This window comes from Paenibacillus hexagrammi (assembly GCF_021513275.1).
Lineage (GTDB): Bacteria > Bacillota > Bacilli > Paenibacillales > NBRC-103111 > Paenibacillus_E > Paenibacillus_E hexagrammi.
The window spans coordinates 6,115,686-6,231,028 of sequence record NZ_CP090978.1 but is presented as its reverse complement, the minus strand read 5'-3'; the positions used below and the strand labels follow the sequence as shown (position 1 = coordinate 6,231,028).

General features: G+C 48.1%; 107 protein-coding genes, 1 tRNA gene and 10 pseudogenes (2 of these 118 cut by a window edge). 36 read left to right on the top strand and 82 right to left on the bottom strand.

The annotated features are described in order from the left end of the window. Window positions 1-689 carry the 3' portion of an MATE family efflux transporter gene (locus tag L0M14_RS28605; RefSeq protein ID WP_235119789.1) on the top strand. It extends 676 nt beyond the left edge of the window, so 689 of the gene's 1,365 nt are visible here — the last part of the coding sequence; its start codon lies beyond the left edge, outside the window; it ends in the stop codon at window positions 687-689. A gap of 260 nt (window positions 690-949) precedes the next feature. Here L0M14_RS28605 and L0M14_RS28600 read toward each other — a convergent pair whose 3' ends face one another. From L0M14_RS28600 to L0M14_RS28590, 3 genes and pseudogenes are all read right to left on the bottom strand, one after another. Continuing rightward, window positions 950-1,567: an alpha/beta hydrolase gene (locus L0M14_RS28600; protein WP_235119788.1), complete on the bottom strand. Its 618-nt coding sequence runs from the start codon at window positions 1,565-1,567 to the stop codon at window positions 950-952. Beyond that, window positions 1,560-2,537: a ring-cleaving dioxygenase gene (locus L0M14_RS28595; protein WP_235119786.1), complete on the bottom strand. Its 978-nt coding sequence runs from the start codon at window positions 2,535-2,537 to the stop codon at window positions 1,560-1,562. Before L0M14_RS28595 ends, L0M14_RS28600 begins: the two co-directional genes overlap by 8 nt. Before the next feature lie 94 nt (window positions 2,538-2,631). Continuing rightward, window positions 2,632-3,077: pseudogene (locus tag L0M14_RS28590) on the bottom strand (MarR family winged helix-turn-helix transcriptional regulator). A 389-nt stretch (window positions 3,078-3,466) separates the two neighbouring features. On the opposite strand from L0M14_RS28590, the gene L0M14_RS28585 reads away from it, so the two are divergent. After that, a complete protein-coding gene (locus L0M14_RS28585) occupies window positions 3,467-4,459 on the top strand; it encodes an aromatic ring-hydroxylating oxygenase subunit alpha (RefSeq protein WP_235119784.1) in 993 nt (330 codons plus the stop codon). Between the two features lie 101 nt (window positions 4,460-4,560). On the opposite strand, the gene L0M14_RS28580 is transcribed toward L0M14_RS28585, so the two are convergent. The 4 genes from L0M14_RS28580 to L0M14_RS28565 form a co-directional block, all read right to left on the bottom strand. Continuing rightward, window positions 4,561-6,297: a sensor domain-containing diguanylate cyclase gene (locus L0M14_RS28580; protein ID WP_235119783.1), complete on the bottom strand. Its 1,737-nt coding sequence runs from the start codon at window positions 6,295-6,297 to the stop codon at window positions 4,561-4,563. After that, window positions 6,288-6,428, bottom strand: coding sequence for a hypothetical protein (locus tag L0M14_RS28575; RefSeq protein WP_235119782.1), 141 nt, complete (start codon window positions 6,426-6,428; stop codon window positions 6,288-6,290). Before L0M14_RS28575 ends, L0M14_RS28580 begins: the two co-directional genes overlap by 10 nt. Window positions 6,429-6,548: 120 nt before the next feature. Continuing rightward, window positions 6,549-10,133 carry a glycoside hydrolase family 44 protein gene (locus L0M14_RS28570; RefSeq protein ID WP_235119781.1) on the bottom strand — a complete coding sequence of 1,195 codons (3,585 nt, stop codon included), beginning with the start codon at window positions 10,131-10,133 and terminating at the stop codon, window positions 6,549-6,551. A 216-nt stretch (window positions 10,134-10,349) separates the two neighbouring features. Further along, the gene (locus L0M14_RS28565; RefSeq protein ID WP_235119779.1) at window positions 10,350-10,943 is read right to left on the bottom strand and encodes a TetR family transcriptional regulator; all 594 of its coding nucleotides are present in this window, start codon (window positions 10,941-10,943) and stop codon (window positions 10,350-10,352) included. Window positions 10,944-11,140: 197 nt separating this feature from the next. On the opposite strand from L0M14_RS28565, the gene L0M14_RS28560 reads away from it, so the two are divergent. Beyond that, complete coding sequence (locus L0M14_RS28560; RefSeq protein ID WP_235119778.1) at window positions 11,141-11,524, top strand: NAD(P)H-binding protein; 384 nt, start codon at window positions 11,141-11,143, stop codon at window positions 11,522-11,524. 77 nt (window positions 11,525-11,601) lie between these two features. After that, window positions 11,602-12,006 carry a Rossmann-fold NAD(P)-binding domain-containing protein gene (locus tag L0M14_RS28555; protein WP_235119777.1) on the top strand — a complete coding sequence of 135 codons (405 nt, stop codon included), beginning with the start codon at window positions 11,602-11,604 and terminating at the stop codon, window positions 12,004-12,006. A 118-nt stretch (window positions 12,007-12,124) separates the two neighbouring features. Here L0M14_RS28555 and L0M14_RS28550 read toward each other — a convergent pair whose 3' ends face one another. Together L0M14_RS28550 and L0M14_RS28545 are read right to left on the bottom strand one after the other, a co-directional pair. Further along, on the bottom strand, window positions 12,125-13,084 hold the full coding sequence (locus tag L0M14_RS28550) for an aldo/keto reductase (RefSeq protein ID WP_235119776.1): 960 nt from the start codon (window positions 13,082-13,084) through the stop codon (window positions 12,125-12,127). A 218-nt stretch (window positions 13,085-13,302) separates the two neighbouring features. After that, the gene (locus L0M14_RS28545; protein ID WP_235119775.1) at window positions 13,303-14,250 is read right to left on the bottom strand and encodes a helix-turn-helix domain-containing protein; all 948 of its coding nucleotides are present in this window, start codon (window positions 14,248-14,250) and stop codon (window positions 13,303-13,305) included. 102 nt (window positions 14,251-14,352) lie between these two features. On the opposite strand from L0M14_RS28545, the gene L0M14_RS28540 reads away from it, so the two are divergent. After that, window positions 14,353-14,754, top strand: coding sequence for a DUF3888 domain-containing protein (locus tag L0M14_RS28540; RefSeq protein ID WP_235119774.1), 402 nt, complete (start codon window positions 14,353-14,355; stop codon window positions 14,752-14,754). Between the two features lie 263 nt (window positions 14,755-15,017). Here L0M14_RS28540 and L0M14_RS28535 read toward each other — a convergent pair whose 3' ends face one another. From L0M14_RS28535 to L0M14_RS28510, 6 genes are all read right to left on the bottom strand, one after another. Further along, window positions 15,018-15,845 (bottom strand): Ppx/GppA phosphatase family protein, encoded by an 828-nt coding sequence (locus L0M14_RS28535; RefSeq protein WP_235119773.1) that lies wholly within the window; start codon window positions 15,843-15,845, stop codon window positions 15,018-15,020. Further along, on the bottom strand, window positions 15,827-16,267 hold the full coding sequence (locus tag L0M14_RS28530; RefSeq protein WP_235119772.1) for a hypothetical protein: 441 nt from the start codon (window positions 16,265-16,267) through the stop codon (window positions 15,827-15,829). The genes L0M14_RS28535 and L0M14_RS28530 overlap by 19 nt, the downstream gene beginning before the upstream one ends. A gap of 273 nt (window positions 16,268-16,540) precedes the next feature. Continuing rightward, on the bottom strand, window positions 16,541-18,400 hold the full coding sequence (locus L0M14_RS28525) for a sensor domain-containing diguanylate cyclase (protein WP_235119771.1): 1,860 nt from the start codon (window positions 18,398-18,400) through the stop codon (window positions 16,541-16,543). Further along, window positions 18,397-22,293, bottom strand: coding sequence for an ATP-binding protein (locus L0M14_RS28520; protein WP_235119770.1), 3,897 nt, complete (start codon window positions 22,291-22,293; stop codon window positions 18,397-18,399). Before L0M14_RS28520 ends, L0M14_RS28525 begins: the two co-directional genes overlap by 4 nt. Further along, a complete protein-coding gene (locus tag L0M14_RS28515; RefSeq protein WP_235119768.1) occupies window positions 22,293-23,003 on the bottom strand; it encodes a hypothetical protein in 711 nt (236 codons plus the stop codon). The genes L0M14_RS28520 and L0M14_RS28515 overlap by 1 nt, the downstream gene beginning before the upstream one ends. Then, window positions 22,949-23,353: a hypothetical protein gene (locus tag L0M14_RS28510; RefSeq protein WP_235119767.1), complete on the bottom strand. Its 405-nt coding sequence runs from the start codon at window positions 23,351-23,353 to the stop codon at window positions 22,949-22,951. Before L0M14_RS28510 ends, L0M14_RS28515 begins: the two co-directional genes overlap by 55 nt. Before the next feature lie 339 nt (window positions 23,354-23,692). Between L0M14_RS28510 and L0M14_RS28505 the strand changes: the two are divergent. From L0M14_RS28505 to L0M14_RS28485, 5 genes and pseudogenes are all read left to right on the top strand, one after another. Further along, window positions 23,693-23,947 (top strand): annotated as a pseudogene (locus tag L0M14_RS28505) (DNA/RNA non-specific endonuclease); the annotation flags it as partial. A gap of 152 nt (window positions 23,948-24,099) precedes the next feature. Then, window positions 24,100-24,432, top strand: a complete 333-nt coding sequence (locus L0M14_RS28500) for a winged helix-turn-helix transcriptional regulator (protein WP_235119765.1) — start codon at window positions 24,100-24,102, stop codon at window positions 24,430-24,432. 182 nt (window positions 24,433-24,614) lie between these two features. After that, window positions 24,615-25,343: an NAD(P)-dependent oxidoreductase gene (locus L0M14_RS28495; RefSeq protein ID WP_235119764.1), complete on the top strand. Its 729-nt coding sequence runs from the start codon at window positions 24,615-24,617 to the stop codon at window positions 25,341-25,343. 18 nt (window positions 25,344-25,361) lie between these two features. After that, on the top strand, window positions 25,362-25,814 hold the full coding sequence (locus L0M14_RS28490) for a DUF2269 family protein (protein ID WP_235119763.1): 453 nt from the start codon (window positions 25,362-25,364) through the stop codon (window positions 25,812-25,814). A 221-nt stretch (window positions 25,815-26,035) separates the two neighbouring features. Further along, the gene (locus L0M14_RS28485; protein ID WP_235119762.1) at window positions 26,036-26,362 is read left to right on the top strand and encodes a hypothetical protein; all 327 of its coding nucleotides are present in this window, start codon (window positions 26,036-26,038) and stop codon (window positions 26,360-26,362) included. On the opposite strand, the pseudogene L0M14_RS32290 reads toward L0M14_RS28485, so the two are convergent. The 4 genes and pseudogenes from L0M14_RS32290 to L0M14_RS28470 form a co-directional block, all read right to left on the bottom strand. Then, window positions 26,343-27,017: pseudogene (locus L0M14_RS32290) on the bottom strand (IS4 family transposase); the annotation flags it as partial. The gene L0M14_RS28485 and the pseudogene L0M14_RS32290 overlap by 20 nt on opposite strands. A 45-nt stretch (window positions 27,018-27,062) precedes the next feature. Beyond that, on the bottom strand, window positions 27,063-28,700 hold the full coding sequence (locus tag L0M14_RS28480) for an MDR family MFS transporter (protein WP_235119761.1): 1,638 nt from the start codon (window positions 28,698-28,700) through the stop codon (window positions 27,063-27,065). 194 nt (window positions 28,701-28,894) lie between these two features. Further along, the gene (locus L0M14_RS28475) at window positions 28,895-29,050 is read right to left on the bottom strand and encodes a hypothetical protein (protein ID WP_235119760.1); all 156 of its coding nucleotides are present in this window, start codon (window positions 29,048-29,050) and stop codon (window positions 28,895-28,897) included. Then, window positions 29,031-29,369, bottom strand: coding sequence for a PadR family transcriptional regulator (locus L0M14_RS28470; RefSeq protein ID WP_235119759.1), 339 nt, complete (start codon window positions 29,367-29,369; stop codon window positions 29,031-29,033). Before L0M14_RS28470 ends, L0M14_RS28475 begins: the two co-directional genes overlap by 20 nt. A 17-nt stretch (window positions 29,370-29,386) precedes the next feature. Here L0M14_RS28470 and L0M14_RS28465 point away from each other — a divergent pair, with 17 nt between their 5' ends. Next, window positions 29,387-29,800: a hypothetical protein gene (locus L0M14_RS28465; RefSeq protein ID WP_235119758.1), complete on the top strand. Its 414-nt coding sequence runs from the start codon at window positions 29,387-29,389 to the stop codon at window positions 29,798-29,800. A 527-nt stretch (window positions 29,801-30,327) separates the two neighbouring features. Here L0M14_RS28465 and L0M14_RS28460 read toward each other — a convergent pair. From L0M14_RS28460 to L0M14_RS28445, 4 genes are all read right to left on the bottom strand, one after another. Next, window positions 30,328-30,666 (bottom strand): hypothetical protein, encoded by a 339-nt coding sequence (locus L0M14_RS28460; RefSeq protein WP_235119757.1) that lies wholly within the window; start codon window positions 30,664-30,666, stop codon window positions 30,328-30,330. 68 nt (window positions 30,667-30,734) lie between these two features. Beyond that, window positions 30,735-33,419, bottom strand: a complete 2,685-nt coding sequence (locus L0M14_RS28455) for a phosphoenolpyruvate synthase (RefSeq protein WP_235119756.1) — start codon at window positions 33,417-33,419, stop codon at window positions 30,735-30,737. An 18-nt stretch (window positions 33,420-33,437) separates the two neighbouring features. Further along, window positions 33,438-34,139 carry a TetR/AcrR family transcriptional regulator gene (locus tag L0M14_RS28450; RefSeq protein WP_235119755.1) on the bottom strand — a complete coding sequence of 234 codons (702 nt, stop codon included), beginning with the start codon at window positions 34,137-34,139 and terminating at the stop codon, window positions 33,438-33,440. A 122-nt stretch (window positions 34,140-34,261) separates the two neighbouring features. Then, a complete protein-coding gene (locus tag L0M14_RS28445) occupies window positions 34,262-34,624 on the bottom strand; it encodes a winged helix-turn-helix transcriptional regulator (protein WP_235119754.1) in 363 nt (120 codons plus the stop codon). Window positions 34,625-34,918: 294 nt separating this feature from the next. On the opposite strand from L0M14_RS28445, the pseudogene L0M14_RS28440 reads away from it, so the two are divergent. The 3 genes and pseudogenes from L0M14_RS28440 to L0M14_RS28430 all read left to right on the top strand — a co-directional run. Beyond that, a pseudogene (locus L0M14_RS28440) lies at window positions 34,919-36,124 on the top strand (MFS transporter). Window positions 36,125-36,142: 18 nt separating this feature from the next. Continuing rightward, complete coding sequence (locus tag L0M14_RS28435; protein ID WP_235123060.1) at window positions 36,143-36,988, top strand: aldo/keto reductase; 846 nt, start codon at window positions 36,143-36,145, stop codon at window positions 36,986-36,988. A 250-nt stretch (window positions 36,989-37,238) separates the two neighbouring features. Beyond that, window positions 37,239-38,798, top strand: a pseudogene (locus tag L0M14_RS28430) (catalase); the annotation flags it as partial. A 141-nt stretch (window positions 38,799-38,939) separates the two neighbouring features. Here the strand turns inward: L0M14_RS28430 and L0M14_RS28425 are convergent. Continuing rightward, entirely contained in the window at window positions 38,940-39,965 is a 1,026-nt protein-coding gene (locus tag L0M14_RS28425; RefSeq protein ID WP_235119752.1) for an NADH:flavin oxidoreductase/NADH oxidase, read from the bottom strand. A 249-nt stretch (window positions 39,966-40,214) separates the two neighbouring features. Between L0M14_RS28425 and L0M14_RS28420 the strand changes: the two genes are divergently transcribed. Beyond that, the gene (locus L0M14_RS28420; protein WP_235119751.1) at window positions 40,215-41,288 is read left to right on the top strand and encodes an LLM class flavin-dependent oxidoreductase; all 1,074 of its coding nucleotides are present in this window, start codon (window positions 40,215-40,217) and stop codon (window positions 41,286-41,288) included. 173 nt (window positions 41,289-41,461) lie between these two features. On the opposite strand, the gene L0M14_RS28415 is transcribed toward L0M14_RS28420, so the two are convergent. Together L0M14_RS28415 and L0M14_RS28410 are read right to left on the bottom strand one after the other, a co-directional pair. Then, complete coding sequence (locus L0M14_RS28415; protein ID WP_235119750.1) at window positions 41,462-42,139, bottom strand: hypothetical protein; 678 nt, start codon at window positions 42,137-42,139, stop codon at window positions 41,462-41,464. 57 nt (window positions 42,140-42,196) lie between these two features. Then, window positions 42,197-43,738, bottom strand: a complete 1,542-nt coding sequence (locus L0M14_RS28410; protein WP_235119749.1) for an ATP-binding protein — start codon at window positions 43,736-43,738, stop codon at window positions 42,197-42,199. 221 nt (window positions 43,739-43,959) lie between these two features. On the opposite strand from L0M14_RS28410, the gene L0M14_RS28405 reads away from it, so the two are divergent. The 3 genes from L0M14_RS28405 to L0M14_RS28395 all read left to right on the top strand — a co-directional run bounded on the left by L0M14_RS28405 (window position 43,960) and on the right by L0M14_RS28395 (window position 51,956). Further along, window positions 43,960-44,796: an aldo/keto reductase gene (locus L0M14_RS28405; RefSeq protein ID WP_235119748.1), complete on the top strand. Its 837-nt coding sequence runs from the start codon at window positions 43,960-43,962 to the stop codon at window positions 44,794-44,796. A 168-nt stretch (window positions 44,797-44,964) separates the two neighbouring features. After that, window positions 44,965-46,167, top strand: coding sequence for an MFS transporter (locus L0M14_RS28400; protein WP_235119747.1), 1,203 nt, complete (start codon window positions 44,965-44,967; stop codon window positions 46,165-46,167). A gap of 245 nt (window positions 46,168-46,412) precedes the next feature. Next, complete coding sequence (locus L0M14_RS28395) at window positions 46,413-51,956, top strand: S-layer homology domain-containing protein (RefSeq protein ID WP_235119745.1); 5,544 nt, start codon at window positions 46,413-46,415, stop codon at window positions 51,954-51,956. A gap of 127 nt (window positions 51,957-52,083) precedes the next feature. On the opposite strand, the gene L0M14_RS28390 is transcribed toward L0M14_RS28395, so the two are convergent. From L0M14_RS28390 to L0M14_RS28380, 3 genes are read right to left on the bottom strand one after another with little or no spacing between them, the layout of a single operon-like run. Next, window positions 52,084-54,084 carry a carbohydrate-binding domain-containing protein gene (locus tag L0M14_RS28390; protein WP_235119744.1) on the bottom strand — a complete coding sequence of 667 codons (2,001 nt, stop codon included), beginning with the start codon at window positions 54,082-54,084 and terminating at the stop codon, window positions 52,084-52,086. A gap of 21 nt (window positions 54,085-54,105) precedes the next feature. Further along, complete coding sequence (locus L0M14_RS28385) at window positions 54,106-54,786, bottom strand: DUF4956 domain-containing protein (RefSeq protein WP_235119743.1); 681 nt, start codon at window positions 54,784-54,786, stop codon at window positions 54,106-54,108. After that, window positions 54,780-55,520 (bottom strand): polyphosphate polymerase domain-containing protein, encoded by a 741-nt coding sequence (locus tag L0M14_RS28380; protein ID WP_235119741.1) that lies wholly within the window; start codon window positions 55,518-55,520, stop codon window positions 54,780-54,782. Before L0M14_RS28380 ends, L0M14_RS28385 begins: the two co-directional genes overlap by 7 nt. Window positions 55,521-55,745: 225 nt before the next feature. Between L0M14_RS28380 and L0M14_RS28375 the strand changes: the two genes are divergently transcribed. After that, on the top strand, window positions 55,746-56,423 hold the full coding sequence (locus L0M14_RS28375; RefSeq protein ID WP_235119740.1) for a response regulator transcription factor: 678 nt from the start codon (window positions 55,746-55,748) through the stop codon (window positions 56,421-56,423). Further along, window positions 56,423-57,685, top strand: coding sequence for a sensor histidine kinase (locus L0M14_RS28370; RefSeq protein WP_235119738.1), 1,263 nt, complete (start codon window positions 56,423-56,425; stop codon window positions 57,683-57,685). The genes L0M14_RS28375 and L0M14_RS28370 overlap by 1 nt, the downstream gene beginning before the upstream one ends. 109 nt (window positions 57,686-57,794) lie before the next feature. Here L0M14_RS28370 and L0M14_RS28365 read toward each other — a convergent pair whose 3' ends face one another. Together L0M14_RS28365 and L0M14_RS28360 are read right to left on the bottom strand one after the other, a co-directional pair. After that, complete coding sequence (locus L0M14_RS28365) at window positions 57,795-58,832, bottom strand: alpha/beta hydrolase (RefSeq protein ID WP_235123059.1); 1,038 nt, start codon at window positions 58,830-58,832, stop codon at window positions 57,795-57,797. A gap of 72 nt (window positions 58,833-58,904) precedes the next feature. Beyond that, on the bottom strand, window positions 58,905-59,816 hold the full coding sequence (locus L0M14_RS28360; protein ID WP_235119737.1) for an AraC family transcriptional regulator: 912 nt from the start codon (window positions 59,814-59,816) through the stop codon (window positions 58,905-58,907). Between the two features lie 670 nt (window positions 59,817-60,486). Here L0M14_RS28360 and L0M14_RS28355 point away from each other — a divergent pair. Then, on the top strand, window positions 60,487-60,642 hold the full coding sequence (locus L0M14_RS28355; protein WP_235119736.1) for a hypothetical protein: 156 nt from the start codon (window positions 60,487-60,489) through the stop codon (window positions 60,640-60,642). 252 nt (window positions 60,643-60,894) lie between these two features. Here L0M14_RS28355 and L0M14_RS28350 read toward each other — a convergent pair. Both L0M14_RS28350 and L0M14_RS28345 read right to left on the bottom strand, forming a co-directional pair. Next, window positions 60,895-61,568: pseudogene (locus L0M14_RS28350) on the bottom strand (protein-glutamine gamma-glutamyltransferase). Window positions 61,569-61,953: 385 nt separating this feature from the next. Further along, window positions 61,954-62,673 (bottom strand): glycosyltransferase family 2 protein, encoded by a 720-nt coding sequence (locus L0M14_RS28345; RefSeq protein WP_235119735.1) that lies wholly within the window; start codon window positions 62,671-62,673, stop codon window positions 61,954-61,956. A gap of 179 nt (window positions 62,674-62,852) precedes the next feature. Between L0M14_RS28345 and L0M14_RS28340 the strand changes: the two genes are divergently transcribed. Further along, window positions 62,853-63,539, top strand: a complete 687-nt coding sequence (locus L0M14_RS28340; RefSeq protein WP_235119734.1) for a GT-D fold domain-containing glycosyltransferase — start codon at window positions 62,853-62,855, stop codon at window positions 63,537-63,539. 35 nt (window positions 63,540-63,574) lie between these two features. Here L0M14_RS28340 and L0M14_RS28335 read toward each other — a convergent pair whose 3' ends face one another. From L0M14_RS28335 to L0M14_RS28310, 6 genes are all read right to left on the bottom strand, one after another. After that, window positions 63,575-64,900 (bottom strand): nucleotide sugar dehydrogenase, encoded by a 1,326-nt coding sequence (locus tag L0M14_RS28335; protein WP_235119733.1) that lies wholly within the window; start codon window positions 64,898-64,900, stop codon window positions 63,575-63,577. Between the two features lie 139 nt (window positions 64,901-65,039). Continuing rightward, the gene (locus tag L0M14_RS28330) at window positions 65,040-65,657 is read right to left on the bottom strand and encodes a DUF2812 domain-containing protein (protein WP_235119732.1); all 618 of its coding nucleotides are present in this window, start codon (window positions 65,655-65,657) and stop codon (window positions 65,040-65,042) included. A gap of 17 nt (window positions 65,658-65,674) precedes the next feature. Then, the gene (locus L0M14_RS28325) at window positions 65,675-65,986 is read right to left on the bottom strand and encodes a PadR family transcriptional regulator (RefSeq protein ID WP_235119731.1); all 312 of its coding nucleotides are present in this window, start codon (window positions 65,984-65,986) and stop codon (window positions 65,675-65,677) included. A 242-nt stretch (window positions 65,987-66,228) separates the two neighbouring features. Then, window positions 66,229-66,654: an SRPBCC family protein gene (locus L0M14_RS28320; protein WP_235119730.1), complete on the bottom strand. Its 426-nt coding sequence runs from the start codon at window positions 66,652-66,654 to the stop codon at window positions 66,229-66,231. Between the two features lie 74 nt (window positions 66,655-66,728). Then, a complete protein-coding gene (locus L0M14_RS28315; RefSeq protein ID WP_235119729.1) occupies window positions 66,729-67,685 on the bottom strand; it encodes a sigma-70 family RNA polymerase sigma factor in 957 nt (318 codons plus the stop codon). Between the two features lie 128 nt (window positions 67,686-67,813). Next, complete coding sequence (locus tag L0M14_RS28310; RefSeq protein ID WP_235119728.1) at window positions 67,814-68,494, bottom strand: TetR/AcrR family transcriptional regulator; 681 nt, start codon at window positions 68,492-68,494, stop codon at window positions 67,814-67,816. A 129-nt stretch (window positions 68,495-68,623) separates the two neighbouring features. On the opposite strand from L0M14_RS28310, the gene L0M14_RS28305 reads away from it, so the two are divergent. The 4 genes from L0M14_RS28305 to L0M14_RS32125 all read left to right on the top strand — a co-directional run bounded on the left by L0M14_RS28305 (window position 68,624) and on the right by L0M14_RS32125 (window position 71,174). Continuing rightward, a complete protein-coding gene (locus tag L0M14_RS28305; protein ID WP_235119727.1) occupies window positions 68,624-69,976 on the top strand; it encodes an MATE family efflux transporter in 1,353 nt (450 codons plus the stop codon). A 142-nt stretch (window positions 69,977-70,118) separates the two neighbouring features. Beyond that, window positions 70,119-70,466 carry an ArsR/SmtB family transcription factor gene (locus L0M14_RS28300; protein WP_235119725.1) on the top strand — a complete coding sequence of 116 codons (348 nt, stop codon included), beginning with the start codon at window positions 70,119-70,121 and terminating at the stop codon, window positions 70,464-70,466. A 91-nt stretch (window positions 70,467-70,557) separates the two neighbouring features. Next, window positions 70,558-70,776 (top strand): SDR family NAD(P)-dependent oxidoreductase, encoded by a 219-nt coding sequence (locus L0M14_RS28295; protein WP_235119723.1) that lies wholly within the window; start codon window positions 70,558-70,560, stop codon window positions 70,774-70,776. Further along, window positions 70,716-71,174, top strand: a complete 459-nt coding sequence (locus L0M14_RS32125) for an SDR family NAD(P)-dependent oxidoreductase (RefSeq protein WP_350340529.1) — start codon at window positions 70,716-70,718, stop codon at window positions 71,172-71,174. Before L0M14_RS28295 ends, L0M14_RS32125 begins: the two co-directional genes overlap by 61 nt. A gap of 302 nt (window positions 71,175-71,476) precedes the next feature. Here L0M14_RS32125 and L0M14_RS28285 read toward each other — a convergent pair whose 3' ends face one another. From L0M14_RS28285 to L0M14_RS28245, 8 genes and pseudogenes are all read right to left on the bottom strand, one after another. After that, complete coding sequence (locus L0M14_RS28285) at window positions 71,477-71,782, bottom strand: VanZ family protein (RefSeq protein WP_235123058.1); 306 nt, start codon at window positions 71,780-71,782, stop codon at window positions 71,477-71,479. A 241-nt stretch (window positions 71,783-72,023) separates the two neighbouring features. Further along, a pseudogene (locus tag L0M14_RS28280) lies at window positions 72,024-73,399 on the bottom strand (ATP-binding protein). After that, window positions 73,396-74,061: a response regulator transcription factor gene (locus L0M14_RS28270; protein ID WP_235119716.1), complete on the bottom strand. Its 666-nt coding sequence runs from the start codon at window positions 74,059-74,061 to the stop codon at window positions 73,396-73,398. The pseudogene L0M14_RS28280 and the gene L0M14_RS28270 overlap by 4 nt, the downstream one beginning before the upstream one ends. Before the next feature lie 218 nt (window positions 74,062-74,279). Continuing rightward, window positions 74,280-75,962, bottom strand: a complete 1,683-nt coding sequence (locus L0M14_RS28265) for an alpha-amylase family glycosyl hydrolase (protein ID WP_235119715.1) — start codon at window positions 75,960-75,962, stop codon at window positions 74,280-74,282. Beyond that, window positions 75,956-77,673 (bottom strand): annotated as a pseudogene (locus tag L0M14_RS28260) (glycoside hydrolase family 13 protein). Before L0M14_RS28260 ends, L0M14_RS28265 begins: the two are co-directional and overlap by 7 nt. 109 nt (window positions 77,674-77,782) lie before the next feature. After that, complete coding sequence (locus tag L0M14_RS28255) at window positions 77,783-78,478, bottom strand: helix-turn-helix transcriptional regulator (RefSeq protein WP_235119710.1); 696 nt, start codon at window positions 78,476-78,478, stop codon at window positions 77,783-77,785. A 2-nt stretch (window positions 78,479-78,480) separates the two neighbouring features. Continuing rightward, on the bottom strand, window positions 78,481-78,675 hold the full coding sequence (locus L0M14_RS28250) for an AraC family ligand binding domain-containing protein (RefSeq protein WP_235119709.1): 195 nt from the start codon (window positions 78,673-78,675) through the stop codon (window positions 78,481-78,483). 151 nt (window positions 78,676-78,826) lie between these two features. After that, window positions 78,827-79,300, bottom strand: coding sequence for a TolB family protein (locus L0M14_RS28245; protein WP_235119707.1), 474 nt, complete (start codon window positions 79,298-79,300; stop codon window positions 78,827-78,829). 910 nt (window positions 79,301-80,210) lie between these two features. On the opposite strand from L0M14_RS28245, the gene L0M14_RS28240 reads away from it, so the two are divergent. Continuing rightward, complete coding sequence (locus L0M14_RS28240; RefSeq protein ID WP_235119706.1) at window positions 80,211-80,909, top strand: DUF7002 family protein; 699 nt, start codon at window positions 80,211-80,213, stop codon at window positions 80,907-80,909. A 190-nt stretch (window positions 80,910-81,099) separates the two neighbouring features. Then, the gene (locus tag L0M14_RS28235; protein WP_235119705.1) at window positions 81,100-81,714 is read left to right on the top strand and encodes an alpha/beta fold hydrolase; all 615 of its coding nucleotides are present in this window, start codon (window positions 81,100-81,102) and stop codon (window positions 81,712-81,714) included. A 458-nt stretch (window positions 81,715-82,172) separates the two neighbouring features. Here the strand turns inward: L0M14_RS28235 and L0M14_RS28230 are convergent, their stop codons facing one another. Continuing rightward, entirely contained in the window at window positions 82,173-83,228 is a 1,056-nt protein-coding gene (locus L0M14_RS28230) for a helix-turn-helix transcriptional regulator (protein ID WP_235119703.1), read from the bottom strand. A 221-nt stretch (window positions 83,229-83,449) separates the two neighbouring features. On the opposite strand from L0M14_RS28230, the gene L0M14_RS28225 reads away from it, so the two are divergent. Next, entirely contained in the window at window positions 83,450-84,232 is a 783-nt protein-coding gene (locus tag L0M14_RS28225) for an alpha/beta hydrolase (RefSeq protein ID WP_235119702.1), read from the top strand. A 343-nt stretch (window positions 84,233-84,575) separates the two neighbouring features. On the opposite strand, the gene L0M14_RS28220 is transcribed toward L0M14_RS28225, so the two are convergent. Beyond that, window positions 84,576-85,208, bottom strand: a complete 633-nt coding sequence (locus tag L0M14_RS28220; RefSeq protein ID WP_235119701.1) for an NAD(P)H-dependent oxidoreductase — start codon at window positions 85,206-85,208, stop codon at window positions 84,576-84,578. Window positions 85,209-85,342: 134 nt separating this feature from the next. Here L0M14_RS28220 and L0M14_RS28215 point away from each other — a divergent pair, with 134 nt between their 5' ends. Continuing rightward, entirely contained in the window at window positions 85,343-85,702 is a 360-nt protein-coding gene (locus L0M14_RS28215; RefSeq protein WP_235119700.1) for a winged helix-turn-helix transcriptional regulator, read from the top strand. A gap of 451 nt (window positions 85,703-86,153) precedes the next feature. Here the strand turns inward: L0M14_RS28215 and L0M14_RS28210 are convergent, their stop codons facing one another. The 5 genes from L0M14_RS28210 to L0M14_RS28190 form a co-directional block, all read right to left on the bottom strand. Then, window positions 86,154-86,576: a winged helix-turn-helix transcriptional regulator gene (locus L0M14_RS28210; protein ID WP_235119699.1), complete on the bottom strand. Its 423-nt coding sequence runs from the start codon at window positions 86,574-86,576 to the stop codon at window positions 86,154-86,156. Between the two features lie 87 nt (window positions 86,577-86,663). After that, window positions 86,664-87,089 (bottom strand): cupin domain-containing protein, encoded by a 426-nt coding sequence (locus tag L0M14_RS28205; protein WP_235119698.1) that lies wholly within the window; start codon window positions 87,087-87,089, stop codon window positions 86,664-86,666. A 209-nt stretch (window positions 87,090-87,298) separates the two neighbouring features. Continuing rightward, window positions 87,299-87,778, bottom strand: coding sequence for a 23S rRNA (pseudouridine(1915)-N(3))-methyltransferase RlmH (gene rlmH / locus L0M14_RS28200; protein ID WP_235119697.1), 480 nt, complete (start codon window positions 87,776-87,778; stop codon window positions 87,299-87,301). 293 nt (window positions 87,779-88,071) lie between these two features. Then, window positions 88,072-88,239, bottom strand: coding sequence for a CxxH/CxxC protein (locus L0M14_RS28195; protein ID WP_235119696.1), 168 nt, complete (start codon window positions 88,237-88,239; stop codon window positions 88,072-88,074). A gap of 99 nt (window positions 88,240-88,338) precedes the next feature. After that, a complete protein-coding gene (locus tag L0M14_RS28190; RefSeq protein WP_235119695.1) occupies window positions 88,339-89,460 on the bottom strand; it encodes a S1C family serine protease in 1,122 nt (373 codons plus the stop codon). A 229-nt stretch (window positions 89,461-89,689) separates the two neighbouring features. Between L0M14_RS28190 and L0M14_RS28185 the strand changes: the two genes are divergently transcribed. Then, window positions 89,690-89,905 carry a hypothetical protein gene (locus L0M14_RS28185; protein ID WP_235119693.1) on the top strand — a complete coding sequence of 72 codons (216 nt, stop codon included), beginning with the start codon at window positions 89,690-89,692 and terminating at the stop codon, window positions 89,903-89,905. On the opposite strand, the gene L0M14_RS28180 is transcribed toward L0M14_RS28185, so the two are convergent. The 8 genes from L0M14_RS28180 to L0M14_RS28140 all read right to left on the bottom strand — a co-directional run bounded on the left by L0M14_RS28180 (window position 89,874) and on the right by L0M14_RS28140 (window position 97,307). Then, a complete protein-coding gene (locus L0M14_RS28180; protein ID WP_235119692.1) occupies window positions 89,874-90,671 on the bottom strand; it encodes an MBL fold metallo-hydrolase in 798 nt (265 codons plus the stop codon). The genes L0M14_RS28185 and L0M14_RS28180 overlap by 32 nt on opposite strands. Before the next feature lie 110 nt (window positions 90,672-90,781). Further along, window positions 90,782-91,342, bottom strand: coding sequence for a two-component system regulatory protein YycI (gene yycI, locus L0M14_RS28175; RefSeq protein WP_235119691.1), 561 nt, complete (start codon window positions 91,340-91,342; stop codon window positions 90,782-90,784). Continuing rightward, a complete protein-coding gene (locus tag L0M14_RS28170) occupies window positions 91,339-91,629 on the bottom strand; it encodes a two-component system regulatory protein YycI (RefSeq protein ID WP_235119689.1) in 291 nt (96 codons plus the stop codon). Before L0M14_RS28170 ends, yycI begins: the two co-directional genes overlap by 4 nt. A 9-nt stretch (window positions 91,630-91,638) precedes the next feature. Further along, on the bottom strand, window positions 91,639-92,934 hold the full coding sequence (locus L0M14_RS28165) for a YycH family regulatory protein (RefSeq protein WP_235119688.1): 1,296 nt from the start codon (window positions 92,932-92,934) through the stop codon (window positions 91,639-91,641). Between the two features lie 139 nt (window positions 92,935-93,073). Beyond that, window positions 93,074-94,828 (bottom strand): ATP-binding protein, encoded by a 1,755-nt coding sequence (locus L0M14_RS28160; protein ID WP_405031155.1) that lies wholly within the window; start codon window positions 94,826-94,828, stop codon window positions 93,074-93,076. A gap of 77 nt (window positions 94,829-94,905) precedes the next feature. Further along, entirely contained in the window at window positions 94,906-95,625 is a 720-nt protein-coding gene (gene yycF / locus L0M14_RS28155; protein ID WP_235119686.1) for a response regulator YycF, read from the bottom strand. A 136-nt stretch (window positions 95,626-95,761) separates the two neighbouring features. Further along, on the bottom strand, window positions 95,762-96,436 hold the full coding sequence (locus L0M14_RS28150) for a peptidoglycan DD-metalloendopeptidase family protein (protein ID WP_235119685.1): 675 nt from the start codon (window positions 96,434-96,436) through the stop codon (window positions 95,762-95,764). Between the two features lie 142 nt (window positions 96,437-96,578). After that, window positions 96,579-97,307 (bottom strand): hypothetical protein, encoded by a 729-nt coding sequence (locus L0M14_RS28140; RefSeq protein WP_235119684.1) that lies wholly within the window; start codon window positions 97,305-97,307, stop codon window positions 96,579-96,581. A 406-nt stretch (window positions 97,308-97,713) separates the two neighbouring features. On the opposite strand from L0M14_RS28140, the gene L0M14_RS28135 reads away from it, so the two are divergent. After that, window positions 97,714-97,983: a hypothetical protein gene (locus L0M14_RS28135; protein WP_235119683.1), complete on the top strand. Its 270-nt coding sequence runs from the start codon at window positions 97,714-97,716 to the stop codon at window positions 97,981-97,983. A 48-nt stretch (window positions 97,984-98,031) separates the two neighbouring features. On the opposite strand, the gene L0M14_RS28130 is transcribed toward L0M14_RS28135, so the two are convergent. The 11 genes and pseudogenes from L0M14_RS28130 to rpsF form a co-directional block, all read right to left on the bottom strand. Next, complete coding sequence (locus L0M14_RS28130; protein ID WP_235119682.1) at window positions 98,032-98,625, bottom strand: hypothetical protein; 594 nt, start codon at window positions 98,623-98,625, stop codon at window positions 98,032-98,034. Window positions 98,626-98,754: 129 nt separating this feature from the next. Next, entirely contained in the window at window positions 98,755-100,041 is a 1,287-nt protein-coding gene (locus L0M14_RS28125; protein ID WP_235119681.1) for an adenylosuccinate synthase, read from the bottom strand. Window positions 100,042-100,449: 408 nt separating this feature from the next. Further along, window positions 100,450-101,815, bottom strand: a pseudogene (gene dnaB / locus L0M14_RS28120) (replicative DNA helicase). Between the two features lie 201 nt (window positions 101,816-102,016). Continuing rightward, window positions 102,017-102,463, bottom strand: a complete 447-nt coding sequence (gene rplI / locus L0M14_RS28115) for a 50S ribosomal protein L9 (protein ID WP_235119680.1) — start codon at window positions 102,461-102,463, stop codon at window positions 102,017-102,019. Further along, complete coding sequence (locus L0M14_RS28110; RefSeq protein ID WP_235123056.1) at window positions 102,408-104,420, bottom strand: DHH family phosphoesterase; 2,013 nt, start codon at window positions 104,418-104,420, stop codon at window positions 102,408-102,410. Before L0M14_RS28110 ends, rplI begins: the two co-directional genes overlap by 56 nt. 117 nt (window positions 104,421-104,537) lie before the next feature. Next, a pseudogene (locus tag L0M14_RS28105) lies at window positions 104,538-105,251 on the bottom strand (DUF2232 domain-containing protein); the annotation flags it as partial. A gap of 108 nt (window positions 105,252-105,359) precedes the next feature. Next, the gene (locus tag L0M14_RS28100; protein WP_405031153.1) at window positions 105,360-105,650 is read right to left on the bottom strand and encodes a MazG-like family protein; all 291 of its coding nucleotides are present in this window, start codon (window positions 105,648-105,650) and stop codon (window positions 105,360-105,362) included. A 97-nt stretch (window positions 105,651-105,747) separates the two neighbouring features. Next, window positions 105,748-106,083 carry a cupin domain-containing protein gene (locus tag L0M14_RS28095; protein ID WP_235119678.1) on the bottom strand — a complete coding sequence of 112 codons (336 nt, stop codon included), beginning with the start codon at window positions 106,081-106,083 and terminating at the stop codon, window positions 105,748-105,750. 94 nt (window positions 106,084-106,177) lie between these two features. Further along, complete coding sequence (rpsR, locus tag L0M14_RS28090; RefSeq protein ID WP_235119677.1) at window positions 106,178-106,465, bottom strand: 30S ribosomal protein S18; 288 nt, start codon at window positions 106,463-106,465, stop codon at window positions 106,178-106,180. Window positions 106,466-106,488: 23 nt separating this feature from the next. Beyond that, window positions 106,489-106,965 (bottom strand): single-stranded DNA-binding protein, encoded by a 477-nt coding sequence (gene ssb / locus L0M14_RS28085; protein WP_235119676.1) that lies wholly within the window; start codon window positions 106,963-106,965, stop codon window positions 106,489-106,491. Between the two features lie 35 nt (window positions 106,966-107,000). After that, window positions 107,001-107,288 carry a 30S ribosomal protein S6 gene (gene rpsF / locus L0M14_RS28080; RefSeq protein WP_235119675.1) on the bottom strand — a complete coding sequence of 96 codons (288 nt, stop codon included), beginning with the start codon at window positions 107,286-107,288 and terminating at the stop codon, window positions 107,001-107,003. A 229-nt stretch (window positions 107,289-107,517) separates the two neighbouring features. Here rpsF and L0M14_RS28075 point away from each other — a divergent pair, with 229 nt between their 5' ends. From L0M14_RS28075 to L0M14_RS28065, 3 genes are all read left to right on the top strand, one after another. Then, window positions 107,518-107,706 carry a YjzC family protein gene (locus L0M14_RS28075; protein WP_235119674.1) on the top strand — a complete coding sequence of 63 codons (189 nt, stop codon included), beginning with the start codon at window positions 107,518-107,520 and terminating at the stop codon, window positions 107,704-107,706. Window positions 107,707-107,733: 27 nt separating this feature from the next. After that, window positions 107,734-107,997: a hypothetical protein gene (locus tag L0M14_RS28070; protein ID WP_235119673.1), complete on the top strand. Its 264-nt coding sequence runs from the start codon at window positions 107,734-107,736 to the stop codon at window positions 107,995-107,997. A gap of 142 nt (window positions 107,998-108,139) precedes the next feature. Further along, on the top strand, window positions 108,140-109,486 hold the full coding sequence (locus L0M14_RS28065) for a right-handed parallel beta-helix repeat-containing protein (protein WP_235119671.1): 1,347 nt from the start codon (window positions 108,140-108,142) through the stop codon (window positions 109,484-109,486). A 63-nt stretch (window positions 109,487-109,549) separates the two neighbouring features. On the opposite strand, the gene L0M14_RS28060 is transcribed toward L0M14_RS28065, so the two are convergent. The 5 genes from L0M14_RS28060 to L0M14_RS28040 all read right to left on the bottom strand — a co-directional run bounded on the left by L0M14_RS28060 (window position 109,550) and on the right by L0M14_RS28040 (window position 111,706). After that, the gene (locus L0M14_RS28060; RefSeq protein WP_235119670.1) at window positions 109,550-109,999 is read right to left on the bottom strand and encodes a hypothetical protein; all 450 of its coding nucleotides are present in this window, start codon (window positions 109,997-109,999) and stop codon (window positions 109,550-109,552) included. A gap of 182 nt (window positions 110,000-110,181) precedes the next feature. After that, window positions 110,182-110,269: transfer RNA gene (locus L0M14_RS28055), tRNA-Ser, on the bottom strand. A gap of 79 nt (window positions 110,270-110,348) precedes the next feature. Then, window positions 110,349-110,576, bottom strand: coding sequence for a DUF951 domain-containing protein (locus L0M14_RS28050; protein ID WP_235119669.1), 228 nt, complete (start codon window positions 110,574-110,576; stop codon window positions 110,349-110,351). A 2-nt stretch (window positions 110,577-110,578) separates the two neighbouring features. Further along, window positions 110,579-111,442: a mechanosensitive ion channel family protein gene (locus tag L0M14_RS28045; RefSeq protein ID WP_235119668.1), complete on the bottom strand. Its 864-nt coding sequence runs from the start codon at window positions 111,440-111,442 to the stop codon at window positions 110,579-110,581. A gap of 21 nt (window positions 111,443-111,463) precedes the next feature. Beyond that, window positions 111,464-111,706 carry a putative Se/S carrier protein gene (locus L0M14_RS28040; RefSeq protein WP_235119667.1) on the bottom strand — a complete coding sequence of 81 codons (243 nt, stop codon included), beginning with the start codon at window positions 111,704-111,706 and terminating at the stop codon, window positions 111,464-111,466. A gap of 99 nt (window positions 111,707-111,805) precedes the next feature. Here L0M14_RS28040 and yyaC point away from each other — a divergent pair, with 99 nt between their 5' ends. Beyond that, window positions 111,806-112,435, top strand: a complete 630-nt coding sequence (gene yyaC / locus L0M14_RS28035; protein ID WP_235119666.1) for a spore protease YyaC — start codon at window positions 111,806-111,808, stop codon at window positions 112,433-112,435. On the opposite strand, the gene L0M14_RS28030 is transcribed toward yyaC, so the two are convergent. The 4 genes from L0M14_RS28030 to L0M14_RS28015 all read right to left on the bottom strand — a co-directional run. Continuing rightward, a complete protein-coding gene (locus L0M14_RS28030) occupies window positions 112,410-112,901 on the bottom strand; it encodes a DUF4446 family protein (protein ID WP_235119665.1) in 492 nt (163 codons plus the stop codon). The two genes, yyaC and L0M14_RS28030, sit on opposite strands and share 26 nt — an antisense overlap. 19 nt (window positions 112,902-112,920) lie before the next feature. Then, a complete protein-coding gene (locus L0M14_RS28025) occupies window positions 112,921-114,078 on the bottom strand; it encodes an aminotransferase class V-fold PLP-dependent enzyme (protein ID WP_235119664.1) in 1,158 nt (385 codons plus the stop codon). A 77-nt stretch (window positions 114,079-114,155) separates the two neighbouring features. Next, window positions 114,156-115,028: a ParB/RepB/Spo0J family partition protein gene (locus L0M14_RS28020; protein WP_235119663.1), complete on the bottom strand. Its 873-nt coding sequence runs from the start codon at window positions 115,026-115,028 to the stop codon at window positions 114,156-114,158. Then, a protein-coding gene (locus tag L0M14_RS28015; RefSeq protein ID WP_235119662.1) for a ParA family protein crosses the window boundary here: on the bottom strand, window positions 115,025-115,343 show its 3' end. The gene runs 440 nt beyond the window's last position; 319 of the gene's 759 nt are visible here — the last part of the coding sequence; its start codon lies off the right edge, out of view; it ends in the stop codon at window positions 115,025-115,027. Before L0M14_RS28015 ends, L0M14_RS28020 begins: the two co-directional genes overlap by 4 nt.

Sequence of the window (115,343 nt, the reverse complement as noted above, 5' to 3'; positions counted from 1 at the left end):
TACTGCTCAAATGGTATAGACCTTCCTGGCAGGCATGGAAGGAGCAGCTGTCGATCGGCGTACCGATCGGTCTGTCGATTTTCTTTGAAGCGAGTATTTTCTCTGTTGTGACTCTGCTCATGGGCACTATGTTCGACACCGTCAAGATTGCCGCTCACCAAGCTGCCATTAATTTCTCCTCCCTGCTGTTCATGGTGCCTCTCAGCATATCCTCGGCGTTAACAATCCTAGTCGCTTACGAGCTGGGCGCGGATCGCCCGAAGGATGCCAGGGCTTACAGCCGATTTGGGATTTTCTCGGCAATTGGACTGATGGGGACCTGCTCAATCTTCTTATATCTCCTTCGGGGAGACATCGCTATGCTGTACAGCTCCCAGCGAGAAGTGATTCTCTGGATCAAGCAGTTCCTGATCTATGCTGCGTTCTACCAGCTCTCCGATGCAGCCCAAGCATCGCTGCAGGGCACCCTGCGCGGCTATAAAGACACGTCGGTGCCGTTTATCATCGCGCTGATCTCCTATTGGGGCGTTGGTATACCCGCCGGGTATATGCTGGCGTCCCACACTGCCCTCGGCCCATTCGGCTTCTGGGTCGGCATCATCGTTGGTCTGACCTCGGCCGCGATCGGCTTCGCCGTTCGGTTGCGTAGCGTGCAGAAGAAGACCGACGCCAGGTCGGCGACGGTGTGACTGGATTGGAGCTTTGAGTGAACCGACACTACATACAGCCGCCTACAGAGATAGGTTCTTAAGGGACCATTATTTGTAGAGCTAATGAAGTGCTCAGAAGTGTTTGAAGAAGTGCAGAAGGTTCCTTGGATAGTTTTAGAAGCATTCGAAGAAAAGCTGCTGAAGCTCGAAATGGACCCAGCTCTACTGACAAAAAAGACCGATGCCCGCCGGCATCGGTCTTTTTACATTTCACAAAAGATGGAGCCTATCCATCTATTTTATTTCAGAAATACCTGCTTGAACCAAGCGGCAGCGGCCTGCACCTCGGGATACGTCAGCTGGTGGCCCTGCGCCGTCCAGTGCGCGGTAACCGGAGCACCCGCGGATTCCAAGAGCTCGATCAGCTCCTCCGTCTCCGCTACTGTGCAGATCGGGTCATTACGCCCCGCTCCGATAAAGCAAGGGACTGCCGACAAATCCGGCAGCTGCACGCCGCGCCGCGGCACCATCGGATGGTGCAGGACCGCGCCCCGGAGGGAGCCCTCGCAGTGGAATAAGAGGCTCCCTGCGATGTTCGCACCGTTCGAGTAACCGACCGCAACCACATTGCCGCGGTCGAACTCGTACTGCCCCGCTGCCTCGTCCAGGAATGCATGCAGCTCCTCAGTCCGAAGGAGCAGATCCTCCTCGTCGAACACACCCTCTGCCAGCCTCCTGAAAAATCGAGGCATCCCGTTCTCAAGCACATTACCTCTCACGCTTAGCACAGAGGAATCCGGCGAGATTTCTTTTGCCAGTGGCAGCAAATCTGTTTCCGTACCGCCGGTGCCATGCAGCAGCAGCAACACAGGGGCTTTAGAATCAATGCCTTTTGAAAAATATGCTTCATCACTCATTCACCTCCAGTGTCCGCACCTGAATAGGCGGCAGGTTTTTCTCGATTTCGGAGCGGTTCGGTTCGTACCACTCAGGGAGCATCAATTTATCGCCCAGTGCTTCCGTATCCTCGTCACGCGCAAAGCCCGGAGGATCTGTAGCGATTTCGAACAGAATACCGCCCGCTTCCCGGAAGTAGATGGCGTTAAAATACTGACGGTCGATGATCGGAGTCGGATGGAAGCCGTTTTGCTCCACATGCGCTCTCCAGCGTTCATGATCCTCATAATCTTTGGCCCGCCAAGCAATATGATGCACAGTACCCGCTCCTCCAGCGCCGTATGGCATTGGCGTTACGTTCACATCAATCACGTTACCCAGATCGGCGGATGCCACATACCGGGCGTATGCCCCTTCTTGACCTACTTTGTGAAGGCCCATGACTTGCTCCAGCAAAGCCCCTGTTCGATCCGGCGCTGTACTGTAGAGCACCGCTCCACCGAATCCTTTAATGGCTTTGTCCGCTGGGATGCCGCCAAACGCCCACGTGCTTGCTTTGCCCGCTTTCCGTGCAACAATTTCAAGATTGAGGCCTTCACTATCTTTGAATTGGAGATAGGTTTCACCGAATCGGACTGTCGTTTCGTAGGTAACACCATGCTGCGTCAGGCGCTCTTCCCAGAAAGCCAATGCACCTTCAGGAACGACATACGTTGTGATGCCGACCTGACCGCCGCCGATGCGGCCTTTGCGGGACCCTGCCCAAGGGAAGAACGTAATGATCGTGCCGGGCGATCCCATTTCATCGCCAAAGTACAGATGGTACACCTCCGGCGCATCGAAGTTGATCGTTTTTTTGACCAAACGAAGTCCGAGCACACCTGCATAGAAATCGACCGTACCCTGTGCGTTTTGTACAAAAGCAGTAATATGATGAATACCCGAAGTTGCTTGTTGTCCTTGTTGTTGCTGATTTGTAAGTTGACTCATAATTTCCATCTCCTTTAGTTTTGGTTGATGTAATATCTTAATATTAAGATATTGTTCTAAAAGATAAGCAGTTATACCCGTCAGCGGTATATAACTACTTGAATGTTGCCTGTGCGTGTTGGCCCAGCTTCTTCAGCAGGATGGAGGCAGCCCGCTTCTCCTGGGGGAGAGACCTTCGACTGCTTTCTCAATGACATCCGTGTGCATGGGAAACACTTCTTCAATGAACCCTTTGCCCTGTTCTGTCATATCGGCGAAAATTAACCTTCTGTCATCAGGAGAGGTTCTGCGCTGCACATACCCCTTCTTCTCCAGCTTATCGACGACGTACGTAATATTGCCGCTGCTCATGAGCACCTTGCCGCCGATTTGCTGCAGCGGCTGCGAGCCCTTGTGATACAGCAGCTCCAGCACACCGAATTCCGTTCGGGTCAGGCCGTGTCTCTTGATGTCTCGGTCAGCATGGGCATTCACCCATTCGCTTGCTCTGGACAAAGCAATGTATAAACGAAGAGATTCGTTATCCGGTGCAGACTTCATAGAGAGTCACTTCCTTTCGGCTGCTAGTAGGTGAAGCTTCTTGTCGGCTAGCTTTCTGCGATATCTTTATTTTGTATATCTTAATATTAAGATATTAATCAAAGGAAGTCAATACCCCTTTTGCAAACTTCATGTTACGCTGCAGCCATTGTTACGCAGGGTGCAGAATGCTGTCCAATAAGTATGAGTTTTTAGCCCCTTTCACCCCCTTGCTGATCCTTTCATCATTCGCTCAGTTATAGAAGCTATCCGGTGCCGCAGCTTCGAGTTTACTCTTGGAATTATACCCGAAATTCAATAAAATTATAGATACCAGCTTCAAACCATTGCGGCTTTTCTATGCAGCAAGAGTTTGTGTACAGCTACTATTTGAAAAAGGAGCCTTATACATGGATACTTCTTATCGTCCAAGTCGTGAAGAAGATCATGAGGTCTTTCCCGCTTCCTGGTATGCGGTTGCTTGGTCGAAGGAGCTACGCGGCGGGAAGCCGCTGAAGCGGAGAGTCATCGGCCGGGACATCGTCTTATTCCGCTCGGCTCAAGGGGTTCAAGCGCTGCATGCGTACTGCCCCCATCGCGGAGCGGACTTATCGCTTGGCAGCTGCAGCGGCAATCTGCTCCGGTGCGCCTATCACGCATGGAGCTTTGACGGCAGCGGACGCTGCGTGGAGATTCCCGCACATCCCGAGCGGGCTATACCGGAATTCGCCCACACCCTAACCTACCCGGCTGTAGAACGAGCCGGCCTGATCTGGGTGTACCCGATACCGGGCAGCGACAAGCCGGACCACCCCCTGCCCGCTCTGGAGCTGTATCCGCAGCTCGATAACCCGGACTTCGTTCTGGCGCCCTACGATGCCGTCTGGGAAGCCCACCTGACTCGCGCTGTGGAAAGCGTGCTCGATGTGGCTCATGTTCCCATCGTGCACCGCAGCACGATCGGCAAGAAGAGCCGAACGGATATCCACATCGACTTTACCGCTGAAGGTGACCAAATTTCGATCCGGAACGGCAGCGGGCTTCTGAACTATCAGTTTCCCCAGCATTGGATCTTGACACCCGCCGAACCGAGTCGGGCCCAATTTATCAACTACGTGACCTTCACACCTGTAGATCGTGAAGTAACTGCCATATTCGGGTATGCCGGGCGAAATTTTGCGAAGCTTCCTTTGGTCAGCCGCATCTTCTCCCGCTATAGCTCCCGTGTCTTGGAAGAGGACCGCGCCATTGTTGAGAGCCAGCATCCCCGACCGATTCCTGACGCACTGCGCATGGAAGCGCACGTACCCGCGGATGGTCCGCAGGTCCGATTCCGCCAGCGCTGGTATCAGTTTCTGGAGAGCTCGGAGCCCCGCGTTTTTGTCAGCAAAGCGCCGAAGTGAGTCACTCTATTCCTTGTAAGAATAATACAGCGAAAAAGCCCTAGTGACGGCTATCCACAGAGGTATGAACTCCGCCTCGATAGCTTCCGTCACTGGGGCTTTTATTGGACTGTTTCTTGGTAATACCGGTCTCTCCCGGATTGTTTGGCTTGATAGAGCAGTTCGTCCGCCTTTTGAATCAATAGCTGGAGTCCTGGCGGTTCATGGTCGGTATGGGCCATCCATGTTACCATCCCGCAGCTTATGGTCACATGCGCGGCGGCTCCTGATGCCGCATGCGGAATAGTAAGGGCGCGTATACCGGATACTGCTTGCTCCGCTAATCCACTTAATTCGTCTGACGCTCCGCAAGCAATATAAGCAAATTCCTCCCCGCCGAACCTGGCGGCCATCCCGCCCTCTTGTCGAGCCATCGTATCAAGCGCGCGCGCCACTTTCCTTAAACATTCATCTCCGGCTAAGTGGCCGTACGTGTCGTTATACCCTTTAAAACAGTCGATATCCATTAACAGCAAGCAGAAACCCGTGTTGTCATTCTTGGCTTTCCTCAGCAATCTCTGCGATTCCTCGTCAAAGTGTCTGCGATTGGCAATTCCCGTCAAACCATCAGCCAGCGTCTGCTTCTCGAGCCATCGGTTCGCTTCCTCCAGTTCGACCGTCCGTTCCCTGACTTTCTCTTCCAAGGAGCTGTTCACCAGTAGGAGCTTGGACGCCAACTCTTCGGAAGATGCGAAAGCTTTGGAGAAGCTCATCCCCAAAATAAAAGAGTGCGATACGATAAAAACAAGTAAGCCGAGGGGCACATAATACCCTGTGAGAATCAGACCTTGATTATAAAGAATATCGTTAAAGATCGTAATGGTGAGCACAATGGAGCCGCCTAAGGAAAACAGCGCCCCTTCTCTCTTACGAATGGCCGCCAGGATAAAGACGTACAACGCATAACTAATCGAAATCAGGATCACAATCTGAAAATATTTCAAGAGCGACATAAAGAACTGCAGCTCGGTCGATAGAATAATCACCGCGTATACAGCGGAAACCAAGCACAATACCCGAAGTACAAGCAGAGACATTTCCCGCGTATAGATGCGGCGTAAGAATAGCGTGAACGATACTACGCTCAGCACTAAACCGATATATTCGCCGCGAACGGCGAGATCATAAGTTAATTGCGGCAGCAAGGTGAACACCGCTGTTCGGCCAGCAAGCAGCGTTCGAACCGCAATCGATAGACAGAAGATCGAGAAATACAGCGGTGAACTGTCCGATCTCCTCATACAGTATAAACCCAGATGATACAAACACATGATGAATAATGCGCCTGTCAGGAACATATCGTAGGCGGTTTTATTTTGCAAACTGTCGGACAGTTGATTGAAGTCTCCATATTTGATGCTCTCATTAATACCGCCGCGAGGATGCGTAAAATTGGAAACCTGTATCACAATATGAAGGGTCTCTGTATCGGAAGGAACTTCCAGAATGAACTCCCTGCTCATGGGAACCGCTTGTTCCTTTGAAGTCGCTATGACACCATTCTGTTTTAAAAGCTCGCCGTTCACCCAAATTTTGTAGGCTGTCGATATGTTAGGGATATACAGCGCATTCTTGTCCTTCCTTGGTGTTTGTGTAAGGGTCAGCGCATAGGTCGCATAACCGTAGTAGCTGTTCACCGCGCCTGCGAGCTCATATTTATTCCAGCTTGAAGGAACTTCTACATATTGACGATCTGCCGCCTGACTATCAACTTGATCTGGAGTAAGCAGTTGATTCCAATAAAATGCCCACTCCCCTTCAAGCGGAACCGATTCGCTTTCCTTGCCTCTTACATCCATAAAGCCTTGAACAGCTTTCCCCCCGGAGCTGCCTGTTGGGTGAAGTCAAAGCCGGTTAAGAACGTTACGCATAGCGTAAGTATGATGAGTAGACCTGCTGCCCATCTGGTATACGTATTTGTTGTCCACATTGGATTCTCCCGATCGTACGAAATGTTACTTGTTGCTCCTATTCGACATTCTTACTGAAACTCCTCCAGAAAACAATCATGGAGCCTGCCCCTTCGGACAAGCCCCACGTCACTGTTGAATTATTTGGACAAAATAATGTGCGCAACCGTCAATTTAGGCACGGTGTACGTAAAGGTATTGTTCGTGATATTCGTCACGCCCTCACGCTCCGTTATCTCACTGCTCTCGCTGTCGAAGGCATATACTCTTGCCGATGTGTACGTACCGCTGCCTGCTATGTTCAGAACAGCATTCATATCAAAATCATTGTTCTTATTCATCACAATCAAGTGCAGTTCGTCGTCACTACTTGCAACGATCGAACCGTAAATCGAGCTGTTCTCGATATTGTTCGTCTCTGCCTTTACTTTGGTATCACCGAATTTACCGCCGTTGCCGTCGTAATCGGTGAACATTTTGACCGCGGATGAGATGTAGAGAGCGTCTTTCAAAGAATTAACCATCTTCCAGAAAGTCGCCAGATGCACGCCGTACTTGCCGAAAATACCTAGCACGTCGGCCTGGGCGATACCTCCGTACACGTTGTTCTCCCCGCCGTAGTTATACTCCGTAATAGCCATCTTCGTTCCCGGATTATACTGATCGATCGACTGCTGAACCCGCGGCAGCACCGGCAGGAACGAGCTGTACCACTGACCGATCCAGCTATTCTCCGTATAGGTAGGGTCCCATAGGGATCTAGGCGCCTGCATCCGCGCTTTGTTCGCTTCAAGGTTGGTGTAGGAGCCTTCATCCGTAATCCGGTAGCCCCCTGCGGAAATTTCCGGATACCAGTGGAAATCCAAGCTATCCAACAGACGTGTGTTTTCCTGCTCGGAAGCTACTCTGAATTTATCCAGATAGTAGTCCACATACCATTTGTAGTTCCCTTTGATCGCGTTCCAATCATCCGCTGCATGCATGCTGTAAAGCTCATCGAAGCTATAAGCGGCAGGTCCGTAAATTTCCGCATATGGGTCCACATGCTTCACGGCTTTGGCCGTATCGATTCCTTTCGTCAGAACCTCCACCGCTCCCGGTTTGCTTGGATGCATGAGAGGATGGGTCGACTGCCATAAGCTAGGTTCGTTATCGAGCGAATACCCCTTGATGCCGGTCGGCGTCGAAGCATTGCCGTATTTATGCACCAGCAGATTTACGAATTCGTCCATGTAGACGGCGTTATCATTCGTGTCAGGTGTAAGGCTGAATGGTGCATTCTTCGCCGGTTTCACTTGAACCCAACGGCTGGAAGGCGCTTTTTCCGAATCGGAGACGGCTCCATTCTTATCCTTGGCAACAAAGCCTGCAGTCTGCAGCGTGGTCAAGGTGTAAGCCCCCATCTCTAGCGACTTATTATAGAAGCCCATAACGCCGATGCCCGGATCATCCATATTGCCGCCCCAAGGGACGCCGCCATAATACCACGGAATGTAGTTATCACTCATTTCAAAATAATCCTCGCCTGCATTGGAAGCATTGTTCTCCCAGTTGTAGGTGGACATGCGGTTGCCGCCCATTCTTCGGGAGCCCCAATGCTCCGTGCCGGTTAAATCGTCGTTCGTACCATAAATATAAGGACTGATCGGTGCGCGCTCTGCCGACGTGTCAACCGTAAACTGTACATCAAATGTGCCTGTCGGCGTGTAAACCGTATTGGTCCGCAGCGGAGAGCTCCATCGGCCGCTCGTCTCGCCATCCTTGGCTCTGACACGGTACGTATGAGCTGTGCCTGCCGCCAAACCGCTGTGCACATAGGTAAGTGCAGGGCCCACGGGAATAATGGAACCGTCTACTTCGACCTCATAGCCTGTTACTTCTTCTTCCAAAGCGTCCCACTTCAGTGAAATCGAAGCTTCTGTCGTCGTACCTCTCACATTGACCGGGGCAGGCAGGTCCTGTTCGCCGGTTGTTTTGACATTGACAGCCGAACTCCAGGAGCTAACATTCTCACCTTTTCGGGATCGGACCTTATAAGAATGGCGAGTTCCCGGGCGAAGCCATTGATTCAGGTAACTATTGGTTTGAATATTTTCTACAACCGTTCCGTCCGCATCTACATCGTAGCTTGTGGCACCGACAACCTGATCCCATGTGAGCAGGATGCTCGTGTCCGCCGGTTTGGCCGTAATATTCGAAGGCGATGCCGGAATGTCCAGCAGCGTCGGCTCCGTGCCCCACTCGAGAACACCGGAGCGGTAAGCCGTTACTTTTTCATTAGGCACCGAGGAGCCGGAGCTGCTGTAGGAGTAATCGTTCGTCTGGTCAAAGCTAGACCAATCGCTTTTGTTGATCCATGTGTATACGCCTACTTTGCTGCTGGGCTGCAATTGGCCCGCTCCGGCAGCAAAGCTTACTTCCAGGTAGTAGTCTGCATCTGCCGAAGGAATCGGCATTTTCACGAATCGGGCGGTCACGAACTCCTTAGGCGCTGTCGTCCAGAAACCGACCGTCAACGGCCTTTCGCTATCGATTGTAAAATAGTATCTAGCCGTCACTTCGCTCAAAGGAACCGGCGTCGAACCCGTATTAAAAATCTCGATCTCTGGGGTTGGCATTTGCGTGCTAGCGCTATTCCCGGTTTTCACGTTCACGGTCAGCTGGCTGCTCACCTGCTCCTGAAGCGTTCTAGCCATAACCGGCTCACTCCAGACACTTACCGCTGATGGGCTCTTAGCTCTTACTCTGTAGCTGTGCGCCGTATCCGGCTGAAGTCCGCTGTGTGTGTAGCTGTTCGTATTGAAATCACCCAAGCTGATGCCGTCAGCTTCCAGCTCATAGGCTGTCGCTGATCTCACTTGATCCCATGTAAGGTGAATGGAATTCGTCTCGGAGGCTGCTGTGAGGTTCGTCGGTGCGGATAAAACGGGGTCTGGTGTGGAATTCGTGCCGATCGTGAATTGGCCTGCTGCCGAATTGGTATGCAGCGTTGTGCTTCGGTCTGCGCTTAGCACCTGCACCGCGATGTGATATACGCCTTCCGCGGCACCTGCCGGAACGGTCCAATCCAGGCTGTACGTCTTGGCTGCACCGGCCTCAAGCGTATCAGCATACTCCTTAGATGCCACAATTGCGCCGTCCGGTCCGACAAGGCTCATCTGCGTGAGCGCCTCTGTGGCCAGCGAAGCCGTAACCGCTGCATTCACATGCACGGTGCTGCCCGGAAGAGCCTGCGCGGTATCCGCGGACGCGCTGCTTGTGATCGTGAGCACCGGCTGCCCCGCTACGACCTGGAAGCTCGTCGCTCCCGCGTGCCAATCGTACATGCCGCTCCAGCCTGCACCGAATACCCCTACGCTTACGATATAGCTGCCCGGCGCTGTGTTCGCAGGCACGTTCCATTCGAATGGAACGGTTTGCTGCTGGGCTGCTTCTACAGCAATGTTATCTTTGAAGATTTGGTAGACCTTCTGAAGCGAAGCGTCGAAAACCTCGACGTCCAGCAGCAGGGATGCCGCCTCTGTGGAGGTAACATCCACGTTCACTACAGCTGTAGTCCCTGCAGCTACGCTCCCCGGCGTTACCTGCGCCGATGTCGTTACAGTTGGGGCTTCTGCCGAAGCTGTCCCTCCTCCTGTGGTAAAAATGATGCTGCTCAGCAGCATGGTTAAAGCTGTAATCATCGCATACAGCTTGAAGCTGAATGTACTTCGATAAGCTTGCATATGTGCTCCCCTTTCTTGGTTACCTTGCCGCAACGGGCAAGAGTCCGTACGTTCTCGTTCGTGATCCGCCTGAATCATCTTAACAAAACGACGCGGGGCAATCTGTGTCGTATGCAACGGAAAAAATGTGAGATATGCAACGAAAACTCTTTCGACTGCACAGCAAAAAGCCCCTAAATGGGTTCAGGGACAGATTGATGATAAAATATGGGTAACTTACCAGGATTTTTGCTCAAGAAAAGGAGCCAGATCAACCAAAACAACTTCAATGATTTCTTTTACCATCCATTCCTCCGAGCGGCTTTGAGTGTTCCGGCTCCACTGCAGAGCCGACCCGAATACGCCCCAACTCACAACGAGTGCCTTAGCTTCCACTGTATCATGCGAAAATCCCTGCGTGTTCGCCTCATGTAACCATGTAAGCAGGAATCGATGAAGCTTCTTATGAATGGCATTTTCAAATATGGATTCAAACTGCTTGTCTCCGGGCGTACTGTGCTGTCGGGCCTGCAAAAGAAAATCGAAGATGGTTTGAATAAGGATTCGCAAATTGTCCGCATTGAAGCTTGCGTCCTCTGGCAGTCTGTCATTTACAAAAATTTGAAACTTCTCCGTTTTCCAGTATTCAAGAAAATCATATTTATCCTGGAAATGCGCATAGAACGTTGTTCGATTTACAGCTGCCTGAGTTGTGATATCATGCACAGAAATGGAATAGAAGTTTTTCTTCTCCCTCACCAAATCGTTAAAAGCCTGCACGAACTGTTGACGGGTTCTTATTACACGCGGATCTTCGGGATTTACTGACATTTTGCTCCCCTTTTCCTCAATTCAAATAACGGACAAAAGAACTCATATGTAGGAAAAACAACAAAAACAGCTTTTTGCAGGTTGTTCGTAGGGGCACAATCCTTTTATCTTCTACTTATACGATTATGATTGCACAAACCAAATCGTATGGCAAGGAACTCACTTTGCGATTTATAAACGAAAGGATGCATGCAAAAATGATTGTTGTTACCGGAGCTAACGGAAATTTAGGAAGGAAGATCGTTGAGGAACTTCTCGCGCGTGTTCCTGCAGAGGAAATTGGTGTAAGTGTCAGGGATGCGAACAAGGCTCAGGATCTAAAAGAATGCGGAGTTCGTGTCCGACAAGGAAATTTCGATGATTCCGAAAGTCTCCTTCACTCCTTTGAACAAGCGTCGCAAGTTCTCATTGTCTCATCCAACACTTTGGAGGGAGAAGAGGCTGTTCGCCAACATCAAACCGCCATTGATATGGCAAAGAAGGCTGGGGTGGGCCGAGTGCTGTACACAAGCCACATGGGTTCATCTGCGACATCACAGTTCCCCCCATGCTCACCAATGCGGCTACAGAAGAGATTCTGAAATCTTCAGGGATGGCTTTCACATCGCTTCGATGCGGTTTTTTTGCTACTTCAGCGTTATTGATGATCAGGGATGCCTTGAAAACAAGGGAATTAATAGTCCCGGAAAGCGGTCCGATTGCCTGGACGACTCACTCGGACCTGGCTGCAGTTACAGCGGCTATCTTGACAGAGGGGAAACTCACCGGGATTACCCCTCCTCTTACGGCCTCCGAGGCGATTGACATGGAAGGGATCGCATCGATTGCTTCCAAGGTCTTGGATCAGCCCATTCAGCATATCGTTGTGTCCGATGAAGAATATCGGAAACGCTTGACGTCTCATGGTATGTCGGAAGCGATCATCAACTTGCTTACAGGTATCTTTCAAGCAAGCCGGCAAGGGGATTTCTCGCAAATCGATCCCACTTTGGAAAACCTAATCGGACGTCCTCCGATCAGATTCGAAGAATTTTTAAAAGACTCAACTTCCCAATCATCTTAACGCGGACTGATATAGAACATCGGAAGGAGGCATCCACCATGGATGTCTCCTGAACCGTTCCTGACAAATAACAGGTTAATACAACTGTGAAGGTGGTTCAGTAATCCGAAAAGACAGATTATAGTGATTCATGCATCGCCTTTTCCCATTCACCTTTGATTACTATTCCGGTCTCTTTCGCGGCTGCTTCAAGATCATGGATTTCCTGTGCTGTCAGCGTGATTTCAGCGGCTTTTACAGCATCAGCAATTTGGGAAGTTCTCGTAACGCCGATGATCGGAAGAGTTCCTTTCGTGATAGCCCAAGCGATTGCAACTTGTGCAGAAGTTGCATTACGCTTACTGCCGATTTCCTTCATAACATGGATCAAGCCTTCCAGTTTCGCAAGCACGTCTTCATGAAACGCCTCTCCTCTTCTGGTGCCGCTTGGGAGAGGATTTTTCGTATTATATTTGTCGGTTAATGCGCCTTGCTCCAACACCATATAGGAGAAAAACACAATGTTGTTTTCGTTGCAGTAATCAATAATTCCGGCTTCTTCGGACGAACGGTACAATAAGCTGTAATGATTTTGTACAGCAGAGATTTTCAGCCCTTCTTCAGCCAGAATGCTTTGCGCTAGTTTGATTTCCTCCAGATTGTGGTTGGAGACGCCTGCATATTTTACTTTTCCGCTTTTCATGAGCGGAATCAGCTCTGGAGTCCATCTTTTTACATCAAGAGGATTATGGATCCAATAGATATAGATATGGTCTACGCCTAGCCGGTTCAGGCTACTATTCAAGCTGTCTTCAACAGGCCCGCCAACTCGCGGATTGAATTTCGTTGAGAGCAGCACATCGTCGCGGCCTTTTGTAAGCTCGCCCAGAATGCTTTCGGAGGCTCCCATTCCGTACACAGTCGCAGTGTCCCATAAATGGAGTCCGGCTTTCATCGCCGAATCAAAAACCGGTTTTACATCTTCAGCGGTAAGATAATTCCCGAAAATAGCATCCCCACCGCCTTGACCGGTTCCCCATGACCAGGTACCAAGAGCGATCGAAGGAATCATTTCATTATGCAACTTTACCTTTCTCATTTGTTTCATCACCTTTCTATCATTCTTATTTTCATACTGCTGCGTTTACCGCATGAGATAAGAGTATCAAGGAGACGAATGAATTTCTTTGCCTACAAGCTCATTTTATTTGTTTATTTAGCTCATTTTGTTTTTGTATAATAAAATACCGTTCCACGGCAATTTCCGCGAAACGGTATTTTCAAATCAGGTGCCTGTATAGCAACTTTTTAGCCTCCTTAGGCCTCCTCCTTCAACCTCAGATGCTGTCTAAACTCCGACGGCGGGAGTCCGAATCTTTCCTTGAATACTTTGGAAAAGTGAGCGATATTTTCGAATCCGGTCGAAAAACAGACATCCGTAACAGATAACGCCGTTTCCGCTAACAGTTCCTTGGCTTTATCCAGCCTCCGATTGCGAACCCATTTGAGCGGGGAGGTGTGGTATATTGCTTGAAAATCCCTTTTGAACGTCGCCAAGCTTCTGCCGGACAAATAGGCCAGGTCGTTAAGGGAAACGGGATTCAAGAAGTTCTCCTCCATGATCTTTGCGATGCTGTCTCTGTCCTTGCTTATGGGCTGCATCATTTGATGCAAAAAACGATCATTCGAATCCGCTATGTGAAACAGCAATTCCATCAGCTTCACACGTACCAGTCCTTCTTTGACTTCATCAGGGTTTTCGAAATAGGGTTTTAACGACTCGATATAGCTTCCAATGCGGTCATTGATCGGAAAGACTGTTATCGGAACAACATCATTCACGAGATACATTGGTTTTAACCCGGCGAATCTGAGGAATTCATTTACTACCTTCTCGTTCAGGAAAAACATCATATAGTCGAGGATGTAATCGGAATCAGGTTCACCCGCTTTCTCGTACTGGACTCCAATTGATTTATGAATAAACATCATTTCGTTGCTCCGCATCGTATATTCTTGATTACCGAAGCGAACTGTATAGACACCCGATTTGACGATTAGCAGAAGATGATCCTGCAAAAAATAGGTTCCTTTTATGCCTTCCGTGTAAAAACAGAATTCAATAACGGACATCCCATCCAGCTTCAAGCTCTCTTTTTTATTCAGAGACTTTACCAGTTCATGAGGCACCTTGACCATTTTGCTTGATCTCATAGTCATGGACGTCCCCGCTTTACTTGTTCCTGCGATTGTTCTAGTTTCCATTTCATTATCATCCTTTCGGACATACCAGTCTGCGCTTACTAGTAGAATAACAGAAGTCGCAGTATGGGCACACTATCCATACAACCGGATGAGGTGTGGTGCATGAAAAGAAATGTGATTATTATTTTTTTAACTATGGCAATTATCCTATTGTCTCCCAATCAAATAAACGCTGAAAATCACTATCGTCCTCCCCAGGAGGACTCTACAGAGCTAAGATTACAGGATATGCTTATGAATTTTCTAGATCCGCATATCAACCATGCAGTTCAAGATTATTATCTAGATTTATTAAGCGAACCACCGCTTGTATATCCGTATTTCGTCGATGTGGTTGAGTCTCACAGGGTGAATGGATTTCGCGGATTTATCTTATCAATTACGCTTGATGTTATACCTGTTGTCGGTCCACACATTTCTGTAGGTCAAGACAGATTGACCTTTGAAATATCCGCGGGTCCTGAGGTCAAATTGGTAAATTACACACACTTTGAGAACAGATAAACTCCCCACCAATTGGCAGCACATCGTCAAGAAGCCTGGGAAATTTTAAACTAAAGAAGAGTGATACGTTAACAATAATGGGGTTTCCTATACTAGATATCTCTAATATAGGAAACCCCTTATTTAATCAATGCTCATCGGATACCAAGCCCCTAGTGAATCCACGCTAGCGCGGCCAGTAGGGAAGCTTGCACAACTTTGGCCCAGCCGCCGAGAAAGAAGTTGAGTACCGCAAAGCAAAAACTTGACGAACAACAGCTTTTTCATAATTGCTGGAGGAAGCCGTGTGCAATGTTCAGGTCGGTCGGCATGAACGAGCCGGCTCCGGACGTTTCCAGACACGCGAGGACGATACAGTTCGACGCGACAGCTCCCCGCATCCACTTCGAATCATACGGAGATGAGGCTTCTAATTCCTCAAGATCTGCTGCCGCAATAGCTTCCGATAACTTTGCAAAATTTTGCTTTTTACAATATCCACCCTCCATCTGGATCGAAAAATGACGTAAATACGTGTATTCCCCTCCTGTATAAGCAAATTGGTTCAAGGAACGCGGCAGCTGTTCAGCCACCCATTTGATACATTCCCTTACCTTTCTTCCGGCAGGCGCTTCCAATAGAGCAAACCTCTGATTCAGATCCGAAATGCCGAACGGCAGCAAATGCGGGCTCCGACCCGATCGCAGCCAGATTTGGATACTGCCTCCCCCGACGTTGATGACATCCAGATCCGACGGAATTCCCGATGCGGCAAGTGCCTGCCTCAGAAGCTCTGCTTCCTCTCTCTGACTGATCGTCCGATAATCGATCCCCAGCCTGCCGCATATACCGCTAACAGCTTCGGACAGCTCCGGCGATCTTCTCATCGCTTCCGTTCCAATCGCTTGAACACGACCTTGACCGGATGCCTCACGGAAATCCACATGCTTGGCAAGTAGTCCGCTCAACTGCTCCTCAAGCTTCGAGAAGTCGATTTCATTCTCCAGCAGCTCCCAGGTCAGCACATCCACCTGCTCCACCTTCATCTCCGCTTGGGCATAGACTTTGGCGCTGTGGCTGCCCAAATCCAGAATCAGCTTACTTCCGCACATAGAGCCTCACCCGATTCTTTCACCTTGAATGCTTTCCAGGCAGGGAACACATCCTCGAACAATCGGCAGTAGCCTGCGAGATTCGGATCCTGAACCGGCTCGATGCTCAGAATTTGCAGCCCTAACGAAACCGCATATCCCATTTCCAAGACAGCCGCTTTGCCTATGTAATTATCAATATTGGCGACGACCAGAAAGGAGGATACCCGCATCTTAGCAAAGATCGAATCCTGCAGCGTCCTTGGGTCCTGAATCGGGTCTTCGTTCAAAATAATGAACTCTTCTCCCGGATTGACCACTCCCTGGCTTACAGGAGCCAGCACTTTAATTCCTTCTTGCTCCAGAAAGGACTTGACCTCCAGCATCTGCCCGAAATGCTTGCGGTAAGAGCCGCTAATAACCGTTTGAACCTGTTTTTCCATGTGGCACTCTCCTTCTCCCATGTTCCGTGAAGCAAAGCTTGAACTACCTCATTCCTGCTGTAAAATAAATAGAAAATAACAGCAACAATTTACATAATATTAACAATTTGCCTCAACAGACTTTTATACTAAACGAGAATCATTTTCCAAGTCAACCCATTTTATGCATAATATATAAATTACATCCAAAAAAAGATGACCCGCATTATCCCTTCGGATACGTGGATCATCCTCCTCTTGCTGATCTTCATGCATTAGCGCTATGAATTACACCTACACATTCCCATGCGATAAAATATGCAGCGTCACGCAATTCCTGCCCTTTGCTTTGGAGGCGTAGAGCGCGCTGTCCGCCAGCTTGTACATCGCTTCATTCGTAAATTCCCCTGCTTCCATCTTGGCGACCGCCACGCCTACGGAAACCGTCACATACTCGCTCCGGTCGTTCTTCTCATGCGGAATTTGCAGAGCTTCAATGCTTTGTCTGATCTGCTCAGCCAGGTCATAAGACCCTTTCGGGGAGCGTCCTTTGCTAAGAATGCCGAATTCCTCGCCGCCTAGCCGGAAAGCAAAGTCGGATTCCTTCCGGAGCTGCCCTTGAATAGCTGCGCCAATCTTGCGAAGCACTCGATCTCCTTCGTAATGACCATAAGTGTCGTTGTACTTCTTGTAGTAATCAATATCCAGCAGAATTAGGGTCAGCTCGCTCTGCTTTCGGACTGCCCGCTTCAGCTCGCGGCTAAACAGCTCATTAAAATACCTGCGGTTAAATAGACTGGTCAGTTCGTCCGTAATGGAGAGCTGCTCGATCCGCTTCTTGTCCGTAATATTGTGACCGATGAAGGTGTAGCCGGAGACCAGATCGCCTGCGATGACGGGCTCCATAATCAAGTCCAGCCATAGGATACTGCCATCCTTTCTCCTCTGGAGCAATTCCCCTCTCCAGCCGTCCCCTTGTATACTGCTTATCGCAAATTCCTTATGCGCTCCGCCAGGATTGCTCGATGCCCTCATTAAGGTATGCCTACTGCCCAGAAGCTCCTCTCTGCGATATCCGGATAGTTCGCAGAACTCCTCGCTGACCAGGGTGATGATGCCATGCGGGTCTATCTGCACGATTACGACATTTTTATCTACGATATCAAAATAACGATTCAGCTCTGCGTTCTTATGCTCCAGCTCCTCGGTTCGCTCAGCCACTAACTGCTCGAGCTTATCCCTATGCGTCCGCAGCTCCTCCTCCGAGCGCTTTCGCTCCGTAATATCCTTGACGGCAACAAGAATGGCGGGCTTACTAAGGTACTGAATAGCTGTTGCTTTGAAGATAGCCGTGATCTCCTTGCGGCCGTCGCTGTAACCGAGTCGTACCTCATACTCCAGCGATGGGGCCGCATTAGCTAGAATCGTATCATGATGGCTTTGCACCATCGCCAAATCGTCCGGCGTCATGAATCTCTCCAGGCTCATGTCCGTCATATCCGCCGCCGCATACCCGAGCATCTGCCCCATGGCTTCGTTAACAAAGACGAATCTCCGATCTTGAATAATCGCAATCCCATCCATGAGATAATTGATCAGGTCGCGGTACTTCTCCTCGGATTTCTCCAAATCAGTGTACAAGCTGGCATTCTCCAAGGAATAGACCATCTCTCTGGACAGCAGATCGATCATCTTCAGCCTTTCCTTGGTGAAGGCTCCTGTGACCAAATTATTTTCCAGATAAATAAAGGCCGTAACCTTATTCTGATTCATCAGCGGCATGCATAGGACCGATTGAGGCTGCCTACTCATGATGTACGGGTCATCGGCAAAAGGTGTCTCATCCGCCGCATTATTATAAATAATGGTCTCCCCGCTGGCTGCTACCGCTTGGAGGACTGCCTTCGGATACTCATGGAAATCTGAAATATCGTATTTTCTTACGGTAATCTCGTCCTGCTCCGACTCGTACCCGCCTGCCACCAGCGATGTCGAGCTTGTATTCATCAAGATGCAGCCGCGCTGCGCCCCCGCATTGACGATAACGATCTTCATCAAGGTACGCAGAAGCTGATCCAGGGAGATCTCTTTGGAGATGGCCTGCGAAGCCATAATGACCGAATGAATGTCTATATTCTCAATCGAGGTGCTCAAAGTTCTTTCCGCCAGTAGAGAGGTCCGGTTAACTCCCCCAGATAAGCTGGGTACTCATGTTCCAACTGACTGACCTTCCCCTTGGCTCCCCACACCGAGTAGGAATAAGCCGCCTTTCGCAACAGGAATCCCGCCATCTCTCCTAGTCCCCGGGCGTCATAATACTTGGCTGCCAGCTCATTGGTGAGTGCTTTATACCTGATGAAGCTGCGCTTGCTGCCGGCTTGGATGGCGTTATTGTAGTGCCGCTCCGCTGTTTCATCCGTGCTGAACAGCCTTGCGAACTCAGCTTGCATCAATTCATACTGCGTAAGGAAGTTTTCCGGGCAATGTAACGCCCACTTCTTCATACGCCCTAGCTCCTTCTGCATCCGTTTGCGCGCTTGTACCCTTTTCCTTAAGGTGAAGCTAGGGTAGCAGGCAGCTAAACTCAAGAACGTATACAGCGAGAATTCTTCCATAAAAGCAGACCCTGCCAGGGTGCCGATATGTTCATAGGCTTTTTCGATATAAGGCAGCGCCTGCTCGTAGTGCCCGTACATGTAGGACAGCTGAATCTTTGTTATATAGTAAATCGCGATGCCCGAGTAGTATTTAGCCTCCGTTAACTCGCTTAGATACTGCGCCTCACTGAACGTATCGTCGTCCAGCGACAGCGGGTTCTCCCATTCACCGGCCAGACATCGGAACTTTTGCCTTGCCAGCTTAGCGGTTGCCAGTGCTTCCTTGTACTTCGTATTCTCGATCATCGAAATGCTTCGAGCGCTTTCCTGCAGATATTGCTCAATCTCCATGGAAGGATTCCATAAATTCATATAGTAGCACGCGTGGGCTAAATACAATAAATCACCCGACATGAGACTGGAGTCGATAGCCATCTTATATCTCTGCTCCAGCGTGTCCCACGAATAGCTCCAGCTATGGCAGAAGAGCGTGTACAGCACGTAGACAAGGCTTCGCCACTGTAGGTCACCAAACTTCTCATTCAGATCAACAGCAAGCCGGCCAAAATCCCGAGCGCCCTTGAGATCTCCCATACCGGAGAGCAGGATGGCATAGCCGATATAGGCGCCGGCGGATTCCGGACTGTTGCCGTAACGGGCCGACAGGTACGCCTTCTTCAAGACAACCCAGCCAAATAGGTTCTGCTCGCCTGATATAAAAGCGGGAGGAATAAAGCTGACCAACAGCCTCATCATCATCTTGATCCGTTCATCGGTTACCTCCGGACCCTCCAGAAGCTCCTCCGTCGTTCTGCCCCTCAGGCTCAGCTTAACCTTCACGAGCTGCCGCAGCACGGAAGCCATACTGACTTTGCGCGGAACAGGCAGCCCTAAAGTCTTTAGTCCCTTTTTCCCGGCTTCAATAGACTCTTTCATCATTCCGAGATACGTATAGTGATTGGATTGCATTTCGTAGACCGAAGCCAGCACAAGGCTGCTAGAAGCCTGATGGATTAAGACGCTGACAGCCTGATCAGCCGCTTCAATGCGATGTGTCAAATAGGAGCACTCCGCATACAGTCTGTAAATCAGGAAGGTTTGGTCGTAATCCGTCTCCCAGGCTTTCGCCGTCAACAGGGTCATCGCCATTCTCAAAAAATCCAAAGCCATCGTATACCCGTACGTCAACTTAGCCCGTTTTGCCGCGCGCACATAAATATCAAGAAGGGCATCCCGATCATCCTGCTCAACGATATACTCAATTCCCAGGCTCATATGGTTGGCCACGTCGATAACAGCCGTTTCCAGCTCCTGCGGAGTCAAGAAGTCCAGCAGCTGCCGGCCGATGTGAAGATGCAGCCTGCTCCTCGTTTCAACCTTCAACATTTGGTAGAGCGCCTGCTGGATTTTATCATGCTGGAAAGCAAACTGCACAGAAGGCAGCTCTTCGGACCCTGCCGCGAGCAGCTGATAGTGATCTGGATCTAAGGGAACCAAAATATCCTCATGAACGGCATGAAGCAGAGCCTGGGTGACAGACACGTCGTCCCCTCCACTGAGAAGAGGGAGCAGCTTCCATTCAAAACGTTGCCCGATGACGGCCCCTAAACTCAGGATCGCTTGATGCTTCTCTGGGAAACGCCTGATCTTGTCAATTAAGTAATCCACGATGTTATCATTTACCGTCATCTCGCTGATCTTCGCCGCATCCAGCTGCCAAGCACCTAGACGGTCATTGAAAGCGATCACGCGGCTCTTATGCAAATCCTTCATGACCTCGTTAATAAAGAACGGGTTCCCCGTCGTTTTTACATAGAGCATATGCCCCAGCTCTTCGGCTACCGAACCTTCACTGGAAGCGAGTGTAGCCTGTACTAAGTCTTGGACATCTTGAACGCGTAAATGGGGAAGTGCCATATACCGTACATTATGACGTTGTTTAAGCGCTTCAATATTGGGCTCCGCAGGATGCCCGTTCGCTAGTTCATTGTCCCTGTAAGAGCCTATTACAAGCAACCTCTTCAGCTCAGCATTGCCCGCCAGCCTCTCCAGGATTTGAATGCTGGACATGTCCGCCCACTGAAGGTCATCCAAGAACAGGACCAGCGGTTTCTCATTGCCGATCACACACTCTATGAACGAAATCAAGGCTAACAAAAACCGGTTGGACTCCTCTGTAGGGTTCAAGGGCTCGATCTGAGGCTGGACGCCAACCAGCTCCTGAAGCTCGGGCATCATGTTGGTTAGCAGTCCTGCATGATTGCCGAGGCGTTGACTTAGAGCCATTTTAAGCTCCGTCAAGTCCCCTCCGCCCTGAAGCATCTGTGCCAGCAATGTGCGGAAAGCCTGCAGCATCGCGCTAAACGGGACGCTCTTATGATACTGCTCAAACTTGCCTTGTATAAAGTAACCCTGCTCCTCCGAGACCGAGGTCTGAAGCTCATTGACAAGCGCCGTCTTCCCTACACCCGCTTCACCCGAAACCAGCACCAGCTGCGCCTGCCCGCTTATACTCTCTCTGAAAGCAGCTTGCAGTTCCTGGAGCTCTTGATCCCGGCCGTACAGCTTCTGCGAAATGCGGAACAGGTGGAGACGATCCTCCTTTCCGATCGGAAAAGGGTCCTCGTGCGCGCGACATTTCTGCAAATCGGCCTTGATGCCGTATGCACTTCTATATCTGTCCTCGGGGGATTTCTCCATCAGCTTCATAATGACATCGGACAGGGTCTTAGGGACCCGCCCCTTTGTCAGTTCATACGGAGACGGCGGTTGCTTCGCAATAATGGAATAAATCTGCTCCATGACCGTGCCTGAGGTATGAGGCTTCACACCTGTAAACATCTCATAGAAGATGACACCGAGTGAGTAGAAGTCCGCTCTGTAATCGATGCTCCGGTTAATTCTGCCGGTTTGCTCCGGAGCGATATAGGGCAGTGTCCCTTCAATCAGCCCTGCATTCTGGAACGTCTGCTTCTCCTTGACGAACTTGACGGACAAATCGAAATCGATCAACTGCACCTGTCCGGTCTCCTCGTTCCAGATCAAATTCGAAGGTTTCAGATCCCGATGGATGACTTGATTGTCATGAATAGCTCCCACGATTTCGACCATTTGGATAGCTAGATCCAGCATGGTATCCTGATCGAGCGTCCTACCGTCCAGTATACTTTTCAGACAGCGCCCCTCGATATCTTTGAGCACAATGGCGTAGAGGCCGCCCAGATCCTCGAGTTTTACCGGCTGTACAATCCCTTTTACGTTCCTGCTGAGCTCCGAGAGGATCTGATATTCCTTTCTAAATTTCAGCACTTCCTCATAGGTTGAGGCTTCCGCATGTAACGCTTTGATAATAACCTTCTCTAACGTGTTTGGATCCTGACACCGATAGATAGCCTTATGTCCATTATCGGAGATAACCTCCAGCACTACATAATTTGAGCCTTTCCACATTATGAATTCCCCTTCGCTGCAGCTTCCTCTGTAAGTTCAAAACTGGGGTTAAACTTAAATACATAAGCAGCTGTCAGCCACATAATCCAGCAGTTCACGCCGAAGAATAAGTAACCGAAGTAGCCCAGTATCGGCATTTCCGAGAAAATATGAAACTTGTCCAAATAAGGCACCGAGTACTTCCAATAATTTGGATTCGTCGGCAGATCATCATGAAACCACTCACTCCCAAAGTTCCACATTTCCCAGAAGAAGCCATTGAAGAGTGTGGCAATTGCGATTAGCAGCAGCGGTGACCAATTCCCTTTCTTAAGCGGTGTAAACGGCGTCCAAAAGCCCGTCAGCCCCATCGCAGCGGAGATCAATGGCACCAAAGCTACCCAAAGCACCCAAAAAAGCAGGAACGGATAATACCCCATGGCAAAAGCCAAGACCAGTCCAAGGACATAGAAGCCAATAAGAACCTTATTCGATACCTGGAGCTTAGGCCCGCTGCTGTATCTGTTTTTGAAGAAGGGAATAGTTTGCAGCAGCAGGTACCACTCCACAATGGCAGGTAGCACGGTCGTATAGGATAAAGAAAACCAAAAGATATTGCCGAAATTGGAAAATACGTGCCCGTTCGGGTAGTACCAATTCTCCATCACGAAGAAGTTCAAATATTCAAAAGCAAACCAGCTGAAGCAGGAAACAACCGCCAACAGCTGCATGACCGCAGGCTTCTTAGAAACAAGGGAAACGCCTCCGTTTCGCTTGTACACAATTCCATCCAAAATGAGAATAAAAGCCCACCACAAAGGACAAAGGTGTACGCTTCAGCTGCTTTAAGCACATCAAGGCGTGCCCACATCATAAACCAGCAGATGAACAGCACCGGCAAACTCCACCAGAACCAGCTAGGATAACCGGCGGCGGGAACAGCTTTTTTTACCGGAGCTGTCTTCTTAAAGCCAAACCATCCGGGAAACACAAGAAATACGGTAATAGCAAGCGCCACAATGGCGCCAAAGACAAAGTAAACCAAACTGAAACCCGGATCTTGGACCGCTTCCTGAGCCAAAAATTCTCCGTAACCCGGGGAAGCCCTTTCCACTTAGCCAAACTGCCCAATAACGGGAGAAGAAAAATCAACATAAACGTAATAATTAAAAAGACTCGTTTCTTCATTCGCCCTACACCTCATTCGTTAATCCGCTTATTTTTCTATAGCAATTCGTCAAATGCTGACAATATTCCTTTATTTTAACTAGGTAAAAAAGCCCATGTTTTTGTTCCCATCCTAAGTTGAGGTCCTACGTAAACCTTTCTCGACACAGGCTACATGCTAAGAAGAAGACGCGGTGTGATGATGGTCGATGCGCCCATTTACATACTGCTTTTCGCGCCGTACCGATTTTATAATTTGTCTGGGCATCGTGAACCTAATGTCGTAGTGGATATTGGTTACAGGGACCGTGAATACTGGGCATTTACAAACGAACACGGGCAACTAGTGCGTGTCATTGCTGACAAAATCACTCTACAAGATGACAGCGAGTCTGTCTCATCATCTGGTAGATATTGCTCTGATGAGGCAAAAGTCCCTGGGGTTGAAAGTGACGAATTAGATGAAGGAGACGTCATTGCTGATTCTCTCGGAGGGGTATCGAATGCTTAGATACAACGAGTTCTAACACAAAATCATGGTGAAGGAATTAGGACAGTAGGTCGATTTCATGATTGACTTGATTGCCTCGCTAACATAGAATTTTATTATGTTAATTTCAGGAAATACACTTCCTTCTTAAGTAAGGGGATGATTCGTCAATGATTCATCAGCGTGAATGTCCCGTCGAGACGCTTCTTCATGTTTTAGGCGGTAAATGGAAGCCTATGATTTTATGGCATTTGTTAGAATCCAAAAAGAGATTCAACGACCTGGAAAAGCTAATTCCCGATGTTTCGCAAAAAATGCTCTCGCAACATCTCCGAGATTTGGAACGAGAAGGCATCGTCGACAGAACGGTCTATCCAGACGTCCCCCCAAGGGTAGAATATTCGCTTAGCGAATATGGCATAACCTTGATTCCCGTAGCGGAAGTGATGTGTGCTTGGGGAGAAAATCATAATAAGCGGAAATATGAAGAGTCAGCGTTATAGAGCTGGTTCAAACAACAGGCTGCCATGGATCCCGGGCAGCTTTTTTCTTCCTGCGGCCTCACTACTTAAACTTACTTTTAAGTAAGTACCCTACTTTAAAGTGGGTTCTTAACAACGTTTTGGAGCGATGCTAAGCTTGAATTAACCAAATATTAGGGTTCATTCAAGAGGAGGAACGAATAATGAAAATGATTGTTTTTGGAGCGACGGGGAATACCGGGAAAAGAGTGTTGGCTCAGGGGATAAAAATGAGGCATGAAATAACCGCATTCGTGCGAAATTCCGAGAAGCTCTATGAGCAGCTAGGGGAGCATTACGCAAAGCAAGTAAAGGTGATAGCAGACGATATTTTGGACCCGGTGAGTGTCGGTGAGGCGCTCGCGCATCAAGACGTCGCTATTCTTGCAGCCGGCCATGCGGGCCAGGGAGAAGAGTTTATACGTATGGTTGATAACATAATCAGCCAATGCGAATTCCAAACCAGCTTCTCCGGGCGGGTATGGATGATGGGAGGAGCCGGTCTGCTGGATATTCCGAATACGGATCTTATCGGCAATCATTTACCCGGCTTTCCACTTGAGTATAGGAATCACAATTGGAATTTCGAAAGGCTGCAGCGGACGCAGCTTGATTGGTCCGTTATGTGTCCGGGCACAATGATCGATTCAAGCGAGCTGCCGGCTCCGGTTCATCTGCATGTAACAACGGAGATTTTGCCTATTCCGATGCCGGAGACGATCAAGAAATATTCCGAGGCAGATATAGCCGGTTACTTGTTCAGCCGATTTCAAGAGCTCAATGTAACGTATGATGATGTCGTAGCATGCATGTTGGATCATCTTGAACTCGGAGGGGCATTTAAAAGAAAAAGGGTTGGTCTAGCCTATCAAAGCCATAGCACGATACGCTAGGGGAAGGGGGATAAAGGCTTGTTCGGATTACTGCTGGTCGTTCATATATTCGCCTCGATCGCCGTCATTGGCCCTGCATTCGTAATGCCTATCATCAGAAGATCTGCTAGAACCGTCGGCCAATTGCACTTCGCTTTAGGGGTGACTTCCAAACTTACCATTATACTCAAGATCGGCGGAACCGTACTCATTTTAACCGGTGTCTGCCTTATGATCATAACTAAGATGGGATTATCCCAATTATGGCTCAATACAGCCATACTGTTATCGCTCTCCATGGTCGTCATGATCGATGGATGGATTGAGCCGCGTGTGAAGAAGATCTTTAAGCTTACTGCCGAAAGCCAGGACCAGAGTAAGGAAATACCCGCCGAATTCAGATTATTGATAAAAAAGATCGTACCCATTGAGGCAGCAGCACAGCTGCTGATGATTGCCATATTGGCGCTTATGGTCGTTAAGCCATTTTAATAATTGATTAAAAAAAGCCCTTGCAAGAGGGCTCAGACTGTTGAGAAAGTCTCAACAGTCTATTTTAATATGAGTTCTGATTGACTGACTTCGTTAAACTACTGGCAGGATAACGCAACGACTCTAATAAAATGGAATATTAAGTGAAACCATAGAAACATTCCCATGTTTACTGCGTCAATTAATAAAAGGGATAATAATTGGATGGGGCTGGTAATTTTATGAGTAAGGTAAAACGTGTTAGTTTGATTATTAGTTTTGTTGTTGCAAGTATTATTTTTGCAGGTCTAGCTACAAAATCAATAATACCTGTGAAAGATAGTTCTTCTTCTGTTTCGTCACCAAGGAAAATATCTGAAGGAGAAATGAAAAAGCTAAAGCAAGAAACAGATTTGATTACAACTAAGTTTGGAAAATTCAGGCGTGTTTCGTCCGAACAGTCATTTAAAACTTCTGAAACGGCATATGATTTGGATTCTGTTAACGAACAAACAAAGGTATTAATTTTAGATGACTATGACGGCGTATTCATAACGAGTAAAAATTAATGTCATGAGAAATTGGCAAATAGACCTTGATGTAACTGGGTAAACCGGCAATCCAACCCTGGAGTTGACGCTTTATCAATTTCGAGATTCTCTTACCTACCTTTGAGGCAACTTCATTCATCAGTTCGACTAATTGTTGAAGTGCAACGATCCAGTCCATCGTGCCAACTTCGTCGCACAGCAAATAGAACAGACCTCCAATGGTCCGTTGGTCCGTGCTCTGGCGATGCTGCCAGGCCAGCAAAATGTAACGAGCAAATACAATCTTTGTATGGCTGATGAGCAGATCGTAAGATCGCCCTTGAAACTCTCTCTGCAGACGGCTCTCGCATGCGCATTTCCTGAATCAGTGGAGCATGCGTGAACCGACTGTCCATAAGCGCGTAGGGTGCGGATAAGCCGGCTGTAATAGCGCGTTCAGCTTGGCGGCGATATTCGCAGGTGCGCTTTGCAGGGCTTCTTGCCGACCCTTGTAACCTGAAGATCGTTTATCGATTCCCTCGGCGACCCCATTGATGTAGGAATTGTTCGAACTACGAAGAGCGAAGTCAACCGGAACGAAGGAATGCCCATCCATCCAGCCCATGGTTAACATACGAAAGCCTTTGTAGTACGCCCCTGTGGCATGATCTTTAAAGCGTGTTTGTAAAGTTATTGTAAAGAATGAATGATCACTTCGTTATATGAAAAAAAGCAGTCCTCAGACGAAATTGTCTAAGGAAGCCGCTTTTGAAAGTAAAGTCGTAATGCTCCTGATGAGCCATAGCCTGTGGTTATTACCTCGCATGCAAAAACACCGGCTCGGGCCGGTGTTTAAACTGTTAGGAGTTCTGGGTAACAGGTACTGCCGCTTCTTCCTCAGACTCCCGCTTCGTGAGGACTTCTTTTTGAGGAACCAGCAGACGAAGAAGGCTGCAATGATGAAGCCCAGCGAGATGTAAAAGATATGTTGGAAGGACCCTACAAACACGTTCTGGACTTTAAGCAGAATGTCTGGGGACAATCCCGCCGGAATGCCTCCGGTAGCGATCGTGTCGGACGTCCCTTCCGGAAGCTGACTTGCCATGCCGGATACGCCGTTTCGAATGTTCCTTGCGAGCAGGCTTCCGAAGATACTTAGACCGATTGTAGCGCCGAGCGACTGGAACAATTGTACCGTGCCGAGCGCCACGCCGCTGTTTTCTTTTTCGACGGACTCCTGCACGATTAAATTATCTCCGCCGAACAAGGCGCCAATGCCGAGACCGAGGATAAAGAAGGCCGCGATAATGAAATAAATGGTCGTATGCACGCTAATTTGCGTCAGAAGGTAGACACCGATGACCGGCAGCGCGAAGCAGACAATAAACAAAGTTCGATAAGGTATTTTTGTAATCAGAAATCCGTTGATGATACTGGAGGGGATAGCTCCCGCCATGAACGCCAGCATGAGGTACCCGGATGCCGTTGGGGTCAGCCCCATGACATTTTGCGCGAAGAATGGAAAGGTGGCAATGCCGCCCATGAGCCCCAGCATCATAATGAATACAAGCGTGGAGAGTACCACGACATTACGGTTGCGGAACAGGCCTAGCGGAATGATTGGCTCCTTAACCCTGGACTCGATACGGATGAAGACAGCGACCAACAGTGCAGACAGCACAAGCAAGGCGATGATAACCGGCGAGGACCAGCTCAGATTCTGGTTGTCGATCAACACCGGCGCAAGCAGCAGCGACAGCAGAGCCATTACGAGTGTTCCTGCACCTGCCCAGTCGATACTCCGTCTCTCTTCCCCTTTGGTTTCACGCATTCCCATAGAAAGCACAGCCGCAGCGATGAGCCCAACCGGAATGTTAATTAAGAACACCCAGTGCCAATTAAAATGACCTACGAAATAACCTCCGACTGTGGGACCAAGCAGCTGAGGCAGAATCATCATGGGGCCGAACAGACTCTGAATCTTCGCCCGCTGCTCAAGCGGATACGTTTCCCCGATAATGACGAGCGCGAGCGGCATCAGACCTCCGGCACCAATCCCCTGTATGCCCCTGCCCACCAGCAGCATGGCCATGGAAGGCGCCAGCCCGCATACAATCGAGCCGGTAATGAACAATGCCATGCAGCTCAGATACACCCGTTTGCGCCCGTATAAATCGGCAAGCTTACCTAGAATGGGCATGGCGATGGTCACGGCAAGCATATACACTCCCGCTACCCATCCGTATAAAGATAATCCGTGAAGCTCGCGAATAATTGTGGGCATAGCTGTCGAAACCACCGTTTCATCCAGCTCTGCGAAGATCAGACCGATTAACAGGCCGGTCAGCACGAGCGATTTATTGTTCTTTTTCTCCACTGGTTATAACCTCGTTTCTTTCATAAAATGCTATCCTTACCACCTTCATTAGCGTAATCTCCTTTTATAAACTGGATATAAACTCCATCTGACATTTGTCTGATATCATACGCCCCCTTTTTTCTCTGATGGCAGATTCACTGATAAAACGCGTTTCGATCAGAGGGTCCATTCCGGATCAAGGGAACAAGCCGCTAGGTGCCTGCTTTGCCGGCCAGCTTCTCCCGAAACAGATCCAGTATGCTGCTGCACCATTCAATAGATGCTTTCTCAAATCGAATGCCCATGTCAATCACGGCAATGGTCGAAAATAACGGATTGTCACTCTCGTTAGCTTCCCAAATCAACAAGCCAAGAGCTATATTGCTTAAGCAAAAACTCCATCTGAAAGGACTCTGGTTCACTTGGTTCTACCACCCATTCTTTCAGCTTTTCGAGTCCTGCATCCGTAATCTTGTAAATCTTCTTGGCCGGGCGATACGACTCCCGCTCATGAGCATGCAGCTCCACTAGTCCCTCCGTCTCCAGTTTAGCAAGAACGGGATACAATTGATTGTTATTAATTTTGTAAAACGGACTTATCCGGCCGTTCATCTGCTGCTTGATATCATAGCCGCTCAGCGGCTCCCTGGCTAAAAGGCTCAGCATGACATATTGAATGGTGTTCATAAGTAGACCTCTCCTTTATGAAGATGGGCAGCCAGCATAACGGGGGCCGGAAAATTCCGCCGGCGGCTTACGAAGGAGCCATACAAGGCATGATGAGCCAGCACACCGGCGTTCGCTGGGCCGTTGAGAACGGCATGTTCACCTTCCAAGCGAACTCCATTCTGGAGTTGGTGGAAAAAACAGAGCCGTTCTGTTTGACAGGCATAGCAAGCTTGATTCAATGCCCGACGCTCGTCTGCAAAGCGGAAGCGGATCATTTCTTCGCCGGCCAGCCTCAGCGTCTATTTGATGAGCTCACTTGCCCGAAAACGATCATGGCATTCACCCAAGAGGACGGCGCGGAGGAGCACTGCCAGATGGGTGCGCTGCAGCTGTACAACCACCGTCTTTTTGAATGGCTGGATCACGTGATGAACGTTGTCCCGCGGTAGGAATAAGCACATATCTTAGATGTGTTGCTGCTCGGACAAATTAGGCATGAATTGCATGAAATGATACGGTTTCCTGCATAAATACTCCAAGATGTTGCTGACCGAGAGATTCAGCTTAATTGTTCAAAGGGTGCCTTGGAGACACTTCATAGGGAAATCTGCGTCTAGACGTGACAACGCCCCCCAAGTGTCACTCTTCGCCCATCTGCAAGACCTTGAGGAATAAAAAAAGATGATTCCTGTGCAATTCAATGCAATTCAGGAATCATCTCTTAAGTTCGGCCTAACTCTTTTTTCAGTAAAAAATAAGCACTGACGCAATCGTTGATGCTTTTTATGCGAAAGATGAAGTTCTACGTGCCATGTTATTTCTAGCTTCACGCATTACGTTCTCATCAAATCTGATACGATCATTCTCGACTTTATCGAGTAGAGATACTATGTATTCATATTGATTTTGATCAATCTTACCTTCTGCTAAAGCTTTTTCGCAGTCAGTTTCACAAATGGAACTTGATCAATTGTTATCATAAATACCACTTTCCTCGTACACCAATATTAACCAACTGCAGTTGGCGTTTCAACGTTTTTTTCTGTTGTTCGAAAATACTTAACATGTGTTCTTGAATAACTCCCTCGATAATTACGGCGTATAGAATAGCAACATTTACACAATCTGTAGGCATGGGATCCACACCATCAATGGTCAAAACTCCACAACGATGGCTGCCACCAGCTACTATTTTCATATCGGATGCAAGTGAATCGAGCATCCCCTTTCCATAATCGAAAAAACCTTGCAAGATCACTCCTGCAAGGCTTACTTCTAAGGATTCATATAGTCTTTCTGCACCTTTCCATTTCAATGCCAAGCTTCTCGTTTGGCTTCAGCCGGTTAGGGGATTTTGCTACTGCTATTGCTATTGCTATCGGCTCAGCGTTCTCCGCTTCGCTCGAGCACGAGCACATACCCGCGCGTGCCGTCGAGCCGAATCCGGTCGCCGTCCCGGATGAGACCCGTTGCGCCGTCGATGCCGACGACGGCGGGAAGACCGTACTCCCGGGCGACGACCGCGCCGTGAGTCATCAGTCCGCCGACCTCCATGACGAGGCCGACGGCCGAATGAAACAGCGGCGTCCAGCCGGGGTCGGTGAAGGGCGCGATCATAATCTCGCCCTTATTCAGCTTCGCCTCCTCCGGACGCAGGACGACGCGGGCGATCCCTTCGACGACGCCCGCCGACACCGGCGTGCCGAGCAGCGCCCCCGCCGGCGCGTCCTGCTGACGCCGCTTGCCGGTGATGATCTCGCCCTCGCTCGTCATAACGCGCGGCGGGGTCAGCTTGCGGAAGCGCTCCAGGTCCTGCTTCCGCGCTTCCAAAAGCGGCTCGAGGCCGTCCGGTACCGAGCCCTCGGACAGCTTCAGCAGCTCATCCAGCGTGAGGAAGAACACGTCTTCCTCACGCGGAAGCACGCCCTTCTCCGCCAGCAGGCGCCCCTCTTCGCGAAGCCCTTCGCGGATTAGGCCGAACTGCTGCATCATCATATATTTGGGGTGCTCGCGCAGCCCCATCTGCACCCGAAATACGCGAATCAAGCGACCCATCAGCTTCGCCTTGAACCATCCCAGCGGCTGTCTTCTCAGCCGCTCCAGCAGCTCGCGCGCTGCGTGCTCCGCATCATCGGCACCCTGCGCGAATTTCGCCCGGTGCTCGCCGGGCTGCACGCTGCGCATGTGGCTGTCGATGGACGGCAGCAGCGTGCTTGGGTCCTCGCGCCATCTAGGCCGCGTGATGTCAATTTCACCGGGGCAGCGCATGCCGTACAATGTCATGAAGCGGTCCCATGCTTCCCCGAACTCGCGGCCGCCTTCCACACCGCGAAGCTGCTCGCGAAATTGCTGCGTATGTCCTGAACCTCGGCGAATCAGCTCAATCACTTGGGGATAAGGGCGTGCTTGATCCGCCAAATCGCCAATCATCAGCCCCATTTCACTGGTCACGTTGCCAATGAGCGATTTGTTGAGGACATGCAGCGCCTCGTCATCACCTATCCAGCGCTGGAGCAAATTTTTAATGAGACGTGATGACATCAGCCCCGACATCGGATAGGGCATTAAATCTTGAAACATCCGGCGCAGCAGGGTTCCGATTTGTTCTTGTATGCGCATGACACGCTCGGGTCCGGTCAATCCATCTAAGTCGCTCCTTCTTTGCGCGATCGCTGTTTGAATATATGACTCCACGTAGGGAAGCGCTTTATTCGGAGATGCGAACAGCAGCTTCCAAATGGCCTTCAGCACAATGGGGCCCATGAACCCCAGCACATCCTTCTTCAGGCCAGGCTGGAAGGGAATATGGCGAATGAACTCCTCCCGCTGTATGAACTCCCCTACTCCGCTTCCCATCATTTCATCGATACCGCTTAGCAAACGGGGGAAAAGCTTCCTAGCAGGCTTTAAAGCGAACAGCTTGGTGATGTCGACGAACATCCGGCCGCCTGCTGCAGCCGTGAGTGTACTTTCTGAGCGGACAGAAGGCTTCCCCGCCGGCAGCATCGTGCGAAGGTTGGACAATCCCATTGGCTTCATCGCATCGGTCATCATTTGCTGGTGACCGAAGGAGAGGAGCACATGCGGGCAGTCGCCGGGTTCTGTATGAACCTCAGCCAAGGGATATAAGGACGTAATGGGTCTGCTCTGCACGATGTAAAAGCGCCCCTGCGCCAAGCACCACTCGATATCCTGGTCTGAGCCATAGTGACCCTTAATCGTATTCCCCAGCGTCGCAAGCTCCATAATTTGCGGATCAGCCAGTGCTTGCCGTTCCTGCTCGTCTTCGGGTAAATCCCGGGTCACGGTGCCCCCTTCCGGTAAAGAATAAATCGCCAGCTTTTTACGTGCGATTTTTTTATCGATCAGTGTTCCGGCGCGCACCTGGTACAGATCGGCGGAGACGAGTCCAGAGACTAGCGCTTCGCCCAGACCAAAGCTGGCGTCGATCGATACGGTCCCCCGATGTCCGCTTATAGGGTCGGCGGTAAACATAATGCCCGACACCTCGGGAAAGACCATCTGCTGCACAACGACAGACAAATGTACCGCACGGTGGTCAAAATGGTTCTTAGCCCGATACGAAATCGCCCGATCGGTGAACAAAGACGCCCAGCAGCGACGAATCGCCTGCATGAGCTGCTCTTCACCGCGCACATTCAGATACGTATCTTGCTGGCCCGCGAACGAAGCCGTCGGCAGGTCTTCCGCCGTTGCGCTAGACCTTACTGCATAGGCAGCTTCTTGACCCGAGCGCATCCAGCTGCCAAGAATGGCGTCCTTGATGTCAACCGGTATCGGGACCTGGTTCAAATGCTCGCGAATCGCGCTTCCCAGCACAGCAATTCTCTCCAGCTGCTCTGCTTGAATGTCCTCCAGCTGACGAAAGTAGTCGCCCATCTGCTCACTACCCGAAAGAAATACACGGTAAGCCTCTGTCGTCACACAAAAACCCGGCGGCACCGGGAAGCCTGCCTGCGTCATTTCCCCGAGGTTAGCCCCCTTGCCTCCTACTAGCGGTAGACTGCTTTTATCAATGCGGTGAAAATCCAACACATACGTATCCATACCATCCACGCTCCCCGTTTAAGCTTGATCCGTACGAAGCCCGCTCATCATCATGGCAAAAAGCGTATCCGCTACCTCCACGATGGTAACGCCATGCTTGGCTGCAAAATCCGGCCGCACCATTCTTTGAATACAATCCATCATCATGGCGGATGCCAGAGCCGGATTGACGTCCCGAATCTGTCCATTCTGCTGCGCACGAGTCAGGAGATGTTCGATAAAGGCCAGCTGACGGGAACGAAAAGCCTCCACCTTGGCCCATAGAGCCGGCGCCTGCTTCTGCATATCCTCCAAAAATAAAGCAGGCAGCTTCACGATCTCCTCTTTAATTGTCAAAAAGGTATCCCGGAGAATCCCCAAGGGATCGTCTTCCCGCTTCAACTGAACAGTAACCTTATCTGCGATGACACTCATCGTCCTATCCAGCACCGCCTCCGCCATCTCTTCCTTACTGCTGAAATACACATATAGCGTCTTCTTGCTCATACCGAGCCGGTCTGCGATCTCGCTCACCGTTACGCTCTTGTAGCCTTTGCTTTTGAACAAGTCCGCGGCTTCATTAATAATGCGCAGACGAACAGCTTCATCCATGTACCCTCTTACCTCCACAACACCGCATGATACATTCTCCATATATAAACCAAGGAAACCAAAATAGTTTTTATAGTTTCCATTGTACACAGCCGTTTGCAGGCCGTCAATGGGCAGTTCGTAAGACATTGTCCCCGTTATTTCATCATGGGGCTGATTGTGGCTCCTAATTCTGCGTCCTGAGGCAGGTGCATGAGTCTAATTGTCGCTCCCACGTGCCCCCCTGAGGCAGGTTCAACTGACTTCATTTCTCAGCTCAAATCATTAAGACCATTGTCCTCAAGTACCGCTGTTTTATCGCCATACTCCTTCACGATATGCTGCTCTCCCCACGCGCACAGGGAATCCAGTACCGGCTTCAAGCTCCAGCCGTATTCGCTTAATTCATATTCCACTCGCGGCGGCACTTGTTGATAGACGATCCGGTTAATAATCCCGTCCTCTTCAAGCTCCCTGAGCTGCTGGGTCAGCATTTTCTGTGTGATAGCGGGCATACTGCGCTTGAGATCGCTGGTCCGCTTTTTCCCATGGGTGAGGTGGCAGAGGATGACACTCTTCCATTTTCCCCCGATAACCTCAAGTGTCGCTTCTACGGAAATGTTGTATTTCTTCATTGCTGTTGCTCCCCCTTCCGGCGAAAAGCCTTCGGCACTTCTTGGTGCCCGTCGTACACCCGTAATCAAGCCATGTTCAGTACGGGCCTCAGCAGTGAGCTTCTTTTCAAACCTCTTGCTTGTCCGAGAAGTACGTACGCCATTTATCTCCATTAAAAAAATGGTTTACAGGCACTTTTTAGTACCTATAGTACAAAAAAGTACGTACTATTCATATTCGCATAATACCCTCATAATAGCATTTGCCGGCCGGCGATGACTAGTAAGATGACATAGAGATAGGTGTGAATCAACATGATAATGACTCAAAAGCAAAGTACCATGGCGCTTCTGGCCCTAGCTGTCAGCGCCTTCGCGATCGGAACAACGGAGTTTATCAGCGTCGGGCTGCTTCCGCTTATTGCTGAAGACTTTCAAATATCCCTTACACTCTCGGGCCTGACCGTCACCTTGTATGCACTGGGTGTAACCATTGGAGCGCCCGTACTCACTTCGCTTACCTCCGGCATATCCCGCAAGGCTCTGCTGCTCTGGATTATGCTCGTGTTCATCCTGGGGAACAGTCTGGCGTCTCTATCCGGCAGTATCGGGATTCTGCTTGCTGCGCGGGTCGTTTCGGCGCTGTCGCACGGTGTATTCATGTCGATCGGCTCTACCATCGCCGCTGATCTGGTTCCCGAGAGCAAGAGAGCCAGCGCCATAGCGATGATGTTCTCAGGGCTTACTGTCGCAACGGTCACTGGTGTCCCTCTGGGCACATTCATCGGTCAGCAGTTCGGGTGGCGGTATGCTTTTGCCGCAATCGTTGCCGTTGGTATTCTGGCATTTGCAGCGAATGTTTGGCTGGTTCCTTCCGGTCTTCGCAAAGGGAACAACATCCGTCTACGCGATCAGCTTCCCTTGCTTACGAATGCAAGGCTGCTGTTGGCTTTTGCCATTACGACTCTCGGCTATGGGGGCACCTTCGTCGTATTCACTTATTTATCTCCGCTCCTGCATAACATAACCGGATTTCGGGAAACTACAGTGGCGGTGATTCTGGTTATTTACGGCATTGCGATTGCGATTGGCAATATCGTCGGGGGAAAAGCAGCGAACTAGAAGCCGCTTCTCGCTCTGCTTTATATGTTCGCCGCACAAGCAGCTGTTCTGCTACTGCTTACTTTTACAGCCTCTTCCATGGCTCCGGCGCTTGTCACTATTTTTTTCATGGGGCTTCTTGCTTTTATGAACGTACCCGGCCTGCAAATCTACGTCGTTACCCTAGCGGAGAGCTATGCTCCCCATGCGGTCGATATCGCCTCTGCGCTCAATATTGCCGCTTTTAATGCCGGTATTGCGCTGGGTGCCTTCCTTGGCGGACTGATCGTAGACTACTTAGGACTGATTCACACGGCATGGGTTGGGGCTATAATGGTACTAGGTGCCGTCTTTCTGACAGCATGGAGCCTAGCTTTGGAAAACAAAGAGCTCCGTCTATCCATACAACGAACTCATTGATAAAGGAGAATGATCATGATGACCGCTACAAATCTGCAAGACACAACTACACTCCATAACGGAGTCCGCATGCCTTGGTTTGGGCTCGGCGTTTTTAAAGTAGAGGAAGGAAATGAAGTTGTAGAAGCTGTAAAAACCGCGATCCGTAACGGATACCGCAGTATTGATACAGCAGCGATTTACCAGAACGAAGCCGGTGTGGGACAAGGCATTCGCGAGGCGCTTCAAGAATCCGGACTGCGTAGAGAGGACCTTTTCATTACTTCAAAAGTATGGAATGCAGACCTTGGCTACGAAACAGCTATTGCTGCTTACGAAAAAAGCTTGCAGCTTCTGGGCCTGGAGTACTTAGACCTCTACCTCATCCATTGGCCGAAAAAGGGACTCTATAAAGAAGCCTGGAGAGCTCTGGAGACACTCTATAAAGAAGGCCGCGTGAAGGCAATCGGTGTCAGCAACTTTCAAATCCACCATTTGGAGGATGTCATGAAGGATGCCGAGGTGAAGCCGATGGTGAATCAAGTGGAGTACCACCCGCTGCTTACCCAGCAGGAGCTGCTGACCTTCTGCAAACAGCAAGGAATTCAATTGGAAGCCTGGTCCCCGCTCATGCAGGGCCGATTGTTGGATAATCCGGTTCTCTCGGACATCGCCGGGAAGCATGGCAAATCCGTGGCTCAGGTTATTTTGCGTTGGGACCTTCAGAACGGTGTAGTGACGATTCCGAAGTCGATTAAGGAGCATCGCATCATCGAAAATGCCGCTATCTTCGACTTTACTTTGTCTGACGAGGAGATGGGTCGGATCGATAGCTTAAACGAGGATCGCCGGATTGGCCCTGATCCGGATAACTTCAACTTTTAAGCAATAGGTGCTTTGCGACAAAGACGAATAGGCTCGATAAGCTGATTGCCAGCTTGTCGGGCTTTTTTATTCAGCCCAGTATGTATTTGATCTCTCCGATCGGTTTCATCCCCACTGCCCTCCCTTATTATATCCCTGTACAATCGGCTCGTTTACTCCCTCGGGTGAATAATGTTTTCCCAAATGGTAAAAAGTACTATGGATAATTTGCGAGAGGATGTTGGGCAAGAACATGGAGAACCGTACAACCGACACGGATATGACCTTAACCAATCGCCAGGGTCATCCGATTTCAGACAACCAGAATATTCGAACCGTGGGCAACCGCGGACCTTCCACCTTGGAGAACTATCACTATATTGAGAAAATCTCGCATTTTGACCGTGAACGCATTCCTGAGCGTGTCGTTCATGCACGGGGTGCTGGAGCCCATGGCTACTTTGAAGCCTACGGCAAAGTAGGCGACGAGCCGGTCGCGAAGTATACGCGCGCCAAGCTGTTTCAGGAAGCCGGTAAACGCACGCCGGTATTCGTTCGCTTCTCTTCCGTCGTCCATGGCGGCCACTCACCGGAGACGTTCCGTGATCCGCGCGGGTTTGCTACGAAGTTTTACACAGAAGATGGGAACTGGGATCTGGTGGGCAATAACCTGAAGATTTTCTTCATACGCGATCCTTTGAAGTTCCCGGATATGGTTCACGCGTTCCGTCCTGACCCTGTTACCAACCTGTCAAACCCGGAGAGGATGTTCGACTTTGTTTCGAATTCTCCAGAGGCTACCCATATGGTTACGTTCGTATTCTCCCCATGGGGCATTCCAGCTAACTACAGGCAGATGCAGGGCTCCGGCGTGAATACATATAAATGGGTAAATAAAGATGGGGAAGCCGTGCTTGTTAAATATCACTGGGAACCGCTGAAGCAAGGCATGAAGAACCTCACGCAAAAAGAGGCCGAGATGATTCAGGCCAAGAATACAAGCCACGCGACACAGGATCTGTACGAGGCTATTGAGCGCGGCGACTATCCGGAATGGGAGCTGTGCGTACAAATCATGAGCGATGACGAGCATCCGGAGCTCGACTTCGACCCCCTAGATCCGACCAAGCTGTGGGATCATGAGAGGTTCCCTTTCCTACGCGTAGGCAAAATGGTGCTGAACAAGAATCCAGAAAACTATTTCGCCGAAGTAGAGCAGTCTGCATTCGGAACCGGCGTGCTTGTCGACGGGCTTGATTTCTCCGATGACAAGCTGCTGCAGGGACGAACGTTCTCTTATTCGGATACGCAGCGTTACCGGGTAGGCACGAATTATTTGCAGCTGCCGATCAATGCGCCCAAGACGCATGTGGCGACCAACCAACGCGACGGGCAAATGACCCTTATCGTGGACCGCGCGCCAGGGCAAAATCCTCACGTTAACTACGAGCCGTCCTCACTCGGCGGGCTCAAAGAGGCTGCGCCATCCGGCAAAGAGCATCAGCCGAGCTATAACGCTTCATTAGTTCGGGAGAAGATTAACCGTACGAATGATTTCGCTCAAGCGGGAGACACGTACCGCAAGTTCGAGGACTGGGAGCGCGATGAACTAATCAGCAACCTGGTGGATGCATTAAGCGTGTGCAAGCCTCACATTCAGCAAAAAATGATTGAGTACTTCACACAAGCCGACAGCGATTACGGCCGCAGAGTCTCCGAGGGCCTTGCTAAAGCGAAGATGGAGATGGAGATGGAGCATATGGGCTCCAAATCCGCCCAGGAAGGTGCAGAAGCCGCAGATCATTCAGGGCAGCGAACAGACGGCTATTGATTCAATAAGCGAAATAGGGACGAGCTATCGAGGCTAGAATTCGAAGCCGACCCAGGTACTTTGCGGGGAGCCCTACTCTTTGGCAAAATGAAAAGGCTGCAGCTCACACCTGAATTCAGGTGGACTGCAGCCTTCTTCCTATTAATATCCGCGCTCGTACTGCTTAGGAATGTGGGTCTCCTCGCTTTTAAGCGCGATAGCGGCATGAGTCGCCCAGTAAGGGTCTCTCAACAGACCGCGGGCAATGCCGACCATATCGGCATCCTCGTTGCTGACGACCGACTCAGCGAGAGCCGGATCCTCCAGCATGCCCACCGCTATAACAGGCACGCCAACGGCCTCACGTATGCTTCGCGCGTAAGGCACTTGATAGCCCGGGTAATTGCCGGGCTTCTTCACTCCCGCAGCGCCTTCACCGCCTGAGCTGACGTGAAAGGCGTCTACACCTGCGTCGCGGTAAGCTTGGCAAAGCTTAATAGCATAGTCAATATCGTAGCCTCCATCCGCGTATTCTACAGCGGAGATTCGGAATACGAGCGGCATGCCTGCCGGCATTTCCTTCTTCACAGCTTGAATGACCTCGACGCCGAATCGGCTGAGATCCTGGCCGTACTCGTCTTCCCGCTTGTTCGTCAGCGCAGACTGGAACTGGTGAATCAAATAGCCGTGAGCGCCATGCAGCTCGATCATATCGACGCCTGCCTGGACGGCACGTCGGGCCGCATCGCCAAACAGCTGCACCATTTGTTTGACTTCATCCGTTGATAAAGCGCGCGGGGTCTTATAGCGCGATCCCGGAAAAGCAATAGCCGACGGAGCGACCGGCACTTCTGCATCCTCCGCCTTGCGTCCGGCATGGGCAATTTGGATGCCGATCTTCGCCCCGTGTGAATGGACCCCGTCAATAATACGGGCATAAGCCGGGATATGCTCATCGGACCACAAGCCCAGATCATAGTCGCTGATCCGCCCATCCGGATGGACGTCCGTCATTTCCATAATAATCAGTCCCGTTCCGCCAATCGCTCTGCTGAGATAATGCACGTAATGCCACTCATTCGGCTTACCGTCTTTGGCTGTTACGGAATATTGGCACATCGGAGCCATGACGACCCGATTCTTTAGCTGTAAATTGTTAAGTTGATAAGCAGAGAAAAGCTGACTCATTCTGGGACACCTCACCTGTTCAAAGTGTAATCGCAAAGGAATGGAATGCGTTCTGATTGTTCCCTGTATACAAGGCATTCATGCGTAAAACTGTATACGTCACGATTACACTTATTATTGACCAAGAAGCTTGGCATGACAAGTAGTTACCTTTTTGTAAGTCAGTATCAAGAAGGGTACCTCTCACTTACTAAATTTGAGAAGCTAACGATAAAGTAGTAAAATGATAAAAAAAGGAGGCAACGACCCATGAGCGATCAGGCAAGCCGCATAGAAATAGGAATCAGCACATTTTTGGAAACGACCCCGGATCCGGCAACCGGAGCGGTCATTAGCCAAGCAGCACGGCTGCGCAATGCCGTCGAGGAGATCGTTCTGGCCGATCAGGTCGGCCTGGACGTCTATGGGATCGGTGAGCATCACCGTCCCGATTACGCAGGCACCGCGCCTGCTGTGGTCCTTGCTGCAGCAGCGGCGATGACGAAGCAGATCCGGTTGACTAGCGCGGTTACCGTCCTTTCCTCAGATGACCCTGTCAGGGTCTATCAACAGTTCTCTACCTTGGACGGTATCTCGAGCGGGCGAGCTGAGATCATGGCAGGCCGTGGCTCCTTCATCGAGTCCTTTCCTCTGTTTGGCTATGACCTGCAGGATTATGACGAATTATTCGAGGAAAAATTGGAGCTGCTGCTCGCGATCCGAGCCTCAGAAAAGGTGACGTGGCGCGGAGGCCACCGCCCAGCCATTCGCGACCTTGGCGTATACCCTCGATCCGTTCAGGACCCGCTCCCCGTATGGATTGCCAGCGGAGGCAACCCGGAGTCTGCTGTCCGGGCAGGGATGCTGGGGCTGCCGATCGCTTTCGCGATCATCGGCGGCATGCCGGAGAGTTTTGCTCCCTTGGTCGACCTGTACAAACGTGCAGCCGTTCAGGCCGGTCATAACCCGAGCAAGCTGCAAATTGCGACACATTCGCATGGCTTTGTCGCCGATACGACCGAGCAGGCTGCGGAGTCTTTCTTTGCGCCAACAGCAGCGCAAATGAACGTGATCGGCCGCGAGCGCGGCTGGGGGCAGCACTACACCCGCTCCACCTTTGACGCAGCACGCAGCCTGCGAGGCGCTCTGTATGTCGGCGACCCCGAGTATGTTGCAGAGAAGATTCTTCTCCTGCGCAAGAATCTCGGCATTACCCGCTTCTTCCTGCATGTGAACGTCGGCACGATGCCTCACCGTGAGGTGCTTCATGCCATCGAGCTGCTAGGCACGAAGGTCGCGCCTATCGTACGCAAAGAACTCGCCCGTCTGGAAGCGAAAGAATAGACAAAAAGACAGCCCGCGGGCTGTCTTTTGCATGTCGTTGGGTAAAGGATACTCCGCTACGAGCCGTAGAGCTATTATTCGAGCGGTGTAGACATCACTAATTCATGGACTCATTCAACATGATGTATTGGTTGTTATGTCACTCCAGTAGCGCAAATCGGCCACCTTTCCACTCACCTCAGCTTGAGTGCTAAGCCCAGCCTCTCTACGGCATAAGTCTGCAAAGACGCTAACGGATGCCCGATCACTCTTCCAGTCTCCCGCCCGACTCGGTCCGCAGCCAGTACCATCGAGAGCTGAGCAGCGGAGACGGCCTTATCTGGTTCCGACTCGATGAGCCGGTGCAGGTACTCGGCCAAGGTCTCGGTATATTCCGCCTGCCTGCCGCTCATGATCAGATCAAAAGCCCCCTCCATCACCCGCGCTTCCACCTGGAGCTCTTTGCCCCATGCAGCCGCACAGGCGCGAAGGCGACTCATTGTCCCCTCTACAGTAGCTGGATTGGTAAACAGCACAATCTGTGGCTGCGAGTGCTCGCATAGAGATGCGAAGAATGGCTCATCGATGTTGATAACGGGCACCTGGACATGTGTCTCTTCCTCTGCTAAGAGCGCAATATAATTCGTACAGGTGACCAGCGCAGCGTCTACGCCACAGGATGCGGCCCACTGGAGCTGCTCCCGAGATTTTCCCCTAGCTGCCTCGTAGGTATAATCCTTGTCATGTCCAACCCGCCATACTAAACCCGGGTCAACGAAGTGGACCAGCTCCACCTCATAGGCCTCAAACGCCTGCTCGATATAGGCAATGTTCGAATAATGGGCGTGCAAACAGCCAATTTTCTTTTTCATATGAATCTCCTCCAACCTACCCGGCATCCATGCTGCCATCCATTCATTCCAAGGCTCTCATTCCTTCATCATGTGCGTTTCTTTAATTAAAGCCTGTTGAAGTGTACTCTGGACAATGATCTTTTCCTTAATCGTTGGACTTAAATCGAGAATCACTTTAGCTAATTTAGCACTAATTCCGGTCAAAACCGTTGCGCAGCCTAGAAGATTAAGACCTTCAATAAGGCGAGTGACTTGATTGAAGATATCTGCCTCTAACAGCACAGCACCCGACATATCGATAAATACCTTTTGAATGTTTCTTCGTTCAACCTCTTCAAGGAGCTTCTCTTCAATTTTGATCATACGTGACTCATCCAATGTGCCTACCAGCGGCAGCACGGCGATTTGATTAAAGATTGGAATTAACGGGACCGTAAGTTCATCGATAATAGCCTGTTTCGATTTAATGACATCATCTCGATACTTCGTAAAAATGACATTAAATTGGATAATAAAATTATCTAATGCGTCATTGATCCGGTCTGACAGTTCAAACGCTTCCTCCGGCGTAATTCCGGTACTTAAATGATACTCTTTCAGGAATAGCCAGATGACTCTGCGGAGCGCATAGAACCATTCCATCTTCGTCATGATGGGAACGTCGGATTTAGCCCATACTAGGCCCCGCTCCTGAGCCAGCCGAATAATTTCTTGCGTCATTCCGTCATGGACAAGAGATAGAATCTGATTAGCATGGTCCAGTAAATCCTGCGTCGTGACAAACTTAAGACTAGATACGATTTCGAAACAGTTTTGAGCCTCGACCTCCAGCATACGGTTAAAATGCTGCCGGTTGGCATCAAAAAAATCCCTTACCTCCATATTCGGCTCAATATGTAAGTTCATTGGTTTGCTCCCCTCTATCGAACGTTGTGATAGGGGCATTCGGATAATAAATTCGGTGCCCTTATTTTCCTTGCTTTTCACGCTAATCGTTGCTTTATGCTCGTAGAAGGCAGCATATACCTGCGATAGCCCCAAGCCTGTCCCTACATCTGATTTCGTCGAAAAGAAGGGCGTTCCAAGGTGCTTAAGCTTATCGCTTGGAATGCCTTTGCCAGAATCGCGTATATGTATACAAATCTCATCACCGGACTTGTAATGCTCCAAAGTGATGGAGCCTTCCCCCTCAATGGCCTCAAAGGCGTTTTTTAATAGATTAAAAATAGCACGTTTCAGCTGGTTTCGTTTCCCGCTAATGATAGAATTCGTGTTATAGAGGCGCTTCTCGACCTTAACCCGGTACATTTCATTCTCAAAGAGGGACAACGTGCTCTCCAGCAGTTGGCACATGTTGACGTTGCTCCAGCTCTCATCGTTCAGCTCCGGTTTGGATACAACTAATAAGTTTTGCACCGTAGAAATGGCTTGCTCCAGCTCGGAGTTGACGATCTCCCAATAGCGGCTGTCATGTTCTTTTTGCATGAGTTGAAGAAATCCCTTGACTGCTGTTAAAGGATTCCGAATCTCATGGGCAATACCTGCAGATATTTGTCCAATGGTAGATAATCGCTGCAGTTCTTGTACCTTTTCCAGCTCCTTCTTCTGATCATCCATTGTAAATCTCCTTCATAACTTAATCATCTACCCTTACTATCATAGTAGGTAGCAGGATATTCGTATAGTATTTTGAGTTTTTTGCAGGGTTCTTGCCTCCTCCCCCCAGTAACCTCCAGGTAAGGTGGTATGGTACAGGTAAGCTAGTTAACCTTTTTTCCGTTCTTACATTTGGAAATGGAGTTTACTATAATGAAATTCAACCCTTTTACATAGGAGGAATGATTGTGAGTATTCAGCAAATTACCGACTGCACGGTATTGAATAATGGTGTGCGTATGCCTTGGCTGGGACTAGGCGTATTTCAAGTAGAGGACGGCGGTCAGGTCATTCAGTCTGTTCGTCATGCCATTGAGGCAGGCTACCGTTCGATCGATACAGCTGCGGGCTACCGCAATGAAACCGGCGTAGGCACCGCGATCAAACAGAGCGGCATTGCACGAGAAGAGCTGTTCATCACCACCAAGCTGGCTAACGGCGATCAAGGTTATGAGTCTACGCTTCGCGCTTTTGAAGACAGCCGCCGCAAGCTGGACCTGGACTACATGTATCTGTATTTGATTCACTGGCCTGGCAAGGATAAATATAAAGAGACCTGGAAGGCCTTTGAAAAATTGAAAAAGGACGGATACATTCGCGCGATCGGAGTCAGCAACTTTAATATTCACCATCTCGAAAGCTTAAAGCAGGACAGCGATACGATTCCGGCTGTCAATCAGGTCGAGTTCCATCCGCTGCTGAATCAGCAGGAGCTGCTGCAATACTGCAAGCGTGAAGGCATCCAACTGGAAGCATGGTCTCCGATCATGAAAGGGAATCTGGATTTTCCACAAATTACGGAGCTCGCTGCCAAGCATGGCAAAACACCTGCCCAAATCGTTCTCCGTTGGGACCTGCAGCACGGCGTCGTGACGATTCCAAAATCGGTACACCAAGCGCGTATTCAAGAAAATGCGGGCATTTTCGACTTCACACTCTCTGACGAGGATATGGCTAAGCTGGATCAAATGAATCAAAACCACCGCTACGGTCCGGACCCGGATCAGCTTCTTTTCTAGCTCTTACTCCCATAAACTGCGACTCGGATTCTATCTCTGTCTCCCGGGTCGCTTTTATTTTCCAATTGCAAAAACATCTTGATTCCAAGCATGGAAAGCTGAATAATAGGGTACGTGCTGCTTGGAATTATACATTATGTTATGGATAGAAAGGTGAACGTAGACATCATGGAATTAACTCAAAAAGCGGTCCGGCAGGCGCCGGCCAAAAAGGCATTTCCGCTCTCCCTGCTCTCACTGACTATGGGGGCCTTCGCCATCGGCATGACGGAGTTCGTCATTATGGGACTCTTGCCGAATGTCGCCAATGACCTGCATGTCAGCATCTCAGCGGCTGGGCAGCTCATCACGATGTATGCGCTAGGAGTAGCCGTAGGTGCGCCTATTCTCACGCTTCTTACTCAGAAAATCCCCCAGAAGAAGCTGCTAAGTCTGCTTATGATTTTGTTTATTCTCGGTAACGTCATCTCTGTTGTAGCTCCGAGCTACACGGTTTTGATGGTAGCCCGTCTCATCACAGCCTTAACTCATGGCACCTTTTTCGGCGTAGGGGCTGTCATCGCCTCGAAGCTGGTCCCGCCAGATAAGCGGGCAGGAGCCGTTTCGATTATGATGGCCGGTCTTACGATTGCCAATATTATCGGCGTCCCCCTCGGAACCTTCATTGGGCAGCATCTCGGATGGCGGGCTTCCTTCGGCACCATCGGTTTGATGGGTGCGATCACCTTAATCGGCATTCTGATCTTCATTCCGCAAATGAAGCAGGACGCACCTATGAGTATCGCTAAGCAGGTCGGCGCTCTCGTTAATCCTAAGCTGCAGCTCTTTCTCATTATTGCTGTTCTGGGCAACGCCGGATTGTTCTGCGTGTTTACTTACATTACGCCGCTGTTGGTACAGGTTACCGGCTTTACCGAGCACAGCGTGACTTGGATTCTCGTGCTGTTCGGATGCGGAGTTACCATCGGCAATATCGTTGGCGGCAAGCTGGCAGACTGGAAGCTGATGCCGTCGGTGCTGGGCATTTATTTGTCCATCTGCATCCTGCTGACCCTGTTTACCTTTACCGTGCACAGCCCGGCTGCAGCTGTTGTCACCATCTTCCTATGGGGAGCGGCCTCGTTCGCGGTCTTCCCAGGCATGCAGGTGCGCATCATGAGTCTTGCTAAATCAGCGCCGGCTCTGGCGTCCACCTCCAGTCATTCTGCCGGTAACCTGGGCAATGCGTCGGGCGCCTTTATCGGCGGCGCGGTGATCACGCACCTGTCGCTCACCTCCCTGCCTTGGGTCGGAGCTGTACTCGTGAGTCTGGCGATACTTGTAGGAATTGGATGTTATGTATCGGACCGGAGGTCCGGTAAGGCTGTATAGATGAGAACCGGCCCCTGCATCGTGATGATGTGGGGGCCGGTTTTTGTATTGTATGATACTTCATACAAGCGCAAGTGCGGGGGATTTTTTCATAAGATGATTTTGTCGAAATTGTTATATTTTTGTAAGCGACTCTAGTATATAATGCTTATATCTACTGTATTCAATCTATCTACAGTCACGAATTCAGTTTACTAGATGGAGTACAGTTTGCTCTTTGATAATTTTATAGTAGGAGGAGAAACATGCTTTCCCAAGAAATACGCAGCAAGATCAGTGCAATCCTCGTGTGTTTGTTATTCATTAGCATCCTGATACCAACCGCGGCTATAGGTGCTGAAACCACAGCATCCGCATTTAAGGATATCACGGATTCTTACGCACAGAAGGAAATTCAGAGCCTGGCCGACGACCAGGTAATCAGCGGGTATGAGGATGGATCCTTCCAGCCTGAGAAAGCGATGACTCGGGCAGAGCTCGCTAAGATCCTCGTCCTATCCCTTGGCCTACAGGAACATGTAGATCAAGCTTCCGGCTTTACCGATGTGGATAGCAACAGCTGGTATGCAGGCTACGTTGGCTCATTAGTTCAGAGCGGCATCACGCAAGGAACCTCGGCGACAACGTTCTCTCCTGATGCCAATATAACCAGAGAAGAATTAGTCGTCTTCTTCATCCGTGCGATGGGGTTGGAGAAATCCGCTCAAACCGCAAATGCCGCTGCACAACTAGCGGACTACCAGAAAGTGTCGAGTTGGGCGCAACCCGCTGTATCGCTTGCTTTTCAAATCGGCTTCATCAATGGTGTTGAAAGCAATGACGGAACTCTGACATTCAGTCCGAATGAGCAGGCACAAAGACAAGCATTAGCAAGATTGGCTTATGAATTCAGAACGAATAAGAATTCCTACATCAATAAAGCTAAAGAGCTTGTGCACAACGATGAGCTTGCGGTGGCATCGATTGAATCGACCAGCAGCACAAGTATGGAGGTAACTTTCACAGCGGAAGTCACGGAAGTTCGTGCTGAAGATTTTACCTTCGATCAGAACTTGCTTGTCACGAAAGCTGCCCTCAAAGCAGGCAGCAAAACGGTTGTAGTCCTCACGACTAAAGACCAAACATCAGGCACTACGTATCATCTGACCTATAAGGGTAAGGATACAGGAAAAACTGTTACTGGAACCTCATCTTTCTTCGGTGGTGGTGGTGGCGGTGGTGGTGTAGCCCCAGCCCCAACTCCTACTCCAACAATATTGACCGACCTAGATAAAATTAATGGTGGCGGAACCTTTGATTCGCTGACCGTCACATCCTCAGGAACTGTTGGTCCTACTGACGACAAGCCAAAAACGATTGTTACAGGCACACTAACACTGGATCCTGGTGAAAATGGGGAAATCCTGCTGCAAAACGTAGAGGCAAGCAGCATCGTTGTCGCATCAGGCAGCTCGAACTCAATCAAGTTGAAGAACACCATTATCAAAACACTTAGAGTAGCTGCACCTAACCAAACCAATCCAGTACGTATCGAAACCCTATCGGGATCAGATGTGTCGGATCTGGATGTGCAGTCCAAGGTCATTATTGAGTCTACAGCAGGCACTCTAGGCATGATCAAGATCGGCTCTGCGGCAAGCGGACAAGAAGTTGAGCTGCGGGGGACCCTAAAAGGGGACATTCAAATTGATGGAGAAGGCACGCAAATCAAGATCGCCCCTCCTAAAGACGGAGGAACTACATCCGTCACCAGTTTGAATGTAGGAGCCAAAGCAACCATTATCGCGGCAGCAGGAACTACGCTGCAGCATGTGAATGTTTCAGCTAAATCCGAAATTGCACTCACCGGCGAAGGCAACATTACATCTCTTACCGTATCCGAAGCAGCTCAAGGTTCAACCTTGAATCTGTCCAATGCGGGGGGGCGAATATCTGCGATCCAGCTAGATGGCAATGTTAACTTGCAAGGCGATGCAGACACCATCGGATCGATCAAGCTTACTGCGAAGCCCGGCGTTGTGGTCGAAGTCCCTCCATCCATAACGGATACTTTGAAAAATAAAGCGGTATCCGCCATCGCGGCTATCGGTACATTTAGCCAGTATTCTACTGAGGTTGACGGGAAAATAACCGCTGCTGAAATCATGGCCAACAATGCTATCCTGCTTGGAGTAAGCCAAGAGGACATAACCGGCTATACGACAGCGTTGGCTGAAGCGAAGCAAGAAATTAACCGCCTGGCGCTAGAAGCAGCGGCTCGTGACTTGCAGATTCAGTTTGCTGATAAAGATTCGAACAACTCCGTTACGCAACAGGTAGGGCTGCCCGTATCCGATGCGAACAGAGGCGTAAACATCAGTTGGCAGTCCTCCAAAGCGTCTGTTGTCAGCAACGACGGCCTGGTCACTCGTCCTGCGGTTGGATCGGCGAATGAAACGGTCGTATTGACAGCTACCTTGTCCAGAAATAATGCCACTCGTGATGCTGAGTATGTGATTACTGTCCTGGCACAACCCTCTTTACAATCCTTGACAGTAGACCCGAATACAATCGTCTTGCACAGCTACGATGAAATCGGTCAATTGAATGTTACTGCCAACTACTCGGACGGCACTTCTAGGTCCGTAACCACAGAGGCCGATTATGCAAGCAGTAATGTCGGTGTAGCAAGAGTAAGTAATGATGGAAAAATCACACCAATAGGTCCGGGAACGGTGACGATTTCACTCGTCTACGGTGGTATTTTGAAAACCGCGACTGTTACGGTAGACATTGCTCCAATTATTCAAGCGGGAGCAGCTGACGGTCAGGTAGACTTGTGGTGGAATCCTATTGCAGCTAACGTAACCTACGAAGTTTATATTTCTACGATTAGCGGATCTTATGATGAACAACCCGCTGCTGTTGTAAAAGAGGCGAATTATTCATTTAAAGGCTTAAAAAACGATATACCGTACTTCTTTATCGTGAAAGCGTGGCAGGACGGCCGAGTCTTCACTTCCAAGGAAGTGACTGCTGTTCCGGTTGCGGAGTATAAGGAAAAAACGGCGACTCCAACATACGACGGTAATGTGTATCCTAACAGTATTAAGCTTAGCGGTACTGCGGAACCTTATGCGGAAAACCTTTGGGGCAAGGTGACATTATCCAAGCGGGATGGCTCTTTAGTATCAGACAACTATATTGCACGAGATGGCTCCTTTATCCTTCTTACGAATATTAACGTAATGCCCCATGTGTCTCTTTCGGTAGGTGAGGAGCTTTTACTTACCGCACAGGTCGCTGGAAAGCAAGAAAGTGATCCCGTAATTGTTGTTGTTCAGCCTACTCAAGGACAAGCCCTCACGCCTACCGTCACCAGCACCGTTTACGAAGTAAACAGTCAAGTCAGCGGATATGCAGAGCCGGGGTCCTATGTGACCGTTACTTTCGATGAAGGGGAAAGTTACTCAACTGAAACCAGAGAAGATGGCTACTACAGCGTTTACGAGTGGGGAAATAATCATCATGCCGGTGATCGACTGAAGGTGACAGCTACCATTCATGGAAAAGCCACAAGTACGCCCGCCATTGTTACCATGCAAGAGTCGGTCAAGACCGACAAGCCATCAGTGACAGGAGCCGTATATACGAATAGCTATATGCTCAGCGGGCAAGCAGACCTTGGATTATTTCATGATCGGAGCATTGTTACTTTGCGCAAGCAGGATGGCACCTCCATCACACAAACTTTCGTGAACGATGATGGTTCTTATCTCATAACGATTAACAACTACTATTATCCTGTCCCTTTAGAGGCAGGCGAACAGGTTATGCTTACCGCGCAGGCTTACGGCAAAACAGAGAGCGATCCGATCCCTCTCATTGTTCAGGCAACGAGCGGGCAAACCCAAAAGCCTACAGTAACAGGCAATGTCTATGACACATCTTACATGATTCAAGGTTATGCAGAACCGAACGCGCTCGTAAGTATATCCGGTGGAGTCTATTCTAATACATCGTATATCACTGCTAGCAGTGACGGATCCTTTGAATACTACCCAGCGTATTTTCAAGCTGGGACCTCATTCAAAATAACAGCAACGGCTTTGGGGAAAGAAGTAAGTGAACCGCTCTATGTTACTGTACTAGCAGGGCCCAAGACGGCAACACCAAGAGTAACAGGTGAAGTATTTACTAACGGTTTTGATATCAACGGGGAAGTAGATTGGGACACCGACGCTGAGTGGAGGAACATTGTTCTGACAAAACGGGATGGCACCTATATCGATAATACCAACGCTAATCAAGATGGAACATTTAGTTTCCATTCTGGCCTCTATTTTAACTCTTCTCAAGTCACGCTTACGGCCGGTGAAGAGCTTCTTCTAACGGCGAGATCCAATGGTAACAATACTAGCGATCCTGTTGTTCTAGTTGTAAAGCCTACGCAAGGCCGCACCGCCTCTGTAATGACAGATGTGGTCAATGAGACTCTCATAAGCGGTTGGGCTGAATTTGGTGCAGTTGTATCCATAAGAACCTCCGACTCCAACAGGACTGATACGAGAACTGTAGCATCCAGTACAGATGGATATTTTACTATCTATCCTGATGCAGACCATGTGATTCAAACCGGAGACCATTTGAGCATTACAGCGACTGTGATTGGTGAAGATACAAGCGTGCCGATTGAAGTGACGGTAGGAGCAGCTAAGCGAACTGAAGCACCGACGGTTACAGGCGACGTTTATATGAATTTCCTCCATATTAGTGGAAGTGCAGAACCCGGGATGGCTAACAAGTGGACATATGTTTATCTGAAGAAACAAGACGGGTCTTATGTAACCTCATGGGTTGTTGAACAAGCTGGTTCGTTCTCATCCTTCAATCTGGCAGAGAATCTACTAATTAACCTTACTGCAGGTGAGGAATTACAATTAACAGCTAAGGCTTATGGGAAGAAAGAAAGTGAACCTGTTACGCTTATCGTACAAGCGACCAACGGGCAAACGGCATCTCCTACTGTTACAGAGCCTGCAACAGAGGCTGCTTTTTCCGGTTGGGCTGAACCTGGGTCTATCGTGAGTTTCCAAGTTGCCCGGAATGGTTTTGGTGAGTGGACTTACGCATCTCCCGAGGGTTCTTTCAGCTTTTCTTGGATTCCTGCGGGTTATATTCAGGCTGGTGATCAAATAAGCATTAGGGCAACAACCTTCGGCAAAGCTACGAGTGAACCCACTATTGTGACGCTACAAGCCGCACCTAAGACAGCAGTGCCGACTGTTACAGGAACTGTGTATACCAATGGATTTGTTCTGCAAGGTTCATTGGGTTTAGATTCAGGCAACGCCAGTATGACCTTAACCAATAAGTATGACTCCATTGTCGATTCTTTTGGTACGGGCTCAGATGGTTTTTTCTCAACATCCAAAATCTTCCAACCTTATGTTCACTTGAAGGCAGGAGATGTTGTATGGCTCAAGGCTCAAGCTTATGGCATGACGGAAAGTGATCCTGTTTCATTGGTTGTACAAGAGACACATGGTCAGACTGAAGTACCGACCATCAACGATGACATCATGGAAACAGGTTATTTCAAAGGTACTGCCGAACCTGGGGCCATTGTCACATTATCGAATGATACAACAGGGGCCCAACAATTCACGACAGCTTCAACGGATGGAAGCTACTCATTTTATTGGGATTACAAAGCCTATCGAGTAGGCGACCAACTATCCTTATCCGCTACAGTACTCGGTAAAGAATCAAGCGATACGGTACAAATTACACTCATCGCATCTCCTTAATTTTTATCATTAAAAGACGGCTACCCGCTCATCGGGAAGCCGTCTTTTTGTGTTAAGGAGGGGGCTTCCCATTAAGACCAGGCAGCCCCCTCCTTTCAATCTCTTCCTACTCCCTACTCCCTTCTCCCTACTGCTGCGCTGACACTCCTCCATTCTGAGGACGCATGCCTCGGCCGCCTCCCGGACCGTGTCCGCCAAATCCGCCAGGTCCGCCCATGCCGGACCGCGCTTCCGTCACGCCGGATTCATTCAACCAGGTAATCATCGAAGCAGCTGTGAAGTCTACAACCTTCGAGCCTCCTTGGTAGGTACCTCCTTCATAAAGTCCTTGCGTTGCTTTGCCGTCGGAGGATCCGCCGGAGTATAGGCTGTACGACGAGTCCTTTTTGATCGTTGGTGTGCTGATGAAGACGGATTGATACATTTTCACTGGTGTGAATGTCAGCACATCCTTGCCTTCGCTGTCTTGCAGGTGGACCGTCGTACCTGCTTGCTGAGCACTCGAGTAAGTCATCATAATACCCGATTGCGTGGACGTGTCGGATGTAGCTTGCGCCATACCGGAGCTGCCCGCGGCAACTAAGGTTCCACCTGTCATGACGAAGGTTCCGTCATAGTCGAGCGGTCCGTTGCCGTTATCCGTGGGTCCATTCACGACCACAGTTCCGCCGCTCATTTGGATGGAGCCGTTCGCATCCAACCCGTCTCCTTGAGCGTCTACACTGAGGAATCCGCCGGTAATTGTCAGCATGGCGCTAGACGAGGACCCGAACTGGCTGCCCGGAGGCTGCTGGTTACCGCCTGGCTGTGCACCGACCTGCTGTCCATTGCCGCCTTGCTGCGCACCGGCTTGCTGTCCGCTTGCCCCAGCTGCACCTTGGCCAGCAGCACCTTGCTGACTGCCATCCGCCCCTGCTGCTGACTGCTGATCACCGCTAGGCATAGCAGGCGGGTTACCGGCAGCCGAACCATCCGCTCCAGCTCCGTCAAACTGCGGCGGCTGTCCGAATCCGCCTGGTCCTCCCGGACCGCCCTGGCCGCCTGCGCCCTCCGTCTTTCCGCTTCCTGTCGAAGCATTGACGCCATCATCGCTGGCTACCAAGCTCGTATTCCCGCCGGAGACGAGAATCGCCGGAGCCTCAAGACCTTCATTGCTCTTCGCGATATCGATCGTACCGCCGGCAATAGCTACCGAGATATCGCCGTGGATACCGTCATCGTCGGCATTCATGCTAAGGTCCCCGCCATTCACTTGAACACCGCCGCTGCTATGCAGCGCGTCTTTACCGGAGGTGATGCTGATCGTGCCGCCATCGATAGATAGGAAGCCTTCTTCACCCTCTTTGTCATTCGATGTCTTCAAGCCGTGACCGCCTGCATCGACGGTGATCGTACCGTCTTTCACAGCTAGCAAATCTTTGCCCGCGATAGCATTGTCGACAGCCTTAACGTCCAGCGTAACACCCGTGATTCGCAGTTCATCCTTGCTTGCGATACCGTTGTTATAGTTGCCGAGGACCGTCAGCTTGCCTGTACCGTTAATGGTCAGGTCGTCTTTACTGAAAATAGCCGCATTCGGTTCATCTGTTGATGCATCCGGATACACATATGCAGTGCCATCCGTAACGGTATTCGTTGTTCCTTCTTGCAAGGAAATAATCGTTTTTCCCGCTTCCTCCACGTAGATCGGCGATGTGCTGCTGCTGCTCAGGTCCACTCCGTTCAGCACCAATCTTACGACTCCTTTATCTTTCACATTAACGGTAATTTGACCATTGTCCAGTTTACCGCTCAGCACGTACGTCCCGGCTGCTGTGATACTGATATTGCCCTCTTTCACTTCAGCTCCTGCGCCGCTGATGTCCGCGCTAGAGCCGGTCAGTCCGATTTGGACCGGACTCGACGCCACCCAATCTGTGTACATATCCTCAGCCGCATATTCAACCTGCTTCGTAACCGCTGTGCTCGCCACAGCTTGGTCTGCTGTCGCCGCGGCTGTAGATGAAGTCGTTACAGCAGCAGACGCTGCGGTACTGGAATTTGTGGCAGCTTGATTGCTGCATGCTGTAGCTAGAACAGCACATAATACAACTGCGCCGATTTGTTGGACAGGTAACAATTTTTTCATAGATGAACTTCCTCTCTTATTTTAATATTCCGCAACGGTCGGACTCATGGTTAAGCTAATATCCAGGTTTCCATTTCTGCATCGAATGGCGTCTAAGAATTCCTTCTGGTTGGTAACATGATCGATGGATACGAGGTAAACCAGCTCATACAAGCTGCCTAGCTCGGTTGTTTTTACTTTTCTAAGCTCATAGTTGATTTTGAATTTCTTGAAAATCTCATCAAATGCTTCTTCATACCCTAGATTTTCAGGGATCGTAACTTTCAGCAACTTCTGTGAAGTTTTCTTTTCACCGAATTTGACAGTCTTGAGGACAAACATCAACACGCAAAGAGCTATCGTGAACAGTGCTGCATATCCAAACGCTCCTACACCGCAAGCAAGACCCGCTGCCATCGTGAACAAAACAAACGAAATGTCTTTGGGGTCGCCAGGCGCGCTTCGGAAGCGAATAATCGAGAAGGCTCCCGCAAGGCTGAACGCCCGGGCAATGTTGCTGCCGATGAGCAGAATAATGACGGCGATAATAGCTGGAAGTACAATCATGGTCAGCGTAAAACTCTGATTATACATAGGCTGGGTTTTCATATAAGTGAAGCTGATCACCGCGCCAAGCACGAATGCAACTAGAATAGTTGTTAGCGCCTGAGCCAGTGTAAGGTCCGTGACCGTTTGGGCCGAAGCCAGTAAAGTATCTAACATGGTAAAATCCTCTCCCCTGCGAGTCTTTCATTTCGCATTTTTTTGTATTCATTGCCGTATTTCGAAAAGCTGGTGCGGTACATCTGATGCTCAGATAGCATTTTGGACAGCCAGACCGGAATCGTCTTCTCCGCCTTCACTTCCATGAGCCATTGTCCGCGGCTGAGCAGCTGCTCGCCGTAATCACCTTGTTCCAGCTTCAAATCATACCGTCTGGACCGGATATTCGTATCAAAGGTAATCCGCAAATCCCGGTTGTTCTTGCAAAACATCGCGATCCTGTCGTAAGTCAGGTACACCTTAGGCTTCAAATCATACCTTTCCAGGAAATATTCAATCTCCTGCACGACCTGCTTGTTCATATAGGGCTTGAGCTCCGGAGCGCGTCCTGTGACGGCAAAATCATAAGCCTCATTCAGCATGAGCGCGGTTCTTCTTTTGTTCACCAGCCCGAATACCTTCTTCTTCAGTTCCAGATAGACCTTAGCATCCTGCTTAGGAACCCCGTAAGCGCGGATCCGAAGCTTTTCCTTATATTTGGGCTTAGATAAGCTGTTTCGAATCAAGGAATCGTGCTCGGTATCGTAATAAATGTTACTAATCGAATAAAATTTATCGTTCTTGTTGTATTCGTCGAGCTCCATGTATGCAAGTAATTGATTATAAATCGCGTAAAAGGCTTTGGTATCCATCAGGTATTTATTTTCGTATCGGTTGAATACTTCGATCGCCATAAAGGTCTCGCCCCTTTCTTTTCTTGTGACTTGCTCGCTGCTTCATGTCTGTATCGTACCGCTTCAACCTTTAACGAAACTTAAATAAAAGAGACAGTTTGTTATCACCTTAGAAGCTTTTATTTCAATCGAATAACCATGATTAAGTTTGATTAAAGGTTTGAGCCCTATAATGAAGACATGCAAGCGAAATAGGAGACCATGAGCACCAAGGGGGAGTTCAACATGAGAATATTAATCGTCGAGGATGAGATGCATTTAGCGGAAGCGCTGACTCAAATCCTGAAACAACAAAACTATTCCGTGGATACCGTCCATGACGGCCAATCCGGACTCGATAACGCGTTAAGCGGCATTTATGATCTGATTCTGCTGGACATTATGCTTCCTGAAATGGATGGCATTACGATGCTCAAGACGATTCGTGACCAAGGGATTTTTACTCCTGTCATCCTGTTGACGGCCAAAGGAGATACTTCCGATAAAATCGCGGGACTGGATTACGGCGCTGATGATTACGTAGCCAAACCGTTCTCTACGGGGGAATTACTCGCCAGAATCAGGGCGGCACTGCGCCGCAAAGGCGAGGTTGTCGCGGATGATACACTCAAATTCGGGGATATGGAGCTGAATACAGGCACGCTTAAGCTAACCTGCAAGGGGAAGGAGCTGAAGCTTATTCTTAAAGAGAGCGAGCTGCTGGAGCTGCTGATGACCAGGAAGCAGGCAGTGACCTCCAAAGAACAAATCATCGAAAAGCTCTGGGGCTTCGACTCAGAGGTGGAGCACAATAATGTGGAGGTATATATCTCTTTTTTGAGGAAAAAGCTCAACTTCCTGGGCGCTTCCGTTCGGATCAACACGATTCGAGGCGTGGGCTACGTATTGGAGGTGACAGGCTGATGTTCAATAAGCTGCGGAACCGATTCCTTCTACTGAACTTAGTTATCATCACCTTCATCATGCTGGCATCCTTCGCTTCTATTTACATCTTCACCTATCAAAATGTTCACGGCGGTATCGATATGGACCTGCATCGGGTCGCCGATTCCTATATGAAATCTGATGGCAAAAAGGGCGTTCATCCGCCTGACGGCGGCGGTCCACCGGGAGCTAACAATCAAGCAGGTCCTCCTCCGGAACGCGCGGTGGCCATATTGCTACAAACAGATGCCCAGTGGAATATTACAGCGGCAAAGTCCCACTTTGACATGGATCAGGACTTCTACCAAGCAGCTATCCAGCAAGCAACCTCCGGTAACGCAGAAACGGGTCAATTCAGTCTAGATGGCAACATCTGGGCCTATCTGGTGCAAAAAAATATAACAGGCAACTCCGTTGTCATCTTGGACGTAACCGCACAGGTAGACATCCTTACGACGCTTGTGTACACCTTCTCTATCGTTGGACTGGTCATGCTGATCGTCATTTACTTAACAAGCCGGTACTTTGCCAATCGCTCCATTGCACCAGTCAAGGAGGCTTTCCATAAGCAGAAGGAATTCATCGCGGATGCCTCGCATGAGCTAAGAACGCCATTGGCTGTAATCGCCACCAACGCTGATGTGCTCCTAGCCAATAAAGAGGACACGATCGAGAATCAGTCGAAATGGCTGCACCATATTAAATCAGAGACGGAACGAATGAAGACGCTGACCAATGACCTTTTGTACCTAACTGAAATGGAAGAGTCCAGAGACTCCATCATGTTCAGCAGCTTCAATCTTAGTGATTCCGTCGAAAGCGTCATTCTGACCATGGAAGCGGTCCTGTTTGAGAAAAACCTCTCGCTTACCTACGACATTCAGCCTGACTTGACTGTCCGCGGCAGCAGCGAGCAAATCAAGCAGATTGTCATGATTCTGCTCGATAATAGCATCAAATACAACGCACCAGGAGGGGCGGTCAGCCTGACCCTGCACAAAAAGCACAACGACGCTGTGCTTACCGTTACCAATAGCGGCGAGGGCATCCCGCCTGAGCATCTGGAGCGGATCTTCGACCGCTTCTACCGCGTCAACAAGTCCCGCTCCCGCAGCAGCGGCGGTCACGGTCTGGGACTCGCGATCGCCAAATCGATCGTAGAGCAGCATAAAGGGAAGATATTTGCCAAGAGTGTGCAGAATGAAACGACTTCGTTCCACGTGCAGCTGCCTTTGATGTAGCAGTTTGGCTGCGGATACTCTGGCTAGCAGTATGCCAAAAATGCCAATTACCCAGCATCAATCGGGTAATTGGCATTTTTGGCGCGCTATAAAATTATGCGATCATCCTTCACTCGTTCACCGGGCTATAAAATAACAAGTAGTTCTGCAGCTGGCTTCCCCAATAGCTCATATCATGGGCGCCAGGAGCGTGCTGGTATTGTACATGCTGGCCGTGCTGAGTCAGCAGGTCATTCAACCTTTTGGTACTCGTTTGAAATCCGTAGCCGTCCTCGTCCCCGCAATCCAGATAAATGTTCAGCCCTTTTAAATCTTGATGGGCTGCCAGATAGACAGGATCGTCCGCCTTCATGATTTCTTCGTTCGGGTAGAGCCAATCCCTGGGTCCTCCCTCAAACCATAGGGCGGGACTATGTCCACCCACTTTACTGAAAGCTTCAGGATGCTTGAAGGCTAGGTGAAGCGCAGCGTAACCGCCCATGGAGATGCCTCCGATATACTGACCCTCTCTGGAGGGATCAATGCTGTAATGCTCTTTGACGTAGCCAATGACATCCTGATAGATGTAATCCTCATACATGCCAACGTTCAAGGAGACACCCATTTCTGGTACGTTGTAGAGGGAAAGCTCTTTGCCGGTATTGGAACCGAAGCTGTTCTCGATATAAGGCGCCACGATGACTAACGGTTTGATTTTCCCCGCTTCAATCAGCTTATCCGCCGCTGAGGTGAACATCAGAATCGTATTCTCGTCATCCCGCATGCCATGCATCACATACAACACGGGAAGCTTCTTGGAACCGCCGTACCCCTTGGGCAGATAGACCTTCATTCTCATCTCTTTTCCTAAGGCTTTACTTGTAAAAGTAACCGCCTCGGTCTTCGAGGCTTCAAGCCCCTGCTTGGTGGCATTCTCCGTACCAGGCGTTACCTTACTGGCTGTCCCCGCGCTTTGCGTCTCCATAATTGCTGCTTCTTTGCCGGGCGTGCTCGTATTCGTGCTTGGTGTACCCCTAGTGCCTGCTCCTGTGTCAGGCATCTCCGTATGGGCCGTCCCCGTCTTGGGAGATTCCTGCTGCCCAGCTGGCATGGTTTTGCCGGCAGTACTGCACCCTGCGAGCATCATCATGAAGATTAGTACAATCATCACTTGTTTGATAACATCCACCTCCAACCTTCATTGTAAGGAGGGGCTCCGCTTGTGATTTGCACAATCTTGCTATATTCGGTCCGTCGTGACCGGGATACAGAAATCCATCGTAAAGCCGGATTCCGAAGGCGGCCCATAATAGAACTCCAGGATCGGTCTATCGTCGATGCGGCATCCGGACTTAGGCAGCCATTCGAGAAGTAACGTATAAATACTGCCTTCAAGCTTGGATGGTTTCACATTTCGCAGCTTCAAGATGGCATACCTGCCTCCAGCCACTGTTTTCGTCCCCACCATACCTTCTGCAGCAGTGGAAACCGGCACTGTGATACAGGCATCATATTGATAGTTCGATAGAGCTGTCTGATAAGGATTGTCATAAATAATGCCAAGCACGCGAGTCGATTCTGCCATGAGCCCCATTGATTGGCCCCATGCGGTAATGTAGTCAAACATCCGGTGGATAATTACCGGCTCCTCCTGCAGATCCATATAACATTTGCGAACATAAGCTACATGCAGCTCAGGAATCTCTTCCATGCAGACATCCAAACGATCAACCGTTTGGAGAGGGCTTTTGACTAGGGGTAGTCCTTGCATGCGTTCCTGGAGAAATTGGTGCTTCTCGCTGGGCGATAGTCCACGGAAGGCAGAGGCGCTCATACCAAAATGGCTATTAAATGCACGGCTAAAATAGCCGGACGAAGCATACCCGCAGTGTAGGGCGATTTCCGTTAGTGAGGCTGCCGAACCGTTACAGAGAGTGTTCGCCGCTTTCTCAACACGCAGCCGCTGGATGAATTGCCCTAGGCTTTCCTTCGTAACCATCTTGAATATTCGATGAAAATGAAACTTGGACAAACAGGCCTCTTTTGCAATATCCTCCAGTGTAATTGCTTCCCCTAAATTGGCTTGAATGAACTCCAGCGCTCGATTCATGCCCCATACATAGGAATCTTGTTGTGGAAGTTTGTCCGTCACAAGCTCACGCCTTTCGATGAAAATACATATATGCCAAGCCTTCGGGTCAGCTCCTGATTCTGCCGAAGATAGTGCCCGTTCTGTCTATCGGCAAGCGGTGCCAATCCGCAAGCGAACACCACTCACGCACAAATTCGCCCAACCCCTACTTCCTCGGCTTCAAGAACGCCTACACCACAATGACAATTTTGCTAATTTTATTGTATCAAATTCCTATGCTTGATGAATATTTTCCTAGGTTATTAAGATTGTATTTGAGCAGCTCATGATCTTCTTAAAGCTTTCGCCGCAATTCCATCAAGATTAATGAAGACAGCATGTACAGCATACAGATAATGGCCCAAAATGACGAATATAGCATCCTTGTGATTGAATAAGAGAAAGATGGATGAACATTGACAAATTGCCCCCTTAAGCAGAAAGTTCCTTTGAGAACTCTTGCTAGAAGGGGACCTTAGTTAATTATTTGAGTGGTAATGATGGTGGTGGGTTTTTGCTGTTTGATGATGCTCTACATGTGGAGGATCCTGGGGATGCTGATGTGTGTAATGAGGATGCGGATAGTTGACGGCATGGTGGTGCATTGGATGGTAACTTACATGATAGACGTGATGGTGATGAGGATGGTAAGTATGATGATTAACATGATGATGCGGATGATATACATGATGTGGGTGATACATGTGATGTGGATGATACACAAGATGTGGGTGATATATGTGATGCGGATGATATACATGATGTGGGTGTTCGTAATGAATATGTTGGTAGAGTGGATGCGTTGGGTACTGTGCTGCAGGCGCTACAGAAGGCTGCTGATAGATAGGCAGGTTATCTCCTGTCAATGCCGGAATTTGCTGAACTGGTTGGACTGCTTGGGCTGGTTGAATATGTTGAATTGGTTGGAGGCTCTCCGTCCTGGATGCAGCTTGATACAAAGGAAGGTTATCCTCCGTTGATACATTACGTTTCGTCATGTTCTTTCCCCTTTCTGGAGTAGGCATACGTCATCATATGCAAGAATTTCAGCTTGCGACTTATGTCCAGAAAAAATTATTATTAGAAAAATATGTTAAAATTAGATGTTCCAAACGTGAATTCTTCCCCCTACCTTCGCAATCATAGGTCTCTTTCGTAACCGACTTTGAAATCTCGAAAAGTAAGAGAAATCTGGATAAACATAACGATCTGACAGGAATGCTGATTTCGTACTGCCAAATATCCTGTGTTTATTCAGAAAGTTAATGATCGCATCCCCGGGGGTCATTCCGAGACCATGCCCGTGTCCATAATAGAGATCGTTCTCCATCATGATGACATTTTCCCCTTTCCACCAGGGCAGCAATGGTTCTACATCCGGGTTTTCAAAATAGAGCACATCCCCCCCTACGGCTTCCTCATTATTTGTTCGGTCAATCAGATGCAATTTGGTGTTGGAATCCCAATCAAATAATAAAAGATCCGCGAACATGATATCGAAAATTCCTGGATCAATAGATTCTAATATGGATTTGTATAACACGACTACTACAGCCATGGAACATTCGAATGCGTAGGAATCACCATTTCTAAAGATATCCCTTACTGCATATTGTGGAGCCACCCCCTCTTCAACTGAAGCCTCCCTTGATTCGTCACGCGCCAGTATATCGGGTTACCTACCGTTTTTTTGAAATCCGCAAAGTAGACACCGGCTTTACTCAGTTCATTTGCAGACTTCACAATCTGTGAACGCATATACAGTTCAAACAACAGGGAATATACGGTATCATACCGATATTCTACAAGGCTGCTTTCTTTTTTTGAAAAATAGCGAGTTCAAGCTCTGACAGAGTACCTTCTCCAAAGACGATTTCTCTGGTGCCTTCTATTATGATCATGGACCTCTCCTCAATATGAAAAGATCTGCATTATAATGATTACCTATTTTTATATGTAGAATTTCAAAGTCATGTGAACGCCTATATCCCGGAGCATCACGATTTGAGCAATATTTTGGCGAAATAGAAGGTAGCGTTAGCCGAAACTGACCGGAATTAACAAGATGTATAGCTTTTCCCTACTGCTACGCAGACTAAAAAACCCGCTGCTCCTGATCGGAAGGCGGGCCGCTTCTCTCTTTATAAATACGATACTTTCAAGACTCAACGCCTCGCACAATGTTCTCATAACTCTCCGTCTTTTGGATGATCTTTGCCTGCAATTTCTGCATGGTATTCCGATTAATTTTCCAGGTATGTCTGGATTGATCCGCTCGCCGATTGGTCGCAAAATGACGATGGCTCGTCGATTGTACCCGGCCTCCTCGCTTCCGAACATCTATAAGAAATCTCATATCCGACCCTGCGCGCATCGCTCGAAATTTTACAGCTGGGTAAAGTGCTCTTCGAAATACCAGTGTCGCTCCGGCTACGGCATCGTTCCTGTGCATTCTCAATAGGAGAAGTTTCTTTGTTTTGACCATGTACATGTAGAATTGGTTCTTTCCAACCACATCCGCACCTGTTCGCTCCGCTGTACGAATCGCTTCCGCCAAGTAAGCGGGTCCATAATAATCATCGTCGTCGCACTTCGCAATATACTTATATCGGGCTCGCCGGATACCGTAATTTAGACATTCCCCTAAGGAGGCCTTCTCTTGAAGCTGATACACGGAGGCGCGTATTCCTAATCGTTTCGCATAAGCAAGGTAGGAGGCGGGACTCATGCCCTTTTGATTTAAGACAATAATTAACTCTCGGCGTCTCCATGATTGATGACGGTAATTGCGAAAGAGATTTTTCATAAAGTCGGGCTTATTCGTGACGGTAATGACCGTGATCCCCGCTTTGATCTGCCCCCGCTTCGTTCCTTTCACATTCCAACCCCCTTCTTCGACCGTTTTATCCTGAACTATATGTTATTCCTGCGATTTCAGGAAGGTTCAGATATAAGGATAGGAGCGGATTTACGTAATGAAGAAAGCCACACCCAAACGATCAGCGGGCAGGACCAATATGATAAAGGGATATGATATGGAAAGGGAGCGATGATGGAGTGCCGACTCTTTTAACCCGGGGACAGACCTATGCGAGAATCAAATATGCGTTGGATCACAAACGACCGTTCTCCCTGGTTCGAATCGGAGATGGTGAGAATATTTGTCTGGCGCAAGGCTCCGTTTGGTCGACAAAACGAGTATTACAGCAGCCTTGGGCCAAGAAAGCTAACCGTGGGAAAAAGGGGGTAACCCTGCCCAACCTTCGGCTGCGCAATCAGATGGTGGCCGGAATTCGGAGCGCATCCGTCGTAGGCGTCCTATCGCCAAAGGACGGCTTGATTCGCGCGCCGCGGCATCTGAAGCGTTCTCTGACGAACGCCGTGTTTTCCTTTTTCCGACTCTCCCCCCGCTTGACGTGCGATGCCTGCATCAACCGGTATGCTCCGCGGGATCAACAGTTCTGGAGGCTGCTGAGGAGACGCCGTATTCTTCTTATCAGCAAGGATGCTAAGCAAACTAGAACAATTTTAGCACGAAAATGGGGGTTAAAGGTTGTCGGAACGATCGAATTCACCCATTACAACCAGATTCCCCGAACCCTCAAGCGAATTCGAGCCTTAAGGAGCTCCTTTGACCTGGTCCTCATCTCTACCGGAGTAAACGCCGTTATTCTTGCACCCAAAATTGCGAGAATGACCGGAAAGGTCGCCCTCGATTTTGGCAAATGGCATCACAAACTGTAAAGACCGGCCATCGGCCGGTCCTTTTTCAACCTTCCTTAAACAGTACCCCCGCCTCCTAAGCGGACAACTCTTGCCTTTCCCATCCCCTCGGAGCCATGTGTGACGTTTCTCGTATCATATACAAGTTCTGCATGTTCGAGAATCAGCGTAAGAGGTGTGCAGGAGTGGTCTGTCGCCAGAATCACAGCATCGGTTTCATCCAAGAGCTCTGGGGTTAGCTCCACACTGTTCCATACTGTATGTCCCACCTTTACACTCGGGATATATGGATCGTGATAGACGACGTTAGCTCCCAAGTCGTGGAGAACTTGCAAAAGTTCCAGCGCTGATGACTCCCGCGGGTCGGCGATATCTTTTTTATAAGCCACTCCATAGACCAGTATCTTGGTCTCCTGAAGGGACCTTGTAGATAGATGCTTCTGAACCTGGCCGGCTATATAGTGCGGCATCCGGTGATTGACCGACTGCGACAGCTGAATGAAGCCCGAGCTCAATCCAAGCTGCTGAAGCTTCCATTCCAAATAAATAGGGTCTACCGGAATACAGTGCCCCCCGATCCCAGGTCCCGGGTAAAATCCGGAGAACCCAAAGGGCTTGGTCTTAGCAGCCTCAATGACCTCCCAAATATTCAAGTTCATCTCATCGCACATGATGGCCAGTTCATTCACGAAGGAGATGTTAATCAACCGATACGCGTTCTCCATGATCTTCGCCATCTCGGCGGATTCCACCGAAGAGACAGAATGAATGTGTGGAAACACACCGTCGTAAAGCTCCTCAACCCGCTTTAAGCAGGACGGCGTCATCCCGCTCACAACCTTCGGAATCTTGTGACAAGGGTAATCCTTGTTGCCGGGGTCAATCCTCTCTGGAGAGTACGCCAAATACACATCTTGACCGATCGTTAAGCCAGTGCTCTCCAAAATCGGAGCGACAACCTCCCTCGTTGTACCCGGATAGGTTGAACTCTCCAGAACAACTAGCTTCCCTTGGGGAACCAGTTGGCTAATATCGGCAGCAGCCTGCGTCAAATAACTTAATTCCGGCGTGCCCTTATCACTTAGCGGGGTAGGCACGCACACAATGAAGGCATCTACCTGCTCCATATCTTGATATCGATCCGTCACTACCAGCCTTTGCGTCGATAGCGCCTCCTGAATGGACGCATCCTCAATTTCGGCAATATAGCTCTTGCCTGCTTGCAGCGTAGCAATTTTCCGGCTGTCCACATCATAGCCCACAATTCGAAAGCCCTTACTCAACAGATGTAGAGCCAGCGGAAGTCCAACATACCCAAGCCCGATTACGGCCGCAGTTCGCACCTTCGGACCCGCTTCACTCAAGTCCTGACTGCTCGTCACTCCCCATCCATCCTTTCCCTGCTAGACTTTCCAACTAGTCTTGTAAACTAGTCTTCCAAACTAGTATATGAAAGGAATTCGGATTGGCTTGGACGTGGGTCCTAGTGATTGGAAAATGGGAGGTGTGCTGTAGCCGCCTTTACTCCTGTTTTGATTTTCTATATTGTTTACCTGCCTTCATTGCGAAGTAAAGGTACATCACTATCATGCATACTAGGAAAAGCCAGATGAATCCTCTACCCAAAGCGAATGGTGTTTCGAAGAGAAAGGCCCTCCAGAAAGTCATTCCATTTAGTTGCCATAGTCCTGGGGTATAATACAGCGATTTCGGATTAACCAGTACCCCCGGGTCTATCGAGCCTGTGGAAATGAGTTCCGCCAATATAGGGATGAACACACAAGCCAATGTCGCCCACATCTCCGACAACCGCTTATACCGACCGGCCTTGGAATGGACATCTGAGAATATCTCTTCGCTTCCATGTTCGTCTGCTTTATAAAAATATTGATATCCCGAGCTCTTCGTTCCACTCCTATGTTCCCAGCCGCTGTCCTCGAATAAAGCACAGTAATCTTCAAAATCCTCCTGATGTTTAAAGATGCGGTAATCCATTTTAATCACGGTATTCTCTCGTTTTCCAGGTTCAAATTCATAACCGAACAATGTTTTCTTTGTAAATCGATATCCTTGGCTTGCCATATCATTCAGCCAGCTTTCTTCCTTATCGAAGTTAGTAAAGAACTTGAATTGTTTCAAGTGCAGTCCCTCCGTTCTTATTTCAATCGATCTGTAGTCACAGCAATCATGTGCTGCATTCGCTCAAGATCAAGGCGCAGAATATCCAAACCCTTATTAGTAATGGCATACACTTTGCGTCGGCTGTCTTCACTGGCCACAGGCTGAATGAACTTCAGCTTTACCAAATTCTCAATTGCCCCATAGAGGGTACCCGCAGCCATCCGAACTTGCCCGCCGCTGAGCTCCTCCACCTTCTGCATAATTAGATAACCGTGCGCTGGCTCAATGACAGCCAACAGAATGTAATATACGGTTTCGGTCAACGGCAGCTGTCGATCTCTTTCCATGGTTGATCCTCCTGATTGTCAATAAATCCTTATACCGCCCAACTATATATCGTCAAACTATATAGTTACACTATATACAGTTAAACTGTATATTGCAACACAAAAAAACGGCATACGAAACCTAATAGATCGATGCCATTCTAAATCGTTACAGCATGCAGTTATCCTCTTCCATGATCGAAACATCGGTGAACACCGGTAAAGAAAAGTAAAAGCGCCCCATTGGGCGCCCAGTGTTATTCCTAGGATTGTTCTGTATATGTTTTAAAATTGTCCAGTATCGCTTGCCAGCCCGCTTGCTGGAAATCAACCGGATGCATACTTTCGGCATCAAATGTTTCAACGATCTTCGTTTCGCTGCCTTGGTCGATAAAACGAATTTCGACTTTTCTCCCATCACCGATGGTGTACGAAATCAGCTCATGCCGTTTCACTTCATCATATACCCCAGCAAAATCAAACCCCATGCTGCCATCCTTCGCTTCCATTCTGGTCAGGAACTCACCACCAGCTCGCAAGTCATTCTCTGCCCTAGGCGCATGCCAATCCTGTGAGGGTTGATTCCACTTTGTAATATGAACCGGTTCCGTCCAATAGCTCCATACCTTATCAACAGGAGCTTGAATGACAGCTTGAACAGTTACTTTCGTCGGATGATTTGTTTCCATTTTAAACAGACACCTCTCTCAAAATGATCGTGTTTTTGTTATTCAATCATATAGACGTCATCCGAATTCCAAATTCATCGGTCCATTTGCTCCGGAAGGCCAAATCGGGAAAATAATTCGGTATTGATAAAATTTTGTACGTGGAGTATCTTCTGTTCTTTGACTTCAAGCACGTGAATCCCCCAAGGGACCAATGCGGACCCTTCAGGACTCGGCATATACTGCGCAAAAGCCGGATAGCCACCGTTCACCGTTACCGGTATAAAGCGCGATCCCTCGCAATGAAAGCGCGTAAGTGAAAAAAACTTGTGCAAATCATCCTTGCCGCGCACCCACATTTCAAAAGGAGGCATAGACATGCAGCCTTCCTCATGGAATAACTCCACTAGCGCATTAACATCAAACTGTTCAAAAGCATCTACATACCGCAGCAGCAGCTCACGATCAGGTTCGGCCTCCATTCTGCTGAGCTCGTCGGAACGGAGTCTGTTTTGGTTCATCGTTTCTCTAGCTCTTTGCAACGCACTGTTAACAGCTGCTGGCGACATAGCTAAAGCTTCCGCAATCTGCTTAGAGGACCATTCGAATACATCTTTCAAAATAAGGACAGCCCGTTGCCGGGGAGGTAAGACTTGTAAGAGCGCAATAAAGCAGAGTTGGAGGGTATCCTTGCGAATGAAAGCATCTTCAGGGTTTTCTCCAAAATCAGGAGCAACCCATATCCATGTGGAATTTGGCAATGTTTCGCGGGGCGCGATAATAGAGTCGGCCGGATCGGTCAAGTCAACAGGTAGAGTACGGCGCTTGGCTTGTCTCAATTTGTCCAGGCACAAGTTGGAAGCGATACGATAAATCCACGTTTTGTGTGAGGATTCCTCCCTGAATGAGTTCCAACTTTGCCAAACGCGGATATAGGTTTCCTGAACCGCATCGTCTGCGTCATCAATGGATCCAAGCATCCTATAGCAGAACGATGTCAGCCCCGGCTTCAAACTATCCAATAACTGCAAATCTAGTGCCGCCTCACTCATAGCAGTCTCCTTTTAACCTTTAGCATAGGTTGGTGCGTTTTTCCCTATTTTAACATAAATTGCGGCAATGTAAGACGTCCTCCATACCGTTTTCTGGTTTGTGCCTGCCGACTTCCATGCTCCCCATCCTACTTCTCCTGCTCCTTGATTACCTGCTCAATCCCCAACAGAATGACCTTCAAGCCGAACTCAAACGCCCGATCGGTCCCCATCAGCTCGAACAGCCCGTTCTTGAACATCCTCCGAAACAGCCCCGCATCCGCCTCACTCATGGAGTCTAGTAGACGAGCCATTTCCTCTCCCGGAAGGTCTTCTTGCTCCTTCAGAATCGCGGACACATTGCGCTCATGCTGATAATCGTCCAGAACAAAATAGAAGACATAGTTGACAAGCGTAGTGACCACTTGCATCTTCTCTTCTTGCTCAAGCGGCGTCGATTCCACACAAAGCAGCATACGGTTGGTAAATCGGATGATGTCCGGTTCGTGAGGCAGCGTCATCATCATGAGCTGCGTGGAACAGGGATAGCGGGTGAGCACGTTCCGTACCGTTACTGCCATCCCCGTCAGCTGCTCCTTCCAGTCTCCCTCGGAGTGGAACTCCTCCAGTATGATTTTCGATACCTGATTGGCCAGACGTTGGTAAAGACTTTGCTTACTCTTGAAGTACCAGTACAGGGAGGGAGCCTGAATCCCAAGCCTGTCGGCCAATCGCCTCATACTGAATTTCTCGATGCCCTCTTCCCCAAGAAGCTCCCAAGAAGCTTCCAATATTTTATCCTCCGAAATCTGAGGCTGCTGCTTTTTCATCTTAATCCGCCCTTTTATCTAACAGTGTAAGTTTTTGCTTTACAGGTACATACGTTCATGATATCATCTAACACTGTAAGGTTCAAACTAACACTGTTAGACAACCAAAAAAAGAAAGCAGGGATTCGCATGGATACAGAAAACCTCCATTACTTTGAAAAAGCTCCTATCGCAAAAGCCGTCGCCCACTTCGCTGTACCGATGATGCTAGGCACGTCAATGAGTGTCATCTATTCCATCTTGAATGCATATTTCCTTGGTACGCTGGGCGATACCGCTATGCTAACCGCACTTGCACTGACTTTGCCCTTATTCGCGATCATCATGGCGTTAGGCAACTTGATCGGCATGGGCAGCGGCACATTCATCTCCCGATTACTCGGAGAAAAGAAATATGACGATGTCAAACACGTATCTTCCTTCGCCTTTTACAGCAGCATCATTCTAGGTCTCATCGTCATGGCCATCGGTCTCCCAATGATCGATCTCATCGTCCATGGCCTGGGGGCTACGCCTGACTCCTTCGGCTTCACAAAAGACTATGTCACCATGATGCTGATCGGGTCACCATTCGTCGTACTATTCTTCACCCTGGAAAATATCGTGCGCTCCGAGGGCGCGGCTATCACATCCATGACCGGTATGATTCTCAGCGTCGTCGTGAATATCATGCTCGATGCCCTAGTCATCTTCGTCTTCCATTGGGGCGTGATCGGCGTTGCGGCTGCTACCGTCATTTCTAATCTGGTTGCAAGTACATTCTACGTCTTCCATATGGGACTAAAGAGTCCATTCTTAACAGTGTCCATAAAATGGTTCAAGGTCACCAGGAACATTCTGAGCAATGTATTCAAAATCGGAGTTCCTGTCTTTGTGATGAGTATCTTCTTGGGGGCGATGTCGCTTATTTTCAATCATTTCCTTGTCGAATATGGGGATCAGGCCGTAGCCGCTTACGGAATTTCATCACGTCTGCTGCAATTTCCTGAGTTTATTCTGATGGGCTTATGCGAGGGAGTTGTGCCGCTCATTGCCTTCTCTTTTACAGCGAATAAATTACGTATGAAGCAAACCATTGGCTTTACGATCAAAGCAATTGTAGGGTTAGCCGCCCTTTTCGGCGTTATCGTCTATCTGATTTCCAGCCACTTAATTGGCTTATTTACAAATGACCCGCAATTAATCGAAATGGGCAGCTACATCCTGCATGTGACGTTTTTATCCTTGTTCATCACAGGCATGACCACCTTGTTCACAGGGATTTTCCAAGCAACAGCGCAAGGAACCGCCGCATTTATTATGTCAGTTATTCAAGGAATTACTCTCATTCCGGTGTTGTTTATCGCTAACCATATGAACGGCTTCCACGGAGTAGTCTGGTCGCTTGTCATCGCCGATACCGTCGCATTCCTTGTCGGCGCCGGCATGCTGTATGTGCTGCGGAACAAATTGCAGCCGGATTTGGAAGGTTTGGTGCAGTAGGGGGAGATCGACATGCAAGAAAATCGCTTTTTCTCACAACACAGATAAAGGATTTCCTTGACATTTACTGCTAATACGGAATATGATTAAATAACCAAACATTTGGTTATTTAGCTGATAACAAACTGGAGACGATGCACCGATGCAAGCCCCTAATTCGACACAACTTGAGACACTCGTCCATCAGCAACTGAGGGAATGCAGCCCGATCTTCCTTGCCCTGGCAGACCCTGTCCGACAAGATATTATTATGATGCTAACCAAGCACGATTCACTCAACGTAGCTCAGATCGTCGAACGATCGCCGATGTCCCGGTCCGCTATTTCCCATCATCTCAAGATATTAAAACAAGCCAAACTCGTCACTTCTACCAAAATAGCTACCGAGATTTATTACTGCCTGGATATCGAAGGACCTGTGCAGCAGCTGAAGGATTTCCTCGCAACAACGGAATGTATCATCGAGATGAAGACTGCCGAGGCCCAATGAGGCCCCTTCTTCTCATACTAAATAACCAAATAATTAGATAATTAGTTATTTGGTCTTTAGATATTTTATAATTTAAGGAGGCATCCGTGACATGAAAACCGTCTTGATTACAGGCGCTTCTAGCGGCATTGGCAAGGCATTCGCTGAATTGTTCGCCAAAAAGAATGATCACATCATTCTTGCATCCCGTAACGAAGAGAAGCTTAGCAGTATTGCTCAGCAGCTGAGGGACAACTATGGCATTCTCCGATTACAATTCCCGTTGACCTGGCACAGAGTGCCGGTCCCATCTTCCTACACGAACAACTGAAAGAGCTAGGCATCGTGATCGACGTTCTCATCAACAATGCAGGGATTGGCTCCTTCGGACTACTACATGAACAAGACGTAAGCTCAGAGCTCGAGATGCTGCAGCTCAATGTCCATTCGCTCTCCCACCTTATGATGCTCTTTCTTCCAGACATGGTGAGACGCGGGTCCGGACACATACTGAATATAGGTTCGACCACTTCGTTCTATCCTTGCCCGCTCAGTGCCAACTACTCCGCTTCTAAAGCATTCGTTCTCTCCCTCACCGAAGCCGTGGCGAATGAACTGCAAGGAACAGGGGTCAGCGTCACCGCATTGTGTCCGGGGCCACGGAAACAGACTTTTTCCGAAGATCCAAGATGGCTGGTCAAAAGGTTGCCGATCCGAAAATGCTCATGAGTCCGCAAACCGTTGCTGAAATTGGATATAAAGCGTTGATGAGCAAAAAAAAATACATTGTCCCCGGCTTCCGAAACTGGCTGCTCACCCAAGCGCCGCGCTTTTTTCCAAGAAAGTTTGTCACCAGAATCACGAGAAATGTACTGGAGCAGAAGCTGTAACACGACAGCGCGGTGATAAAAGCGGAAAGCAAGTAGAATTACAGCACCCGATATGTTCAAAAGGTGCAGTCGATAATGCTGGAATAGATGTAGATGTCTCATTACATCCACATATCAAAAGAATTCCCACGATAAAGAAATTCAGAATCTCATTTTTATCACGAATAAGAAATAGTAGATAACCGGTAATCCCACGACAGCAGATAATACGGTGATTGTGGTTCGTACATGCTTCTCATTTCGTACTATCAGTAGTAACAACTTATATCCTAAAATACCAACCCATCCGCCTAAACCATTTAGAATACTATCATCGATATCTGCTGTCCCTATGCCTAAAAGCCCTTGAAACATTTCAACAGATAAACTCACTATACATATATATAACAGATTGATTGTTGCTCTTCTATTCTTCTTAAATAATGATAAATATACACCAAGGGGTATAAAAATAAGTATATTGCCAGCTACATTGGCAAAAGCGAAATTTTTAGATTAGCAGAGCTGCCAGATATAAATTCACTTATGCTATAGAACGGAATCAAATTGATTGACCTTACGAAAGTCCTTTGGCTATGAAAGATCTCCAAAATCGAAACTCTCGATAACAACAATATTTTCATTAACAAAATGATGTAACCAATGAATACAACATATAACAAGACCGTTTCTATTCGTGACCGTTTATTCATAGGATCTCCTTTCCGACTAGGATGGATGTTATCTTCGGCAAATTCATCCTAAACAGAACACCGTCCGGTGTATTTTCTAAAGCAAAGTCAACGCTCATGGATTCCAACGTTTTACGGACAATCGCCAGTCCCAAGCCGCTTCGTCCGCCTTTCCGACTCCTCGCTTGGTCCACTCGATAAAACGGGTCAAACAGCTTAGGTAAAACAGAATCGTCAATTCGCACGCCTATGTTCATGACGCAAAGGCGGTATCGGTCTGCGGCGGGCTCGCTCCATATCCGAATCTCACCGCCATCCGGCGTGTTCTGCACCGCATTCAAAATGACGTTTGAAAGCGCCTTTTTCAACAATTTAGGGTCGGCAAGGCAGAGTTGCCCGTCAGGCAGCTCCGTAACAATACGCTGGCCCTTACCTTCAGCCAACGTATGGAAGTCGGCCAGCATGGCCTCGACGGTACACCTGATGTCCAATGTTTCAGGAACAGGGACAATTCTCCCATTATTCAGACTGACAATCTCCAGAATATCGGAAATCATTTTACTCAGTGAATCCATCATCTTCATGCATTCGCGCAGGTATTTGGGATGGTCTTTGTAGTCACCTATATGTTCAAGCATTCCCTCCAGCAAGATGCTTGTAGCCGCGACAGGCGTTTTTAATTCGTGGGAAGCCGCTGAGAAGAAATACCGCCTTGTTTCCTCCAACTCGCGCACCCTCAGGAGTTCGTTCTCTAATTGATAAATGGTTTTTTTCAGCCTTTCATACATGGAATGAACGTCGCGGGCTAATATCCCAAGCTCATCATTACGCTCCGGCAGGGGCGGGACTTCTTCGAGATTCGCCATCTTGGTTGTATGATCCGCTAAAGTTTTGATGGGTTTCGTCAACTGCTGAGCAAAGATAAACGCGCCTATGACGCAGAAGGCAAGCATAGCAGCAAACATAACAAGCGTACGATCAATCAAATTACCGTACATCAATGAAAATACGTCGTCGTTGAAGACGTGGAGCATATAGCCATTGCCAAGGTAGACCATGAACGATGATTTCTCGCTATCGGCCTTCATGCCGACCAAATAGGTGGAAGGATCAGCGTCAGGTGTTACATAAACGATGGTGCCGCCTGCGTCAGCGATATAAAACTGAAAAGATTGGTTTCGATCATGAAACTGTTTCGCTATCTTCGTGATGTCGGCATTCCCTTGTGACTGGTCAATTAATTGCTTGTAAGAGGCGCTGATTTTTGGAGTTGGGCTCCTGAGTAATAGGACATAATCTGCGATGAAAACAGGACAGCCGTCGAGCCGACCAAGAACGCCGAGAAAATGATGGTGTAAAAGAATACTTTGATGAATATTCCGCTTCTCTTCATAGCGTTTCTCCCACCAATCGGTAACCTACGCCGCGAGCCGTTTGAATGATATTCTCAGGCAGCTTCGCCCGCAGGTTTTTAATGTGGGTGTGCACGGTGCTCCCGTCGCCATCAAAATCATAGCCCCACACGCGCGATAAGATGACTTCATGAGACAACGTCCTGCCCCTGCTTTGAACCAATAACAAAAGGATTTCAAATTCTTTGAGTGTCAAGGGCAGTTCCACGCCGCCGTAGACTGCTTTGAAATCCTCCGGCAGAAGCGTCAGCTTATTGTAGCGGATTTCTTTTGCCAACGCGCCGCTTCGCCGGAGCAGAGCTTCAACACGTCTCAGCAAAATTTGAATCTTGAAGGGCTTTGTCACATAATCGTCCGCTTCTGCGTCAAACGCCTTGATTTGGTTTTCGTCGTCCGAAAGAGCTGTCAACATCAGTACAGGCGTATGATTTAGCTTGCGAAACTCCCGTAAAAGCTCATGGCCATTCATACCGGGCAGCATAACGTCGAGAACGACAAGCTGGTACATTTGATTTAAAAATTTATGATATGCTTCTTCACCGTCTATGCAGGCGTCTACTTGATATCCGGCTTCGCTTAAAAAGGTTTTGACGGTATTACCTATATGCTCGTCATCCTCGACAAGCAGAATTCGTATGCCCATACATATCACCCCAGAGAAAAGATATCATAGAAATCTGTATTTTGACTGTAGATTGATAATTTATTTCGTTCCAATTTCAATGATCCATCGTACCGTCCAAACCCATCTGGCGCAATAATCGGAGCAACCCCATGTTCCCAGATATGCTTTGGCGCTTATATGAACAAAAAGTCACCCGTAAAAGGGCACCCATGTGGATGCCCTTCGCAGATTTTTATTTATGATCTTGCCATATCCTTTTTCAAACTTCCACCCAATTTATATATGATCGTTTCGTAGCTGTTCACCCATAATGCTGAACCATTTTCCTCAGCGTAGGATTCGTCGCTTCCCGTGCGATAGAGCAAATTACTCCTATCTTTGATAAATTCGTCTGCCAGGGTTTCTTTTTCTTGATCAAACTGAACAAGCACACGATCCTCTGACAAATTAACGATAATCAAAAACTTGACGCCTTCATGCTTCCTTATGTAGGACAACAGCCTGTTATTCGAGTTAGGTAAGAACTCTAGTTCGCCAGCCCAAAATGCCGGCTCATTGGTTCGAAGGCGGATCAGGAATTTATAGTGCTCGAATATCCTTGTATCAAACGAATCCCAATTGAGCTTATACTCTTCGAATAAAGACGTCCATGTTTCCATCGTATTCTCATTAAACTCCTGTCCCATCATGATGAGGGGAACGCCCTCGAGCGTTAGTAAGATCGAAGCAGCAGCTCCTGCTTGCTCTGCGCCTAAATATTTGCCTATTCTAGACTGCTCTTTGTCCTCCAGCCAATTCATCCTCAGCGCATGTTTAGGAAAGCTATACTTGAATGAGTTATAAATCGTTATAAAATCAGTCTGTGTAATCGTTCGGTCAATCATCTGACCAATAAGGATTCGAGGACTACCGTTATAGGTCAAATCACAGGACTCAAGATGATGATATTCATCGTAGGACTGAGAGATCAGGATGAGATCAGCTTTTACTTCCTGCAGGGCTAGCTTGATCTCTGTTAGGAAATCATAAGGCGTAATATCCGAATCATCCAACCGAATTCCATCAAAATCAAACTCCGTAATCCAGTACTTCATAGCTTCAATGACATACTTTCTCATGTCGCGGCTGCTAAATTCCAGACCGGCGAAATAATCGCGATTAGGTACATCATAGTAGATCTCGCCTTTTTCATTATGCGTAAAATATTCCGGATTGCTTCCTGTCAGAATATGATCCCTGCTCGCGCGATTCAAGACCCAGTCCAGAATAACCTTAATCCCGTTCGTATGCGCTTTTCGCATAAATAACAACACATCATCTTTGGTTCCGAATTGTGGATCTATCGAATAAAAATCTTTTACCGCGTAGGGATCACCGTATGTACCAATCCTACGTTCATGTCCCACTTCGTTAAACGGCATCAGCCAAAGCGTATTGATTCCCATTTCTTTAAAATAGTCGAGTCTATCGACCAGCCCTCGAAAGCCGTTTTCGATAAAAGCGCGGAGATGAAGCTCATAAATAACCGATTTTTTAAGCCATTCCGGACTAGAAAGAGCTGTAAAGTTTTCATACATATACCCCGGATTGCTTTTTGAAATCTCATTTGATCGGATCAGCACATCACCATCTTCAGTAACCGTAATCGCAGAGTTATTCTGCGCATCTTCCGAAATGCTGGGATTAAGCGGGTCAACGATCCAATCTTCCCCGTTCACCACGAACTTGTAGAGATGTCTCCCCTTCAGAATAGGTAATTCGATCTCCCAACCTGACCCATCTTCCATTCTGTTCATGTAATTTCTATCGCCATTCCAATTATTAAAAGTCCCTGCTAGAGCAACACTTTCAACTGGAGTATCCGTATAATAAACAAATCGTACACCCTTAGATCCCTTTGATGGATATTTCGTCAGCATGGTACGACCTCCCTTACATAAATTCTTGACTCATAAGGCCGAAGACGATCCCCAACCAACGTTTCATTCGGTTTTGACTCTACATTCGATAGCAGTAATTCAATAGATTTGTCAGCTAGCGCCTCAGGGATTTCCAAGTGTGCTGATGTGGCTGAGAAGTTCATAACAACGACCAGCTGTTCATTTCCTAAAGTCCTTGTGAAGGCTAGGATGGATGCATGGTCAGGGAGAATGAGTTCATATTTACCATAAACGGCTACGAGATGTTGCTTGCGAAGGGAAATTAGTTTCTTGTAGTAGTTCAATATGGAATTGGGGTCTTTTTCAGCAGCCTCTACATGAATCCAACTCGCATTGGGATTAGCTTGAATCCATGGCGTTCCTGTTGTAAATCCACCATGAGATTGACCATTCCATTGCATAGGCGTTCGAGCGTTATCTCTGCTTGATTGCTGAATGGCGCTCATGATCCGATGCTCCGTCCAACCTTCCTGCTTTGCCAGGCGGTAGAATTGATGGGTAACGCTATCTCGATAGTCATCAATAGAATTGAACTTTATATTCGTCATGCCGATTTCTTCCCTTGGTAGATATAGGGGGTGCCTTCCAGCATAAACGTCAGTGTTGCCAATAGCTTAGCCGACTCTACACGGAACTCTTGATCATGACCAAAACGAGAAACGGCCCGCGGTTGATCATGGTTGTTCCAAAAATTAGCGTTCCACCCTTTGCCGTGAAGTTTTGTTTGCCAGTTATCTAGAATCTCTTTTAACTGAGACAATTGCCAAGGCGTCTTCTCCCAGCTTTCAAGACCTTTATTGTTATTGTCCATGCTAATATGCTCAAAATGAAAGACCATATGAAGCTCGTCCCGCTTTTCATCTACATACAGCAAAGCTTCTTCTGGACCCGTGTTAGCAGCTTCCCCGACGGTCATGATGTCATAGTGACTGAACACTTCTCGGTGGAGATGTTGAATATGATCGTGTACTTTAGGCAAATTGGAGAAAAAATGATGCGCGGATACGATTTTCTCATGCGCTTGCGCTTCTGCATCTGGGAAATTCTCCATTTTAACGATATGATTGATAGCATCAATACGGAATCCATCCAAGCCTTTATCAAGCCACCAACGTACCATACGATGAAGCTCTTCTATTACATGCGGATTCTCCCAATTCAGATCCGGTTGCTTTCGGTTGAAAATATGCAAATAATACTCCTCAGATTCTTCATCAAACTCCCATGCGGAACCGCCGAAGAATGATCCCCAATTTGATGGGGGCTCCTTGTTTTCTTTCCCTTTTTTCCATATGTAGTAATCTCGTTTAGGGCTGTCTTTGGATTCACGGGATTCTATGAACCATGGATGCTCGTCCGAAGTATGGTTTAAGACGAGATCGGCAATCACCTTGATTCCCTTGCGATGAGCTTCCGTCAATAACTGTTCAAAATCTTCCATTGTCCCGAATTCTTCAGATATCGCATAGTAATCACTAATATCATAGCCGTTATCATCGTTTGGCGATTTATAGAACGGACAGATCCAAATGACATCAATGCCCAAATTTTGTAGATAATCAAGCTTTGAAGTAATTCCTTTAAGGTCCCCAATGCCATCTCCATTGGTATCCATGAAGCTCCTCGGATAAATCTGATACACGACACTTTCTTTCCACCATTTTCTTTTATAATCTGCTTCTTGCACCATATGAAGTCACCTCGAAGATTCTTTAGTTCATCTTTTCTTCTATCGTAACTGTATCGAAACTGGTTTCCAATATCCGATACTACTCCATAATGATGCTATTCTGTTGCGTTCAGCCGCTCCTACCATGAATGGTTGCATTAGCTCTAGCTAAGATGGTGTCTTTAAAGCTTTTAGGAGAACAATGATGGACTCGTTTAAACAACTTGTAGAAATGTGATAGGTTCGGCAACCCAACCTGCTCAGCAATCTGAGCGATGCTGAGGTCTTCGGTAAGTAGCAGGCGTTCTGCATATTTAATTCTGCGATGAATGACATAGTCAGTGAACGTAATACCAAGAGTTTGTTTAAAATATTTAAGGAAATACGTATAGCTAAAATTAGCGAGAAGACAAGCCTGCTCGACCGTTATTTTATCGGATAAGTTAGCTTCCACATAATCGAAAACCAGCTTTAGCTTGGCATAGTTCATCGATACATTATGTTCCAATAACCCCTCATGATCATGACGTATGAATAAAAAAAGACATTTCTTGACCAAATAGTTAATGGCCATCTCATAGCCTCTTTGCTTCTGTTCATGTTCCCGCTGCAATTCTATTACCGTGTTGTGCAATCGTTTGCGCAATTCCGAATTTTTTTTAATCATTGCGTTTAACTTTACCAAAGGCAGCAATGATTCCTGAAACAAATGAAGGAATGGAAGCATATTGGAATCTAAAAATGCCTCCAGCTCGAATTGGATCACAACATAATCAACCACTTGGTTTGGTTGTCTCAGATCGAGATGGGGTTGACACGAACCCAAAATTAGCACTCCCCCGCTCGTAAGTGATAGACTTCATCTGCTGTGTGAATGTCCATGGTTCCAGAACGTACAGCAATAATCTCTAGCTCCGGATGGGAGTGCCACCCATGCTGGCATATCACCGTACTGTTAAAGCTTCGCACTTGAATACGAAGCAGCGGATCATTATAGACAATTGGTTCTTTATATAGTTCCATAAAATGAGTGCCTCCGGAGTAGAGTTCTTTCATAGATTAAACGTAGTGAATCTGAAAAAGAAAAACAAAATTTGACCACAAAATATACATGTCCGTATATAAAGACAAAGCCACTCCTGACAAAGGAGTGGTTTCTTTGAATATGCACAGTTCACTTCTCGATGCTCTTACCCTTATAATCATCGATATTAAAATCGATCTGATAAATATCTGCCGTACCTTCTTTGTTGCTCGTATAGAACAAATATTTGTTGTCCGGGCTAACGTAAGGACTGTACTTAATAGTACCTGTGTCGCCTGGCAACTTAAGTGGCTGGGGAGTGCTCCATTTGTCTTCTTGACGAAGACTAATGTACAATGTACTTCCGCCGCGGGCAAATATAAGGTAGCTTTCATCCGGGGCTATATAGGGGGACTCATCGTTTTCGCTCGTATTGATTCCTGTTCCTAGCGACTCAGGTTCTGTATATTTGCCATCCCGCCATTTTGATACATACAGATCAATCTGACCAGCTCCTCCAGGTCGATTGGATTGGAAATACAAATTGCCATTAGTGGCAACTGAAGGCAACCACTCCTGATAGCTGCTATTGACAGGGGCGCCAAGTGGAGATGGTTCCCCCATTGATCACCGCTTTTCGCTGCCATCCATATGTCATTATCTTGCTTCGTGCCGCTAGTGGAGCGATTAGAGGCAAAAAATATTTTGCTGCCATCCCGCGTTATGAATGTATCCCCGTCCTGAGAAAGTAACTCTGCTGCGAGCTTAGATTTTTGCGGCATGCCCCATTGTTTATTTTCAAAATGGGATTCGAAAATGGTATATCGCTCGTAGTCCCCTCGTTGAAAATAGATGGTAGTACCGTCCGGGGTAAAGGCAAAAGACCATTCCTCAGCTTGCTTGGTGGAGATGATGTCTGGTGCAAAAATAACAAGAGTCCGCATCGGTCCCTTATAACTATAAGGAAAAACGCTGTTTTGGGCGGTGCACCCACCTATAATGAGAAACACACAGGTAAGAAAAGATACATGTAATAGAATGGAAAACTTCAAGGTCATTAACCCCATTCCAAATAGTTTGTGCAAACGTTTCCGCACCATTATATTACAATATATCCATTTGGTAAATGGCCATCTCAATATGAGATCCACCATTGCCGTAATCATGAGCGAACGCATGAGATAAGGCTGCATCCATCATGAGGAATAGCCACCGAAGAATAATGAAACAGCTGTCGATATTGAGCCGCAGTATGGGAAATCATATATTCATTAATGGACTGAACAGATACCCCTGTTCGCCAGTTTACTAATCGTTATTTCGATTTCATAACTTATACATTCGTCAAGGTCACATATTTAGCGCCCCACTTATGATGAGCTTTTTCAGTTTCCGTAAGCCCTTTGGCCAAATCCGCCGGACTCTCTCGGCTACATATTTTCGCAAGTAATATTGAAACTCTTCATTGAAACTTGGGTCATCTATGAACTTAATTCATTCAAGATACCCTTGGTAATTCGAATAGGGGGATCGTATGAAAACAGAAGTTGTACAGCAAATTACTAATAAACCGGAACGAAAATCCCTGTATCATTTCACAAGAGTTGTTAATTTGCCATCAATTGCCGATTTAGATACGCTTTTCGCTAGTCATGTAATTCATCCGAATCCGGAGGGTGAACGTCGCACGGAAAAAGAAGTACATTTAAAAAATGGAAATGAAGTGATTCTAAATGCACATCTAAAAATCTCAACGGAAATGATGGATCCTGACACGACCGTTGGCCAGTTTCGATCGTTCCTTGATCAACATGTGTTCCTATGGCCTACGTTGCGGCTCTGCAAGCAAATGCTACATATGTATTCTCGCCGAGAACCCTGTGAGAAGTTTGCCATCCTACAATTCGATGCTTATCCTCTTTTATTCGACCATTTCGACCAGATTTACCTTTCTAAATACGACGCCGGGAGCATGCCACGATATCCGAAACGTACTTCCTATCGAAAGACAATCCGTATGTTTTTACCATTGGATGAGTATCGCAAACGGGTGGATTCTCTAGTTCCCCGAATTCCATCTCAAATCCACGAGATCATGATACACAATTCAGTCTTGTCCCTCCACTCCTATCTTCAAGCCGTTTACTGTGCGGAAATTTCAGATGTACCCAAATCCTGGGCCCCTTTGCATAGACCATTGCGGTATATCGAATCACCTACAGCTCAAGTGTGACATCTTCTTGGTAACTTAGGATTTCTCGACTACTCGTTACATTCACCCTAAGGGAAAACTCCCCACCCCCTTGGCTTTAACTTCCTGAAATCCACCTCTGAAACGGCAAACTTAGAATAAATTGAGCGACACCATTTTTTTGAAAATACGTACTAAAGGAAGAGAGCGAATGCCGAGGAGGTACAACAAAGTGCAAACATTCGAAAAAAAGAAAATCACAACCGCAAATGGAATTTTTGAATACTCCCTCTCCGTCAAGGAGCAGCCAGCCATCATCTTGATCAATGGAGGCGGCGGTCCTATAGAGGGATGGTACAAAGTATTTCATGAGCTTGCCAAAGAAAATACCGTCATGGCCTATAACCGTTTAGGGATCGGGGGCAGCAGTAAACCGGAAAGTCCACAGCATGGAGGCGCAATCATTAATTCGTTGAAGCAATTGCTTGATGATATTGGGCTGACTCCCCCTTATCTTCTTGTCGGTCATTCTCTAGGCGGCCTGTATGCCAACTTATTTGCCCGCATGTTCCCCGATCAAGTATCTGGCATTGTCCTGCTGGAAGCCAGTCACCCGCAGGATCTAAAAATAAACGATACCTTGCCTCCCCAGATTCGTTTGCTAAACCGTTTTTTACGCATATTTGATACCTTTTCTCCCTCGCGACAGTGGAGCGAGACTCATTATGTAGCACAAACCGCGACACAAATCGAAGAGGCAGGCCCATTCCCTAATAAACCACTCATGGTGGTTTCAGGTACAAAAAACCTCCGTTCATGTCCGCTCAAGCTTATGAAATTCGAATGAATAATCAGTTAGACCTCGTGCAACACAGCAAGGTAGGCAAGCAAATCCCGGCTGCCCACAGTGGACACTTTCCGCAGTTAACGGAGCCGGCTCTTGTGATCCAAACTATTCGGGATTGTATTCATATGTTGTAAAAATTGTCTCTAGGGGCTTTATGTATACTTGTATAAGAAGGGAATTCGACGATTTCGGAATGAAAAATGATGATGCTTCTTATAAAAAAGAAATTGAGAAAAGCATAAGGGAACTATATTTTAACTTGGATAAAATAAACTATAAGCTTGCCCTATATGTTGTATTAGAATCTCAAAGGGTTGTTCTAAGTCCCCTTGGTTCTCCAAAAGTTGCATCCTTCCTACCATTTGACAGTAGATCTTCCATTAGAGATAAAGTACTTTAGTTCCCTATACCGAGAGTATTATCGAGATAAATTGGTCATTCCACCAGTCGGATTTGCGTCATTTGTGATACGGCTCAGCGTGACGGGGCTTACGACGAAAAACATAGAAACTATAAAACAAATCTCGAAATCGAGTGACTAGGAGTTTGGAACATTGTACTCTTCGAGAGTACGGACCAACCTCCTTCTGACAGCTTCTCTTAGGTTCTTCCGGTTGGAGCACGACCGCTTCAGAACCGAATGAAAAGAAATATTCAGAGAAAAACGGTACCTCTGAGATGGAAATACCGGCTTCTAGTATACCCGTTCCATCATCGGAAACATGAACCTCTCCCCAGGGAAAAATCCAACTTTTATCCTGAAATAATTTAATCCCCTGTGCCGTTAGTTTCACTTTAACATCAACACATTCTTGTTTGCCGTAGAAATGTAACCCCCAGTTCGTTAAATTCACCTCTGAAATATCCACTGAAAGCGATATGGCTTCGGTATCCGCCCAAGCGGCTGACCATATTCGATCTACCCGAAACAATCGGAAGCCTTTTCGTAAATCGCAGTAAGCCGGGCAAAACCAATACCCCTCATGGGCATATATACCGATGGGTTGAATCGTTCTTTGTTGGGTCTCATCCGTCCGAACTCCATAATGGATTATCACGGGCAACCTTTTAATGGACGCTTGGAGCAATATCTCAAGGTACTCAGCTCGTTCTTGACGTGTATGCGTAAAGAAGTCAACTCGGTGTCGCATCTCATCGATCTGGCTTTTCACATCGTCCGATAAATATCTAAAAAATTTGCGAAGTGCGGATTCTGCAGATGCCTCGAAGGGCAACGAACTGAAGTGGCGAAGCGCATGGGAAGCAAAAAATATAGAGAATGCCTCATTCTCCGTAAATGAAATAGGTGGAAGGGTCCGCTCCTTAAGTACATGGTATCCACCCCCTGCACCAACTTGAGAATATAAAGGTACCCCCATTCCACTTAGCTCTTGCAAATCGCGTAGCATGGTTCGGGTAGACACACCAAATTCTTCCGCAAGCTCTTTGACGGTGAATTTGCGTTTCCGATTTACGGCCATCATCAATTCAATCAAGCGCCTCGACTTCCCCATAAAATAATTCACCATCCAAAATAATAGTGACAAGTTTTGTCGTAATTAGATTATACACTATGAATAAGCCGGACCGCAGGAAATGACGAATAAGAAAAGGAGTCGATTTTATGAGTAAAGAACAGCGTAGGATGGTGGATGCATTGATCCGGCGTCCCCAACCCACCCAGCCTCAAAGCGTCGAACAAATGCGTACGAATTTCGCTACTATGATGGCGACTATGAAAGTACCTATGGGCGTACGGATCACACAGACGACCCTGGGGAATCGCCCCTGTGTGGTCGTTGACCCGGCACAGGATGCCCATCCTGGGATCATCCTCTATTTCCATGGAGGATCGTATATTTTGGGTTCTCCCTACACTGCCATGTCACTAACCGCAAACCTAGTCAGCAGAACCAACATCCAGTCTGTCTCACTCGATTATCGTCTGGCCCCAGAACATCCATTCCCTGCGGCTCTTGAAGATGCTCTTGCGGCCTATCGTGGACTTTTGGACGACGGAGTAGAGGCGACGTCTATTGTATTTGCAGGCGACTCTGCCGGTGGTGGTATTGCTGTTTCAACTTGCCTAATGGCACGGGACGCAGATCTGCCAATGCCTGCAGCGGTAGTGACATTCTCGGCGGGTTTGGATAAAACGCACTCCGGTGCAAGTATGGATAGCAAAATCGGGCTCGATCCGTTCTTCACCCGTGAGAGCTTTACATACACGGATGCGATGTACCTCGCCGGACAAGACCCAAACCATGAGCTCGTGAGCCCCGCCAGGTTTGCCGATCTTACCGGATTCCCACCACTGCTGCTACAAGTCGGAACCAACGAGGTACTCCTGGACGACTCTACCCAGTTAGCCGACCGTGCGCGGGAAGCGGGCGTGGATGTAATCCTTGACGTTACCGCTGACGTCCCGCACGTTTTCCAGGCGTTCGCTGGTATTCTCGATGAAGCTGATCAAGCCCTAGACCGTGCTGCACTCTTTATCACACAGCGTCTCAGATGAGGGCACTCATATTCAGAGGGCTCTCCATATTAAGCCCAAAAGAACGAACGATTGTCGTAACACTATACAAAAGTGATTTGTTCCTCGCAGAGATTGGATTAACATTCGCGTTATTTGTGGTACGGTTCTCCGCGCTATCTATAACGGCAAGTTTTCTTTTAAACAGAACAGGGCGCTCTTTTGAGCGCCCTCAGCCTATTGAAAAACTTCAACATAATTTTTTATTATTCAGAAAATTATGCGACTTGATCTCCCGGATACCGGGCTCCCCAAAAAGTAATCGGAATCAGCTTTGAAGCATTACTTCACTTTTAGCAGTCAAAGAATGATGCCAAACTTCTTATTAGTAACGTTTGGCAACTTCCTTAGCATGCGCAATTGCCTCTTCTTTAATGGCTGAAGCTCGCTCTGATGATGCCGTTCCTTCAACAAAAATGGCCTCCATAGATTGAATCCCATAGAACTGCAAAATCTTTTTCAGATAGCTGTATCCCATTTCAACATCAGCAAGAGGACCTTTCGAATAAACGGAACCGCTAGCTTGAATGTGCAAGGCCTTCTTGCCGGACAACAGACCTTCAGGACCATTCTTGGTATATTTGAACGTCTTGCCCGGAATTGAAGTCGCATCCGTGTATGCTTTCATAACCGGCGGGATCGAGAAATTCCACATGGGGGAAACATACACGTACTTATCGGCAGCCACGTATTGATCGACAATCGCATCAAGACGAGTTACTTTTGATTGCTCGGCTTTGGACAATTGATCGAAAGACGAACCCGACCGAAGCTTTTCCCAGCCATGCAAAACATCTGCATCGAACTGCGGAATATTCTCTTTGTACAGATCCAAATGAACAACATCATCTGTTGGATTAGCTTCACGGTACGCATCAATAAATTCTTTACCTACCGCGAGGCTAAAAGAATCCTGAGGATCAAGTGGATATGCGGTGATGTAGAGTATAGTTGCCATGAATCAAAACTTCCTTTCTGTAATTAAATTAAGTACACTTTCTAGACTGATCATATAATATTTACTTACTTATTTAAAGTAGGCACAATTATGTGGTATAGTATTAAAAAAGGTACTGTTACGGAGGTCAACATATGCAAAAGAACCCAGTCCAATGTCAATTCGTTACGGCGCTGGATTCGATCGTCGGCAAGTGGAAGCCGATTATCCTTTATCATTTGCTTCAAGGCAAACCTCTGCGGTTCAATGAGCTTAGAAGATTGCTGCCCGATATCACGCAAAGGATGCTTACGCTCCATCTGCGCGAATTGGAGGAGGAAGAGCTCGTTAAACGAGTCATTTATCCGCAGATCCCGCCGAAAGTGGAATACTCCATCACGGAATACGGCATGAGCCTGTCTCCGATTCTGAAAGCCTTACATCAATGGGGAGCGACCCATGTCGAGCGAAAACAGCTCAAAAAGGAGATTAATGAACAAACAGAAACGGACTAGCGTTCGAAATTACGCTAGTCCGTTTCATTCTGCATCGAGTCAAAAAATATAACGAAAGTGAATATGAGGCATGTCTAGCACAGCGAAGTGCCAGAACATAAAGAAGATCGCCCATCCTGCCATACCGAAAGTCCAGCACGAACAGCTTGCGCAGCGCAAGATCGAGGCAGAGAGACCACTGGCAGGCAAGGCCCCTCCCACCAAAACGGCGAAGGTAACGCATCGTTCTGTGATCCCAATAACCTCGCAGAAGCCCGTTTGCGCCGACTTTTCCGTTGAGCGCGGCCCTTCCCCAACCCATGCCGGTCAACGCGTTATTGAAGGCTCCTTCGAGATTTCCCCCTAAAAATTTGCGTCATTTATGATACGGTTCCCCTTAACGCTCATAACGGCAAAATCACGAAAGGAGCTGCCACGGCAGCTCCTTTTGTTGTATATATAGGATTGATCCTTACTGTGAACGTACATCGTAGAAATTCCGTAGAAGGCGTTGCTCCAGCTCTTTTTCGTTCGTTGTTAGTTCTTGCATGATCGGAATACTCATATCGGTATTGGGGTTGTACTTAAGGCCCCAATGCATGATGGCAAATATGACCGGAATCAGGTCAATTGCTTTTTGTGTTGGCCGATACATCGTTTGTGCCCGATTTGACTCGCCTTCAATCTTGACGAGCAAGCCTGCTTCAACTAGTGATTGGAGCCGTGTGCTCAAAATATTGGTTGCGATGCGCTCACGTGAAGCGAGGAATTCGCGGTAATAGCGCTTGTTATGGATAAGGACGTCACGAAGGACGACGAGGCTCCATGGATCGCCCCATATATCGAGCGCATATACAATTGGACAAACGGTAGATGTTCGCTTTTTCATGATCATGATTATACAATCTGTGCTTGCATTTTGCAAGTTTTATTGTGGTCGTTCTTAACAGGTTGCCCTTTACCTGTCGTGATCAAGCTGCGCCTAATGCTTTTCCTGCCAGTTCACTGGTTTATCGAGTATGACGCCATCCGTCTGCACCCATTGACGGAGACTGCCCGCTTGGACTTGAATTACGATGAAATACAAATCGCCAGTACCGTTATTTCGAAGCGTGCGTTCGCCTTCAGGTGAAACACGAATAGCCGTTCCTTCCTTTACATCAACAATCTGTCCATCTACCTGAAACTGACCTTGGCCGCCAATGAATAAGTAGAGCTCCTCATTCTCGCGATGGGTGTGATAGAACGGGACAGAGCCTCCCTCCGGCAGTTGGTTCAGCGAAACTTCCATGCCGGTTAGTCCAAGCTTGTCCTTCAGAAAGAGCTTACCTGGGATGGGATCCTTCGACATACTCAAAAGATTGCTAATAGGGCCTGATTCCAAAACGCTGAAATGATTACCATTCATTTGTAAACTTCCTTTCGGTTTAAGTTTAGTACCGGCACACGAAGAATTAAACTAAATGTTAAACTATAAGGCCGGCAGGGTTTTGCCTGTTTCGAGAATGTCAACCGGCATTTCGCCACCGGCTTCGTTATGTGATAATTCAAGTATAAAGTTTGTACTTTCAAATTGCAAGTACAAATGTAGAGCTTGTCCCGATAAAAATTTCGCCGTTACTTATGATAAGGTTCCCCCCGATTTATCCGCATAGCGCGATAAATCTGCTCCACCAGCACCAGCCGCATCAGCTGGTGCGGCAGCGTCATGCGGCCGAAGCTCAGCCGCATGTCCGCCCGGCGGATCACCTCGTCCGAGAGGCCGAGGGATCCGCCAATGACGAAGGCCACCTGGCTGCGCCCATAGGTGGCCAAACGATCGAGCGAGCCCGCCAGCTGCTCGCTCGTCCACATCTCGCCGTCGATGGCTAGCGCCACGACGTAAAACTCGCTTGCGAGCTTGGCCAGGAGCCGCTCGCCCTCTTTCACCCGCACCTGCTGCTCCTCAGCAGGGCTCATGTTCTCAGGTGCCTTCTCGTCAGGTACCTCCACAATGCTCACCTTGGCATACGAGCCAAGGCGCTTCACATACTCCGCAATCCCATCAACAAGATAGCGCTCCTTCAACTTCCCAACAGTCAAAATCTGAATCTGCAACGCAATAACCCCCTATGATCATTCCGCGTGGTTTGGCTGCCCACCGCGCAGTGCTTCAAATATATGAATTCGTGCACCATCATGAAGAATAACAGAATGAACATCTCCTGCCGTAAGCCCCTTCAATTTGATACACCAAGAACAGCAATTTCATTTCCGATAATAGAGAAACTATCATATTTCACATAAGGAACTCCTATCAGCCTTTACTGACAGCAGCAATGAGAGCGACGGTAAACTCCAAGACCGGCACCCTCATCCACGCCCAACAAAAAAGGAAGGCTCCCGCCCCCTCAAACAACCAGAAACCGTGCTTCCTCTCGGCAATGCTCGCAGTGCGTCGGAGCTTCCCAGTTGACGAAATGCGTTTTGTGCAGATCGACCACATCCGGTGCTTCTTCGTACTCGTCTACGAACTCGTCGATGGCGATTTCCAAATGATCTTTACAAACTACGTACATGCAAGTACCTCTCATCCTCGTCTTTTACGAATCCCTAAGCTTCTACAGCAGCAAGCCGCTTGGCATTCATTCATTTTCCTGTCAGGTCCCACTTCGTACCTACTTATCGCTGGCTTCTGCGAGCACCAAGGTCGTGCTCATCTTTTTGCCTCCGCGGTAATAGATCACATTGATTTTATCGCCGATATGCTTCTCACTGTATAAGTATTTACGCAAAGTGATGGTGCTGTCAATCTTCTGATCATCCAGTCCTACAATCACGTCCTGCGCTTGAAGACCCGCTTCTTTGGCAGGGCCGGATACGTCGAAGACGATAACTCCAGTTTTCACATCTGCAGGAAGTTTTAATACATCCGTCCCGCTAAAAGACTGCAGCTCCTGCGTAGAAACCCCAATCAGCGGCCGTTTGATCTTATGGTCTTTAATTAGACTGTCCAGGATTGGTCTCGCATCGTTAATCGGAATAGCAAAGCCCAGACCTTCCACGCCCATATCGGCAATCTTCATGCTGTTAATGCCAACGACACGTCCATCCAAATTAACAAGCGGTCCCCCGCTGTTGCCCTGATTGATAGCGGCATCCGTCTGGATGACGTCGGTTTCCCAGTCGTAATCGCCTTCACGCGACAGCGATACAGGAATCGTCCGCTTCGGCGATGATACAATGCCCTGGGTCACGGTAGGCGAATAGCCTAAGCCTAATGGATTGCCCACGGCGATGACCGTCTGTCCGGCTTGCAGCTCTTCGGAATCTCCGAACTCTGCTACGGTTTTGATGTCGTCCCCGTCTGCCTCTAGTACGGCTAGGTCCGTTACTCGGTCCTGCCCTACCAAGGTTGCCTTGCGATGCTCACCTTGAAAGTTCACAATTTCAAATTCCGTACCGTTCTCCACAACGTGCTGATTCGTTACGATGCGGACCTTGCTGCCTTCCTTGGCAAACATAACGCCCGAGCCGATACCCACACCGCTGCCGACCTCTGTTTCGTCCTTCTGCTTCATGCTGATCACGCTCACAACAGCGGGCTTGATTTTCTCCATGGCTGTGACAGCGGAATCGCCTTTCATCGCATACGTTTCCACATGTGCAGCTGCAGGAACCGCTAGTGCCTTCTCTGCAGATTCCTTATCGGAAGAGCCAAATATGCCTACGGCAGCGAGCGCCAAGACCGCTCCGCCAAGCCCCGCCAGTACAATCACGCGCAGCTTTTGATCCGCCAAGCCTGTTATCCCTTTCGACCCCTTGAACCTCCAGGTTCGCTCCCTTTGGTTTTGGTCGAGTAAAAATCATCATCAAACAAACTCATATCCGGATCCCTCCTCTGCTGCCGGCGACGCTCTTTTTTGAAAAAACAGGAATGTTTCGATCCTATCTTGCCTACAATAATAGTAAACCAAATCTTCCAAATAAATACTAGGTCTACGGAAGCGAAAAAAAGGAGAATGCCTTATGAATCGAATTCATTCCCATTTGGACGAAATCAATATGATCGGTAAGCTCGCCGATTTAAAGGAAAGCCACTACCACCAATCGCTCGTGCTCTCCTCACTCATTCAGCTGCTAATCGATAAAGGCCTGATCACGGCGCAAGAGCTTCAGCAAAAGTCCAAGGAGCTCGACGCGTCTCTGACTCCTACTCCGAATCCAACGACTCCCATTTCGTAGAACGGTCAAAATACGTATCCATGAGCCGCAGCTTCGCTTCAGGCGCCCGCTCCTGTACTATGTTATTCACGGTGAGCCTGGCCAAATCCATTAAGTTATGATCCCGGCTAAGATGAGCCATATAAACCGACTTGGTCTTGCCGGTCATAACATCCATCAGCGCCTCGCCTGCGGTCTCATTGGATAAATGCCCTTTGTCCCCCAGAATCCGCCGCTTGATGCTCCATGGATAATGCCCCATGCGCAGCATCTCTACATCATGGTTCGTCTCCAGCACCAAGGAATCCGAATCTGTGATTTTCTCCTTCACCTTGGAGCTCATGTAGCCCAAATCTGTCACAACGCTGAGCTTTTGCTCTCCTTCGTAGAAGCAGTATCCGACCGGCTCCGCGGCATCATGGGAAATCCCGAAGGACTCCACCTGAAGCGTACCAAAATCCTGCATCGCACCCGTGTCCATCACCCGTTTGTTGTCCTCAGCAATTTCTCCGATATGTCGGTTCAGCTCTTCCCACGTCTTCTCGTTCGCATAGATGGGCAAATCATACTTCCGGGCAAAAGCGCCCAGACCTTTGATATGATCCGAATGCTCATGTGTGATCAAAATAGCATCGATGCTGCTCGCCGCAAGCTCCTGCTCTTTCATCAACTGTTCCATCTTCTTAGCGCTAAAGCCTACATCGATCAGCAGCTTCGTCTCTCCGTTGTCTACCACGGTCGCATTGCCTGTCGAGCCGCTCGACAGTACTGTGAATCTAATTCCCATGATTCCTGCTCCTCTGTTCCCTGCCTTAATCAAAAATCTAATCCATCTAGAGCTATACACATGTGGACAACCACATTAAGCGTCAGTTATCCACATGTGCGTAACTGATTTCACTTACTTTTTTCTTTATTCACAGTCGGTTTCGCATTAAGGTTCCCAGGTTGAAAGTCTTGTGGACCAAAAGGAAGGAAATCCGAACCCCTTTGCGGAGGCTCCACCGCTCCATTGAAAGCTTGTAAATAATAGATGTCCCCATTATCGATCGTGACTCGCCAGTGCGGGAACATCGGTTGTGTTTGCGAATTGTAAAGCTGCCCATGATAACCAAGGCGCACATCTGTAATAATCGAGCCTTCGCTCAAATAATTCTCAACCAAGCTGCGTACGGCTAATTGCGCCGAGATCAGCTTTTGCTCCTTCTGATCTACTCCTGATTCTACTTCAACGTATGCTTGCTGATAACTGGTAATTTCTCCGTTGTCTTCATATAACTGCAGCCTCACATCAAAAAGAGGCAGCTCTTCATAGGTCTGGTAGAAGCTATAGACGCGATCCTTGCTTGTTACGGAATCTAGCTCATACGCCTCAAAGTGCGGAATTCCCGAGCGTGCCTGAAGCTCTTTTCCTGCGCCCTTACCCATAATACTGGATCGATTCAAGGGCTGCTTCACGGCTTTTTTACACCCGGCTTCATATTCTCGTCGAACTTCACATTGATGACCTGAATATTCGGCAGTTCTGTCGGCAAATTATCAGTCAGACGAATGTTCTTGCTGCGAAGCACCCGATTCAGCTCTTCCACCGTACCCGAAGCGTCGGCTGCAATCTCCGTCTGTTTATTGATGCTGCTCGTCCACAGCTGAAAACCGAGAATCATATTCAGCGTCAAAAAGGTTACTATTAATATGGTCTTCGCCCGGCTCCAATCCATGGCTTCACCTGCCTTTCTTCCTGACAAGAAACGGCGTTACTCCATAAAATCATAGGTTCCGTCCCGCAGCTCAATCGCCCATACCGGTGTTAACGAAAGCGTCTTCTCCGATATCAATGGACGGTACGCTGGAAATATAGATACGATGCTGGTCCTTCGTTGGTAATATTGCAGCCTGGCTTCCAGGTCTGCCCCGGAGAGCAGCTCCGAATCACTGCGCTGCAGCGTCTTGAAATCAGGTACGATCATGGAGCGTTCGAAGCCCGTGACTACCCCTTTTTGCACCTGCATCTTCATCGTTCCAAAGCCCTCAAGCTTGCCTGTAATAATAGGAAGCGCTTCGTAATACTCGCGGAACAAGAAGATCTGATTGTCAAAAGGCTGCAGCTGCGGTGTACGCGCCACCACATATTTCCCGTCCCAGCCGATATGCTGGTTGACGAATTTGATGCCGGCGATCAAGTCCTCACGGACATCGCTCTTGCTGCTTTCCACCGGTGCCACCGGGTCCGAATAGGTGATCCAGCTCTGATCACGATTGATCTGAAAGCCTCTCTTACTATCGGTGTAAATCTCGGAGCCATCCCGCTCCTTCAAGTTTCTCGTGATACCAGGGTCAACGAAATAGCTCGCCTTCAATTGATCAGCCGTAAGTAACGTGTAGTCGAACGTGTAACTCGGCATACGAACTGGCTTCACAGGCAGATAGTAATCACCATTCGTCGTTTTATATAAATTCGTTAAATCACCGTACGCAACGAAGTTCTCAATATCCTTACTAGTAAAATCCGCGCTGACCACCTCGTAGCCCACATTCGGCGAATCCGTAAAGAAGAAGGCCTGCACCTCTTCATTTGCTCCCTTGGAGAAAATCCATATCTTTGTAATCAAATCGTTCTCCGCTGGAATATCGCCTTCAATGCGAAGGAGTGTCTGCAGCACACTGAACGGCATGCCGTCACGAAACCGGATTTCTACCCCCTGCTGCTTCGTTCGGACTTCCTCCCAATTGATGTTCGCCAGATACAACGTTGTTTTCCGAAAGCCGTTAAATCTTCTTTGCTTGATGTTATCCAGAAGTCTCGTGTAGTAGTAGCTGTTCGGAAATAACACCGAATGCTGCTCATTACCTAGATGCACGATAATCTGATCCGGAAAGAGCATGTCCTCAATTTCAGCCTGCTTACCTAGGCCTGGCGTTTCCGTCTGCACATAATCACTCTGCTGAAGCGGCTCGATCTTCGTGGGATTATAGGAAGCAAGTAAGAAGCTTTGGTACAAGCTGAGCACGATGAGCACAACCAATAGGACAGACTTCAATCCTTCTATCACCGTGCTTCACCTTCCTCTCGACGAGGGCATTGCACTGACCGCTCACTGACCAATTTCCATCCTTTTATCATAAGCGTTTCACCCTCATCTCGGCGAGGGCACTGCGCCGATCGTCGGCTGACCGATTTCATTCCTGCTATCATAGTGCTTCACCCTCCCCTGATTGCATCGGCAGTGTGAACATGACTTTCGTGCCTTGACCCAGCTCCGAATCCAAATGAATCGTTCCTCCGTGAGCTTTCACAATTTCCCGGGCAATAGACAGACCTAACCCCGTTCCACCCATGTTGCGCGACCGTGCCTTATCTACACGATAGAAGCGCTCAAAGATTCGGGCTAAATCCTTCTTGGGAATGCCAATCCCGTTATCCTGTACCGTAATCTCTAGGTCATTCTTATTCGAGCGTCTCGCACTAAGCTGGATGGCACCTTCATCCCCCGTATATTTGATCGCGTTGGAGACGAGATTATCCAAGACCTGATCAATTTTATCACGGTCAATCAGCAGACTTGTCACATCCGGGTCCACCTGAATATGAATGCGAATTTTTCGCTGTCTAAGCTGAAAAGAAAACCGGTCCGCAACCTCATCCAGCATGTCGGATACTTGCGTCATTTTCTTATGGATCAAGGATTGCTTAGAATCCAGTCTAGAGAGATGCAGCAGGTCCGTAACAAGCCGGATCATCCGCTCCGTCTCGCTCCGCGTTACACTGATGAATCGGGAAGCCAGCTGCGGCTCCTCGATCGCTCCGTCGTCCAGCGCCTCCAGGTAGCTCTTGATCGTCGTTAGCGGCGTCCGCAGCTCATGGGATACGTTGGCAACGAACTCCCGTCTAGCCTGCTCCAGCTTCTCTTGATCGGTTACATCCTGAAGCACCGCGATGATGCCGTTCAGCCCCTCACCTCTTCGATGAATCGGAGTGAATGTGATGCGCACAGAAAGCTGCTCCTCATCATCAGGAAGCTCAATATCCAGCAGCGTCGTATTCACTTCGCCTCGAATAAACTCCTTAATCGTATCCATCGGAATCCGCAGGATCTCCGAGATTTCTTTACCGAGAGTAGCTTCTTCTTCCACCTGCAAAATCTGCTTCGCCCTACGGTTGAGAACGATAACCCTGCCTATATCATCTGTCGCAATGACGCCGTCGTTCATATTGGTTAGGACAGAAGCCAGCTTCTCCTTCTCTTCTTCATTGAGAGAGGGCGCTTCCTTCAAGCGGTTCATCATAAAATTAAACGTATGCCCGAGCTGACCGATCTCATCCTTCCCCTGTACCCGAACCTGCTCGTCGAACCGCCCTTCTGCCACCGCAGTTGCTTGCTTGGTGATTTCTTTAATCGGGTTCGTAATCGTACTGGAAAGCATAACACCAAGAATGGCCGTTAAGCCCAAAGCAATTAACGTACCAGAGATCAGAATACGGTTGATCGTGCTAATTGTTTTGTACACGTCCTCCATTGAGGCAATAATGTATACCGCTCCGAGCACCCGCACTCCGCTGCCGACAGGCTTAGCAATAACCACCTTGCGAACCCCGTCCTCATCGGTAAAAATCCGCTGGTTATCCTTAATGCCCCACAATGCCCGAATCACCTCAGGCTGCGTGTTCTTCTGCTTCAGATGGCTGGGCACCGTCGTACTGACAATTTGCCCGTTCGCGTCAATAATCTGAATCTCGGCATTACTGATCGAGAACAGATTACTGACGAATTCATTCAAATCCGTATAGGACCTTTTGCCTTCTGGATCTTTGCTGTCCTGATCACCGGCCAGGTACGGTCCGACGAAGCCAGCGAGCAGCGTCACCTGGCTGTTACGAGAAGCTAGGAATTCATTCTTGAAATAAGTCTCCGCCGTTCGGTAAAAATACACACCAATGAGCTGCATGGCAATCAGAATCAGCAGCACATAGATGATAATCAGCTTCATTTGAATCGATTGGAAGAAGCGAATGCCCTTCATCATTAGAAGCCTCCGGACTTCGGACTCCGCATCATATACCCCAGACCCCTGCGGGTTGTGATGTATTCCGGACGACTAGGATCGGTCTCCAGCTTTTCACGCAGCCGTCTGATCGTCACGTCCACCGTTCGCACATCGCCAAAGTACTCAAAGCCCCACACGGCCTGCAGCAAATGCTCACGCGTCATGACCTTACCCGAGTTCTTGGCCATATATTGAATGAGTTCGAATTCCCGGTGCGTCAGGTCGAGCGGAGCTCCATCCTTGTACACCATATACATGTCATTATCGATAAACAGCTGATGAATGGTAATGCCATTGCGCTTCGTATCCAGCTCCGGCGTTGCCGACTGTGTCTTCGTCTGTCTGCGCAGGTGTGCCTTCACTCTGGCTAACAGCTCACGGGTCCCAAACGGCTTGGTCACATAGTCGTCAGCGCCCATCTCTAGGCCAAGCACTTTATCCAGTTCTGTATCCTTCGCCGTCAGCATAATGATAGGTGTATTCAACTTTGAACGCACCTCTCGGCATACATCCATACCATCCTTCACAGGCAGCATGAGATCAAGAAGAATTAAGTCAGGATTTTCCGAAAAGGCTAATTCCACCGCACTGCCGCCATCATAGGCGCAGACGACCTGATACCCCTCTTTTTCCAAATTAAACTTCAAAATATCTGCAATCGGTTGTTCGTCATCAACAACGAGAATTTTTCCAAACAAACCTACCACCGCCTACGAGAAAGTCAGTTCCTACATCCTTTATTCATCCTCTAGTTTACCATATCTTGAAGTAAAAAGAGACCAAGTCACCCCGTACGCTTCCGTACTCGGGTCAGACCTGGCCTCATTATCTCTGCTATCTATTTAAATATTTCAAAGGATTTTGCAATCCTCCGCTTTTATGAATTTCAAAATGTAAATGCACGCCTGTGGAGTCACCTGTACTGCCCATCACGCCAATTTGCTCGCCTTTCTCAACAATGGCGCCTTCTTTGGCAATAATTTTGCTCATATGGCCGTATAAAGTCTCGTAACCGTTCAGATGATTAATAATCACATAATTGCCGTAATCGTTTTTATATCCGGTTTCGACCACTTTGCCGTTATCGGCAGCCATAATCTTTTTATTGCCTGTTATGTCAATTCCTTTGTGCAGCTTGCCCCAACGTACACCGTATGTACTCGTAATGTTTGGCGATGCAACAGGCCATGCAAACTTACCTGAGCCTTCACCTTTTACAACCTTCGTGCCTTTTCTTGCTTTAGCCGTAACCGGCTGGTCGATGATCTCTTCATTGACCACTTGCTCATCGGTCATCATGCCGTTGACCTTGGTGACCTGGATCGTCACTTTCTTCAGGCCGTTCTTACCCTCTGATATCGGCTGAATCACACCTACTCGCAGGTTGTCATCCTTTACATATTCCGTATCGTACTGAATCTCTTGATTGCGAATGACTTTCTCCGTCGTCTTCACCGATAGCGTCGGTTGAAGCAATGTTAGGTCCAGTTTATCGCCAATCTTAATCATATCGTCTTGAATCCATGGGTTCTTCTCATAAATAAAATCTCGAGTAATACCAAATCTCTTCGCTATGCATCCAATACAGTCGCCCTCTTGAACGGTATACTGCGTTGGTTGAACATCACCGGTTTGCAGCTTTTGAACGATTTCATCGGGATCTCCCCAACTGACTTGGATCGATCGGCACTTCCGCTGTCTCTACATCCTGCACAAATTCAGCATCCACCAGCTCAGACGGTGCCGTACTGATATCATCGGATGCGCCTGCTGATAATACGGTTACTTTACTGGAATCCTTGGTTTTATCCGTATACGGCGACTTAATTTTCGCTAAAATCTCATCAGCTGTCTGTTGATCTTTCACAATGGCAACAACCTTGTTATCTACCTTGAGCTCCACACCCGTCGGCTGCGGTACTAACAGCTCATTGAGCCTAGCAATAACACTAGCATCATCTGTCTTCGCTCTGAAAGCCTTTTCAGCCACAGAGACGATCCCGCTCGTATCTAATTCAACATGCACATTTGGAAAGTTCTTCTGAACTTCAAGCGGCCTACTCTGCTTATATTCATCAATTAACTTATTATCGCTCACAATTCCAATCTCATTGCCATTTAGTTGCACGTGATAAATCTCAGCCATACCCGCTTGCACATATTCATGTCCGGCAACGGTCACTGCTCCAGCTAAGACAAGCGTTCCCGCTCCAATGGCAAGAGCCCATTTATGCCGTTTCATTACCGCCAGCGTCGTCGTCGTTGTCACTTGTTCTTCCTGCTGCTGCTTGTCTGATTCATTTCCGGTCAAGCTTTCTCGCTTGATCTTGAATCTCTGCATGAGATCCTTCACATAGCGCATTCCCCTGAAACCTGTCATGATCTTCTCCCTTTAGACGGTTTTGCATCCACAGATACATAAATTAACCTAGATTAGACATAATACCCATTGAGGATGTCTTTCTTTTGTTAAATTTACCACACTTACTCTTGCTATTTCAACAAATGCGTCGACATTCACTTCATAGATTCATGTCGATTGTCGCGATTACCGCCACAATAAGGCGTAATAATGACATTTAGCAAGAATCAAGTCAGTTTAACAAAAGAGTCACTTTGCCCACCTTAGCATAATTTCCACTTCAAATCTATGGAAATAAAAGTAAGTACTGTAGTTTTCCTTCGGAAAACTCAGCAAATGCTTACGAAGATAGTTTTCCTTCGGAAAACTCAGCAACGCTTACGAAGATAGTTTTCCTTCGGAAAACTCTTAGGAGGACCACTCAATGGAAAAAAGTCTAACAGCCACATTTACGAACGTGGAGAACCTGGAGCAAGCTGCGGATGAGCTTAGGCAGCAGGGCGTACTGGATCTCAAATTTGATAACAATGCTTCATTTAAAATCGATTTTCAAGCCCATTCACTGGTACAGAGCACTCAGGACATTGTTTCAGACCATGCCTACACCTTAGAGGTCACGGTCGAGAAGTCCCGCTACAGGCAAGCGGAGGATACCCTCGTCAAGCATGGCGGCCATGTAGCAGCGACGTATTAAATCAATATTTATTCATAATATCCATGAGCTGCTTGTATTCGTCGTCGTTCAAATACTTTTTGAGAGTGTCTGATCGACCTCCTTCAGCTCCTCGGATGTGATGCCGTCTTCCAGCAGCACAGATAAGTGCTGCACTTCGTTCTGGGGCAGCTTGGCTACAACAAGAGAAAATATCTCCATCTTGTCTTCGCTGGTCAGCTGCTCTTTCTTTTTGGCGAAGTCCTCTGTGGAGATGACCAAGTCGGAATCATTTTGAATACGCCCCATGACGGGCACTGATTCCTCCTCCACCCCATCTGCTGGGCCCTGAGCAGCCTTAGAGCTATCGGGTTCCGGGCCTGCTGGAGTAACCGATGGGCTGGGCGCCACAGCGACAGCAGCATCTGGCGATGCAGTAGGGCTTTGAGACGGACCTTCGGCTGTCTGTTTACCCTCGTCTCTAGGCTTAACTATATTCAGCTCCTCCCCCAATCTTGCAGCAATTTCGGAAATTTGAATCTTTTTACCCAATGCGGGGATCTGAAATTGTCGAAAGATTTCCTGCACGTAGAGATTTACAATCAATGATGTGGTAATTACAGAGATCGACGTTATAAGGACTGTACTGACTACCAATTTCCCCAACCATTTGAAAACATTCATGCGTTTGCTTCACCTCTGCCGCGATATCATTCCTCCCTTCCAGTATTGACGGTTTTTCACCCATTAAATCCCAAGTAAAAAAGAAATCCTCCAAGCCATGATCGGCCTAGAGGATTATTGTTACGACAATTATGAGTAAATCGGGCGAACCAAGTTTGTTTGCTCGCGGTTACGACCTACAGAGAAGATCGCAATCGGAATGCCTGTCAGCTGGGATACACGCTCAACATAATGTCTTGCGTTCTCTGGCAGATCGCTCAGTGTACGAGCTTGGGACACATCTTCCGTCCAGCCCGGCAGCTCTTCATACACAGCTTCACATTCAGAAATAGCCTTCAAGCTGGAAGGATAGTGTTCAATCAGCTGGCCGCGGTACATATAGCCTGTGCAGATTTTCACCGTTTCCAGACCTGTCAGTACATCAATCGAGTTCAAGGACAAGCCTGTAATACCGCTCACGCGTCTTGCGTGGCGTACGACAACGCTGTCGAACCAGCCTACACGGCGCGGACGTCCTGTAACCGTACCGTACTCGAAGCCTTTTTCACGAATCCAATCGCCTACTTCATTGTTCTGCTCTGTTGGGAACGGACCGTCGCCGACGCGGGTTGTATAGGCTTTGGCTACACCGATAATGTTATGAATCTTAGTCGGGCCTACGCCTGAGCCGATGCACACGCCACCCGCTGTTGGGTTGGATGATGTCACATATGGGTATGTACCTTGGTCGATATCGAGCATAACGCCCTGTGCGCCTTCGAACAGCACTCTGCGGCCTTGATCGATGTACTCGTTCAGTACAACGGAAGTATCTGTCACGTAGGGACGAAGCACTTCAGCGTACTCAAGATATTGTTTGAGAATCGGCTCTACGTCTAGTGGCGTGGAACCGTACACTTGCTCGATCAATACGTTCTTCTCCGCAACAATGCGGCGAAGCTTCAATTCGAATTCCTCTGCGTCCATCAAGTCGGCAATCCGAATGCCGTTGCGGGCCGCTTTATCCATATAGCAAGGTCCGATCCCTTTACGGGTCGTACCGATTTTGCTGTCGCCTTTACGATCTTCTTCCAGTCCGTCCAATACGAGATGATAGGGCATAATCACGTGAGCGCGGTCACTGATGTTCAGATTCGTAGTGGTAAAGCCGTTATCATGTATATAGTTAATTTCCTCAATGAGAGCGGCAGGATTGATAACCATTCCGTTACCGATCACGCAAGCTTTATCTTGATAAAAAATGCCTGAAGGAACCATCGTCAGCTTATACTTCTTATCGCCGATAATGATCGTATGACCCGCATTGTTACCACCTTGGTAACGGGCTACAACTTCTGCGGACTCCGCCAGAAAGTCAGTGATCTTTCCTTTCCCTTCGTCTCCCCATTGCGTACCGACAACAACAACCGTTGACATGTGCTACTACCTCCGTACGGTGAACAAAATCACCCATAATGAGCCGCTAGGCTTGGTATACCTTTTGGGGAAGGTAACTTCATTAAAGCGCTAAAGTGCCAGAACGAAGTGCTCCCTTGTGACTTTTGAACAATATCTCCCTAAGCAGACCGGCATTCAATCGAATAGCGCCAAACTGAACAGAGAGCTTGTACCTGTATCATTCTCAGAAAACGCAGCCGGCGCTGAGACCGGGACACCTGCACATGAAAAACGACCTCTTCTCGATCTTGCCGCTGCTATGCGGTCCGATCAATCAAGGTTTTTCACAGTCTCTAGTGTAGCAGTCCCCCTAAGTAAAGTCAATGAAAAACGAACAATTACACAGTCCCCTGTATAATTGTTCGGATATAAACAAACACTATGCAGTTAGTAGCCTGCTGCAGCCGCTTCCTGGTGGGTCCGATCCATGTTCACGAACTTATTGAACTGCTTAAGGAAGGCTAGTTCGACCGTTCCTACCGGTCCGTTACGCTGCTTGGCGATAATGATCTCGATAATGTTCTTCTTCTCGGATTCCTTATCATAGTAATCGTCCCGGTACAGGAACGCTACGATGTCGGCATCCTGCTCGATCGAACCCGATTCCCTAAGGTCAGACATCATAGGACGCTTGTCCTGCCGCTGCTCAACGCCCCGGCTCAGCTGCGAGAGGGCAATGACCGGCACGTTCAGCTCACGCGCAATCTGCTTCAGCGTACGCGAGATCTCGGAGACCTCCTGCTGACGGTTATCACCCTTACCGCGGCCTGCAATCAGCTGAAGGTAATCGATCAAAATCATGCCGAGCCCCTTCTCCTGCTGGAGACGGCGGCACTTGGCGCGAATATCCGCGACCGTAATGGAAGGCGTATCGTCAATGTAGATATTCGCTTCAGAGAGCGCCCCGATCGCCATCGTCAGCTTCTCCCAGTCGTCGCCCTCCAGCGTACCCGTCCGCATGCGGTTCGCATCGACGTTGGCTTCTGCGCAGATCATCCTCGTGACGAGCTGGGCCGCGCCCATCTCGAGCGAGAAGATCGCGACGGTCTCTTTGGCGCGGACGCCTACGTTCTGCGCCACATTCAGACGCGAAGGCGGTCTTACCTACGGAAGGACGCGCCGCAAGAATAATCAAGTCCGAGCGCTGGAAGCCGGACGTCATCTTATCGAGATCCACGAAGCCCGAAGGGATTCCCGTGGATCCGCCCCGATTCGAGTAGAGGAACTCGACTCGCTCGAATACATCCATCAGCACGTCCCGGATCGAGACGAAGCCGCTGGAACTGCGGCGCTGCGAGATCTCGAGGATGTTCCTCTCCGCATCGCTGAGCAGGGCCCCCACATCTTCCGAATTGGCATAGCCATTCGTGACGATCTCGGTGGCCGCCCGGATCAAACGGCGCAGCATCGATTTCTCTTCGACGATCTGCGCGTAATAGTCGACGTTCGCCGCCGTCGGCACCGCTGTAGCGAGCTGCGACAGATAGCTGACGCCGCCGATCTCATCGAGCTGCTGCTTGTCCTGCAGACGCGCCGTCAGCGTGATCAAATCGACAGGCTCCTGCTCCTCCGCCAGCTCGATAATCGCCTCAAAAATGCGCTGATGCGCGCCGCGGTAGAAGTCGTCGCTCGTTACCCGCTCCATCGCGGTAATCAGTGCATCGCCGTTCAGCAAAATGGCACCGAGCACTGCCTGCTCGGCTTCAATATTTTGTGGAGGCACACGATCCATAAACATATTTTCTCCGCCCATGCTCATGGCACTCTCATCCCCTCTTATGTCCTGTTATCCTCTCATGATACAACCGATTGACGGGAAAGCATAGATGCAATTACTTGAAATCGATCATATCTATTGATGATGGCCGCTAAAGCCGATATTTGCTCCTCAATAAGAAAGAGGATCAGCCCGAAGCCTTGATCCTCTCTCATTCGCGCCTGCCGTATGCTGCGCTTATTTCTCTTCTGTTACCTGTACGCTAAGTGTTGTTGTCACTTCGCTGTGCAGCTTCACCGGAACCTTCGTAACACCAAGGGTACGAATTGGATCGTCCAGCACGATTTTACGCTTGTCGATCACAATTTTCTGCTTCTCCAAAGCTTCCGCTATCTGCTTGCTCGTGATGGCTCCGAAGAGACGTCCGCCTTCTCCTGATTTCGCCTTGATCTGAACCGTCATCTCGCTAAGCTTCACTCCGAGCTGCTGCGCATCTGCCTTCTCTTGATCCTTGCGGCGCTGCTCGGCCTTCTTCTGATTATCCAATTGCTTCACTGCGCCTTGTGTTGCCGGTGCAGCTAGTCCTTGCGCGAACAGAAAGTTATTTGCGTAACCTTCGGATACTTCCTTAATCTCGCCCTTCTTGCCTTGACCCTTCACATCTTTTAACAGTACAACTTTCATTCAAAAGCCCCTCCTCGTCTTCCATCTCTTGCAGCACCTGCTTAAGCCGCATTGCTGCTTCCTCCAAGGTTCCTTCCATCTGGGTGGCCGCATTGGTCAAATGTCCGCCTCCGCCGAGCCGTTCCATCACCAGCTGCACATTCATCTGACCGAGTGATCTGGCGCTAATGCCGATTAATCCGTCATGCCGTTCACTGATGACGAAGGATGCCATGATATTCGTCATATTCAACAATGTATCAGCAACTTGAGCAATCATCAACTGCGAGTGCTTTTTCCTCGGTTCTGATACGGCTAATGCCACATGTTCATACAGGATCTCCGTATGCCGCATAATTTCCGCTTTCTCAATATAAGAATCGAGATCTTCCTTCAGCAGTGTTTGAATGAGCCCGGAATCCGCTCCATTGCGGCGAAGATACGAAGCCGCTTCAAACGTTCTGGCGCCTGTCCTAAGACTGAAGCTCTTCGTATCGACCACAATACCGGCCAAGAGAACCGTCGCCTCCAGCACCTCCATAGCCAGCTTATCATGGATATACTGCAGCAGCTCGGTAACCAGCTCGCAAGTAGATGATGCATAAGGCTCCATGTAGACCAGTGTTGCGTCCTGGATAAACTCCTCGCTGCGCCGATGATGATCGACAACCACAATGCGATGCGTAAGCTGCAGCAGCTTGGGCTCTGCCACCATAGATGCCTTATGTGTATCCACTACAACAGCAAGGGTTCGCTGCGTCATGATCTGCATCGCTTGTTCCGGTGTAATAAACCAACGGTACAAGCGCTCATCCGCCGAGATCGTTTCCATCAGCTTCTGAATAGAGGGATTGACTCCCTCAAGTACAATGTAGCCTTCTTTGCCGATAACCTGAACGGCCTTCAACACGCCGACCGCTGCGCCTATGGAGTCCATATCCGGAAAACGGTGGCCCATCACAACGACCTTGTCGCTTTCTTTCATCAAATCCCTTAGCGCGTGAGAAATGACCCTTGCACGAACGCGGGTTCTCTTCTCCACTGCGTTCGTCTTTCCTCCGTAGAAGGATAGGCGCTGCCCTACTCTCACAGACACCTGATCGCCGCCGCGGCCTAAGGACATGTCCAAGCTCATTTGCGCCATCTGTCCCAGCTCAACCAAATGCTCGGCACCGGAAGCGATACCGATACTGAGCGTAAGCGGCAGCTTGTTCTCGATCGTCAAGTCACGAACATCGTCCAATATCTCAAACCTTGTCTGCTCCAGGTTACGCAGCCCTTTTTGATCCATTAAGATGAGGAATCTGTCCGAGGCGGTACGCCTAAGGTAAAGCTGGTTCCTTTGCGCCCACTCTGTAATCTCTCCTGTTACCTTCGCCAGCATGATACTTCTCGTCTGATCATCCATGCCTTGCGTTGCTTCATCCAGATTATCCAGCATGACAATGCCAATGGCAATTTTCTCATCTTCATACTTTCTGGCCAGATTGGCTTGTTCGGTAATTTCCCGAAAAAACATCAGCCTCTCTTCCGGCCGAATCCATACTTGATAAATATGCTTGCCAATCGGCATTTCAATTTTTTCGTTCTTATCCTTTTTACTCTTTAGGTCTGGAAACCATTCCAATAAAGACTCACCGATGACAGATTCCTGTTCCAGCATTTTGGCTACGAAAGGATTGTGCCATTCGATTCTTTTTTCTTCATTATATAAAACAATGCCGATCGGCAATCCGCTCATGACCTCCGTGCCGGCTTTCTTCACCCGATGGGTAATGGTTCCGACGTAGGTGTTGAGATCCTTTCGAAAGGCTGTCTCCGCCTGCAGCGTAAAATACGCAAGAACGCCAGAAAGCAGTAAGGACAAGACGCCAAGCAGCCACTGATAGTAGAATACAATCGCAGTCAGTACCAGCAGCAATACGAAAATCCATACGATATGAAGACCATGCCACCGCTTTAAGAGGAATTTCGGCATTTTCCTATCTCCTGATCCTATATATTTTTTCTTAAACCGTTCTCGGATTGGAAACGATACATCAAAAACGCCTAATAAACTGTAAACAAATACAAGCGGATAAGCGATACATAGTAAAACCAGGGCTCCATAGGGCAAAATCGGCTTCCATCCGTTGGCATGAGCTACAAAGAACAAGAAGCTGAGCGCCTGAATAGCAAACACGAGAACGAGCAGTGGAAATAAATTAAACAAGATCGCCGATCCCAACGTATTGGAGAATGGATCAACGAATAAATTCATCACAAACGTGATCAGATATAGCCATACAAACGTCTTCGGAAGCATTCTCTCCCGCATGGGGCGCAAGCCCGGTACGGCCTCCCCAGTCTTTCCAAGCAGCCAACGGGTGATTCCATGAGAGACGAAGGCGTAAAACAAGGCAAAAAAGATAAAAATCAGCGGGAGCTCTTGTGTAACAAACGAAATGTACGCCTCTTGGTTCTGCGGCACCATCTCCCTGAGCATGGGAGAGAGCATATTCATGCTTTCCATGAGTGACTCCTTAAACTTCGCAACCGGATTCAATCCCAGGCCCGTTGAAATAAGTAAACTCAGGAGCTCCTCCGCCAGCAGCGTTACCGTTCCCGCGGTTAATACCGTTCGCGCAGCCGCTTTTCTTTTATATAAATTCCCCATAACAAGAACTGGAGGCAAAAAGAACAGCGATACGGCAAGCAGGAATATCCCATGCCAACCTGATAACAGATAGACGATTAACAAGCTAACGGCGTAGGAAATCATAAACCGTTTGGTGCTTGATTGGACATACAACATAAGGACGGGTATCATGATAAAACTAATTGTGAAAATTAGAAACGGGGTCAAGAGCGATAGCAGGAACAGAATCGTTACCCCGCTCCAGATCAGACCCTGCGTACTGCGTTTCCCCAACCGGGATCACCTCTTACGTAAATGTTCTTCCAAGGATGAAATGTCCCCATACCAATCTTCAAGCTGGTGACCCTCTTGGCGATGCTTATTCATTTTTTCAATAATGGCTTCATCCAGGCTCCGGTAGGAGATGCCCAGTCTTCTTCCTAGTATGTATCCGCAGGAGATCAGGCTCGCAAGTCCATCCACGATCTTCATGTGACTGCCTTCCCATATCCCTTTGAGCAGATGAGCTACATGGTCGACGACTTCCGTCTTGAGCCATTCGATGACTTTGGCCCGCCTCGCCAGATCCATCTCCTTATCTCCACTTGGCAACTCGCATCTCTCCCCACCTACAAAAAGGCTTTGTATTCCATTATAGCATAAAAAGCAAAAAGAACAGAAAACCCGGCTAGACGGGATAGCGGTCGCCTTTGGTCGTAGGTGTTGATATCACAAGAAATTCGATGCTCTCTTCGGAATCATTTCTCATTTGATGAGGCACTCCAGGGAGTACAGTAACTCCTTCATGGGCATGCAACTGAATGTTCTCTCCATCAAGCTCCATTGTTGCTATACCGCTCAGCATAAAGAAAAACTGAGATGCTTTCTCATGCATATGCCTTACTTCACTTGTACCTGCCGGCATACGTTCATGGATAATGATTCTCTCCTGACTTTGTTCCAAGAACCACCCATCACATTGCTGTCCCCATACATAATGCTCTGCATTCTTCTTGCTCATCATGTTCTGTTCTCTCCCTGCAGCTCATTCACATGCTTAGTATGAATAAAAAGAGAGACTAACGGATAACCCGTCAGCCTTCTTCTGTAATTGACTCTTATTCCGTTGTGTAAGGCAACAAAGCGATTGTACGAGCGCGTTTGATCGCAACTGTCAATGCACGTTGGTACTTTGCGGAAGTTCCTGTCACACGGCGAGGAAGAATTTTTCCACGCTCGGAGATGAACTTTTTAAGAGTTTCAATATCTTTATAATCAATATGCTTGATTTTGTTTACTGTGAAGTAACAAACCTTACGGCGTTTACCTTTACCGCCTTTGCCACGAGGTGCAAATTTGCGGTCGCCGCGGTCTTCACCATTGTTGTCTCTCTTTTGGAAAGCCATTGTGGGTTTCAGTCCTTTCTGTTTTAGAATGGTAGATCATCATCGGAAATGTCGATCGGTTTCCCGTCATCGATGAAAGGATCCTGCTGTTCGCGTGATCCGCCGTATCGGTTGTTGTTGTTACCACCACCGCCGCTATAGCTTGGGTTTGACCCCGCACCCTCTTCACGGTTGCCTCCGACATTACCGGATTCCAAGAAACGTACATTGTCGGCAACAACTTCGGTTACGTATACGCGTTTGCCCTCATTGTTGTCGTAATTACGAATTTGTAGGCGTCCTTCTACTGCTGTCAAACGTCCTTTACGCAAATAGTTCGCGCACGTCTCGGCAAGCTGCCTCCACGTTACGATATTGATAAAGTCCGCTTCACGCTCTTTCCCTTGCGAGAACGGGCGATCTACAGCGAGTGTGAATTGAGTGACTGCAACTCCTGCTGGAGTATAGCGAAGCTCCGGGTCTCTGGTCAACCTGCCGATAAGAATGACACGGTTCAACATGGTACATCCTCCCCTGACGAAAATACTGGCATAACTTAGGCTACGTCGTTAACGATTAAGTGACGAATAACTTCGTCCGTAATCTTGAATACGCGATCCAATTCCGCTACAACTGCAGGTTCTGCGTTGAAATGTACAAGCACATAGTGCCCGTCACGGAACTTGTTGATCTCATACGCAAGACGGCGTTTACCCATCATGTCATGCTTGGTAACTTCGCCACCACCATTTGTGATGATTCCTTGAAACTTCTCCACAGTAGCTTGAAGTTGTTCTTGTTCAACATCTGTACGAACGATGTACATTACTTCATATTTGCGCATGTATGTCACCTCCTTTTGGACTAAGCGGCCCCATATCAAGCTATGAAAGCTTACGGAGCAAGGAGCGAGAATTCTATTTCAAAACTCGCACTCAAATACTATAGCAAATCCGCCATCATATTACAAGTTCTTCATGAAGGTTGAAGCTGGTAACGGTACCTGCACATGTTTATCGGTTGCCCGGGTCATCCTAAGCATGAGTGACATACACAAAGTGAGGTGAACTCTAATGGGCGAATGGACACAGTTTAGTCCTGGCGATTCTGCGCCAAATGACGGGCAATACATCGAAATCGGCGAAAACGCGTTTCACATGGGTGTGAACGATCCTAAAATCGTAACCCTGAAAAAAGGGGATCCTTTTCCGAAAACAAGTAACCACAACCGCAAATGGAAACGCAAAGATATGAAGCAGTAATGTCTCAAGAAGCAAGGAGAATGCATCATGAGAACCTTTACTTGGCTCTTCACCTTCATTGGTGCTGCTCTATGTGTGGTACACTATATGTTCCACGACCATGACAGCATCTATCTCATTTTTTACGCGTTAAGCGTGCCAGCTTGGTTTGCCCCTGTGGTTTCCAATATTTATGAGATCTCCCCTTTGAAGATGTTGTTTATCTATGCGTTAACCATCATTACATGGGGAATCGTCGGTTATGTCATTGACCGCTTCTCGGCTGGCTATCGCCGCAAAAGCAAATACTAGCACTCGAATTCTGCCTTCCAGCCCCTTGAGCTCCTGCTCTCGGGGTTTTTTCCTTCTCATTCCAACCCTTTTCGTACCTACGGCTTTCCTATATAATCTTATATATATCAATTATATCCATACATGTATGGAAGATTATGAGGTGAACCCATTGAGCACTCCCCATGACCTGCCGCAAGAATCAGCCACATCCTCGTCTTCTATGAGCAGAAGAAAGCTCTTATCCGCTTTAGGGGCATCTGGCCTTGCCATTGCCGCAGGAGGGCTTTTCTCAACATCCGTTGCGCAAGCAGCCGCATCCTCAACTCCTATTTATAATGTTAAAGACTATGGTGTATACGGTAACTCAAGACCCGACCAAGACGATGCTCCTGCTATTCAAAACGTTCTAGACACAGCTGCCTTGAATGGTGGAATCGTGTATTTTCCTCCCGGCATGTATTTCATTCAATCTTCTTTACGGGTAGGCTCTAACGTAATCCTATTAGGCGCAGGTAAAAATACCATATTAAAATCCTTTATGAATAAGTTCGGCCTACTTAATCTCTCGGCTGTAAGTAATGTTCAAATTCATCGTATGGCCTTCCAAGGTATGGGATCTTTTAGTGCCTCCTATGTCCCTTTGATCGAGAATGGCATCTCCTTGACGAAGGCTGCCGATATCTACATAAGTGAATGCTACTTCTCACAAATCGAGAACGGGATAAAGTCAGTGGATTCAAGCAGAGTTACGATATCCAGCTGCATTTTTGATTCCATTTTAGGCGCACTCGACTATGCTTACTTAGGTTTTGGCATATGGTGTAATAATGCGGACAGCCATCGGATCGAGTACAACGATTTCAATCAGTTATTCCAGGCATGTATCTCTCTAAACAACGGCACGAAAAATTCTGTAGTCGCCCATAATCGTATGAGCCGCTGCTTTACTATAGCTATTGATATATCCGCTCAACCATCAGAGGATCCTTGCAAGCAAAATATCATTTCCGAGAACATCATTGAGGAATTCATCAACTCTAGTGGTAAGACCGGATATACACTGGGTATACGTTTGAAGGGCAATTGTATCTCCAATCAAGTTACACGCAATATGATATCAGATATCGACGATGGTGCCATTCGCATAGAGTCGAAAGGCAGCAAACAAAAAGAACGTCCTCATTTTAATACGATCGAGCAGAATACTATTCAGACCATTCGCAAGTCTGGAATCGTTGTCTTGAACAGCTACGCTAACCGAGTTCACGCTAACAATATTCGAGATTGCAAAGGGAATGGGATTCTTCTTTATTCAGAAGGCAAAGACACCGGTTCCTCCTGCAGCAACAATCACATTACCGCAAATAGTTTAGTGAATTGTTCAAGTGCGCCCATCCGAATATCCGATGCCAATTGTAAAGCTACTATTCAATATGGCAATATCGGGTCAGGCAACGGAGATACGATCATAGATAAAGGCACAGATACCATAACTACCTCTTTATAAAAAGCAAATAAGCGCAGCATTTCGGTTCCCTACGGCCCGCTATGCTGCGCTTATTTGTTTCCCCTATTTCATGTATATTTTCTTTTCGGAGATTTTGCCATCGGCGAAAAACACAATTTGGGCAAAGTAATTGGGCTCATCCTTAAGTGCAAACTCATACGTCTTTTTCCCGTTCTCCTCTTTGATCATCTTGCCTTTTGATCCTACGATTTTCACTACATCATCATAGGTGCTATCTATGGCCAAATCATCTAACTGCTTTCTTGATATGACCGGCGGCGGTTCGTTATTAGGTGTTGCGCTTGCCGCAGCTCCAGTTGCTGGTGAAGCAGCTGCTGTGCCTTCTCCGTTACCTCCAGTGCTTGTAGCCGCCGGAGCGCCTGCTGAAGGCTGCACACTCGTTGTAGCCCCTAGGCTTGCCGACGTCCCTGTTCCCTCTTCTTTCTTCTTGCCACAACCAGATGCTGTGACGACAAGTATAAGCGCAAGCACGCTAATCATCCAGATTCTCAACGTGGAACCTCCTAGTATCGTTCATTCTACATATGTATAGTTTGTCAGTTAATTGCTGTTTTATTCATACATAGGAATCATTTGTTTCACGTGGAACTTCTTCAATAAGTAGTTAATATAACGTAACGAATAAAAAGAGCCCTCCTACACATTCACTGTGTAAAAGAGCTCTTGTACGAGAACGGAGAGAGTGGGATTCGAACCCACGCACGGCATACACCGCCTAGCTGATTTCGAGTCAGCCCCCTTGGGCCTCTTGGGTACCTCTCCATAAGAAACGAGAACAGGACTTATTGTATCAAATAATTTCAGCCACTGCAAGTCCGTTCTCAAAATAATTTCTAGCTTATTATTCCCCGATTTTCTCCTTTGCAGCATCCGGTTCTGCTGATGATCGAAGCACTTTTTTTAACTTACTTTCAAACTTTGTCCTTGGCACTAACACGCTGTGCTTGCACCCTACACACTTAATTCTTATATCCATGCCCATACGGATAATTTCCATTTCATTCGTTCCACATGGGTGGGGTTTCTTCATTTGAACGATATCGCCAAGCTGATATTGCTTTCTTTCCATCGTTATTCCGCCTCCTTCACCGATCTTAAATACGTAACCGTCTTCGGATATGGGATCTCGATATCATTTGCATCAAGCTGTTTTTTTATCTCTTCATTCATTTTCCTAGCGATTTCAAATTGTGTATTCGGTTTGCATTCCGTTACGATTCGAAGAACAACCTCAGAGCTACCCAACATTTGAACGCCCAATACGTCCGGTTCCTTCACAATATTATCGAGTTTGCCGAACATGGTTTGAGTTGTTTCTTTCAGAACCTCTATGGCCCGATCAATATCGGATTCGTAAGCAATGGATACATCCACGACAGCCATGGAATTATGTATGGAGAAGTTGGTTACCTGCTTAATGTTGCCGTTCGGAATGATATGAACCTCACCTGTCCAACTTTTAATTCGGGTGACTCGAATGCCGATCTCTTCTACAGTTCCCTTAACTTGATCGATTTGAATGACATCCCCCACGCCGAATTGATCTTCAAATATAATGAAAAATCCTGTTATGACATCCTTCACCAAACTCTGTGCTCCAAATCCGATTGCTAGTCCGAGTACCCCCGCACCAGCCAGTAATGGACCCAAATTAACCCCGATTTGACCTAAAATCAGAAGAATGCATATAAAATTTACCGTATAAGAAATTAGATTATGTATCAATCTACCGATCGTATTCGTTCTTCTAGCATCGAACTTTAAGGGCGACTTCTCTCTTGCTGACATCATGTGAGTAATCATTTTATGAGCTATCTTGATCGTAATTCTTGCTACAATATAAATCACCATGATCTTCACGATAATCCAAAATGCACTCGCCAGCCATTCTGGGCTTGTAATCATGTCCTTCAGCCACTGGATGGTATCTTTCATAAAAATATGATCTCCTCTCCTCTAGCTTTCTTCCATGTTAACATATTTATCGTCGTTTTTAAAATATATGCCCCGGATTTCTACCTGTTCAGACAGGATGATTTCTTTCACTAGCAATAAACTTTCACTGGGGAATTCAATAGAAAGCGCACAACCTGCAGTAACCTCTTTCGGTGTTGGCCTTATATCAATCTCTATATCTGCATACTCTAGCAGCATCTCTGCCCGCAGAGCTTGCTGTGTAGAATCAAAGGCAAGTAGCATTAATGAAGCATTCAGTTAAATCTCCCCTCTCCTACGTATAATTTCCGCCCTCTCTCCATATACTAGTAAAAAATAGTCTCATGACTTTGGAGGGATTCTATGAAATTCCAGTTCGGATTTGACTCTAGTAATAAAAAGCCCCAATCACTAGAAACCTTAAAAATACAGCATACCGAGCAAGATACGCCGCTCCTTCTCTCCAGACATCTGCACTCCATCTTCAGTTCACTTCCGAACTATCAGCCTATTGTTGTCATTTGTGTAGGTACGGACCGATCTACCGGAGATTCCTTAGGCCCTCTTGTCGGTACTCACTTAAGCAAAAAACCAGGCCTGCGCTCCCTTCATCTTTATGGAACCTTGGATGAGCCTGTCCATGCAATGAATTTAGTCGAAACCGTACAACGAATTCATCTTGAATACGAAGATCCGTTTATTGTTGCAATCGATGCCTGTTTAGGTCAAGTATCGAGTGTGGGCTGTATTCAAGTTGCAGATGGTCCTCTTAAGCCTGGAGCAGGCGTCAATAAGGACCTGCCCCCTGTCGGCAATATCCATGTAACCGGTATTGTGAATGTTGGCGGATTTATGGAGTACTTTGTTTTACAAAACACTCGCCTAAGCTTAGTCATGAATATGGCTCAAGTGATCGGGGATGCATTATCTATGGCGCTCAGACGAGTTCAAGCATACCCGACGACTCCTACTGCTGCTTTGCAGTTAGATTGATAGCTTCTTTTTCTTCTGGACTTAACGTATAAGTAGATTGACCTTTTTGCACTGGCTTCGCGTATAAGTAGGTTTGTTCTCTGCTGTGAATTCCAGTCATGATAATGCCGTCTTGAAATTCATCTAAGATCGCGATCGTAAAACTCAAATCGCTACCACTATCAGCAAAAGCGTTATATCTATGAATGCCTACCTTCGATTTCATGCTCTTTAGTTGATCAAGAATAGCAGCAACTGTGGCTGAAGTCGAATCTGACTCGGCCTTTTGCGTGTTGATTTTTGATTGCATATCCATGATCAGATCTTCGATGTTCTCTGCTTTTGAGCCATTCATCATAAGAAGATACTGCTTTCTAAGAGATGAAAGCTTTGTCCATAATACAAGGTTAAGTATAAGTAAGATAAGCAAACCTATTCCGATGATAGCAAATAGTAAACTGTTCTCGATTCCAAACGTTTCCCCCACGAAGTATCCCTCTTTCTAGTTATGCATACTGTGAACTTATTTCTTTGACTGCATCTACAAGAGCTTCTACTTCTTCATCTTTTGTAAAATAACCGATACTAGCTCGCACTGCGCCTGTAGCCAATGTTCCTACTGCTTCATGAGCCAACGGTGTACAGTGGTATCCTGCTCGTACTGCGATTTGAAAAGATTGATCTAAAATAAAAGCGACTTCTGATGAATCTGTATGTCTGATTAGAAAGGAAACGATTCCTGTTTTATTTTGTCCCAATGCTGGCCCAAGAACCGTCACTCCTTCAATTCCCATTAATGCTTCCATAAGATGCTGTGTTTGCTTCCATTCTTTCTTATGAATTTCTTCTACGGTTTTGGATAAGACAAACTTGATTCCTTCATTTAAACCTGCTATGCCAACTGTATTCTGCGTACCCGCCTCGAAGCGATCTGGTCGAACCGTGGGCTGCTCAATCGATTCCGATTGACTGCCTGTTCCACCATGAAGCAGTGGCTCCAGTTCTACGTTAGAATGAACATATAACCCCCCCGTTCCTTGAGGCCCTAGAAGCCCCTTATGACCGGGAAAAGCTAACATATCGATGTTCATATCTTCTACGTGGATAGGCAGCACTCCGGCGCTCTGGGCCGCGTCTACGAGCAGCTTAACACCTCTTGCACGGCACATCTCTCCTACTTCCGCAACTGGTAGAATCGTACCCAATAAATTCGAGCTGTGGTTCATGACTACAAGGGAAGTATTCGAACGAAAAGCTTTCTCAAGGTCTTTAAGATCAAGTTCTCCCTGGACATTGCTTTTGATATAGGTAAGCTCAATCCCTATCTTCTCTCTGAGATATTCTAGTGGTCTACGTACTGAGTTGTGCTCAACGCTTGTACAGATCACATGCTGTCCTTCACGTACGAATCCTTTAATTGCTTGGTTAAGTGCATGTGTTGTATTAAGAGCAAACGATATGTCATTTGGATTTTTCACACCAAAGAGCTTAGCCGCATTTTTTCTAGTTTCGAAGAGCGCTCTGCTTGCCTGTACAGCCATTTGATGACTACCTCTTCCAGGATTCGCAGCGTATTCGTTCATACATCTTGTCATTGCTTCCATTATAGCCGGCGGCTTAGGCCAGGATGATGCTGCATGATCTAAATATATGATATCTTTCATAGTCTCACCTCATAAATATAGCATACCTTAGTTTCTCTCTCTTAACGAAAGAAAACCATCGGTATGCCATCTAAATTTTAAGAGATTTTTCCTTGTAGTAGTTCCAACAGTCGATTTAAATCATCCTTTGAATAATACGACAGTTCAATTTTCCCTTTGTCCTGCTGATGTTTGATTTTCACCGTCGTCCGGTATATATCACGCAGCTGATCTTCAGCCTGATGAATATAAGGATCTCTTAGTTTATCTTTAGGTTTGTTCTTTTCTTTTTCTTGCCCTGGTTGTTCTTCGAGAAGTTTAATAGCTTCTTCCAGTTCGCGTACACTCCATTGCTTACTGATTGTGGCTTCGGCGAGTTCTTTCTTGATTTTATCATCCTTCACGCCAACAATCGCTCTTGCATGCCCCATGGATAATGTTCCACGTGAAACATATTGCTTAATGGAATCTGGTAATTGCAGCAATCTTAGAAAGTTAGCAATATGGGACCTGCTCTTTCCGACCTTAGCAGACAATTCCTCTTGAGTTAAAGAGAACTGATCTATTATGCCTTGGTATGCAACAGCAATTTCAAGTGCATTCAAGTCCTCGCGCTGAACATTCTCAATTAGTGCAATCTCCATAACCTGTTGATCGGTAAAGTTTCGCTCTACTGCAGGTATTGTAGGAAGTCCACTTAACTGAGAGGCTCTAAAGCGCCGTTCTCCTGCAATAATTTCAAAACCCTTGAGTACTTTTCGAACAATGATCGGTTGAATGACGCCATGTTCTTTAATCGAGTCAGCCAACTCTTTGATACTGTCTTCATTGAAATTTTTCCTTGGCTGATATGGATTTGCCCGAAGTTGAGATAAAGGAATTTGTATAACCTTATCGTTATCATCAATATGTAGAGAAGGCAATAAGGCGTCTAGCCCCTTCCCAAGACCTTTACCTAACCCTTTTGTCATAAGGAGATCACTTCCTTCGCTAGCTCCATATACACTTCGGCTCCTTTAGAACGAGGATCATAAGTGATAATTGATTGCCCATGACTCGGCGCTTCGCTTAAGCGAACATTACGTGGAATGATCGTCTGATATACTTTTTGCTGGAAATATTTCTTCACTTCTTCAATCACTTGAATCCCTAGATTCGTCCTCGCATCAAACATAGTCAGAAGGACACCTTCAATTTGCAACCCTGTATTCAAATGCTTCTGGACTAGACGTACTGTGTTAAGCAGCTGACTAAGTCCCTCTAGCGCATAATATTCACATTGGATT

Coding starts and splice junctions, on each gene's coding strand:
- L0M14_RS28600 (WP_235119788.1), bottom strand. CDS start 1,567: ATGAGTGATGAAGCATATTTTTCAAAAGGCATTGATTCTAAAGCCCCT.
- L0M14_RS28595 (WP_235119786.1), bottom strand. CDS start 2,537: ATGAGTCAACTTACAAATCAGCAACAACAAGGACAACAAGCAACTTCG.
- L0M14_RS28585 (WP_235119784.1), top strand. CDS start 3,467: ATGGATACTTCTTATCGTCCAAGTCGTGAAGAAGATCATGAGGTCTTT.
- L0M14_RS28580 (WP_235119783.1), bottom strand. CDS start 6,297: ATGGATGTAAGAGGCAAGGAAAGCGAATCGGTTCCGCTTGAAGGGGAG.
- L0M14_RS28575 (WP_235119782.1), bottom strand. CDS start 6,428: ATGTGGACAACAAATACGTATACCAGATGGGCAGCAGGTCTACTCATC.
- L0M14_RS28570 (WP_235119781.1), bottom strand. CDS start 10,133: ATGCAAGCTTATCGAAGTACATTCAGCTTCAAGCTGTATGCGATGATT.
- L0M14_RS28565 (WP_235119779.1), bottom strand. CDS start 10,943: ATGTCAGTAAATCCCGAAGATCCGCGTGTAATAAGAACCCGTCAACAG.
- L0M14_RS28560 (WP_235119778.1), top strand. CDS start 11,141: ATGATTGTTGTTACCGGAGCTAACGGAAATTTAGGAAGGAAGATCGTT.
- L0M14_RS28550 (WP_235119776.1), bottom strand. CDS start 13,084: ATGAGAAAGGTAAAGTTGCATAATGAAATGATTCCTTCGATCGCTCTT.
- L0M14_RS28545 (WP_235119775.1), bottom strand. CDS start 14,250: ATGGAAACTAGAACAATCGCAGGAACAAGTAAAGCGGGGACGTCCATG.
- L0M14_RS28540 (WP_235119774.1), top strand. CDS start 14,353: ATGAAAAGAAATGTGATTATTATTTTTTTAACTATGGCAATTATCCTA.
- L0M14_RS28535 (WP_235119773.1), bottom strand. CDS start 15,845: ATGTGCGGAAGTAAGCTGATTCTGGATTTGGGCAGCCACAGCGCCAAA.
- L0M14_RS28530 (WP_235119772.1), bottom strand. CDS start 16,267: ATGGAAAAACAGGTTCAAACGGTTATTAGCGGCTCTTACCGCAAGCAT.
- L0M14_RS28520 (WP_235119770.1), bottom strand. CDS start 22,293: ATGTGGAAAGGCTCAAATTATGTAGTGCTGGAGGTTATCTCCGATAAT.
- L0M14_RS28515 (WP_235119768.1), bottom strand. CDS start 23,003: ATGCAGCTGTTGGCGGTTGTTTCCTGCTTCAGCTGGTTTGCTTTTGAA.
- L0M14_RS28500 (WP_235119765.1), top strand. CDS start 24,100: ATGATTCATCAGCGTGAATGTCCCGTCGAGACGCTTCTTCATGTTTTA.
- L0M14_RS28495 (WP_235119764.1), top strand. CDS start 24,615: ATGAAAATGATTGTTTTTGGAGCGACGGGGAATACCGGGAAAAGAGTG.
- L0M14_RS28485 (WP_235119762.1), top strand. CDS start 26,036: ATGAGTAAGGTAAAACGTGTTAGTTTGATTATTAGTTTTGTTGTTGCA.
- L0M14_RS28470 (WP_235119759.1), bottom strand. CDS start 29,369: ATGAACACCATTCAATATGTCATGCTGAGCCTTTTAGCCAGGGAGCCG.
- L0M14_RS28465 (WP_235119758.1), top strand. CDS start 29,387: ATGAAGATGGGCAGCCAGCATAACGGGGGCCGGAAAATTCCGCCGGCG.
- L0M14_RS28455 (WP_235119756.1), bottom strand. CDS start 33,419: ATGGATACGTATGTGTTGGATTTTCACCGCATTGATAAAAGCAGTCTA.
- L0M14_RS28450 (WP_235119755.1), bottom strand. CDS start 34,139: ATGTCTTACGAACTGCCCATTGACGGCCTGCAAACGGCTGTGTACAAT.
- L0M14_RS28445 (WP_235119754.1), bottom strand. CDS start 34,624: ATGAAGAAATACAACATTTCCGTAGAAGCGACACTTGAGGTTATCGGG.
- L0M14_RS28435 (WP_235123060.1), top strand. CDS start 36,143: ATGACCGCTACAAATCTGCAAGACACAACTACACTCCATAACGGAGTC.
- L0M14_RS28425 (WP_235119752.1), bottom strand. CDS start 39,965: ATGAGTCAGCTTTTCTCTGCTTATCAACTTAACAATTTACAGCTAAAG.
- L0M14_RS28420 (WP_235119751.1), top strand. CDS start 40,215: ATGAGCGATCAGGCAAGCCGCATAGAAATAGGAATCAGCACATTTTTG.
- L0M14_RS28415 (WP_235119750.1), bottom strand. CDS start 42,139: ATGAAAAAGAAAATTGGCTGTTTGCACGCCCATTATTCGAACATTGCC.
- L0M14_RS28410 (WP_235119749.1), bottom strand. CDS start 43,738: ATGGATGATCAGAAGAAGGAGCTGGAAAAGGTACAAGAACTGCAGCGA.
- L0M14_RS28405 (WP_235119748.1), top strand. CDS start 43,960: ATGATTGTGAGTATTCAGCAAATTACCGACTGCACGGTATTGAATAAT.
- L0M14_RS28400 (WP_235119747.1), top strand. CDS start 44,965: ATGGAATTAACTCAAAAAGCGGTCCGGCAGGCGCCGGCCAAAAAGGCA.
- L0M14_RS28395 (WP_235119745.1), top strand. CDS start 46,413: ATGCTTTCCCAAGAAATACGCAGCAAGATCAGTGCAATCCTCGTGTGT.
- L0M14_RS28390 (WP_235119744.1), bottom strand. CDS start 54,084: ATGAAAAAATTGTTACCTGTCCAACAAATCGGCGCAGTTGTATTATGT.
- L0M14_RS28385 (WP_235119743.1), bottom strand. CDS start 54,786: ATGTTAGATACTTTACTGGCTTCGGCCCAAACGGTCACGGACCTTACA.
- L0M14_RS28380 (WP_235119741.1), bottom strand. CDS start 55,520: ATGGCGATCGAAGTATTCAACCGATACGAAAATAAATACCTGATGGAT.
- L0M14_RS28375 (WP_235119740.1), top strand. CDS start 55,746: ATGAGAATATTAATCGTCGAGGATGAGATGCATTTAGCGGAAGCGCTG.
- L0M14_RS28370 (WP_235119738.1), top strand. CDS start 56,423: ATGTTCAATAAGCTGCGGAACCGATTCCTTCTACTGAACTTAGTTATC.
- L0M14_RS28365 (WP_235123059.1), bottom strand. CDS start 58,832: ATGATTGTACTAATCTTCATGATGATGCTCGCAGGGTGCAGTACTGCC.
- L0M14_RS28325 (WP_235119731.1), bottom strand. CDS start 65,986: ATGGAAAGAGATCGACAGCTGCCGTTGACCGAAACCGTATATTACATT.
- L0M14_RS28320 (WP_235119730.1), bottom strand. CDS start 66,654: ATGGAAACAAATCATCCGACGAAAGTAACTGTTCAAGCTGTCATTCAA.
- L0M14_RS28315 (WP_235119729.1), bottom strand. CDS start 67,685: ATGAGTGAGGCGGCACTAGATTTGCAGTTATTGGATAGTTTGAAGCCG.
- L0M14_RS28310 (WP_235119728.1), bottom strand. CDS start 68,494: ATGAAAAAGCAGCAGCCTCAGATTTCGGAGGATAAAATATTGGAAGCT.
- L0M14_RS28305 (WP_235119727.1), top strand. CDS start 68,624: ATGGATACAGAAAACCTCCATTACTTTGAAAAAGCTCCTATCGCAAAA.
- L0M14_RS28300 (WP_235119725.1), top strand. CDS start 70,119: ATGCAAGCCCCTAATTCGACACAACTTGAGACACTCGTCCATCAGCAA.
- L0M14_RS28295 (WP_235119723.1), top strand. CDS start 70,558: ATGAAAACCGTCTTGATTACAGGCGCTTCTAGCGGCATTGGCAAGGCA.
- L0M14_RS28270 (WP_235119716.1), bottom strand. CDS start 74,061: ATGGGCATACGAATTCTGCTTGTCGAGGATGACGAGCATATAGGTAAT.
- L0M14_RS28265 (WP_235119715.1), bottom strand. CDS start 75,962: ATGCTGACGAAATATCCATCAAAGGGATCTAAGGGTGTACGATTTGTT.
- L0M14_RS28250 (WP_235119709.1), bottom strand. CDS start 78,675: ATGGAACTATATAAAGAACCAATTGTCTATAATGATCCGCTGCTTCGT.
- L0M14_RS28245 (WP_235119707.1), bottom strand. CDS start 79,300: ATGGGGGAACCATCTCCACTTGGCGCCCCTGTCAATAGCAGCTATCAG.
- L0M14_RS28240 (WP_235119706.1), top strand. CDS start 80,211: ATGAAAACAGAAGTTGTACAGCAAATTACTAATAAACCGGAACGAAAA.
- L0M14_RS28230 (WP_235119703.1), bottom strand. CDS start 83,228: ATGGGGAAGTCGAGGCGCTTGATTGAATTGATGATGGCCGTAAATCGG.
- L0M14_RS28225 (WP_235119702.1), top strand. CDS start 83,450: ATGAAAGTACCTATGGGCGTACGGATCACACAGACGACCCTGGGGAAT.
- L0M14_RS28220 (WP_235119701.1), bottom strand. CDS start 85,208: ATGGCAACTATACTCTACATCACCGCATATCCACTTGATCCTCAGGAT.
- L0M14_RS28215 (WP_235119700.1), top strand. CDS start 85,343: ATGCAAAAGAACCCAGTCCAATGTCAATTCGTTACGGCGCTGGATTCG.
- L0M14_RS28210 (WP_235119699.1), bottom strand. CDS start 86,576: ATGATCATGAAAAAGCGAACATCTACCGTTTGTCCAATTGTATATGCG.
- L0M14_RS28205 (WP_235119698.1), bottom strand. CDS start 87,089: ATGAATGGTAATCATTTCAGCGTTTTGGAATCAGGCCCTATTAGCAAT.
- L0M14_RS28195 (WP_235119696.1), bottom strand. CDS start 88,239: ATGTACGTAGTTTGTAAAGATCATTTGGAAATCGCCATCGACGAGTTC.
- L0M14_RS28185 (WP_235119693.1), top strand. CDS start 89,690: ATGAATCGAATTCATTCCCATTTGGACGAAATCAATATGATCGGTAAG.
- L0M14_RS28180 (WP_235119692.1), bottom strand. CDS start 90,671: ATGGGAATTAGATTCACAGTACTGTCGAGCGGCTCGACAGGCAATGCG.
- L0M14_RS28160 (WP_405031155.1), bottom strand. CDS start 94,828: ATGCAGCTCATTGGTGTGTATTTTTACCGAACGGCGGAGACTTATTTC.
- L0M14_RS28150 (WP_235119685.1), bottom strand. CDS start 96,436: ATGATTAAGATTGGCGATAAACTGGACCTAACATTGCTTCAACCGACG.
- L0M14_RS28140 (WP_235119684.1), bottom strand. CDS start 97,307: ATGACAGGTTTCAGGGGAATGCGCTATGTGAAGGATCTCATGCAGAGA.
- L0M14_RS28135 (WP_235119683.1), top strand. CDS start 97,714: ATGGAAAAAAGTCTAACAGCCACATTTACGAACGTGGAGAACCTGGAG.
- L0M14_RS28130 (WP_235119682.1), bottom strand. CDS start 98,625: ATGAATGTTTTCAAATGGTTGGGGAAATTGGTAGTCAGTACAGTCCTT.
- L0M14_RS28125 (WP_235119681.1), bottom strand. CDS start 100,041: ATGTCAACGGTTGTTGTTGTCGGTACGCAATGGGGAGACGAAGGGAAA.
- rplI (WP_235119680.1), bottom strand. CDS start 102,463: ATGAAAGTTGTACTGTTAAAAGATGTGAAGGGTCAAGGCAAGAAGGGC.
- L0M14_RS28110 (WP_235123056.1), bottom strand. CDS start 104,420: ATGCCGAAATTCCTCTTAAAGCGGTGGCATGGTCTTCATATCGTATGG.
- L0M14_RS28100 (WP_405031153.1), bottom strand. CDS start 105,650: ATGGATCTGGCGAGGCGGGCCAAAGTCATCGAATGGCTCAAGACGGAA.
- L0M14_RS28095 (WP_235119678.1), bottom strand. CDS start 106,083: ATGATGAGCAAGAAGAATGCAGAGCATTATGTATGGGGACAGCAATGT.
- rpsR (WP_235119677.1), bottom strand. CDS start 106,465: ATGGCTTTCCAAAAGAGAGACAACAATGGTGAAGACCGCGGCGACCGC.
- ssb (WP_235119676.1), bottom strand. CDS start 106,965: ATGTTGAACCGTGTCATTCTTATCGGCAGGTTGACCAGAGACCCGGAG.
- rpsF (WP_235119675.1), bottom strand. CDS start 107,288: ATGCGCAAATATGAAGTAATGTACATCGTTCGTACAGATGTTGAACAA.
- L0M14_RS28075 (WP_235119674.1), top strand. CDS start 107,518: ATGGGCGAATGGACACAGTTTAGTCCTGGCGATTCTGCGCCAAATGAC.
- L0M14_RS28070 (WP_235119673.1), top strand. CDS start 107,734: ATGAGAACCTTTACTTGGCTCTTCACCTTCATTGGTGCTGCTCTATGT.
- L0M14_RS28050 (WP_235119669.1), bottom strand. CDS start 110,576: ATGGAAAGAAAGCAATATCAGCTTGGCGATATCGTTCAAATGAAGAAA.
- L0M14_RS28045 (WP_235119668.1), bottom strand. CDS start 111,442: ATGAAAGATACCATCCAGTGGCTGAAGGACATGATTACAAGCCCAGAA.
- L0M14_RS28040 (WP_235119667.1), bottom strand. CDS start 111,706: ATGCTACTTGCCTTTGATTCTACACAGCAAGCTCTGCGGGCAGAGATG.
- yyaC (WP_235119666.1), top strand. CDS start 111,806: ATGAAATTCCAGTTCGGATTTGACTCTAGTAATAAAAAGCCCCAATCA.
- L0M14_RS28025 (WP_235119664.1), bottom strand. CDS start 114,078: ATGAAAGATATCATATATTTAGATCATGCAGCATCATCCTGGCCTAAG.
- L0M14_RS28020 (WP_235119663.1), bottom strand. CDS start 115,028: ATGACAAAAGGGTTAGGTAAAGGTCTTGGGAAGGGGCTAGACGCCTTA.